This window comes from Serratia sp. CY32780, assembly GCF_052169135.1.
In the GTDB taxonomy this organism is placed as follows: Bacteria; Pseudomonadota; Gammaproteobacteria; order Enterobacterales; family Enterobacteriaceae; genus Serratia; species Serratia sarumanii.
Window position 1 is genome coordinate 227,148 of sequence record NZ_JBJNLI010000003.1, and the last position, 98,711, is coordinate 325,858.

A 98,711-nucleotide genomic window follows, 5' to 3' on the forward strand; every position below is an offset into this window, starting at 1 on the left:
AAATTGAAAAAGCTAATTGCCCTTATATTGGCTTTACCCATCTGTTTTTATAGCACAATGGTACAAGCAACATACGTAGAGGGATGGTTCTCCGATTGGCGCTGGCTTGATCCGCCTAGAAACAATCCTTATCCGAGGTTAGGTGAATTAGATTTTAATTTTACTACGGTTGTTTTTCAGGCTGGCGACAAGGCATTTGGTGATATTAATAAGGAAGGTAAGTTAGACTGTTTCGGTTTTTGTCGACTTCAGTTTCACACCTACAATGCATTTGGTAATCATGTACAGACTAAAGGTATTACCTTTGAATATGGACGAGGCATGTTTAGTGTTGACGAGGCAAATGCAGTGATGAGAAATATTTTGCCCTTAGCGGAAACAGTTCAATTTAGCCGCCGGGAGGAGCGTCATCCGTACTGTTTAGAATTACGACTAGTAACGGGGTGGACCTCTTACCTATTAGGTTCCGACTGCACTGGTTTATTGCCGCCTCTGCCGCCAATTACGCCGCGCCCACCGGAGCCGCTTTCTTGCGCGGTGACATGGCAAAGCAGCGGCGAGATTGATTTTGGCGTGATGACGCAGGGTGAAAACAAAGTGAAGGGCATTGCCGCCAAACTGGCCTGCCAGGGCGGGACTTCAGGAAAAGCCCGCCTCAGATTTACCGATGTCAATCAGGTGGGGGCAAATACGGTAACGCTGCGTAAGAGCGGCACGAGTGATCAAATAAAAGCGAAGCTGTCGATTGGCGATCCAAATTCGTCTAATGAGCAGGTGATTGACGTCTCGCCAGGTTTTAATGCGACCTATGCCTTTGTAGCCAAATTGGACGGCGCGCAGCTGAGCGGTATTGACGGCGGCACTTTTTCAGGCAATGCGCTGATTGTGTTTGAAGTCATTTAGCAGTTTTAAATTTTATGCCGTTATTTAATTCGGTGGCTGAGGTATTTATTGAGCTGCCGGGAGGAAGGTTATTTATGAATATATCTATGCAATATAATGTCGCGCGAGCCGTACCGGCAATAGCATTAATTGGCAGTGTCTTTTTGTCGATGTCGTCACAGGCGGCCATTGCCTTGGATCGCACCCGCGTTATTTTCGATGGCGGCCTGCAGTCGGTGAGCCTGAGCGTTAGCAACCAGAATAAGCAGCTGCCTTATTTAGCGCAGGGCTGGCTGGAAGACGAGCAGGGCAACAAGATTCAAAGCCCGTTGACGGTGCTGCCGCCGGTGCAGCGTATTGAGCCGGGTAAACCAAGCCAGGTGAAGATCCAGGCGTTGCCGGCGGCCAAACAGCTGCCGCAGGACAGGGAAACGCTGTACTACTTTAACCTGCGTGAGATCCCGCCGAAGAGCAACAAGCCGAACTCGCTGCAGATCGCGCTGCAGACGCGCATCAAGCTGTTTTATCGCCCGGCGGCGATAGCGCCGGAACGCAACGCTGCGCCGTGGCAGGAGCAATTAACGCTGACCAGGCAAGGCGATAAATACATAGTCAATAACCCGACGCCGTATTACGTCACCCTTATCGATGCGGCCAGCCGTAAAGGCGCTGCGGGCGCGCAAAACTTCGAACCGTTTATGGTGCCGCCGAAGGGCAGCGCGCCATTGTCGGTGAACGCCGCTACCCTGGGCGGTAATCCAGTGCTGACCTATATCAATGACTATGGCGGCCGGCCGCAGCTGGCGTTCAATTGTCAGGCGGACAAATGCAGCGTCGTACCGGAGAAGAAAAGCTCGTGAGATAACCGGCGGCCGCAGTTAAAGGAGAAAACGAATGGCACGTAGGCATGCAATACCGGAAATCTGGCGCTATGGGGTGAACGGATGGCGTTACGGATTGACGTTGGCGGGGCTGGCGCTGATGGCGCCGCTCAGCGTGGCGATGATGCTGTGGCTGCTGCCTGCAACACGGGCGGCGGATAACTGGCAGGTGGAGGGTTCCAATGGCGTGCTGCATATCAGGGGGGCGCTGGCCGAGAGTGCTTGCCGGTTGGAGATGGCTTCTGCTCGCCAGGATATATGGCTGGGAGAAATGGCGACCGGAAGGCTTGAACAGGTGGGGGCTCGTGGTACGCCGGTGGCGGTTGAGTTGCGCCTGCGCGATTGCTTGCGTATTCGGTCGGCCAGCCGGGATGAGCGTACGGGTGCTTTAAGCTGGGCACCGGATCAACCGGCGGTCAGAGTGAGCTTCAGCGCGCGGGCCGATCGGGATAACCCGCAGCTGATAAAAGCGCAGGGGGTGAGCGGCATGGGATTGCGAATGCTGGATGAGCACGGCCGCAACGTGCGCTTGGGCAGCCGAGGTGAGCCGCTGTGGCTGACGCCGGGGAGCAATGCGCTGGCTTACTGGATTATGGCTGAGCGTACCGCGCAGCCTCTGGTGGCGGGCAGCTATCGTGCCGTGGTGGATTTTCATCTGAGCTATGACTGAGGGGTAACGGGTGAAAATGGTAACCAGAGTACGACAAACCGCTGCGGCGTTGCTTCTGTGCGGCAGTAGCGTAATGGCCTCCGCACAGGCGGCGACAGTGAAAGTCAGTGTGACGGTGATGCAGCCTTTGCCCTGCACCATCAACGGCGGACGGCCGATTGAGGTGGATTTTGGCGATGAGGTGATGACAACACGCATTAACGGTAACTTTTACCGTATGCCGATAGATTTTTCGTTCACCTGTAATAATCCCTATAAAAACGCCATGCGGTTGCAGGTGCAGGGCGGCACCGCCAATTTCGGCCAGGGGCTGCTCGGCACCAGTCGGGATGGTTTGGCTATCCTCATCTTGCAAAGGCAAGGTGGGGATCAACTGCCGCTGAATTCCTGGCACAATTTTTCCTATCCCAATCCGGTTAAATTGGATGCCGTGCCGGTAAAGCGGAGCGGCGTCAATCTGGCGACGGGAGAATTCACCGCATCCGCAACGTTGCGAGTCGACTATCAATAACCCCTGGAGTGAATGTATGAAGCCGTGTTTTGTCTTTCCTGTAGTGTGTTTGGCTCTATGTTTCCAGGGGGCTGCGCTGGCTGCAGAGGAGGTTGCGATGCAATTTCGTGGCGGCTTGATTGCCCCGCCTCCTTGCACGATTAACGCCGGGGCGAAAATAGATGTCGATTTTGGCTCGCGCGTTGGGATCAAAAAAGTGGATGGCGTTAACTACCGCCAGGCGATCGATTACCACCTTGATTGTGAACCGGGGGCGCGCCCCTGGGAGCTAAGGTTAACCCTGAAGGGGAATGGCACCGCGTTTGATGGAGCCGCGCTACAGAGCAATAAAGCAGATCTGGGGATTCGCGTTTATCAAAATGATGAGCCTTTTGTGATTTACAGCTCCATTTCTATCGATCCCAGTAGCCCGCCGCGGCTGGAGGCGGTGCCGGTGAGCAGACCGGGGGCCACGTTGACGGAAGGCGCTTTTTTTGCGACCGCGACTTTGCTGGCTGAATTTTTCTAGGAGCTTGATATGAAAGTTTTTCCGTTTTTTTCTGCAGCAATGGCGTTATTGATTGTTTTCACTCCACACGCCCGGGCAGAGGATAACCTGTATTTTCATGGCGAGCTGGTGGCGGAACCCTGCGTGATCCCGCCTGGCAGTGAAATTGTCCCGCTCGATTTTGGCACCGTGATAGATAAATACCTTTATAGCTATCAACGTACGTTACCCATTCCATTGGCCATTCAGCTGGCGGAGTGCGATCTGAGTCTGGGGCAATCCCTGACGGTAACTTTTGTCGGTAGCGAAAACGGCAGCTTACCAGGCTATTTAGCGTTGGATACCGGCAGCCAGGCCAGAGGCGTTGCAATCGGCTTAGAGAGTATGGAAGGTAAATCGCTGCCGCTGAATAAACGGGGCGAAAAGATCTCACTGGTAAGCGGTAATAATCAGATCCGTCTTCAGGCCTATATTCGAGGTGAGCCGCTTGCTCTACAAAGCAGAACCATTGTTCGTGGGGATTTTAGTGCTGCTGTCACCTTTAACCTGGAATATGAATAGATAGGTATGGGAGGTTTGGTTAAGGAATTGCATTCTGCCATCGCGGTTATTTTACGGTGTAATCCATTTCTTATGCTTTTCCTCTGCCTGGGCCAATAAATTCGGTTGCCGCCAGTCTATCTGCATTGTTTAAGAGGTGAATAATGGAACGAATAAATATCGTTATTGATGATGACAATGCTTATTTCGTGGCGGGATTACGTTTCAGCATTACGGAATATGCGGAAAAAAATCATAAGACGGTAAGTTTTTTGTCGCCTGATGATGGCGTACAGGCTGATATGGTGATAGCAGCATCGATGTGGCGCGCACAACGATGGCGTAAAATGAATCCTTGCGAAGCTGTATCGGCTATCATGACCATTAAAGAAAAAAGAGTAGGGCGCGTTAATGAGAGTGAGAGTGTCCTTTATCGAACCGATAACCGGAGCAGACTATTTGAGTTGTTGGCGAAAAGCTTGGTTAAAAACTCTGCTGAAAAACAGCTTCTCGGTTATGTTCTGACGAGTAGGGAAAAACAGGTGATCGGTTTTCTAAAAAGAGGTTTTGATCAATCACAAACAGCCAAACTCCTAGGGATAAACGTAAAAACGGTACATAGCCATAAACGGTCGGTGATGAAAAAACTGATGCTGAATCGCCAACGAGAATTTATGTATTGGTTAATATCGCAAGATGACTAATCTTTTTTTGAAAATGATGGCTTACTATTTTATCAGTTTTAGAGCTTTCTTTTTCTAACAAAAGGAACTTAAGTGTTTTTTTTGCTTTCTGCAGCAATACTATTTTTATTTAGCCTGTTGTCTTTTTATATGCATATTAAATTAGTCAGGAAAAAACGGCTGATTATTAGCCGTCATAAAATTCCATGGTAGGAGACAACGCGTTAAATTTTAATAAACGGCGAAGCCGGCTTATTCATCTTGGGCACCGGTAAGAAGCGCCGGGGTATTGCTTATTCACACCTGGAAAGGCATTTCCTCGCCGGCGGCCACTTGCTGATTAACCAACAGAATAGGCTAACCAGAGTGTTTTCCGCCTCACAACAACCTTTCTGCCATTGATGATTGCCTGGCTGTAACCGACCCCGATCACTATCGCTTAACGCATGGCGTGCCTGACAAATAATCGAACGCAGTTCGATGGAGAGTCCGTACCCCAGAAAGCGAAAACCCGCCATAGGCGGGTTCTTCTGAATAGGGCGACCGGACTCGGACAACCGGCGCTGGCGCCGCGTTGAACAGCGCTTTAGCGCTGGCCCGCAGGGTGAGGCCTTTGGCCGAATAATCGAACGCAGTTCGATGGAGAGTCCGTACCCCAGAAAGCGAAGAACCCGCCATAGGCGGGTTCTTCTGAATAGGGCGACCGGACTCGGACAACCGGCGCTGGCGCCGCGTTGAACAGCGCTTTAGCGCTGGCCCGCAGGGTGAGGCCTTCAGGCCGAATAATCGAACGCAGTTCGATGGAGAGTCCGTACCCCAGAAAGCGAAAAACCCGCCATAGGCGGGTTCTTCTGAATATGGTGCCCGGACTCGGAATCGAACCAAGGACACGGGGATTTTCAATCCCCTGCTCTACCGACTGAGCTATCCGGGCAACGGGGCGCATTAAACCGTATTGGCCGGATGGCGTCAATCGCTTTCTGTCACAAAGCCGATCGGTTGCTCTATTTTCAGGCAGCGAACCCGGCGGGATGGGGGGCGGGGGGATATCGCCTTTCAATAAATATGCATATAAAACGTGTATTTATACCGATGACACGAGCGTGGGTTCTTATTTTTTAATTAAATAACAATGCATTATGATTTAATCAACGAGCGTTCAATCAAGGTGATTCTTGCTTGAACCCCGCAACGAATCATGCAATCATTGCGCAAATTTTAGCACTCTCCGTTCCCTGACGGTGTTCCCGCTTCTTATAAGCCAGAGGGTTATTGGCATGACTGGTTTTGTTGCTCAAGCGTTGCTGCGCACCAGACATCTGACGCCGCCACCGTTCCGCCGTTGTTTCCTTCGCACGTCATCCGCCCGAATACGCCTGCCGGCCATGCGGTAAAGCCGCCTGATGCTCGCTGTTAGGCATGCGTAAAGCCAGCGCTGCGGCCCTGATTTTACTGATGCCTGTCGGACGCTGCCAAGACCAGTTCCCCCGATAGCCGCCTGATGATCCCCGATCATGAGCCGGTCACGCACGCCGCTTATGCTGCCGTGCCCGGGTATCGCTTTACCGGGATAACCGCGTTATCTCATTACCGTGCCGGTGGCACACCCTCATCCTTCACCGTTTGAGAGTCAGCATGATGAAAGAATTGAAAATCGCGACCAGCGCCAGCCTGGTCGCCACCATTGAGACGCTGCGCCAAATCGTGCGCGTAGAGCAGACGGACTACACCGACGTGGCGGCGGTGGTGGTGTCGGTCGCCGACGTGAACGCCGGCATTCTGGCGCGCTTGCAGGCGACGGGGTTCAACATCCCGACCTTCGTGGCGGTGGAAGGGGACGAGCATCTCTCGCCGGACTATCTGCCGTTCGTCAGTGGGGTCTTCGCGCTGCTGGCCGGCGCCAGCAAGCCGTTCTACATGGCGCAGCTGGAGGCCGCCGCCGACGCCTACGAGCAGGCGCTGCTGCCGCCGTTCTTCAAAACGCTGAAGACCTACGTCGAGATGGAAAATTCGACCTTCGCCTGCCCGGGGCACCAGGGCGGCGAGTTCTTCCGCAAGCACCCGGCAGGCCGGCAGTTCTTCGATTTCTACGGTGAAACCCTGTTCCGTTCCGACATGTGCAACGCCGACGTCAAGCTGGGCGATCTGCTGATCCACGAAGGATCGGCCAAGGATGCGCAAAAGCACGCGGCGCGGGTGTTCAACGCCGATAAAACCTATTTCGTGCTCAACGGCACCTCGGCGGCCAACAAGGTGGTGACCAACGCGCTGCTAACCCGTGGCGATCTGGTGCTGTTCGATCGCAACAACCACAAATCCAACCACCACGGCGCGCTGATCCAGGCCGGCGCCACGCCGGTCTATCTGGAAACCGCCCGCAACCCGTTCGGCTTTATCGGCGGCATCGACGCGCACTGCTTCGACGAACGCTACCTGCGTGAGCAGATCCGCGAAGTGGCGCCGGAGAAGGCGGCGGCGGCGCGGCCGTTCCGGCTGGCGATCATTCAGCTCGGCACCTACGACGGCACGATTTACAACGCTCGCCAGGTGATCGACACCATCGGCCATCTGTGCGACTACATCCTGTTCGACTCCGCCTGGGTGGGTTACGAAGGCTTTATTCCGATGCTGAAAGAGTGCTCGCCGCTGCTGCTGGAGCTGGACGAACACGACCCGGGCATTTTCGTCACCCAGTCGGTGCATAAACAGCAGGCGGGGTTCTCGCAGACCTCGCAGATCCACAAGAAAGACGATCATATCAAAGGGCAAAAGCGCCACTGCAACCACAAGCACCTGAACAACGCGTTCATGCTGCATGCGTCGACCAGCCCGTTCTATCCGCTGTTCGCCGCGCTGGACGTCAACGCCAAGATGCACGCCGGCCCCGCCGGGCGCCGCATGTGGATGGACTGCGTCAAGCTGGGCATCGAGACGCGCAAACAGCTGCTCAAGCGCTGCTCGCAGCTGAAGCCGTTTATTCCGCTGCAGGTGGCGGGCAAAGACTGGCAGGATCACGATACTGACCTTATCGCCAACGACGCGCGCTTCTTCACCTTCGTGCCGGGGGAGACGTGGCACGGCTTCGAAGGCTATGCCCAGGATCAGTATTTGGTCGATCCGTGCAAGCTGCTGCTGACCACGCCAGGGATTGACGCCGCGACCGGCCAATACACCGAGTTCGGCGTGCCTGCCACCATTCTGGCCAACTTCCTGCGCGAGAACGGCATCGTGCCGGAGAAGTGCGATCTCAACTCGATCCTGTTCCTGCTGACCCCGGCGGAGAACCCGGCCAAGATGGAACAGCTGGTGGAGATGCTGGCGCAGTTCGAGCGCTATGTTGCAGAGGACGCGCCGCTGAGCGTGGTGCTGCCGACGGTGTACCGCAAGAACGAACAGCGCTACCGCGGTTACAGCATTCGCCGGCTGTGTCAGGAGATGCACGATCTGTACGTCAGCTTCGACGTCAAACAGCTGCAAAAGGAGATGTTCCGCCAGGATCATTTCCCGCCGGTGGTGATGAACCCGCAGGACGCCAACGTGGAGTTTATCCGCGATAACGTCGAGCTGGTGCCGATCGGCCAGGCGGAAGGGCGCATCGCGGCGGAAGGGGCCTTGCCGTACCCGCCGGGCGTGCTGTGCGTGGTGCCGGGCGAAGTGTGGGGCGGCGCGGTGCAGCGCTATTTCCTGGCGCTGGAAGAGGGCATCAACCGTCTGCCGGGCTTCTCGCCGGAGCTGCAGGGGGTCTACATCGAGAAAAAAGATCACGGCTGGAAGCGCATCTTCGGCTATATGATCAAGCCATAGAAAAAGGGCCGGTTCGCACCGGCCCTTCTCATTTATCCACGCGGTACGCGCTACTTCCTGCGGTAGCTCTTCTGCGCGGTATTCACTTTCACCAGATAGCGGCGCGACTCGGCGGCCGGGTGCTTGGTGGTCAGCGTCTGATACACGTCGCCCGGCTGCATGGCGTTGATGATGCCCACCGCGCGCGTTCTGTCGCTGGAGAACACCCGCAGCACGCTGCCGGCGCCGCCGTTGTAGGCGGTGATCACCGCATAGCGGCGCGAGGTCGGGTTCTGAATGCCGCCCAGGTAGTTGTTCTGCAGGATCGCCAGGTAGGCGGTGCCGGTGTCGATGTTGTTCTCCGGATCGAACAGGTAGCTGCGGCTCGGGGTGCCCCACTTGCCGCGCATCTGGAACACATCCTTGCCGGCGGTATGCTGCATCACCTGCATCAGGCCCAGCGCGTCCGAACCGCTCACCGCATACGGGTTGAAGCTCGATTCGGTCTGCATGATAGCCAGGATCAGCGACTCGTCCACGCCGTATTTTTCCGACGCCTTGCGCACCATCGGCAGGTATTTGTGCGCACGTTTGTCCAGGTGGTTCGGCACCAGCTGGATGGTGACCGAGTAGATCACGTGCAGGCCGGAGGTGCGTTTTTGCAGCTTGGTCTGCAGCAGGTAATCGGCGAAGTGCGCCGCGCGCCATTCCCAGCGGATCGGCGCGCCCTTGTTATCCAGCACCTGGCCGTACAGGAACGGTTCTTTGCTGATCTGGATATCGTTGGCGTCGGAATAGAGATCGATGGACCCCGGATCGTCACCCATCAGCAGCGTGCTGATTATCGCCTGGCGCAGGTGCGCGGCCGGATCGGTGGTGGCGATGGTCTCGATGGTAATGGCGCCGGTGTCGAAGTTGATGTGGCTGCGGGTTTGGTATTGGTCGGTATATTTGACGTAGTCTTTCGGCCCGGCGATCAGAACTTCGTTCAGACCCCAGATGTTCTCGATGTTGTGGGCGAATTGGCCCATCAGAATGTCGAAGCCGTTGGTATCTTTAATCCAGGCTTCGTTGATTTCTTCACTTTTTTTGCCGGAACAGGAGATCAGCAAAGGCGCTATTACGAGCAAAGCTAAAATTTTCTTCATCTTAAAGCCGTTTGGAAGAAGTATAAGAGGGTTGAAGCGGGCCAGCGCCTGGCCCCAACAGCGTTATTCGCTCGGCGGCGTATAGCCTTCGATGTGCACGTCGTGCCCTTCGAACAGGAACTTGATCATTTCCTCTTCCAGCAGCTTGCGGTCGTCCACGTTCATCATGTTCAGCTTCTTCTCGTTGATCAGCATGGTCTGCTTTTTCATCCACTCGCCCCAGGCTTCCTTGGAGATCTCGTTGTAGATGCGCTTGCCGACGTCGCCGGGATAAAGCTGGAAGTCCTGGCCTTCGGCGTCGCGCTGCAGGAAAGTACAAAAAATGGTGCGGCTCATGCTAATTCCTCATCGATGGCGCTATCGCCATATAAGTTTTGTTGGATCGGGGGCTGCTTCGCCAGCTGTTGCAACAAACGGTCTACCGGCGCCGCCAGCCCGACCGACGGCGGCTGCGCTAAGTTATACCAGAGACCCGCGCCCTCATCCATGCCGCTGCCCGCCGCGTCGAGCGACAGCCACATCGGCACGATATCGAGGTGGAAATGGCTGAACGTGTGGCGAAACGCGGTCAGCTGTTCCAGGCGCTTGCCTTTCAGACCGCGCTGCTGCAGCCAGAGTTCCAAATCAACGCGCGCGCTGAACTGCGGGAAGCAGAACAGGCCGCCCCACAGGCCTACCGCCGGGCGCTGTTCCAGCCACACCCGGTCGCCGTGCTGCAGCAATAAGAAGTAGGCGGTTTTTTCCGGCAGGGTCTGTTTGGGTTTCTTGCCGGGGTAGTTGGCCCAGCTGTGATTGGCGTAAGACAGGCAGCCGACGTTGAGCGGGCAGAGTTCACACTTGGGCTTGGAGCGGGTGCAGACCATGGCGCCCAGATCCATCATCGCCTGGTTGAACTGGCCGACGCCCTGCGCCGGGGTGACCTCTTCGCTGATTTTCCACAGCCGGTTTTCGACCTCTTTCTTGCCCGGCCAGCCCTCCACCGCGTAGCAGCGGGCCAGCACGCGCTTCACGTTGCCGTCGAGGATCGGATAGTGTTGGCCCAGCGCCAACGACAGCACCGCGCCGGCGGTAGAGCGGCCGACGCCCGGTAAATCGGCGATTTCTGCGAAGGTTGTCGGGAACTCGCCGCCGTGCTGTGCGACAATGGTCTGCGCCGCCTTGTGCAGGTTGCGGGCGCGGGCGTAATAGCCGAGGCCGGTCCACAGATGCAGCACTTCGTCCAGCGGGGCCTCCGCCAGCGCGCGCACGTTGGGAAAACGGGCCATAAAGCGCTGAAAATAAGGAATGACGGTGGCAACCTGGGTCTGTTGCAACATCACCTCGGAGAGCCATACTTGATAGGCGGTTTTCTCCAGCTGCCACGGCAGGGTCTTGCGGCCGTAGCGCTGATACCAGTCAAGCACCACCTGTGCGAATTGTTGTGCTTGCATCATGAGCAGCGTCGTTATCCGGCAGAAAATGAAGCGAGATTGCAGCATAGAGTCATGGTGCTGTAAACCGGAACTTTCCGACGCCGCACGGCGGGTACAGAAGATGAACACTTGCTAAACCAATGTATCTTTGCATAATGCGCGTTTCCCTAATTGGCAGCCAAACAGACAGAAAGCACTATGATTAATGACGTCATCTCCCCGGAATTTGATGAGAACGGCCGCGCGATGCGCCGTATCCGCAGTTTTGTCCGCCGCCAGGGGCGGCTGACCAAAGGCCAGCAGCACGCGCTGGAGAACTATTGGCCGGTGATGGGCGTGGAGTATCAGGCTGACGCTGTCGATCTCGCCGCGCTGTTCGGCCGCGAAGCGCCGACGGTGCTGGAGATCGGTTTTGGCATGGGCGCCTCGCTGGTGACCATGGCGGGCAACAACCCGCAGCAGAACTTTTTAGGGATTGAGGTGCACTCGCCGGGCGTGGGCGCCTGCCTGGCCGACGCCCACGAGGCGAAGCTGAGCAACCTGCGCGTGATGTGCCACGACGCGGTTGAGGTGCTGGAAAACATGATCCCGGACGGCTCGCTGGACATGGTGCAGCTGTTCTTCCCCGATCCGTGGCACAAGGCGCGCCACAACAAGCGCCGCATCGTGCAAACGCCGTTTGTCGAACTGGTGCTGCGCAAGCTGAAGACCGGCGGCGTCTTCCACATGGCCACCGATTGGCAACCTTATGCGGAACATATGTTAGAGGTTATGAACGGGGTCGCAGGCTACCGTAATCTTTCCAGCGATAATGATTACGTGCCGCGTCCGGATTCGCGCCCACTGACGAAATTTGAATTACGCGGCCAGCGCCTGGGACATGGCGTTTGGGACTTGATGTTTGAGAGGAAAGAATAATGGCTAAGAACCGCAGTCGTCGTTTACGTAAAAAGTTGCACATTGAAGAATTTCAGGAGTTGGGTTTTTCCGTAGCTTGGCGCTTCGCCGAAGGCACGTCGGTGGAAGACATCGACAGCACGCTGGATACCTTCATCGATGAAGTGATCGAGCCGAACGGCCTGGCGTTTGACGGCAGCGGCTACCTGCAGTGGGAAGGTCTGATCTGCCTGCAGAAGATCGGCCACTGCACCGACGAGCATCGCGAGCTGGTGAAAAACTGGCTGGAAGCGCGCAAACTGAGCGACGTTAAGGTCAGCGATCTGTTCGATATCTGGTGGGATTGATCGCGCTTGCCCGATGAGCGCGGCTTCGCGCCGCGCCGTTTTATTGATCTAAGGTGCCTTAACGGCGCCTTTGTTTTGCCCGGAGTGTGACCGAGGTGGTAACAACATTGGATAACGCGTTGCTGGAGGAGATCCTGCAACAGGTGCGCCCGCTGATTGGCCAGGGGAAAGTGGCCGACTACATCCCGGCGTTGGCGGAGGTGCCCGCCGATCGGCTGGCGATCGCCGTCTGCACGGTGGACGGCGAACTGTTCCAGGCCGGCGACGCCGCGGAGCGCTTCTCCATTCAGTCGATCTCCAAGGTGCTGAGCCTGACGCTGGCGTTGACGCGCTATCAGGAGCCTGAGATCTGGCGGCGCGTCGGCAAAGAGCCTTCCGGCCTGCCGTTCAATTCGCTGCTGCAGCTGGAGATGGAACAGGGCAAACCGCGCAATCCGTTTATCAACCCCGGCGCGCTGGTGGTGTGCGACATGCTGCAAACCCGGCTCAGCGCCCCCAAACAGCGGATGCTGGAGGTGGTGCGCCAGCTGGCCGGCGAAGACGACCTGGCCTATGACCTGCGGGTGGCGCGCTCCGAGTTCGAACACTCCGATCGCAATGCGGCCATCGCCTACCTGATGAAGTCGTTCGGCAACTTCGAGAACGACGTGATCACCGTCCTGCAAACCTATTTCCACTACTGCGCGCTGCGCATGAGCTGCGTGGAGCTGGCGCGCAGCTTCGTCTATCTGGCCAATCACGGCCGCGATCTCAACGGCGAGACGGTGATCAGCCCGCTGCAGGCCCGGCAGATCAATGCTCTGATGATGACCAGCGGGATGTACGACGGCGCCGGCGAATTCGCCTATCGGGTGGGGATGCCGGGCAAGTCCGGCGTGGGTGGCGGCATCGTGGCCATCGTACCGGATGAGTTGTCGATCGTCGTCTGGTCGCCGGAGCTGGATGCTTCCGGCAACTCGCTGGCGGGAACTGCGGCGCTGGAACTGTTGTCTCAACGTATCGGTCGTTCGATTTTTTAATCCCAATCTGGATGGGAGTCAGGAGAAGCTATGTTGAAGAAAACCGGGTTAGCCTTACTGCTGCTGGCGGCGACTGCCGCGCAGGCCCACGCCGAGTACCAATGCAGCGTTAAACCCCAGGATGATGTGATCATCAGCCCGCAGAGCGTGCAGGTGAAAGGCGCCAGCGGCGACCTGCAAATTTCGCCGGATGGCGACGTGATCCGCAACGGCCAGGCGCTGAGCCTGAACGACAGCCAGCGGCAGAAAGCCTTCAGCTACCAGAGCGCGCTGCGCAAGCAGCTGCCGTGGATCGACGACGGCGCGCAGCAGCACCTGGAGAAAGCCCGTTCGGCGCTGGATAAGGTGATCGTCAAAGAGCTGGGCAGCAACAGCAACGTGCGCAACCGGCTGACCACCCTGAACGGCCAGCTGAAACAGCAGATGAACCGCATCATTGAGCACCGCAGCGACGGCCTGACCTTCCACCACAAGGCGATTGACCAGGTGGAACAGGACGGCCGCAACATCGTGCAGCAAAGCATGGGCGGGGTGCTGCAGGACAGCCTGAACGAGATGGGCGTCAAACAGGCCGCCAACAGCGGCGGCAATCCGCTACAGGCGATCATGGGCAACCTGGGCGGCTTGCAGAAGGCGATCCAGAACGAATGGAACAACCAGGAGCAGGACTTCCAGAACTTCGGCCGCGACGTTTGCAACCGCGTCACCGCACTGGAAACCCAGCGCAAGGATCTGCTGAAGGCGTTGAAGTAAGTTAAGAATTTCCTCGGGAGAACGTTTTTTGACCTTCTGAAGCTTATCTGACAGGCTGGTCAAACTACGTACAGATTTAGGGATGTTTACGGAGGACGCTATGAGCCATACACGTTACGAAACCGATGTTGTCGCCTGGGCAAATGAACAGGCAGCTCTTTTGCGCTCCGGAAAATTGTCTGAGATCGATATTGAAAAGATCGCCGAGGAGATTGAGGACGTGGGGAAGAGCGAGCAAAGGGAAAGGGAACTTGCTAGCCGGATGACGGTGCTGATTGCACATTTGCTTAAATGGAAATATCAGCCGGCCAGGCGCGGAACCAGTTGGGAGAGAACGATTAAAGCGCAGCGCAAAGAGGTGCTTTACAGCTTGAAAGAGTCTCCCAGCCTAAAAGGCAAACTGGGCGATGCTGATTGGCTGGATGTCGTCTGGTCGAAGGCCGTTGCGCTCGCCACGGCCGAAATCGGGCTGGATGTGTATCCGGAAAACGGCATCTGGGAAACTCAGCAGATTCTGTCTCAGACGTTTTACCCGGATTAACGCCAATAAAAAAGCGCTGATTATTCAGCGCTTTTTTTTACTCGTCGTCCGCGAGAAACAGTTCCAGCAGCGAGTTGAGGAACAGTTTGCCCTTCTCGGTGATCTGCCAGTGCTCCGCGGTTTCTTCCAGATAGCCTTTGGCCAGCGCTTCGTCCAGCTGTGGGCGAATGACGCTTTCCGCCAGCCCGGTGTAGTTGACGAAGTCGGCGCGCGGCGCGGCTTCCAGCAGGCGGAAGCGGTTCATGAAGAATTCGAACGGCCGATCCGCCGCCGCCACCTCATGCTGCTTGTCCATGTAGTCGCCGCGCATAAAGCCGCGCGGGTGCTTGGTCTTGGCGGTGCGCAGGATGCGCCCGTCGCTGAAGGTCACCTTGCCGTGCGCGCCGCAGCCGATCCCCAGATAGTCGCCGAAGCGCCAGTAGTTGAGGTTGTGCTGGCATTGGTAGCCCGGTTTGGCGTAGGCCGAGGTTTCATACTGCTGATAGCCGGCGGCGCTCAGCAACTGGTGGCCGCGTTCGAAGATATCCCACAGCGCGTCGTCGTCCGGCAATACCGGCGGGCGCGAGCTGAACAGGGTGTTCGGCTCGATGGTCAGCTGATACCACGACAGGTGCGGCGGATTGAGGGCGATAGCCTGGCGCAGATCGTCCAGCGCCTCTTCCAGCGACTGATCCGGCAGGCCGTGCATCAGATCGAGGTTGAAGCTGCGCAGGCCGAGGCCGGTCGCCAGCGTCGCCGCGCGCTTGGCCTCTTCCGGGCCGTGGATGCGCCCCAGGCGGGTCAGCTTCTCGGCGCTGAAGCTTTGCACCCCGATGGAGATGCGGTTGACGCCGGCGCGCTGGTAGCCACTGAAGCGATCGGCCTCCACGGTGCCGGGGTTGGCCTCCATGGTGATTTCGGCGTCGTCGGCGACGCGTATGCGCGCCCGCACGCCGTCCAGCAAGGCTTGCATCGCCTCGGCGCTCAGCAGGCTGGGGGTGCCGCCGCCGATGAAGATGGTGCTTATCTCCCGGCCGCCGGCCAGCGGCAGGTCGGCATCCAGATCCGCCAACAGATGATCGACATACTCCTGATGCGGCACGTCACCCTTCAGCGCATGGGAGTTGAAGTCGCAGTACGGGCATTTCTGCACGCACCACGGGATGTGGATGTAGAGACTCAGCGGGGGCAGCTTAAGCATTGCGCATGGCTTCCAACATCAGCTTCAACGCCTTGCCGCGGTGCGAAATCGCCCGCTTCTCGTCGCGGCTCAGCTCGGCGGCGGTGCGGCCCAGCTCCGGCACATAGAAGACAGGATCGTAACCGAAACCGCCTTCGCCGGCGGCCTGCTCGGTGATTTCGCCGGCCCAGCTGCCGTGGAACACCAGCGGCGTCGGATCTTGCGCATGGCGCAGATAGACCAGCACGCAGTGGAATTGCGCGCCGCGCCGGCCTGGCGCCACGTCTTTCAGCGCCGCCAGCAGCTTGTCGAGGTTCTGCCGATCGTTGGCGTCTTCACCGGCGTAGCGCGCGGAGTAGATGCCCGGCGCGCCTCCCAGCGCGTCTACCGCCAGGCCGGAGTCGTCGGCGATCGCCGGCAGGCCGGTGACCTGTGCCGCATGGCGCGCTTTCAGGATGGCGTTTTCGATAAACGTCAGCCCGGTCTCTTCGGCGGATTCCACGCCCAGATCGGTTTGCGCGACCACGTCCAGGCCGAAATCGGCCAACAGGTCGGCGAGTTCGCGCACTTTGCCCGGGTTACCGGTGGCAAGAACGACTTTTTGCATAATGACTACCTTGAAAATTATTCGATGAGCGCCGCGACCACGGCGGGGATCTGTTGCGGATTCACGATGCGTAACTGTTTATGCCGCCCCAGTTCGCCTTTCTCGATGGTGACGCTGCTTTTCGCCACTTTGAACTGCTTGGCGATAAACTTGATCAGATGGGCGTTGGCTTGGCCGTCGACCGGCGGGGCGGTGATGGCGACTTTCAGTTCGTCGCCATGCAAGCCGATAATTTGGTCGCGGCTGGCTTTCGGCTGAATATATAGCCTGATCGCCAGCCCGTCCAGCACCGGAGTGACTGCACTCACAGCAGGAACCAGATCTCGCCGAACAGATCCATGCCCAGGTAGTTGATCAGATAGAGGATCAGGATCACCACCATGGCGGAAAAGTCGATGCCGCCCATCGCCGGGATGATGCGACGGATCGGCGCCATCAAGGGTTCGGTGAGCTGGTACATTACATAGTCGATGGGGCTGCGGCCCTGACTGATCCAGCTCATCAGCGCACGAATGATCATCACCCAGAAGATCAGGTAGCCGGCAGACTTCACCAGCGAGATCAGGCCGAACAGCAGGTTATAGGGGCTGAGCGACATCGCGCCGCCCTGGATCAGCAGCAGCAGCGGGTACTTGATGGTCATCAGCAGGAACGCCAGCAGCAGCGAAGCGCTGTCGATGGGCCCCAGCGACGGGATGATGCGGCGCAGCGGGCCGACCACCGGCTGGGTGATCTTCACCACAAACTGCGAGAACGGGTTGTAAAAATCGGTGCGTGTCCATTGCATCCAAATGCGCAGCAACAGCACCATCACGTACAGATCAATAACGGTCTTGACCAGGAAAGTCAGCGTTAGCATGAAGTGGTCCTTCTCCTTAACTCATGGTTATTTAAAATAATTTTTCCATCTCTTGCGCGCGGGAAACGGCGGCCTGCATCGCTTGCGCCACGGTTTCCGGCAGCTGGCGTTCATTGAACACTCGCAGCGCTTCGGCGGTGGTGCCGCCTTTGGAGGTCACCTGCTCGCGCAGCGTGCCCAGCGGCGTATCCGGGTTGGCTTCCACCAGCGCGGCGGCGCCGGAAGCGGCCTGCTGCACCAGATCGCGCGCGGTCTGGCTGTCGAAGCCCATACGTTCGGCCTCTTGTTGCATCGCCTCCATAAACAGGAAGAAATAGGCCGGGGCGCTGCCCGCGGCGGCGATCACGCCGTTGATGCCATTTTCGTCATCGACCCAGCAAACTTTACCGACCGACGCCATTAAATCGCCGGTGTAGTCGCGATCCTGCTGGCTGACCTGCGCCGGCGCGTACAACCCGCTCATGCCCTTGCCGACCAACGACGGGGTGTTGGGCATGATGCGCACGATGTCCAGCTTGTCGCCGAGCAGCTGATAGAAACGGTTGACCTGAATACCGGCGGCGATCGACAGCACCAGTTTGCCGCTGAAATCGACCTGCTCGCGCAGCGGTTGGCAAACGTCGGCCATCATCTGCGGTTTGACCGCCAGCACCACTACTTCGGCCGCGCGCGCGCAGGCGACGTTGTCGCCGCTGCTGACGATGCCATAGTCCGCCGCCAGCGCATCGCGGTTTTTCGCCGAAGGGGCGCAGACGCTGATGGATTTGGCCGGATAGCCGCCCGCCACCAGGCCGGCGATGATTGCACGCGCCATGTTGCCGGCGCCGATAAAGGTAATCTTGCGATGTTGCATCAAATCCCTCGTCTGTTTGTCAGGCCTGCGAGTAGTCGCGGGCGCCAAAAATTGCGGTGCCGATGCGCACCAGGGTGCTGCCTGCGGCAATCGCTGCCGCCATATCGTCCGTCATGCCCATAGATAGCGTATCGGCCTGCGGATAACGCTGACGCAGGGCGAGAAAGGCGTCGTTCATCTGGTTGAATACCGCCAGCTGCCGCTGATAATCCGCTTCTGGCGCCGGGATGGCCATCAGGCCGCGCAGCGTCAGGTTCGGCAGCGCGGCGATCGCTTCGGCCAGCGCTGGCAGTTCGCTTAACGCGATGCCGGATTTGCTTTGCTCGTCGCTGATGTTGATTTGAATCAGCACGTTGAGCGGCGGCATGCCGGCCGGGCGCTGATCGCTCAGGCGCTGGGCGATGCGCAGCCGATCTACGGTATGGCACCAGGCGAAGTGTTCCGCCACCAGCCGACTCTTATTGGATTGCAGCGGGCCGATAAAGTGCCACACCAGCTCGCCGCCCTGCGGCGACTCGGCGAAATGCCGGATCTTGTCTACCCCTTCCTGCACGTAGTTCTCGCCGAAGGCGCGCTGGCCGGCGGCGATGGCTTCTTCGATCGCCGCCACAGGTTTGGTTTTGCTGACTGCAAGCAGGGCAACTTCTTCTGGCGCCCGCGCGCAGTTTTGCGCGGCGGCCGCGATGCGGTTTCTGACATCCTGCAGGTTCTGTTGGATAGTGCTCATTATTGACCCGGGAGAGTGATATGGATATCGATGAATTCGTGGCCCTTAGTGTAAAGCATAATGCTTCCGATCTGCACCTTTGTGCCGGCCATCCGCCGATGTTGCGCATCGACGGTGAACTGCAGCCGCTGGCGGCGGCGCCAACGCTGACGGCGCAAGGCGTGCAGGCCCTCTGCGACGGATTGCTGAATGCGCAGCAGCGCGAGAGCCTGCGGCGGCTGGGGCAGGTCGATCTGGCGTTGCACCGGCCGGGCGGGGAACGGCTGCGGGCCAACGTTTTTCAGCAAAGCGCAGGGATGTCTCTCGCGTTGCGGCGCATCGCCGGGCAGGCGCCCTCGCTTGCCGAGCTGGCGGTGCCGGCCATCGTCCCGGCGCTGCTGCGGCGCGACGACGGGCTTCTCCTAGTCACCGGCGCCACCGGCAGCGGCAAGTCCACCACGCTGGCGGCGATGATCGACGAGATCAACCGGCACCAGCCGCGGCACATTTTGACGCTGGAGGATCCGATCGAATTCCTGCACCGCAGCCGGCGTTCGCTGATCCAGCAGCGGGAGATCGGCCGCGACAGTCAAAGCTTCGATGCGGCGTTGCGCGCCGCGCTGCGCGAAGATCCGGATGTGATCCTGCTGGGCGAACTGCGCGATATTGCCACCATTCGGCTGGCGCTCACCGCGGCGGAGACCGGGCATCTGGTGCTGGCGACGCTGCACACCCGCAGCGCGCCGCAGGCGGTGGAACGGCTGGTGGACGTGTTTCCGGCGGAAGAGAAACCCTATGTGCGCGCCCAGCTGGCTGGCAGCCTGCAAGCGGTGATCGCGCAAAAGCTGATGAGGCGGCTCGGCGGTGGGCGAGTGGCGATCTTTGAGGTGCTGACGGCGACGGCGGCGGTCAGCAACCTGATCCGCGAAGGGAAAACCCATCAGTTGGCGAGCGTGTTGCAAACCGGCGCGCAGTCCGGCATGCAAACCTTTGAGCAAGGTTTGCAGCAGCGGATCGACGCCGGCGTGTTGGGGGAGAGTGCGGGGGAGGGAACGGAGGGTTAACCCAGCTGCCGTTCGAACCAGCTTTCGAGGATCACCACCGCAGAGGCGGAATCCACGCTGCCTTTGTCGAGCGCGCGGAAGCCGCCGCGATCGAACAGGTTGGCGCGCGCTTCCACGGTGCTCAGGCGCTCGTCATGCAGATCGATTTGGATGCCGAAGCGGCCGTGCAGGCGGTTGGCGAACTTGCGCGCCTGGGCGGTCACGGGTTGTTCGGTGCCGTCCATGTTCAGCGGCAGGCCGACCACCACCAGATCCGGCTGCCACTCCTTCAGCAGCTTTTCGATTTTCAGCCAGTCCGGCGAGCCGTCCTGCGCTTTGAAGGCCGGCAGGGCGCGGGCGCTGCCGGTCAACTCCTGGCCGACGGCCGCGCCGATGCTTTTGGTGCCGAAGTCGAAGGCGATAATGGTGCGGTTGCTCATCAGGCGTGTCCTGCGTGGTTGGCGATGCTGCGAATGTCGATACCCAGAAGGTTCCCCGCTTCGCGCCAACGGCTGGCGATCGGCGTGCGGAACAGAATGTCGGTGTTGGCCTCGATGGTCAGCCAGGCGTTCTCCAACACCTCCTGCTCCAACTGGCCCTTTTCCCATCCGGCATAACCCAGCGCCACCAGCACGTCGTCCGGTTGTTCCGGGGTGCCGAGCGTTTCCAGCACGTCTTTCGAGGTGGTGATCATGGTGTTGGGGGAGATTTGAATGCTGGCGCCGAAGCCGTGGCGCGGCGTATGCAGGATAAACCCGCGATCGTCCGCCAGTGGGCCGCCGGCGAACACCGGCTTGTCCAGGCTGATGGCCGGATCGCGCGCAGGCGGCATGATCTTCAGCTTGCTCAATACCGTGGCTACCGTGAACTGCTCCACCGGTTTATTGATCACCAAACCCATGGCGCCTTCTTCGTTGTGCTCGCAGACGTAAATCACCGAGCGCTTGAAGCGAGGATCCTGCAGGGTGGGCATGGCGATCAGAAAATGGTGCTGTAAATTCATGGCGTTAGTATAAGGTAATCAATGGGTGAGAAAATAAACAGCCGCCAGTATGCGGCTATACCCGGCGCCTTTCAAGCCGCGAAAAGGCGGCTTTGGCGGGCGCGATGCAGGATAGCGGGCGGCAGGCCGCCCGCATGGCGCATTACTTCGCCGCCAGGCGCTTTTCAATCGCGTCCATCAGCATGCCGGTAATCGAGATCGGGAATGCCGCCTCAATTTCGCGCGCGCAGGTTGGGCTGGTCACGTTGATTTCGGTCAGGCGATCGCCGATCACGTCCAGGCCGACGAAGATCAGCCCTTTCTCTTTCAGCGTCGGGGCGACGGTGCGGGCGATTTTCCAGTCGCTCTCGCTCAGCGGGCGCGCTTCGCCACGGCCGCCGGCCGCCAGGTTGCCGCGGGTCTCACCCTGCGCCGGAATGCGCGCCAGGCAGTAAGGCACCGGCTCGCCGTCGACGACCAAGATGCGTTTGTCGCCGTCCTTGATCGCCGGCAGGAAGTTCTGCGCCATGCAGAAACGGCTGCCGTGTTCGGTCAGGGTTTCGATGATCACCGACAGGTTGGGATCGTCCTGCTTCACGCGGAAGATAGACGCGCCGCCCATGCCGTCCAGCGGCTTCAGGATGATGTCGCCGTGCTGCTGGTGGAATTTGCGGATGTGCGCGGCGCCACGGCTGACCAGCGTGTCCGGCGTCAGCTCAGGGAACCAGGCGGTGAACAGCTTCTCGTTGCAGTCGCGCAGGCTTTGCGGCTTGTTGACCACCAGCGTGCCTTTGACCTCGGCGCGCTCCAGAATGTAGGTCGCGTAGATGTATTCGGTATCGAACGGCGGATCCTTGCGCATCAGGATCACGTCCAGATCGTGCAGCGCCAGATCCTGCTCGCTGCCGAAGCTGAACCAGTTCTCCTTGTCTTCCTTCACGCTCAGCAGGCGAGTGCGGGCGCGCCCGTCACCGGCGTGCAGATAGAGATCGTTCATCTCCATGTAGTGCAATTCGTAACCGCGGCGCTGCGCTTCGAGCAGCATGGCGAAGCTGGTGTCTTTCTTGATGTTGATGGAATCGATAGGATCCATCACGATGCCGAGCTTAATCATCTTTTCTCCTTTAACCCAGGTCGCCGAAGCGGACCTGCAGAGCGGTAATGGCGGTGAGCGCTGTGGTTTCGGTACGCAGCACGCGTGGCCCCAACAGAATATCAGTAAATCCGTGGCCGGTGGTCATGGCGATTTCGTCGGCGGACAAACCGCCTTCCGGGCCGATCAGCAGGCGGACGCGGTCTACCGGCTGTGGCAGGGTGTTGATGCTGTGGCTGGCGCGCGGATGCAGGTTGAGCTTCAGGCTGCCGTCTTGTTCGGCGCACCAGGCTTCCAGCGACATCGCCTCGCGGATTTCGGGAATGCGGTTGCGGCCGCACTGTTCGCAGGCGGCGATGGCGATCTTTTGCCATTGCTGGATTTTCTTCGCCAGACGCTCGCCGTCCAGTTTGACGCCGCAGCGCTCGGAAAACAGTGGGGTAATGACGTTGACGCCCAGCTCGATGGATTTCTGGATGGTGAACTCCATCTTCTCGCCGCGCGAGATCACCTGGCCCAGATGCAGGTTGAGCGGCGATTCGATGTCGTCCACGCGGCCGTCGCTGAGGCGCACCAGCACGCTCTTTTTGTCCACCCGGACTATCTCGGCGTCGAACACCTGGTTGCTGCCGTCGAACAGCTGCAGCGCCTGGCCGGCGCTCATGCGCAGCACGCGGCCGACGTGGTTGGCGGCGTCCTCGCTGAGGGCGATCTCCGCCCGATCGGTCAACGGCTGCGGATGGTAAATGCGGGGTATGCGCATGGGTAGTCTGATCCTGACGAAACGGCGCCGTGGGTTGGCGGCGCCATGAAAGATAAAGGCTATAGTAGGTTAGCTTTTCCGCTGCTGACAAGCCTGTTGAATATAGGGGTTGTGGTTGCCCTGCACCTTGGCGATACGTGCTTCACGCTGACATTCCCATTGGCTCACCGGATATTGCCGGTTCCACACCTCGAACAGCTGGGTTTGCTGGCGTGACAGCCGCAGCTGGTAGCGATCGCGCATGTAGAAGTAGGTGCGGGCGATGGCGCCGCGGGCGCGGGCGGGCGGCTCCGCCTGTTTATTCTTGAAGTCCACCTTCATCGGGCATTGCCCGTACTGGCCGGCGCCGCCGTTCCATTGGCTGTACATGAAATTATTGCGGTCGCCGTTCACTTCGCCGATCGCCGGCTGCAGGTTGTGCAGATCGGTTTCTATCTGGCGATAGGTGGCGTCCTTGTTGCAGTTTTTGCGCCCGCCGTCCTGCCAGCACTGCAGCTGGTGGCCGAACTGCCAGGCCGGCACCACGTGTTCCCACTCGATGCGCTGCGCGCGCTGGGCGTTTTTACGCACCTGATAGCCGCAGCCGGCGAGATCCGGGATGCCCTTCTTGCCTTGCCAATCAATGCGGCAGCCGCAGTAAAAGCTGCCCGGCGCATCCTGGTTAATCTTGGCCGCCGCCGCCTTGGCCTGAGAAAAATTATTGATGCCGTGCGCCTGTACGGCGCCTGCGGCGAAAACCGCGATAAACAAAATTCTGCGAAGCATATTCCAAAACAGCTCAAAATTGGAAAAGCAGGCAGGGTAACGGAACTTGCCGGCAGTGGCAAATGGCGATATTTGCTTGTTTTAACGTATAAATCGTTTAACTAAAGGTTCTCGCTAGCGAGAAATTTCAGTTTTTCGCCGCACCGGCGGCAGCGGTATTCGCTTTCGCCGCGCAGCACGCGATTATGGCGGCGGATGGTGAGCTGGTGCTGCCCGCAGCCGCAGCGATAGGGGAAGGTTTTGCTTTGCACCGAGGCGGTTTCGAAGCGGTGGGTGCGGCTGGCGGGGGTCAGCAGCACGTTTTCCATCATCCAGCGCCATTCGCGGCCGTGCGGCGCCACCCGGCCGAATTGGCGAAACACCAGCAGGTGCGCCAACTCGTGCGGCACCACTTCATCGATAAACGGCTGTTGGTTTTCCAGCAGCAGCACCGGATTCAGGCGGATTTCCCAGCTTTGCAGCCAGGCGGTGCCCGCGCTGGTGCCGCGTTGCTGATAGACGATGCTGGGTTCGGGGAACTCGACGGCAAAATGCCGGCGGGCCAGCTGCAGCTTTTCTCGCAGGCATCGCATTACCGCTTGTTGCAGCGCGATGGGGATTCTCGGTTTGTTCATTGCGGCCTAGCTTAAGCAATGGCGCGGCGGCTGACAATACGCCCCGCGTAAATCGCATCCGGCGCTTTTTCGCCACATTGATAAGACGATCGCCAGCGATGGATTGTAATCAATGTGTTAACTGCGGGATAATAAAGCGTGCATGATGAGCCTGTACCCGCAGTTCTCACCGAGCAAGGTTGAAACGCCGCCTGTGGTAATCCCTTACGCAAAGAGCGGTTATTTTGCGATTTGGCGCAATAACTGACTGATTAAAAATACGTAAGGTGGAGGCAGTTTTTTGACAAGGCGCCGAGCCGTGCGCCGCAAGTGTGAATTTAACGCAGCTGATGTTGCAAGTGAGAGATCAATGTCGAATAAACCGTTCCACTATCAAGATCCGTTCCCGCTGAAGAAAGACGATACCGAATACTACCTGCTGAGCCGCGACCACGTTTCCGTGAGCGAATTTGAAGGCCAGGAAATTCTGAAAGTTGCCCCTGAAGCGTTAACCCTGCTTGCCCAGCATGCGTTCCACGACGCCTCGTTCATGCTGCGCCCGGCGCACCAGCAGCAGGTGGCCGATATCCTCAAAGATCCGGACGCCAGCGAAAACGACAAGTACGTTGCGCTGCAATTTCTGCGTAACTCAGAAATCGCCGCCAAGGGTATTTTACCGACCTGCCAGGACACCGGCACGGCGATCATCGTCGGCAAAAAGGGCCAGCGCGTCTGGACCGGCGGCGGCGATGAAGCCGCGCTGTCGCGCGGGGTGTACAACACCTACATCCAAGAGAATTTGCGCTATTCGCAGAACGCCGCGCTGGATATGTACAAAGAGGTCAACACCGGCAGCAACCTGCCGGCGCAGATCGATCTCTACAGCGTGGACGGTGAAGAGTATAAGTTCCTGTGCATCGCCAAGGGAGGCGGTTCCGCCAACAAAACCTATCTGTATCAGGAAACCAAGGCGCTGCTGTCGCCGGGCAAACTGAAAAATTACCTGGTCGACAAGATGCGCACGCTGGGCACCGCGGCTTGCCCGCCGTACCACGTGGCGTTCGTCATCGGCGGCACCTCGGCGGAAGCGACGCTGAAAACCGTCAAGCTGGCTTCGACCAAGTATTACGATGGTCTGCCGACCGAAGGCAACGAGCATGGCCAGGCGTTCCGCGATCTGGAACTTGAAGCGGAATTGCTGCAAGAAGCGCAGAACCTGGGTTTGGGCGCGCAGTTCGGCGGCAAATACTTCGCGCACGATATCCGAGTGGTGCGCCTGCCGCGCCACGGCGCGTCGTGCCCGGTCGGCATGGGCGTCTCCTGCTCGGCGGATCGCAACATCAAAGGCAAAATCAACCGCGACGGTATCTGGCTGGAAAAACTGGAGCACAATCCGGGGAAATTCATTCCTCAGGAGCTGCGCCAGGCCGGGGAGGGCGAGGCGATCAAGGTCGATCTCAACCGTCCGATGGCCGAGATCCTCAAACAGCTGTCGCAGTACCCGGTTTCCACCCGCCTGTCGCTGAGCGGCACCATCATCGTCGGCCGCGATATCGCGCACGCCAAGCTGAAAGAACGCCTGGATCGCGGTGAAGGCCTGCCGCAGTACGTCAAGGATCACCCGATCTACTACGCCGGCCCGGCCAAAACGCCGGAAGGCTACGCGTCCGGTTCGTTGGGGCCAACCACCGCCGGGCGTATGGACTCCTACGTCGATCTGCTGCAATCCCACGGCGGCAGCATGATCATGCTGGCGAAAGGCAACCGCAGCCAGCAGGTAACGGATGCCTGCCACAAGCACGGCGGTTTCTATCTCGGCAGCATCGGCGGCCCGGCGGCGGTGCTGGCGCAGCAGAGCATCAAGAGCCTGGAGTGCGTGGAGTACCCTGAGCTGGGCATGGAAGCGATCTGGAAAATCGAGGTGGAAGATTTCCCGGCGTTTATCCTGGTGGATGACAAAGGCAATGACTTCTTCCAGAAGATCCAGGCCGGTCAGTGCTCCAGCTGCCTGAAATAAGCGCGGCCCCCTTCGCCGCCTGCGGGCGGTGAAGGGGATTGTGTAAAGTCCTGTAGCCTGCTGGACGGCGAGTTTTAACCTGTATACCCTACGCGGACAGCACTAAAATTCGACTGATGGAATATCGGCAACAGAAGGCTCGGCAAGCACATGAGTACGCAGGAAAGTCATATCAAGGAATTGCTGGTCTGGATTGAGGATAATCTGACCAATCCGCTGTCGTTGGATATCGTTTCCGCCAAGTCAGGCTATACGAAATGGTATCTGCAGCGCATGTTCAAGAAGCAGACCGGATTATCGTTAGCTTCGTATATCCGCGCTCGCCGCCTCTATCTTGCCGCCTTCGCCTTGCGTTTCACGCAGAAGAGCATCCTCGATATCTCGGTCGAATACCAATTCGATAACCAGCAGACGTTCTCGCGCTGTTTCAAGAAACACTTCGCCGAATCGCCCAGCGTCTATCGCCATGCCCGCAAGCAGGACTTCAGCAATCTGGTGCGTTCGCTGGCGGCCAGCCAGCCGGGCGATATTCAGGTCGAACGCGTCAGCATCGCCAGCGGGCAATACGCCTTTCACGGCAAGCAGTACGCTTATCACCTGGATATCGAGAAGCTGGACAAGTCGCACCTGCCGCAGCGCAGCGCGCTGCGGGCGCAGTTCTATACCTTATTGGGCGAGCGCCCGACGCAAACCTATTCGTTTACCCAACTGGTGCCGGACGGCGAGCGGGTCAGGGTCGATTATACCCTGGGCGTGACGACGGAATACCCGCTGCGCGAAGGCGTGGTGCTGGAGCCGCTGCCGGAGATCTACGGCGAGTTTTGCCGTTTTCGCTATTCCGGCAAGCCGGTGGCGCTCAATGACCACATCATTCAAATCTACACGCAGGTGCTGCCCGAAATGGGGCTGGCCCGCGGTGACGGGCCGGACATTACGGTGTTCAGCTATTCGCTGAGCGGGAAAGAGGAGCTGCATCTGGAGCTGCAGCATCTGGTGCCGGTGGTGCCGCTGCATTGAGTCCGTCGGCGGCCGGCAGCCGGTTTTTTTGCTGCACGATCGCCGCCATCACCGCCAGGGCGATCTCCGCCGGGGTTTTGCTGCCCAGCGGCAGGCCGATCGGCGCATGGATGCGTTCCAGCTCCTGCGGGGTGAATTCGGCAATCTGCTGCAAACGCTGGCGCCGCCGCGCGCTGTTTCTGAGCGAGCCCATGGCGCCGATGTAAAACGCCGGGGTGTGGATCGCTTCCATCAGCGTCAGGTCGTCCATGCGCGGATCGTGGGTCAGCGCCACGACGGCGGTATTGGCGTGGCAACCCCCTTCCTCAATGAATTTGGCCGGAAACTGACGCAGCAACGTCACGCCCGGTTTCAGCTCGGCGGCAAAGTTATCCAGCGCCTCCGGGCGGTTCTCGCACACCAGCACCTCAAACCCCAGCGCCACGGCGAAATCGGCGCAGTACAGCGCCACGCTGGACAGCCCGGCGATCAGCAGGCGCGGCGCGGCCGCGATGTGCAGGGTGATCTGCTCAAGCCGGCGTTCGACCTGGGTGGCGCTGGTGAAGTGGCTCTGCTCGAGGCTGTGGCAGGCGTTGGGCAGCGTCAGGCGTTTGATCAACGCGTGATGCCCTTCCAGCGCGCCGGCGATGCGCCGCAGGTAAGCGATGCTGGCTTCACTCGCCGGCAGGTATTCGATCAGCACGTCCAGCACGCCGCCGCAGGGCAGCGCCACGTTGGGCGTCATGCCGCCTTCGCCGTAGCGAATCACCTGGCTGGCCGCCTGATACTCCCCGGCGGCCACGCGGCGCAAAAAATCCTCCTCCACGCAGCCGCCCGACAGCGAGCCGCTGTAGCGGCCATCGCGGGTCGCCGCCATCAGCGCGCCCGGCGAGCGCGGCGAAGAGCCGTAGGTGCTGAGCACGGTACATAACCAGACCGGCTGTTGCTGCAGCCAGCTTATCGCCTGGCTGACTACGGTGACGTCAAGATGTTGCATAGGTGAATTTACTCGCTGGCCGGGAGTTGCGATGGAAGATCAATATCCTGCACGACGCCGGGTTGCTCAAGCGGCAGCAGGTGCACTGCCGCGCCTTGCAGCAGTTCACGCGCGCCATTATCGCCGCGCAGTTGGCAAAGGGGTTTGCGCAATAGAGCGGAAAAGCCGACCGGATGACCGGGCTGTTGCGCATAGCAGGGGCGCACGATCGCGTGCTGCCGTAAGGCATCCGCCACCTGCCGGAAAACATCGGCGCCGACGAACGGCATATCGGCCAGGTGAATCAGCCAGCCCTGCCAGTGCGGCGTGGCCGCAACGCCCGCGGCGATCGAGTCGCCGAGGCTCGCGCTGGCGAGCAGGGTGACCGGCACCTGGTTGGCGGCGCAGGCGGCCAGCACCGGCAGATTATCCGGCCGGGTCACCACCTGTACCGGCAGGCCGGAGGCCAGCGCCTGGCGCAGGGTGTGTTCGAACAGCGATCGCCGCTCGCCCGCCGCATCGGCAAATCCGGCGTTCAGTTTGTTGCCCCGGCCGCCGGCCTGAATAAAGCGCTCCCCGCGTCCGGCGGCGGTAATGACAATGCCCGTGGTCATGGTTGAAGTCCGCGTTTGCGCAAATTATTTATTAGCCTACAAACTACCTGTGTTTTGTAAATGTTTTTTTGTTGAAAACAGCCTGTTAATCATCACATAATTTTAGTTATAAGCATATGCTTATGACGTCTACGGCAAGGTCGTCAGCGTTTGCGCAACAACACCGCGAACAAAAACCAATTACAAGAAAGACGTGAAGGACTTATTTATGAGCAATTTCAACCCGTCGCGGCGCCGCTTTATCAAAGGCGCCGTGATTGCGGGGGTGTCCGTGTACCTCGCGCCCCTGTACAGCCGCGCCTACGCCGCGCTGTTCGAGCAAAAAATCCTCCAGTCACCCAACTGGGATCCGCAGACCAAACGCGTCCGTTTCCGTATCGATGGCCGCGCCAAGGTCATGGGGCAGAAGCTGTTCGCGCGCGACATCCGCGCGGTGGACATGCCGCACTGGCCGCAGAAACAGGCGCACGCCTTCATTCTTCGCGTCACTAAAGCCGACCGGCTGTTCGAGGGCGTCGATCTGTCGCTGCTGGGGGACGACCTGCAGCCGGATCGCCTGGTGACGGCGGAAGATCTGGCGCGCGACGGCCTGGCCTTCCCGGCGTTCTACGGCGACGACATGCTGCTGCCGAGCGGCAAAACCCCGGCCTATCTCGGCCAGGCGGTGGCGATACTGATCTATCACGACTTCGCCCGTTTCCGCTTCGCCAAGGACAAGCTGAAATTCCGTGAGGAAACCATCAAATACGGCGCGGTCACCGGCCCGCTGGAGCGCGATCCCTGGGGCAGCTTCCGCTATGTGCGGGTGGGGGGCGATCAACCGTTCGACGACGATCGCTTCTCCAGCCTGAAGGACACGCCGATCTTCCCGGTGTCGATGAAAAAACACCTGCCGGTGTGGCCGGAAGGACGCGAGGGCGGCAAGCTGGATCAGGAAGGCATGCGCTATGCGGGCCTGATCGCCGACGAGATGGCCAATCCGCCGGCCGATTGGCTGGTGATGTCGCGCCGCTACACCACGCAGTCGATCGACACCTCGGCGCTGGAGCCGGACAACGCCAACGGCTGGTTCGACGCCGAGACGCAAACGCTGCATCTGGTGGTGCCGACCCAGTCGCCGCAGGAAGTGGCCGACGAGATGCCGCGCATGCTGGCCAAGCGCAACCCGCCGGTGAAACAGCTGATCCTGCACCCGTGCTACACCGTGGGCTACGGCTCGAAAGATCACTACAACTTCCCGTATTACGGCGCGGTGGCGGCGATGTACGGCGACGGCCACCCGGTGCGCCTGGCCAACGACCGCTTCGAGCAGTTCCAGACGGCGCTGAAGCGCCACGCGTTCGACATGAATTACCGCATCGCGGTGAATAAGCAGACCGGCGTCATGCAGTCGTTCCTCGGCGACATGACCGCGGACGGCGGCGGCCGCAGCAACTTTACCCCTTCGGTGGTGATGGTCGGCGCGACCGCCGCGCAGTCGATTTACTACTTCCCGAAAAGCGATCTGTCGTCGGTCGGGCTGGCCTCACGCGCCATCGACGCCGGCTCGGCGCGCGGTTACGGCACGCTGCAGAGCATGGCCGCCACCGAGATGATGGTGGATGAGCTGGCCGCCGAGCTGAAGATCGACCCGATCGAGTTCCGCCTGCGCAACGTGCTGAAATCCGGCATGAAAAACACCCAGGGGGCGATCCCGGCCGGTGCGATCCGCGCCGATGAAGTGCTGGAGAAGGCGGCGAAGCATGAGATGTGGCTCAAGCGCGCCGAACGCAAGGCCGAGTTTGAGAGCCGCCATCCCGGCAAGCGCTATGGCGTTGGCTTCGGCTGCGTGCAGAAAGACTTCGGCACCGGCGCGGAAACCTCGTTCGCCCGGGTGGAGCTGAGCGAAGACGGCCGCATCACGCTGCATCACAGCGGCGCGGAGATGGGCACCGGCATGTCGACCTCGCAGTCGGTGCTGTGCGCACAGTGGCTGGGCAAACCGGCCGATGAAGCGCATTTCTCGGTCACCGACTGGTCGGTGCTGCCGATGGTCACCAGCGGCGATCCCTACCTGATGTCGCAGGAGGAGCAGGACAAGCTGCAAACCAACCCTAACTGGACGCCGAGCTACTGTTCGCCGTCCAGCGCCAGCAACTCGGCCTATTACTTCTCGCACAGCACCCGCGAAGCGGCGCGCCTGATCTTCGATCACGGCATCTGGCCGGCGGCGATGGCGCTGTGGCAGGCCGGCATCGGCGGCGGCCAGGCGGCGCCGCTGGTAGTGCGGCGTGAAGATGCGCGTTGGGTCGAAGGCGGCCTGACGGCGGCGGGCATGTCGGTGCTGAGCCTCGAGCTGCTGGCCAAGACGGCTTATCAGATGGGCGGCGTCACCGGCGCGGCGGTGCACGTCTTCAACCGCTGGCAGTGGGCGGAGGCCGATTTCACGCTGAGCGGCAAAAGCGAACGCCTGCCGATCGATGGCATGGCGCTGCGCAACGCCGGCGGCGAATTCAAACCGCTGGCGCGTGGGCAGGTCTACTACCCGCCAACCCAGCGTAACAATGCGGCGGTGACCTACTACAGCGCCGTCGGCACGCTGGCGGAAGTGGCGGTGGATATCGCCACCGGCCAGGTGGAATTGCTGAATCACCATTCGATCATGGAGTGCGGCAACCTGATCGTGCCGGAACTGGTTTCCGGCCAGCTGCAGGGCGGGCTGGCGATGGGGATCGGCCATGCGCTGCACGAATATTTACCGCTGTACGAAGACGGGCCGGGCAACGGCACCTGGAACTTCAACCGTTACCACCTGCCGCGCGCCAGCGACGTGGCGGTGTGGAAGCAGAGTGGCGACATCCTGCCGGCGCTGTCGGAAACCGATCCGCCGAAAGGCATGGCGGAGGTGGTGATGATCCCGATTGTGGCCGCGCTGGTCAACGCCATCGCCGACGCCACCGGCCACCGTTTCCGTGATTTGCCCGTTCGTGCAGAAAATATTCGTGAGGTATTACAATGAGCATTAAAACCCAGCCGATCTCCCTGACCATCAACCAGAAGCAGTACGGCCCAATCGAGGTGCCGGAAGGCTTGATGATGATCGATTTCCTGCACGAATACCTTGACCTGACCGGCTCGCGCCTCGGCTGCGGGCAGGGCATTTGCCACGCCTGCGTGGCAATCGTCGATCACCCGAGCGGCACCAGTGAAGAGGTGCGCACCTGCATCACCGGCGCGCATTTCTTCAACGGCAAGAAAGTGCGTACCGTCGAAGGCCACGCCAGGGTGGACGAGCAGGGCGAGGTGGTTGAACTGTCGCCGATCCAGCAGGCGTTTCTGGAGCACTACAGCTTCCAGTGCGGCTATTGCACGCCGGGCTTCGTCAACGCCGCCACCATTTTCGTGGAAAAGCTCAAGCGTGAACCTATCGCTCGCGAGCAGCTGGAAAGCGCCATCGAGCAGGCGTTGGACAGCCACATCTGCCGCTGCACCGGCTACGTGCGTTACTACGAAGCGGTGCGCGACGTGGTGCTGAAAACGCCGGGCCTGCTGAAGGAGACGGCGCAATGAAAAAACGTCTCGCAGTATTGATTGTACTGGTGGCGATCGTGGTGATTGCGCTGCTGTGGTGGCGGGAAAACCGCCGTTACGACGGCCCGGTGCAGCAGGTGACCGCCGGCGCCGAACAGATCGCCCGTGGCCGCTATCTGGCGCAGGCCGCCGACTGTGCCGCCTGCCATACCGCCAGCGGCGGGGCGCCGTTGGCTGGCGGCTATCCGCTGGAAACGCCGTTCGGCACGATTTACGGCAGCAATCTGACGCCGTCGGCCGACCACGGCATCGGGCGCTGGACCAGGGACGACTTCTTCCTGGCGCTGACGCAGGGCGTGGCGCCGGGCGGGCGACACCTGTACCCGGCGATGCCTTACACCTCGTACAAGGGCATGTCGCGTCAGGACGCCGACGACATCTACGCTTACCTGATGACGCGCCCGGCGGTGGACGTGGCCATTCCGGCCAACGAGATGCCGTTCCCGTTCAACCAGCGCATGGCGCTGATCGGCTGGAACCTGCTGTTCCGCAGCCAGGATCCGCTGCCGGCCAGTTCGCAGGGCAGCTCGCCGCAATGGCAGCGCGGCCGCTATCTGGCCGACGTGCTGGGCCACTGTGGCGAATGCCACACGCCGCGCGGCGCGCTGGGGCAGATGGATCTCGCCAAGCCGATGCAGGGCGGCGATCTCGGCCGCTTCATGGCGCCGGACATTACGCCGCACGGCCTGGCGCAGCGCGGCTGGACGCCGCAGGACATCAGCCGCTTCCTCAGCACCGGCCTCGCGCCGCAGGGTTCCGCCTTCAGCGAGATGCACATGGTGGTTGATCTCAGCACCCGGCATTTAACGCCGGAAGACCATCAGGCGCTGGCGCTGTATCTGATGGGCGAGCAGCCGCCGGCGGCGGTGCCGGTGAAAATGGGCCAGGGCAGTGATGCCGGGCGCATGGCCTATCTGGATCAGTGCGCCGGCTGCCACGCCCGCGAAGGCGAGGGCAAACCGCACGTCGCACCGGCGATGCGCGATAACGCCACGCTGCGCCAGGTGGACGGCAAGAACCTGATCGTGTCGGTGCTGGACGGCCTGCCGGCTCAGCAGTTCCCGAACGGCGAAAGCATGCAGAGCATGCCGGGCTTCGGCGAACGGCTGAGCGATGCCGACGTGGCGGAGCTGGTGAATTATCTGCGCGTGACCTGGGGCGGCTTGCCGGCGGACATCACCGCCGAACAGGTGAAAGCGTTGCGCAAGTAAGCGGCGTTCAGGCGAAAAAAATGGCCCGCATCAGCGGGCCATTTTATTGCGCGGTCACGGGGTTCAACGGCTGGTGACGCCGTCGACGCGTTGGCTGCGCTGTTTGATGGCGTAACCGACGGCCAGGATCGCCACCCACACCGGGATCAGCAGCACCGAGATTTGAATGCCCGGCGTCAGGTACATGATCACCAGGATGCCGGCCATGAACAGCAGGCACAGGTAGTTGCTGAACGGGTACCAGAAGGCTTTGAACTTCGGCACCACGCCTTCGCGATTTTTAGCGGCGCGGAACTTCAGGTGCGCCAGACTGATCATCGCCCAGTTGATCACCAGCGCCGATACCACCAACGCCATCAACAGTTCGAAGGCGCGGCCCGGGATCAGGTAGTTAATCAGCACGCACAGCGCGGTGGCGAGGGCTGAAATGCCGATGGCCACCACCGGCACGCCGCGGCCGTCGACCTTCAACAGGCTTTTCGGGCCGTTGCCCTGCTGCGCCAGGCCGTACAGCATGCGGCTGTTGCAGTAGACGCAGCTGTTGTACACCGACAGCGCGGCGGTGAGCACCACGATGTTCAGCACGGTCGCCACCAGGTTGCTGTTCAGCGCGTGGAAGATCAGCACGAACGGGCTGCCGCCTTCAACCACTTTGCCCCAAGGGTACAGCGACAGCAGAATGGCCAGCGAACCGATATAGAAGATCAGGATGCGGTAGATCACCTGATTGGTGGCTTTCGGAATGCTCTTTTGCGGGTCGTCGGCTTCGGCGGCGGTGATGCCGACCAGCTCGAGGCCGCCGAAGGAGAACATGATCACCGCCATCGCCATCACCAGGCCCATGACGCCGTTCGGGAAGAACCCGCCCTGCGCCCACAGATTGGTGACGGTGGCCTCCGGGCCGCCCATGCCGCTGAACAGCAGGTAGGCGCCGAACACGATCATGCCGATAATCGCCACCACCTTGATGATGGCGAACCAGAACTCCATCTCGCCGTAAACTTTGACGTTGGCCAGGTTGATGGCGTTGATCGCCAGGAAGAATACCGCGGCGGAAACCCAGGTGGGGATCTCCGGCCACCAGTACTGCACGTAGATGCCGACCGCGGTCAGCTCCGCCATCGCCACCAGGACATACAGCACCCAGTAGTTCCAGCCGGAGGCGAAGCCGGCGAAGTTGCCCCAGTATTTGTAGGCGAAGTGGCTGAAGGAACCGGCAACCGGCTCTTCCACCACCATCTCCCCCAGCTGGCGCATGATCAGAAACGCGATGAAGCCGCCGATGGCGTAGCCGAGAAGCACTGACGGGCCGGCCATTTTTATTGTTTGAGCGATACCGAGAAATAACCCGGTGCCGATTGCGCCACCTAAGGCGATGAGCTGAATATGGCGGTTTTTCAGGCCGCGTTTCAGCTGGTCACCATGCTGTTGACCATCCATCAATCAAACCCTCTGTCGTTGTGAATGCCCACATGCCTGTAAAGCAGTGGTTACGATGTGTGTTTTGTTTTATTTACGGCGTTATAGCTATTAATTCCACGGCGCCGCTACCGTTTGGCAGAGAATAATGTTATGCGCGGCGGTTTGCACCTGCTTTGTCGTGTGAGTGATTAAGATTGCAGCAGTTTAGGAAACAAAATGCGGGTTGTGTGACGGCGGGAGGGATTCAGTGCATGAAATAAGCAACAAATCACATAATGCGCAAAAATAACGTAGATCCGAGCGGCGGCGCACGTTCAAATAATGAACGAACCCCCGTTGCGCTGCTCGCCAAATAGCCATTCATTAAAGCGTCATAACCATGCAATAAAACTTGGGCAAAAAGTTTGCACTCTTCCTTGCGTAAGGTTTGGTAAAAGTTAAATCCCCAACCCGGCGCGTAAATGGTAATACCATCACGGCGTTACCGGTTTGCAGCGGGGTTTTCAGCGGGGTGTTAAAATGTGCGGGTAACCTGATTTCGATCAAGGCCCGTATGGACAGGAGGTGAATACTTTGTTACTTTACCGTCACGTTTTTGAAATTGGTATTACCAATTGACTCCGCGCCATTCGCAGAGAAGAATTCACTCATGGCCTACAGCAAAATCCGCCAACCCAAGTTGTCAGATGTTATCGAGCAACAGCTCGAATATCTGATCCTCGAGGGGACACTGCGCCCAGGCGAAAAACTGCCTCCGGAGCGCGAGCTGGCGAAACAATTTGATGTCTCCCGTCCTTCTCTGAGAGAGGCCATTCAGCGCCTGGAAGCGAAAGGGCTGCTCCTGCGTCGTCAGGGCGGTGGCACCTTCGTGCAAACTAATCTGTGGCAGAGCTTCAGCGATCCGCTGGCCGAGCTGCTGGCCGACCATCCCGAATCACAGTTCGATCTGCTGGAAACCCGTCACGCGCTGGAAGGCATTGCCGCCTATTACGCGGCGCTGCGCGGCACCGATGAAGATCTGGCGCGCATTCGCGACTGCCACATCGTGATTCAACAGGCTCAAGACAGCGGCGATCTCGACGCCGAAGCCGATGCGGTCATGCAGTATCAAATCGCCGTGACCGAAGCTGCCCACAACGTTGTGTTACTTCACCTGCTACGCTGCATGGGGCCGATGCTGGAACAGAACGTGCGTCAGAACTTTGAATTGCTCTACTCGCGCCGTGAGATGTTGGCAAAAGTGAGCAGCCACCGCGCCGGAATTTTTGAGGCGATTGTGGCACGCGAGCCGGAAAAGGCCCGTGAAGCCTCGCATCGCCACTTGGCGTTTATCGAGGAAATCTTGCTGGATCTCAGCCGGGAGCATACTCGGCGCGAGAGATCGCTACGGCGTCTCCAGCAACGCAAGGATTAAGAGCTGTCCTCTTCAGGGTACACCAGCCTGCGGGGGTTAAGTTCGAGGTACTTAGTTAAGTACTTAAGCGGCAACTAAACTGATGGGCCTGTCTTCGTGTGTTTTTGCACAGAGCACAGGAAGACAGGCTCCAAACAAACCATTAGACAGATAAGGAATACCACCATGTCAGAACGTTTAAACAATGACGTGGATCCGATCGAAACCCGCGACTGGCTGCAGGCGATCGAATCGGTCATCCGTGAAGAGGGTGTTGAGCGAGCTCAGTTTCTGATTGATCAGGTATTGGGAGAAGCCCGCAAAGGCGGCGTTAACGTTGCGGCCGGTGCTGCAGCACACAACTACGTCAACACCATCGCGGTAGAAGACGAACCGGCCTACCCAGGCAACCTGGATCTGGAACGCCGCATTCGCTCAGCGATCCGTTGGAACGCGATCATGACCGTTCTTCGCGCATCCAAAAAAGACCTGGAGCTGGGCGGCCACATGGCTTCCTTCCAGTCTTCCGCGACCTTCTATGAAGTCTGCTTTAACCACTTCTTCCGCGCACGCAACGAGAAAGACGGCGGCGACCTGGTGTACTTCCAGGGCCACATCTCTCCGGGCGTTTACGCGCGTGCCTTCCTTGAAGGCCGCCTGACCGAAGAACAAATGAACAACTTCCGTCAGGAAGTGCACGGCAAAGGCCTGTCCTCTTACCCGCATCCTAAGCTGATGCCGGAATTCTGGCAGTTCCCGACCGTATCCATGGGCCTGGGCCCAATCAGCGCCATCTATCAGGCGAAGTTCCTGAAATACCTGGAACACCGCGGCCTGAAAGACACCTCTGAGCAGACCGTTTACGCCTTCCTGGGCGACGGCGAGATGGATGAGCCGGAATCCAAAGGCGCCATCACCATCGCGACCCGCGAGAAGCTGGACAACCTGGTGTTTGTCATCAACTGCAACCTGCAGCGCTTGGACGGCCCGGTCACCGGCAACGGCAAGATCATCAACGAACTGGAAGGCATCTTCTCCGGCGCAGGCTGGCAGGTGCTGAAAGTGATCTGGGGCGGCCGTTGGGACGAACTGCTGCGTAAAGACACCAGCGGTAAACTGGTTCAGCTGATGAACGAGACCCTGGACGGCGACTACCAGACCTTCAAATCCAAAGACGGCGCTTACGTGCGCGAGCACTTCTTCGGCCGTTACCCGGAAACTGCGGCGCTGGTCAAAGACATGACCGACGACGAAATCTGGGCGCTGAACCGTGGTGGTCACGATCCGAAGAAAATCTTCGCTGCACTGAAAAAAGCGCAGGACACCAAAGGCAAACCGACCGTTATCCTGGCCCACACCATCAAAGGTTACGGCATGGGTGAAACCGCGGAAGGTAAAAACATCGCTCACCAGGTGAAGAAAATGAACATGGAAGGGGTTCACCACTTCCGCGATCGTTTCAACGTGCCGGTTGCCGATGCTGACATCGAAAAACTGCCGTACATCACCTTCGAGAAAGATTCCGAAGAGTACAAATACCTGCACGAACGTCGCCAGGCGCTGAAAGGCTACGTGCCGACGCGTCTGCCGGAGTTCACCCAGAAGCTGGAAATGCCGGCGCTGGAAGATTTCAGCTCGCTGCTGGAAGAGCAGAACAAAGAGATCTCCACCACTATCGCCTTCGTGCGTGCCCTGAACGTGATGCTGAAGAACAAGTCGATCAAAGATCGCCTGGTGCCAATCATCGCCGACGAAGCGCGTACCTTCGGTATGGAAGGTCTGTTCCGTCAGATCGGTATCTACAGCCCGAACGGCCAGCAGTACACCCCGCAGGACCGTGAACAGGTTGCTTACTACAAAGAAGACGAGAAAGGCCAAATCCTGCAGGAAGGCATCAACGAACTGGGCGCAGCCTCTTCCTGGCTGGCCGCAGCGACTTCCTACAGCACCAACGATCTGCCGATGATTCCGTTCTACATCTACTACTCGATGTTCGGTTTCCAACGTATCGGCGACCTGTGCTGGGCAGCGGGCGACCAACAGGCGCGCGGCTTCCTGATCGGCGGGACCTCGGGCCGTACTACCCTGAACGGCGAAGGTCTGCAGCACGAAGATGGCCACAGCCACATTCAGTCTCTGACCATCCCTAACTGCATCTCTTACGATCCGGCTTACGCGTACGAAGTGGCGGTGATCATGCACGACGGTCTGGTGCGCATGTATGGCGACAACCCGGAAAACGTGTACTACTACCTGACCACGCTGAACGAAAACTACCACATGCCTGCGATGCCGCAGGGTGCGGAAGAAGGTATCCGCAAGGGTATCTACAAGCTGGAAACGCTGGAAGGCAGCAAAGGCAAGGTACAGCTGCTGGGCTCCGGCGCCATCCTGCGCCACGTGCGCGAAGCTGCGCAGATCCTGGCGAAGGACTACGGCGTGGGTTCCGACACCTACAGCGTGACCTCGTTCACCGAACTGGCGCGCGACGGCCAGGACTGCGAGCGCTGGAACATGCTGCACCCAACCGAAACGCCACGCGTGCCTTACATCGCTCAGGTGATGAGCGACGCGCCGGCGGTAGCTTCTACCGACTACATGAAACTGTTCGCCGAACAGGTTCGTACTTATGTGCCGGCCAGCGACTATCGCGTACTGGGCACCGACGGCTTCGGTCGTTCGGACAGCCGCGAAAACCTGCGTCACCACTTCGAAGTCGATGCATCCTACGTGGTGGTTGCTGCTCTGGGTGAACTGGCTAAACGCGGTGAGATCGAAGCTTCTGTGGTTGCCGATGCAATCAAGAAATTCGACATCAACCCGGAAAAAGTTAACCCGCGTCTGGCCTAAGAGGTACTGAATAATGTCTATCGAAATCAACGTACCGGACATCGGTGCAGATGAAGTCGAAATCACCGAGATTCTGGTGAAGGTCGGCGATAAAGTTGAAGCGGAACAATCGCTGATCACCGTGGAAGGCGACAAGGCTTCCATGGAAGTGCCATCCCCGCAGGCGGGCGTGGTGAAAGAGATCAAAGTGGCGGTCGGCGATAAAACCGAAACCGGCAAACTGATCATGATCTTCGAAGCGGCAGGCGCAGCGGAAGCTGCACCGGCGGCGAAAGCGGAAGAAAAACCGGCAGCAGCTGCAGCTGCCCCGGCCGCCGCTGCGGCCAAAGACGTTGCCGTGCCGGACATCGGCGCCGACGAAGTCGAAGTGACCGAGATCCTGGTGAAAGTGGGCGACAAGGTGGAAGCCGAGCAGTCCCTGATCACCGTGGAAGGCGACAAGGCTTCCATGGAAGTCCCTGCGCCGTTCGCGGGCACCGTGAAAGAGATCAAGATCGCGACCGGCGACAAAGTGAAAACCGGCTCCCTGATCATGGTGTTCGAAGTGGCCGGCGCCGCTTCCGCTGCGGCCCCGGCTGCGGTTGAAGCTCCTGCCGCCGCTGCAGCGCCTGCGGCCTCTGCGGCCAAAGACGTCGCCGTGCCGGATATCGGCGGCGACGAAGTCGAAGTGACCGAAGTGATGGTTAAGGTGGGCGACAAGGTTGCCGCCGAGCAGTCTCTGATTACCGTGGAAGGCGACAAGGCCTCCATGGAAGTGCCTGCACCGTTCGCGGGTACCGTGAAAGAGATCAAGATCGCGACCGGCGACAAAGTGAAAACCGGCTCCCTGATCATGGTGTTCGAAGTGGAAGGCGCTGCGCCTGCCACTGCCGCCGCGCCTGCCGCTAAAGCGGAAGCTGCGCCGGCGCCGGCCGCCGCGAAAACCGCCGCTCCGGCTGCGAAAGCTGACGACAAAGGCGAGTTCGCCGAGAACGCGGCATACGTGCACGCGACCCCGGTCATTCGTCGTCTGGCGCGTGAGTTCGGCGTTAACCTGGCGAAAGTGAAGGGCACCGGTCGTAAAGGCCGTATCCTGCGCGAAGACGTTCAGGCTTACGTGAAAGACGCGGTGAAACGCGCTGAAGCGGCCCCGGCCGCTGCCGGCGGCGGTCTGCCAGGCATGCTGCCATGGCCGAAAGTGGACTTCAGCAAGTTCGGCGAGATCGAAGAAGTCGAAATGGGCCGCATCCAGAAGATCTCTGGTGCGAACCTGAGCCGCAACTGGGTGATGATCCCGCACGTGACTCACTTCGACAAAACCGACATCACCGATCTGGAAGCGTTCCGCAAACAGCAGAACGAAGAAGCGGCCAAGCGCAAGCTGGACGTGAAGTTCACGCCTGTCGTGTTCATCATGAAAGCCGTTGCTGCCGCTCTGGAGCAGATGCCGCGCTTCAACAGCTCGCTGTCCGAAGACGGTCAGAAGCTGACGCTGAAGAAATACATCAACATCGGCGTGGCGGTAGATACCCCGAACGGCCTGGTGGTTCCGGTGTTCAAGGACGTGAACAAGAAGAGCATCACCGAGCTGTCCCGCGAACTGATGGCCATCTCCAAGAAAGCGCGCGACGGCAAGCTGACCGCGGGCGAGATGCAGGGCGGCTGCTTCACCATCTCCAGCCTGGGTGGCATCGGGACGACTCACTTCGCGCCGATCGTCAACGCGCCGGAAGTGGCTATCCTGGGCGTCTCCAAGTCTGCGATGGAGCCGGTCTGGAACGGTAAAGAGTTCATGCCGCGCCTGATGATGCCGATGTCGCTGTCCTTCGACCACCGCGTTATCGACGGTGCCGATGGTGCGCGCTTCATCACCATCATCAACAACATGTTGTCCGACATTCGCCGTCTGGTGATGTAATGCAAAAGGGGCGCAGCATGCTGCGCCCCTGACGATTCTGTAGCAGTTTTGTCGGATTTTGCATAACTCGACAAAATTGTTGAGACACGGGTCACTCGAACACGCTTTGCAGATTATTAACAATTCTGTAAACTGCTCGCGGTGTAAGCGTCCCGGTGGATGAAGGGCGTTATGAGATCGATTAGCAATAAAAATGACGTCTGACCCGCCGGACAATCAATTAAGAGGTCATGATGAGTACTGAAATTAAAACTCAGGTCGTGGTACTTGGGGCGGGCCCGGCAGGTTACTCTGCAGCCTTTCGTTGCGCTGACTTAGGTCTTGAAACCGTTCTGGTTGAACGTTATTCCACTCTGGGCGGGGTTTGCCTGAACGTGGGATGTATCCCTTCCAAAGCACTGCTGCACGTTGCCAAAGTGATCGAAGAAGCCAAAGCGCTGGCCGAACACGGCATCGTTTTCGGCGAGCCGAAAACCGACATCGACAAAGTGCGCGTCTGGAAAGAAAAAGTCATCACTCAGCTGACCGGCGGTCTGGCTGGCATGGCGAAAGGCCGTAAAGTGAAAGTGGTCAACGGCCTGGGCAAGTTCACCGGCGCTAACACCCTGGTTGTTGAAGGCGAAAACGGCCCAACCACCATCAACTTCGACAACGCCATCATCGCTGCAGGTTCTCGCCCGATCCAACTGCCATTCATTCCTCATGAAGATCCACGCGTGTGGGATTCCACCGATGCGCTGGAGCTGAAAACCGTCCCAGAGCGTCTGCTGGTTATGGGCGGCGGCATCATCGGCCTGGAAATGGGCACCGTATACCATGCGCTGGGTTCACAGATCGACGTCGTTGAGATGTTCGATCAGGTTATCCCGGCGGCAGATAAAGACGTGGTGAAAGTCTTCACCAAACGTATCAGCAAGCAGTTCAACCTGATGCTAGAAACCAAAGTGACCGCGGTAGAAGCCAAAGAAGACGGCATCTACGTCACGATGGAAGGTAAAAAAGCGCCGGCAGAACCACAGCGTTACGACGCGGTGCTGGTGGCGATCGGCCGCGTGCCGAACGGCAAACTGCTGGATGCCGGCAAAGCCGGTGTTGAAGTTGACGAGCGTGGCTTCATCAACGTCGACAAACAGCTGCGCACCAACGTGCCGCACATCTTCGCTATCGGCGACATCGTCGGTCAGCCGATGCTGGCGCACAAAGGCGTGCACGAAGGCCACGTTGCCGCAGAAGTTATCGCCGGCATGAAGCACTACTTCGATCCGAAAGTGATCCCATCCATCGCTTACACCGAGCCGGAAGTGGCATGGGTGGGTCTGACCGAGAAAGAAGCGAAAGAGAAAGGTATCAGCTACGAAACCTCCACCTTCCCGTGGGCGGCTTCCGGCCGTGCGATCGCTTCCGACTGTGCAGACGGCATGACCAAACTGATCTTCGACAAAGAAACTCACCGCATCATCGGTGGCGCGATTGTCGGCACCAACGGCGGCGAGCTGCTGGGTGAAATCGGTCTGGCTATCGAGATGGGCTGCGACGCGGAAGACATCGCGCTGACCATCCACGCTCACCCGACCCTGCACGAATCCGTGGGCCTGGCGGCGGAGATCTACGAAGGCAGCATCACCGACCTGCCTAACCCGAAAGCCAAGAAGAAGTAATTCTGCTGGTTTGACCGGTTAACAAGCGGCTCCTGACAAGGAGCCGTTTTTTTTTGCTCAAACTCAGAAAGCGGTTTTTTTGTGGCCGCTGCGCCAAATTCCGATCCCCCTGCTTATATCCATTCTAACTATATGGATATAATACCCTGCTAGTCCGGCAGCCGATTACGCTGCGCTCAACGATTCAGCAAAGATTTAATGTTGCTTTTATGTGAACGAATTAACAACCGTTTCAAATCCTGATATGCTGGCTGAGCGGAACCGGGCACTGTACCTTACAGTCCAGGACATCGACAGCAGTGCCCCGTCAGGATAGATGGCATCAATATCGCCGTGCGCTCTACCCATCAGTCTTTCATGCTGTAACGCTGTTTGACCGTGTCTGTTTGCCCCAATCACCGTTTCGGGGCCTTTACGGGCCGATCGCCTAGCCACAGAGTGAAATCCCAAGGGTATAAACCCGGTTTGCATATACGCCAGGCACAATAAATGACAATGAGAGCGAGGAGAACGTCGTGCTAGAAGAATACCGTAAGCACGTAGCCGAGCGTGCTGCTGAGGGCATCGCCCCTAAGCCGCTAGACGCCACCCAAATGGCCGCGCTGGTCGAACTACTGAAGAATCCGCCAAAAGGCGAAGAAGAATTCCTGTTAGACCTGCTGATTAACCGTGTTCCACCGGGCGTCGACGAAGCCGCCTACGTCAAAGCAGGTTTCCTGGCGGCCATCGCCAAAGGTGAAGCGACATCCCCCCTGGTTACCCCCGAGAAAGCCATTGAACTGTTAGGCACCATGCAGGGCGGCTATAACATTCACCCGCTGATCGAAGCGCTGGATAACGAAACGCTGGCGCCTATCGCCGCGAAAGCGCTGTCCCACACGCTGCTGATGTTCGACAACTTCTACGACGTGGAAGAGAAGGCCAAGGCCGGTAACCCGCACGCCAAGCAGATCATGCAGTCCTGGGCCGACGCCGAATGGTACCTGTCGCGCCCTGAGCTGGCGGAAAAGATCACCGTCACCGTGTTCAAAGTCACCGGCGAAACCAACACCGATGACCTTTCTCCGGCGCCGGACGCCTGGTCGCGCCCGGACATCCCGCTGCACGCGCTGGCGATGCTGAAAAACGAACGTGAAGGCATCGTGCCGGATCAGCCGGGCAGCGTCGGCCCGATCAAACAGATCGAACTGCTGAACAAAAAAGGCTTCCCGCTGGCTTACGTCGGCGACGTGGTCGGCACCGGTTCTTCCCGTAAATCCGCCACCAACTCCGTGCTGTGGTTTATGGGCGACGACATCCCGCACGTGCCGAACAAGCGCGGCGGCGGCGTGGTGCTGGGCGGCAAGATTGCGCCTATCTTCTTCAACACCATGGAAGATGCCGGCGCCTTGCCGATCGAAGTGGACGTGTCCGAGCTGAACATGGGCGACGTGATCGACGTTTACCCATACAAAGGTGAAGTGCGCAACCACGAAACCGGCGCGCTGATCGCCAACTTCGAACTGAAAACCGACGTGCTGCTGGATGAAGTGCGCGCCGGCGGCCGTATCCCGCTGATCATCGGCCGCGGCCTGACCACCAAGGCGCGCGAAGCGCTGGGTCTGCCGCACAGCGATGTGTTCCGTATCGCCAAACCGGTCGCCGCCAGCAGCAAAGGCTTCTCGCTGGCGCAGAAAATGGTCGGCCGCGCCTGCGGCGTCGCCGGCATTCGCCCTGGCGAATACTGCGAACCGAAGATGACCTCCGTCGGTTCTCAGGACACCACCGGCCCGATGACCCGCGATGAGCTGAAAGACCTGGCCTGCCTCGGCTTCTCCGCCGATCTGGTCATGCAGTCATTCTGCCACACCGCCGCGTACCCGAAACCGGTCGACGTGACCACGCACCACACGCTGCCTGACTTCATCATGAACCGCGGCGGCGTCTCGCTGCGTCCGGGCGACGGCGTGATCCACTCCTGGCTGAACCGCATGCTGCTGCCTGACACCGTCGGCACCGGCGGCGATTCCCACACCCGCTTCCCGATCGGCATCTCCTTCCCGGCCGGTTCCGGCCTGGTGGCGTTTGCCGCCGCGACCGGCGTAATGCCGCTGGATATGCCTGAGTCGGTGCTGGTGCGCTTCAAAGGCAAAATGCAGCCGGGCATCACCCTGCGCGATCTGGTGCACGCCATCCCTTACTACGCGATCCAGCAAGGCTTGTTGACCGTCGAGAAGAAGGGCAAGAAAAACATCTTCTCCGGCCGCATCCTGGAGATCGAAGGCCTGCCGGATCTGAAGGTCGAGCAGGCGTTTGAGCTGACCGATGCGTCCGCCGAACGTTCCGCCGCCGGTTGTACCATCAAGCTGGACAAGGCGCCGATCGAAGAGTACCTGAACTCCAACATCGTGCTGCTGAAGTGGATGATCTCCGAAGGCTACGGCGACCGCCGTACGCTGGAGCGCCGTATTCAGGGCATGGAAAAATGGCTGGCGGATCCGCAGCTGCTGGAAGGCGATGCGGATGCGGAATACGCGGCGGTGATCGACATCGATCTGAACGAGATCAAGGAGCCGATCCTGTGCGCGCCGAACGATCCTGACGATGCGCGCCTGCTGTCCGACGTGGCCAACAGCAAAATCGATGAAGTGTTCATCGGTTCTTGCATGACCAACATCGGCCACTTCCGCGCGGCCGGCAAGCTGCTGGATCAGCACAAGGGCCAGCTGCCAACCCGTCTGTGGGTGGCGCCGCCAACCAAGATGGACGCGGCTCAGCTGACCGAAGAAGGCTACTACAGCGTGTTCGGCAAGAGCGGCGCGCGTATCGAGATCCCGGGCTGCTCGCTGTGCATGGGCAACCAGGCGCGCGTGGCGGACGGTGCGACGGTGGTCTCCACCTCGACCCGTAACTTCCCGAACCGTCTGGGCACCGGCGCCAACGTCTATCTGGCGTCAGCCGAACTGGCTGCGGTTGCGTCCCTGCTGGGCCGCCTGCCGACGCCGGACGAGTACCAGACCTATATGGCGCAGGTCGATAAGACGGCGGCGGATACCTACCGCTACCTGAACTTTGACCAGCTGGGGCAGTACACCGAAAAAGCCGACGGCGTGATCTTCCAAACCGCCGTGTAAGCCGCTATATTGCGCAACTGTTTAACGGGAGGCCTTGGCCTCCCGTTTTATTTTGCTCAGTTGCCAACTTTGCGAGCGCTCACTGAGTTAGTCCGCCATTTATGTTTACACTAAGAAAAAGGGCTCAGGAGGGCATGCTATGGATTACGAATTTCTGCGTGACGTCACCGGTCAGGTGATCGTCAGATTTTCGATGGGGCATGAAGCGATTGGCCACTGGATCAACGAAGAAGTCAAAGGCGATTTCAACCTGCTGGACCGGATTGAAGCCGGTGCGGCCGAGGTCAAAGGCAGTGAACGTCAATGGCAGCTGGAAGGCCATGAATATACGCTGCTGATGGATGGTGAAGAAGTGATGATCCGCGCCAATCAGCTGGAGTTCGAGGGCGATGAAATGGAAGAGGGGATGAATTACTACGACGAAGAAAGCCTCTCATTCTGCGGCGTTGAGGACTTCCTGCTGGTGTTGAAGGCCTATCGTTCTTTCATGCTGAAATACTAAGCATCAGGGCGCGGCGTGCCGCGCCCTTTCCATCACAGATGCGGAATATTGCGGCCGTAATAGATTTCCTGCATCTCTTTCCATAACAGATCGGTGATCTGCTTGCGTTCGGCGGCGCTCAGCGCCTCTGGTTCCGCGTTGAACAGGTAGTGCTTCAGATCGAAATCTTTCAGCAACATCTTGGTATGGAAGATATTTTCCTGGTAAACGTTCACGTCCATCATGTGATACAGCGCCTTGATGTCTTCCGACATAAAGTTCTGGATCGAATTGATCTCATGATCGATGTAATGTTTCACGCCGTTCACGTCGCGGGTAAAACCGCGCACGCGATAGTCCATGGTGACGATGTCGGATTCCAGCTGGTGAATTAAGTAGTTCAGCGCCTTGAGGGGCGAAATGACGCCGCAGGTCGAAACCTCGATATCGGCGCGGAAGGTGCATAGCCCGCCTTCCGGATGGCTTTCCGGGTAGGTGTGTACGCAGATATGGCTCTTGTCCAGGTGCGCAACGACCGTGTTCGGCAGCGGGCCAGGATGCTCCGACGTATCGACGTCTTTCGGATCGATCGGCTCTTCGCTGACCAGGATGGTGACGCTGGCGCCCTGCGGCTCGTAGTCCTGACGCGCGATGTTCAGAATATTGGCGCCGATGATCGAGCAGGTTTCGCTCAGGATCTCGGTCAGCCGGTTGGCGTTATATTGTTCGTCAATGTAGGCGATATAGCCGTCGCGGTCGTCCGCGGTCTTGGCGTAACAAATATCGTAAATACAAAAACTCAGGCTCTTGGTCAGGTTGTTGAAGCCGTGCAGTTTTAGCTTATGCAATTTGGGCCACCTCCTTTATCTTCTCGCTTAACGTGTTACGTTCAGGGCATTGAGCAAATATTGCGGCAGGGCAAAACTGCCGACGTGAATTGCCGGGTTGTAATAACGACAGTGTAGGCCGCTTTGGTTAAAGCGCTGTTGCAGAGTAGGCAGATCGCGCTGGCGCAGCGCCGGGTTCTGGCTCGCCCAGGCAAAGGTCATGATGCCGCCGTAATAGGTCGGGATCGCCGCCTGATAGAAGCTGACGTCGGTAAAGTAGCGGCTCAGTTTGGCGTGGCTGTTGACCGCCTCGTCCTGTTGCAGGAAGCAGACGCCGTTCTGCGCGACGAAAATGCCGCCCTCATTCAGGCAGCGGGCGCAGCCTTCATAAAACGCCGAAGTGAACAGGCTTTCGCCGGGGCCGATCGGATCGGTGCAGTCGGAGATGATCACATCGAAGGTTTCGTCGGTTTGGTTCACGAAGTTGACGCCGTCGTCGATCACCAGCTTGAAGCGCGGATCGTCATAGGCGCCGGCGCTGTGGTTGGGCAGGTACTGGCGGCAGAACTCGACGACACCGGCGTCGATCTCGACCATGGTGATCTGCTCCACGCCAGGGTGCCGGCTGACTTCGCGCAGCATGCCGCCGTCGCCGCCGCCGATGATCAGCACTTTCTTCGCCGCGCCGTGCGCCAGCAGCGGCACGTGGGTCAGCATTTCGTGATAGATGAACTCGTCACGCTCGGTGGTTTGCACCACGCCGTCGAGCGCCATCACGCGCCCCAGCACCGGGTTCTCGAAGATCACCAGATCCTGGTGATCGGTCTTCTCGCGGTACAGCACCTTCTCTACCGAGAAATACTGGCCGAAGCCCGTATGCAGCGTTTCGTACCAAATTTCTTTCTGGGTCATGTGCGGGAAACTCCGTAATAACAGCCATGAAAAATCGGCGCAACATCATAGCTAACTCTGCCTGGCGATGCACGGTTGAATTTCAGACAGAGAGAGCGTTAGGCGGGCGGGAAAGGGGAAGGAATTAGTTGGCGTAGGCCAGCAGGCTCAAAGAGTCGCGCGCCAGCGATTTGCACTTCTTGGGCGTTGGAATGGCGATGCCGCTGAGATCGCGATAGCTGTCTTCGCCCAGCGCCTTCATATTGAAGCTGTTGTAGTTGCTCAAATCCCAGCGGTTTTGTTGCGCGAAATAGACGATGGCGCGTTTGATTTGCGCGTTTGGCAAATCGTTGTAGCCGCAATCATTTTTCAAATAAATAAATACCGCCGTCAGATCGGCCAGATCTTCCGCCTCGGATTCATTCAGCGCCAGACTGGCGTTGGAGAAGCCCAGCATCGCCAGCAACAGCATCGATAACGTTGTTTTTTTCATCATGAAATAGGCCTGTTTGTCGTTTGCTGACGTTACCACACTTGCCTGTAAAGGCACCAAATTTTATTGCTGCCGGGCCGGCGTTGCGTTTGCCAGCCATATTCTGTTGATTGTGAGGCATAGCTTAAAATACCGCCAGGAAAGGCTTGACCTTCCGCCAGGGGGAAGGTTTAGGCTGGCGGCATTGAGTTATGTCACTGAGAAAAGGGAGTCAGCGATGTTACGCCGTGATTTTATTAAATTAACCGCCGCACTGGGCGCTGCGAGCACATTGCCGTTATGGAGCCGGGCCGCCTGGGCGGCCGATCGGCCGGCCCTGCCGGTGCCGCCGTTGTTGACGCCGGACGCGCAGGGAAAAATTGCGCTGGCGCTGCAGGCGGGGGAAACCCGCTGGTTGCCCGGCGCCGCCACCAAAACCTGGGGATTCAACGGCGCGCTGCTCGGGCCGGCGGTGAAGCTGCAGCGTGGCCAGCCGGTGACGGTCGATATCAAAAACGGCCTGGCGGAGGCCAGCACCGTCCACTGGCACGGCCTGGAAATTCCCGGCGACGTCGATGGCGGCCCGCAGGCATTGATCCATCCCGGCGCGACGCGCACGGTGAATTTCACTGTCGCTCAACCGGCGGCCACCTGCTGGTTCCACCCGCATACCCACGGTAAAACCGGCAGCCAGGTGATGATGGGGCTGGCGGGGCTGGTGCTGCTGGAAGATGAGGAGAGCGCCAAACTGCCGCTGCCGAAAACCTGGGGGCAGGATGATATTCCGGTGATCCTGCAAGATAAGCGGTTGGGCAAAGACGCGCAAATCGAATACCGCCTGGACGTGATGAGCGCGGCGGTGGGCTGGTTTGGCGATCGCATGTTCACCAACGGCGCGCAGTATCCGCAACATTTGGCGCCGCGCGGCTGGCTGCGTCTGCGCTTCCTCAACGGCTGCAACGCCCGTTCGCTGAATCTGGCGGCCAGTGACAACCGTCCGCTGTATGTCATCGCCAGCGACGGCGGTTTCCTGGCGGAGCCGGTGAAACTGACCGAGCTGCCGATGCTGATGGGCGAACGTTTTGAAGTGCTGGTGGATGCCTCCGACGGGAAAGCGTTCGACATCGTGACGCTGCCGGTGAAGCAGATGGGTATGACGCTGGCGCCGTTCGATCAACCGCTGCCGGTGTTGCGCATTCAGCCGTCGCTGGCGCAGGGCATCAAAACCATGCCGGACAGCCTGGTGAAGCTGCCGACATTACCCGCTGCCACTGGTATCCAGGAGCGTTGGCTGCAGCTGATGATGGATCCGCAGCTGGATATGCTCGGCATGCAGGCGCTGATGGATCGTTATGGTCACCAGGCGATGGCCGGCATGAGCATGAATCATGGCGCGATGGGCGGTGGAGACATGAAAGGCATGGACCACGGCAACATGAAAGGCATGGAAAAGGGCGGCATGCAGGGCATGGATCATGGCAACATGAAGGGCATGGATCATGGCAAGATGGCCGGGATGGATCACGGTGGCGCGCAGGGTAAAGCCAAACCGTTCGATTTCAGCCACGGCAACATGATCAACGGCAAGGCCTTCGACATGACCAAGCCGATGTTCGCCGCCAAACGGGGCCAGTATGAGAAGTGGACCATTTCCGGCGAGGGCGACATGATGTTGCACCCGTTCCATATTCACGGTACCCAGTTCCGTATCCTGTCGGAAAATGGCAAACCGCCGGCGGCGCATCGCAGCGGCTGGAAGGACACGGTGCGCGTCGAAGGGTGGCGCAGCGAAGTGCTGGTGCGCTTCGACCATCCGGCCAGCAGCGAACATGCGTACATGGCCCACTGCCACCTGCTGGAGCACGAAGATACCGGCATGATGATGGGCTTCACCGTCGGCGAATGATCGCGGCCCGTCGCTCAGGTGGCGGCGCGCTCGCGTCGCCACCGGCGAAAGGCTATGCTAAACTCTGCGCCTTTCTTCCGGCAACTGACCTGAATACTATGAAACACACTGTAGACGTAATGATTTCCGAGCAGGAAGTTAAGACCCGTATCGCCGAACTTGGCCGCCAGATCACCGAACATTACCGCGACAGCGGCAGCGACATGGTGCTGGTCGGGCTGCTGCGCGGCTCCTTCATGTTCATGGCCGATCTCTGCCGCGCCATCGACGTGCCGCACGAAGTCGACTTTATGACCGCCTCCAGCTACGGCAGCGGCATGTCCACTACTCGCGACGTGAAGATCCTCAAGGATCTGGACGAAGACATTCGCGGCAAAGACGTGCTGATCGTGGAAGACATCATCGATTCCGGCAACACGCTGAACAAAGTGCGCGAGATTTTGGCGCTGCGCGGGCCGAAATCGCTGGCGATTTGCACCTTGCTGGACAAGCCTGAGCGCCGTGAAGTGCAGGTGCCGGTCGAATATGTCGGCTTCTCGATCCCGGATGAGTTCGTGGTGGGGTATGGCATCGACTACGCTCAGCGCTACCGTCACCTGCCGTACGTCGGCAAAGTGGTGCTGCTGGACGAGTAATTAATGTGGGGCGCGGCCAGCCGCGCCCGCGGCGGGGTTATATGCCTTTATCCTGCTTCAGTTTGGCTATCGCTTTGCGGTAGCCCATCTCCAGGCTCTCGCGGCTGGTCGCCAGCACTTCCATATCGCGTAGGCGGCCGTCCTGAATGCCGTACACCCAACCGTGGATCATCACCTTCTGGCCGCGCTTCCACGCGGACTGCATGATGGTGGAGTGGCCCAGGTTGTATACCTGCTCAATGACGTTGATCTCGCACAGCATGTCGAAACGCTGCTCCGGCGGCAGCTCGCCCAGCAGCGAGCTGTGCTTGTACCACAGATCGCGAATGTGCAGCAGCCAGTTGTCGATCAACCCCAGCTCCGGGTTTTCCACCGCCGCCTGCACGCCGCCGCAGCCCAGGTGGCCGCAAATGATGATGTGTTCGACTTCCAGCACATCTACCGCATACTGCACCACCGACAGGCAGTTAAGATCGGTGTGGATAACGAGGTTCGCCACGTTGCGATGGACGAACAGTTCACCCGGCTCGAGGCCGGTCAGGCGTTCTGCGGGAACGCGGCTGTCAGAGCAACCAATCCATAAGAAGCGGGGCTTTTGCGCCTGGGCTAAACGTTCAAAAAATTCCGGGTCTTCCTGGCTGATGTTGGCCGACCAGGCCTGGTTGTTGGCGATAAGCTCTTCGATTTCTTTCATGGAGGTGATTGACCCGTAACGGACAGATTGCGTTGGGGTAATATAGGGTAAGCGTCACACTTTGGAAATCGGAACAGTGGTGCAGCCTCATTTTCCGCACGGATTCGACTCAGTGAAAACGTCGCCGATGCTAGGATTATCGTTAGTGTTTCAAGCCTCGCAAACAGGGGCGCGGCGGCATACTCATCGTCATAAGGTACTATTTTACATATGAATTATGCACTGGAATTAGCGCAGCTGACCAAGACTTACGCCGGTGGCGTCAAGGCGCTGCGCGGAATCGACCTGAGCGTCGAAGCGGGGGATTTTTATGCCCTGCTGGGGCCAAACGGCGCCGGAAAATCCACCACCATCGGCATCATCAGCTCGCTGGTGAACAAAACGGCCGGCAGCGTGCGGGTGTTCGGTTACGACATCGATAAAGACATCGTCAACGCCAAGCGCCAGCTCGGCCTGGTGCCGCAGGAGTTCAACTTCAACCCGTTCGAGACCGTGTTGCAGATCGTGGTGAACCAGGCGGGTTACTACGGCGTCACGCGGCGTGAAGCGATGGCGCGCGCCGAAAAATACCTCAATCAGCTGGATCTGTGGGGCAAGCGCAACGAGCGCGCCCGCATGCTGTCCGGCGGCATGAAGCGCCGCCTGATGATCGCCCGCGCGTTGATGCATCAGCCGAAGCTGCTGATCCTCGATGAGCCGACCGCCGGGGTGGATATCGAGCTGCGTCGCTCGATGTGGGGCTTCCTGAAAGAGCTGAACGCCCAGGGCACTACCATTATCCTCACCACCCACTATCTGGAAGAGGCGGAGATGCTGTGCCGCAATATCGGCATCATCCAGAACGGGGAGCTGGTGGAAAACACCTCGATGAAGGGGCTGCTGGCCAAGCTGAAGTCGGAAACCTTCATCCTCGATTTGGCGGCGAAGAGCCCGTTGCCGAAGCTGGACGGTTACCACAGCCGCCTGACGGATACCTCGACGCTGGAAGTGGAAGTGATGCGCGAGCAGGGGCTGAACGGCCTGTTCACCCAACTGAGCGCGCAGGGCGTGCAGGTGCTGAGCATGCGCAACAAGGCGAACCGCCTGGAAGAGCTGTTTGTCACCCTGGTTAACGGCAATGGAGAAAAAGCATGACGCGTTTGTATTGGGTGGCCTTGCAGAGCATCTGGGCCAAAGAGGTGAACCGGTTCGCGCGCATCTGGATCCAGACCCTGGTGCCGCCGGTGATCACCATGACGCTGTACTTCATCATCTTCGGCAATCTGATCGGCTCGCGCATCGGCGATATGCACGGCTTCAGCTACATGCAGTTCATCGTGCCTGGCCTTATCATGATGGCGGTGATCACCAACTCCTATGCCAACGTCGCCTCGTCGTTCTTCAGCGCCAAATTCCAGCGCAACATTGAGGAACTGCTGGTGGCGCCGGTGCCGACCCACGTGGTGATCGCCGGCTATGTCGGCGGCGGCGTGGCGCGCGGCATCTGCGTCGGCGTGCTGGTGACCATCATCTCGCTGTTCTTTGTGCCGCTGCAGGTGCACGCCTGGTGGGTGATTGCGCTGACGCTGCTGCTGACGGCGATCCTGTTCTCGCTGGCGGGGCTGATCAATGCGGTGTTCGCCACCACCTTCGACGATATCAGCCTGATCCCGACCTTCGTGCTGACGCCGCTGACCTACCTGGGCGGGGTGTTCTACTCGCTGTCGCTGCTGCCGCCATTCTGGCAGGCGGTGTCCAAGCTGAACCCCATCGTCTATATGATCAGCGGTTTCCGCTACGGTTTCCTCGGCATCAACGACGTGCCGCTGGCGTTCACCATGGCGGTGCTGCTGGCGTTTATCGCGGTGTTTTACCTGCTTTCCTGGTACCTGATCGAGCGCGGCCGCGGCCTGCGCAGCTGATGGTATCGCGCCCCCGCTTTTCCGGCGGGGGCGCTTTTCTTGATTTGGCGCAGGCGGCGCGTAAATCAATAGAATTGCTCAAATAACCGCTAGTTCCCCGTTGTTCAAATCGTGCTATGCTGGCGCTCCACATTTCCTTCACTTTAGTCATTACGCACTCGTAAGTAGAACATCATCATGCGGCCTCAATACACGTTAGCGGCTGGTTTCCTCGGCATTCTGATGTCGTTGGTTTCCCCTGTGAGCCTGGCGAATCTGCTGTCGGAAGACGGCGCGGTTAAATCTGAATACATGGAAGCGCAGCGCGATAGCGAAGTCTATGCGTTGGTGGGCGAGCATGTGATCCCGGTAGGAGAAGTGAAGCGCGGGCAGCTGATCCAGGTGTTCCCGGCGGATGCGGAATACTACGAATTCAAATTCGGGCACGGCACCGGCTTTATCGATAAAGATGACGTGCGCGAACTGAAGAAGTCGCGCAAGGTACAAGACGATCTGGGCGAGCTGAACAAACCGCTGACCAACCAGAATCTGATCACCCAAAAAACGATCGACGTTTATACCGCGGCGGACAAGGACAGCGAGGTCTTGGGCACGCTGGAAGGCAACCTGCGCTATCCGATCATCGGCAAGCTGAAGGATCGCCTGAACAACACCTGGTACGAGGTCAACATCGGCGAGCGGCTGGGGTTTGTCAATGAGCTGGACTGCGAGATAGATAGCGGCATACCGGTGCTGACCTATCATCACCTGCTAAAAAACGAAGAGAACAAGCGCTTCCGCCACACCTCGACCACCACCTCAGACGTGGCGTTCAGCAACCAGATGACCTACCTGAAGCAGGCGGGCTACGACACCATTTCGCTGTATCAGCTGGAAGCCTACCTGAAGAACCAGATCAACCTGCCGGGCAAGGCGATCGTGCTGACCTTCGACGACGGGCTGAAATCGGTTTATCGCTACGCTTACCCGGTGCTGAAGGATTACGGTTTCCGCGCCACGGCGTTCATCATCTCTTCGCGCATCAAACGCCACCCGCAGAAATGGAACCCGGATTCGCTGCAGTTTATGAGCGTCTCGGAGCTGAAGCAGATTCAGGACGTGTTCGACGTGCAGTCGCACACTCACTTCCTGCACCGCACCGACGGCAATCGCCAGCCGATTTTGCTGAGCCGTTCGCTGCACAATATCGAGTTCGATTTTGAGCGCTCGCGCCGCGCGCTGTCGCAGTTCAACCCGCACGTGCTGTATCTGTCCTACCCGTTCGGCGGCTATAACCAGCGGGCGATCCAGGCGGCGCAGGACGCCGGTTTCCATCTGGCGGTGACCACGGTGCAGGGCAAGGTGAAGCCGGGGGATAACCCCTATACGCTGAAGCGGCTGTATATTCTGCGCACCGACTCGATCCAGACCATGGCGGATCGGATAGCCAACAAGCCGGGCACGGTGGTGGTGCAGTAAGGAAGAACGGGCGCGCAAGGCGCCCGTTTTAGTGTCAGGCGACCTGAACCGGCACGGCTTTCGCCTTGCGCTGCAGGTTGTTGTCACCTTCGAAATAGGCGACTTTCGGGTGGTGTTGGCGGGCGTCGGCGTCGGTCATTTGCACATAGGAGCAGATGATCAGTTTGTCGCCCACGCAGGCGCAGCGCGCGGCGGCGCCGTTAACCGAAATGATGCGCGAACCGCGCTCGGCGGCGATGGCGTAGGTGGAGAAGCGCTGGCCGTTATCCACGTTGTAAATATCGATCGCTTCATATTCCAGAATGCCGGCGGCCTCCAGGAAATCCTGGTCGATGGCGCAGGACCCTTCATAGTGCAAGTCAGCCTGAGTGACTTTGACGCGATGCAGCTTGCCTTGCAGCATAGTACGTATCATAGCTTTACCTAACTGAATATCGGCCTTCACAGGCGCTGGGGTTGAACATCTCTCCTGCATCCCTGCAATCTCTATCGTCACCGATTGCTCCGCCATTGTCTACCAATGGTCAGCGGCCAAGGGTGACGACAGTATAAAAAATGGCTTACAGCGTCAGGTCGACCTGCTGGTTGTCGATAAGACGCGCCTTGCCCAGCCAGGCGGCCATCAGCACCACCGCCCGCTGGCTGTCCACCGTCAGCGGCTGCAGGCTGTCGGCGTCGCGAATAAACAGTTCATCCGGCGTAAAGCCGGCGGCGCGCAGCTGCTCGGCGGTCTGTTCCAGCAGCGTTTCGATATGGCGCTCGCCATTGGCCAACTGCTGCGCCAGCCCATTCATGATTTTGCTCAGCTGCGGCGCGACCTTGCGCTCTTCGGCGGTCAGGTAGCCGTTGCGCGAGCTGAGGGCCAGGCCGTCTTTGGCGCGCACGGTCGGCACACCGACGATGTCGATGTCGTAACCCATGTCCGCCACCATTTTGCGGATCAGCGCCAGCTGTTGGTAATCCTTCTCGCCGAAGCAGGCTAAATCAGGTTGCACCAGGTTAAACAGCTTGCTGACGATGGTGGAAACGCCGCGGAAGTGGCCCGGCCGGCTTGCGCCTTCCAGGATGCTGGAGATGCCCGGCACGTCGACGTAGGTCTGCTGCTCCAGCCCCTGCGGATAGACCGCGGCCGGGGCTGGCGCGAACACCAGATCGACGCCGCGGCGGGTCAGCTTCTCGCTGTCTTCCTGCAGCGTGCGCGGGTAGCGCGCCAGATCGTCCGGCCGATCGAACTGCATCGGGTTGACGAAGATGCTCACCACCACCACGTCGGCGCGGGCGCGCGCTTCATCGACCAGCGTCATATGGCCGTCGTGCAGGTTGCCCATGGTCGGCACCAGCGCGATGCGTTTGCCTTCCTGGCGCCAGCGGCGGATCTGCTGACGCAGCATCGGCAGGGTTTCGATAATAATCATTGGGTGACTCCTGGAACCATCGCTTAGTTAAAAGAGTGTTCAGCCGCCGGGTAGAGGCCTTGTTCCACTTCCTGAATGTAGTGCTGCACCGCCGTGCGGATATCGCCGCTCTGCGCCAGGAAGTTCTTGGCGAACTTCGGCGTGTGGCCGCCGGTGATGCCGAAGGCGTCGTGCATCACCAGGATCTGGCCGTCGGTGCCGTTGCCGGCGCCGATGCCGATGACCGGAATGGACAGCGCTTCGGTGATCTGGCGCGCCAGCTCGGTCGGCACACATTCCAGCACCAGCAGCTGAATGCCGGCCAGCTCCAGGTTCTGCGCGTCCTGCAGCAGCTGTTTGGCGGCCAGTTCGTCGCGCCCTTGCACCTTATAGCCGCCGAACACGTTGACCGACTGCGGCGTCAGGCCCAGATGGCCGCACACCGGCACCGCGCGCTCGGCAAGCATTTTCACCGTGTCGCACAGCCAGCTGCCGCCTTCCAGTTTCACCATGTTGGCGCCGGCGCGCATCAGCTCGGCGGCGTTGGCGAAGGTCTGTTCCGGGGTGGCGTAACTCATGAACGGCAGATCGGCCAGCAGCAGGCAGGCCGGCGCGCCGCGGCGCACGGCGCGCGTGTGGTAGGCTATGTCGGCGACGGTGACCGGCAGCGTGGAGTCGTGGCCCTGCAGCGTCATGCCCAGCGAATCGCCCACCAACAGGACTTTGATGCCTTGCTCTTCAAACAGTTTGGCAAAGCTGGCATCGTAGGCGGTAAGGGTAGCAAACTTGCGTTGCTCCTGTTTCCACTGGCGCAAGTGGGTCACGGTGGTGGGTTTCATCACAACGTCTCCTGAAACGGGCCGTGCGGCTTGCGCAGGCCCAGGCTGCAAAAAAGTGCAGCCATTCTACTGTAACCCGATCGGGGTGGGTAGCGCGGATCGCCATGCTTAAGCGGTTCTTAAGAACCTTGTGGTGCAATGGCGCAATGACTGAAAAGGGATACTCATGCGAATTCTGCTGATCGAAGATGACAAACTGATCGGGGACGGCATCAAGGCCGGGCTGACCAAACTCGGCTTCAATCTGGACTGGTTCACCGACGGCGCCGTTGGCAAAAATGCGCTGGACAGCGCGCCGTACGACGCGGTGATCCTCGATCTCAGCCTGCCGGGCCTCGATGGCCTGGAGCTGCTGCGCCAGTGGCGCCAGGCCGGGCAGGACGTGCCGGTGCTGATCCTCACCGCCCGCGATGCGTTGGAGCAGCGGGTCAGCGGGCTGCAAAGCGGCGCCGACGATTATCTGTGCAAGCCGTTCGCGCTGGCCGAAGTGGCGGCGCGTCTGCAGGCGCTGATCCGCCGTCGCCACGGCCAACTGATGCCGCAGCTGACGCACGGCAATGTGGTGTTTGACAGCGCCACCCGCAGCGTGAGCTGCAACGGCGAGCCGGTGACGCTGACGCCGCGCGAGTTGGCGGTGCTGGAGCTGTTTCTGCACAACAAGGGGCGGGTGCTGGCGCGGCCGTTGATTCAGGAGAAGCTGTACAACTGGGACGACGAGGTGAGCAGCAATGCGGTGGAGGTGCATATTCACCACCTGCGGCGCAAGCTGGGCAACGGCTTCATCCGCACCATTCACGGCGTGGGTTACACGCTGGGGGATGCGCCGTGAAGCGTCTCAGCCTGCGGCTGCGTCTGATCCTGATCTTCAGCCTGTTGGCGCTGATGACCTGGTGCACCGCCAGCGTGGTGGCCTGGGTGATGTCGCGCAACACCATCAATGAAGTGTTCGACACCCAGCAGATGCTGTTTGCCAAACGGCTGGCGACCGCCAACCTCGGCGATCTGCTGGCCGATGAAAGCGCGCGCAGCCTGCCGAAAACCAAGAAGCTGGTGCATCACGGCAAGCGAGGCGATCAGGACGACGACGCGCTGGCGTTCGCCATCTTCGATCGCCAAGGCAAGATGCTGCTCAACGACGGCGAGAACGGCGCCGATTTCCTGTTTGACGGGGAGCGTGAAGGTTTTACCGACGGCGAGCGCAAAGGTGATGACGACAGCTGGCGCCTGCTGTGGCTGACCAGCCCAGATGGGCGCTATCGCATCGTGGTCGGCCAGGAGTGGGATTACCGGCGCGATATGGCGCTGGGCATGGTGACCGGCCAGCTGGTGCCCTGGCTGGCGACGCTGCCGGTGCTGATGCTGCTGATCGCGCTGATGGTCGGGCGCGAGCTGCGGCCGCTGCGCGCGGTGGCGGCCGGTTTGCGCCGGCGCGCGCCCGATGACGCGACGCCGTTGGACGCGCGCCAGGTGCCGACCGAGGTGCGTCCGCTGGTGGATGCGCTCAATGCGCTGTTCGCTCGCATCAACGCGTTGCTGGTGCGGGAGCGGCGTTTCACCTCCGATGCCGCGCACGAGTTGCGCAGCCCGCTGGCGGCGCTGCGGGTGCAGACCGAAGTGGTTCAACTGGCGGGGGACGATGCGCCGATGCGCGAGCACGCGCTGGACAATCTTACGGTCGGCATCGATCGCGCCACCCGGCTGGTGGATCAGCTGCTGACGCTGTCGCGGCTGGATTCGCTGTCGGATCTGGCCGAACTGGCGCCGATCGACTGGAACGAACTGGTGACGATGACCCTGGCGGAGCAGGATCGGCAGGCCCATGCGGCGGGCGTGACGCTGCGCTATGAACATCAGGGAACGCCGCCGCCGCGTCAGGGGGAAACCTTGCTGCTGTCGCTGCTATTGCGCAACTTGCTGGATAACGCGGTGCGCTATACCCCGCAGGGCGGCGTCGTCACCGTGACGCTGAGCGAACGCTCGCTGACGGTGGAGGACGACGGTCCGGGGGTCACCACGGAGCATCTGGCGCGGCTGGGAGAACGTTTCTATCGCCCGCCGGGGCAGGAGCAAACCGGCAGCGGGCTGGGCCTCTCGATCGTGCAGCGTATCGCCGGATTGCATGGTTTACAGATCGGCTTTGCCAATCGCCCGCCGGGCGGGTTCGTTGCGCGGCTGACGCTGTAAGACGGACTCCACAGAACCCGTATCGTGAATGGCAAACGGTGGTTGAATTGTTTATTGTGCGAGGGTTCTGTTTCAGAAAGGTTTTACATGTTCAAGGGAAATCATGAACCAGCCATCGCCAAATCGCCCGTTAAAATGGTGGGCCAAGGGTAAAACGCCCGACTACCGCTTTTCTTTAGCCAATGAGCGCACTTTTCTGGCTTGGATCCGCACTGCATTGGCGTTTATGGCGGGAGCGGTCGGCATCAATCAGTTTGCCTCCGAATTTGGCACGGCTGCCATCCGTCAGGGGCTGTCGGTGGCTTTGACGCTGGGGGCTGTAGTGCTGGGGCTGATGGCCTATCGTCGCTGGAAGGCCAATGAGAAAGCCATGCGGCATGACGGCGATATGCCTTATACCCGCCTGCTGTGGCTATTGACCCTGTTCGTGGTCGTCATCGCTCTGGCGCTGGTGGCGGTCATTCTGAGTTTTGGCGTGTGATGCACCCAACGGTGGAAGCGCCGCCGCGCGATCCTGGTTTGCAACCTGAACGTACTCGTCTGGCCTGGGGGCGTACCGCGTTGACGATGGCGGTGGTCGGGCTGCTGTCGCTGCGTGCCGGCATGGTGTCGGGCAGTTTGCTGTTGGCAGCGAGCAGCTTTTTGATGCTGGCGTTTGCGTTGGTGATGTTTGTCTGGTCACGCGGGAGGGAGGCTACGGGGCCGGAAGCGCAGGAACGAAGGCTGCAGTGGGTGAGGCGGATATTCGGCTGTATGATGGTGGTGATGCTGCTGGCCGCCGTGGCGCAACTCAAGCTTTATCTGCTCTAGACCCCGCGATCACTTTTTACTTTGATGCCACAGCGCCATGCCGTTTTCCGGCACGCGCTTGAGGCAGCTGGCGAGCGGCTCGCCATCGGGGAAAATCAGATCGGGAGCGATTTCCGCCAGCGGGTAGAGCATGAATTCGCGCTCTTTCAGGCCGTAATGCGGCACAGTCAGGCGCTCGGTATGGATCACCTTGTCGCCGTACAGCATGATGTCCAGATCGAGCGTGCGCGGCCCCCAGCGTTCATCCTTGCGCACCCGCCCCTGATTGCGTTCTATCGCCTGGGTATGGTCGAGCAGCTGTTCGGGCGGCAACAGTGTATCCAGCGCCACCACCGCGTTGAGAAAGTCCGGCTGGTTTTGCGGCCCCAGCGGCTTGGTGCGGTAAAACGAAGAACAGGTGACCAGCCGGGTGCGCGGGAGATGCTCCAGCGCCTCCAGTGCGGCTTTAACCTGTTGCAGCGGCTGCGCCAGGTTGCTGCCCAGCGCGATATAAACGCGGATCATTATGCCCCTTCTTTACGCGGTGCCCGGCGGCGAGGGCGGCGTTGACGCGCGCGGCGCGGCGCCGGATCGTCCCCCAGGGTGCTCAGCATGGCTTTCTGCCGCGCCGGCGTGGCGTCCTGGAACTCGCCCCACCACTCGGCCAGACGCAGCATCTCCTGATTGTCTTCCACTTCCGCACGCAGCGCCAGCAGATCATAGGCGGCGCGGAATTTCGGGTGTTCCATCAGCTTGTGCGCGCGTTTGCCCTGGCGGCGGGACAGGCGCAGCTGCAGTTGCCAGATATCGCGTACCAGCGTGGTAATGCGTTTCGGGATGGCCAGCGAGCGGCACTGCTCGTCGAGTACGTCGTTCATCGCCAGCGCGAAGGCGTCGTAGTAGGCCAGGCCGCTTTCCTGCGCCAGCTTCTGCGCGTGCTCCAGCAGCGGGTACCACAGCATGGCGGCAAACAGGAACGCCGGGTTGACGCGCATGTCGTTCTGCAGGCGGTGATCGGTGTTCTTCAACACCTGCACCAGAATGCGCTCCATCGGCGTATCGTGGTTCGGCGTGAAGTTGCGGGCGATCAGCGGGAACAGTGGTTGGAACAGCTGGTATTCGCACAGCTTCAGGTAGGTCTGGAAACCGTAACCGGCCTGCAGCAGCTTGAGGGATTCTTCGAACAGGCGCGCCGGCGGTATCTCATGCAGCAGCGAGGCCAGGCGCGGGATCGGCTCGGCGGTCTCTTCGCTGATGCGCATATCCAGCTTGGCGGCGAAGCGCACCGCGCGCAGCATGCGCACCGGATCTTCGCGGTAGCGGGTTTCCGGATCGCCGATCAGGCGAATCACGCCCTGTTTCAGATCGTTCAGGCCGCCGACGTAATCGCGCAGGGTGAAATCCGCCACGCCGTAGTACAGGCTGTTGATGGTGAAGTCACGGCGCTGGGCGTCTTCCTCGATCGAACCGAAGATGTTGTCGCGCAGCAGCATGCCGTTTTGCGCCTGCTGAGACGAGTTCTTGTCGGATTCCGGGTTCTGTTCGTGGTGGCCGCGGAAAGTGGCCACTTCGATGATTTCCGGCCCGAACATCACGTGCGCCAGGCGGAAGCGCCGGCCGACCAGGCGGCAGTTGCGGAACAGCTTGCGCACTTGCTCCGGCGTGGCGTTGGTGGTGATGTCAAAGTCTTTCGGCTTTTTGCCGAGCAACAGATCGCGCACGCCGCCGCCGACCAGATAGGCTTCGTAGCCGGACTTGTTCAGGCGGTAAAGCACTTTCAGCGCATTTTCGCTAATGTCTTTGCGGGAAATCGAGTGCTGTTCGCGCGGGATCACGGTCATCGAGTCGTTGCTCTCGGCGAGGGGGAAAGGCGGACGCTTGCGCGGCGTTGAGCGGCGGGCAGGGGCGTTGTTGCCGTTGTCGGCGGCGCGCGGCTGCGGCGCAGGGCGGCTTGGCGCCGCGGCACGCTCTTCGCGGACTACGTTTTTATCGCCGGCCGCCGCGTCGTCGCGGGGCAGCTTGTCATCGCGGGTCAGTACCTTACGACAGAAGTTGGCTACTCGGGTAAAAATGGTACACCTCGATAGTGACTGATAAAAATGGAGCTAACAAAAAATAGCGGCTAATCATAGCTCACCATGGCTCCTTTGAGAATGCCGGCGTGTTTTCATCCAGAGGGATAGCCTCCTGACGCGGCACGTTTTCCAACCGCCAATGTGCGACCGCCCAGCTCAATAATAATGGCAGGTCAAGATCTTGCCAGCTTTCCGGCAGCGGTTGGCGCAGAAATTTCAGCACGGCGATCAGCACCGGGCGCGGATCGCCGGCGGGCAACGCCGGCGCATGGTTTTGCTTCGACAGCTTGATGCCGTTGGCGCCCAGCGCCAGCGGCAGATGCACATAGGCGGGCACCGGCGCCTGCAGCTGGCGGTAGAGGGCAATTTGACGCACCGTCGGTTCGATCAGGTCGGCGCCGCGCACAATCTCGGTCACGCCCTGAAAATGGTCGTCGATCACCACCGCCAGGTTGTAGGCGAACAGCCCGTCGCGGCGGCGAATGATAAAGTCTTCCCCCGCCAGCGCCGGATCGGCGTGCAACTCTCCCTGCAGGCGATCGTGGAACCCGTAAACGGGCGCGGTCTGGCGCAAGCGGATGGCGGCGCCCTGCGGGCCGAGCTGCAAGTCGCGGCAGTGGCCGTCGTACAATCCGCCGATCTGCTGGATGCGGCTGCGGGTGCAGGTGCAGTAATAGCTGAGCCCCTGACGCTGCAACAGATCCAGCGCGGCGCGATAGGCGTCGTGACGTTGGGATTGATAGATGACCTGGCCGTCCCAGTGGAGACCATAATGTTCCAGCGCGGACAGGATGCGAGCGGCGGCGCCGGGGACTTCGCGCGGCGGGTCGATATCTTCGATGCGAACCAGCCACTGCCCGCGTTGGGCGCGAGCCTGAAGGTAGCTTCCCAGAGCGGCAATCAGCGAACCGAAATGCAGATCCCCGGAAGGCGATGGGGCAAAGCGCCCCACATAATGACTTTCTTGCATATCAGAGGGGAGTGGTTCCCTTTTCTCTGTGCGGCGCACGCGCACGCGGGTGCGCACGCCGCAGCGGTAACAACGGTATTAGCCGGCCATCTGCTTTTCGCGGATCTCAGCCAGCGTCTTGCAGTCGATGCACAGATCGGCGGTCGGACGCGCTTCGAGGCGACGAATGCCGATCTCCACGCCGCAAGATTCGCAGTAGCCGAAATCATCGTCTTCCACTTTCTTCAGCGTTTTCTCGATCTTTTTGATCAGTTTGCGTTCACGGTCACGGTTACGCAGTTCAAGGCTGAACTCTTCTTCCTGAGTAGCACGGTCGGCCGGATCAGGGAAGTTGGCTGCCTCTTCTTGCATATGCGATACAGTACGGTCCACTTCGTCCCTGAGCTGGTTGCGCCACGCTTCAAGAATGCGCTTGAAATGCGACAACTGGGCGTCGTTCATGTACTCTTCGCCCGGCTTCTCTTGGTACGGCTCCACCCCAGCGATGGCGAGAATGCTCAAGGACGAGGTTTTACGGTTTTGCCCTTCTTGCATGTTGCTTCTCCTACATACACACGCACTATCGAATCCCCAATGCGGGGGAAAAACAGGCCGCTATAAATAACAGAAGGAAGGTAGGTTGGCAATTATTCCTGTCGCCCGCTTGACAATCGTGTGAAGGAGGGCGTATTTGGCGATCGTGCTGGCCGGTTGTCTATTTATAGGGACCCGACCGCGCTAATCGATAAAAAACGGCAGCTTATCGCAGAGATAAATACCGTCAGGTGATAACTTTGCCCCGTAGCAAACCACTTCCACTCCCAACTGCCGGACCTGTGCCAACAGCGCCGCATAGCGCTCATCTATATGATGTGCCGGTGCGACCTGCTCAATACCGCTGTGTAACACGGCAAAGAACAACACCGCCCGTTGCCCGCTTTCAACCACGCTGAGCAACTCACGCAGGTGCTTTTGCCCTCTGAGCGTTACCGCATCAGGAAAGTAACCACGTTGTTGTTGCAGTAATGTGACTGACTTAACTTCAATATAGCAGTTAACCCGATTTTCTGCCTGTAATAACAAATCGATACGGCTGTTTTCACCGCCGTATTTCACTTCGCCGCTGATTTTACTGTAACCGGATAATTCATTGATTAAATTGTGTTCGATCGCCTCGCGCACCAGCGCGTTGGCGCGCAGGGTATTGACGCAGATCCAGTGCCCCTGTTGGGTATGGGTCAGTTCCCAGCTGTGGGCGTATTTGCGCTTGGGGTTGTCCGACGTGGAGTACCAAACGGTGTCGCCGGGCGTGGCGCAGCCGGTCATGGCGCCGGTATTGGCGCAGTGCAGCGTAAAGGTTTCCCCTTCCGGGGTAATCACGTCCGCCAGAAAGCGTTTGTAACGTTTTATCAGCGTGGCGGAACGCAGCGGTGGAGAGAAAATCATGCGGATGCCTGCGTGGCCAGCGGCCACTGTTCGAGGTGTTGGTAACGGGTGCGCCCGTTTTCGAACACCGACTCATACAAGGAAAAGGCGTCGGCGCTGAACGCCCAGCCCGGCGTCGCCGGCGGGATCGCCACCGGCTGGGTGGCGGCGCGCAGCAGCGTGATGTGCGGATGGAACGGCAACGCGCTTTGATGGCAGCCGCTGCGGGCGGCCTGCGAACGCAGCAGTTCGGCCAGCTGCAATAGCCCGCGCGGCGCGCGGCGGGTGCCGAGCCAGACCACGCCGGGGCGCGGCCAATGGCCGAGATCGTCGAGCCGCATGCTGAAGCCGGGTTGCACGATGCGGCCGGCCAGTTTGCGCAGCGCCAGCTCTTTCTGCGCGGTGACTTCGCCGAGAAACGCCAGCGTCAGGTGCAAATTAGCCGCCGCCACCGGCCGGCCGGCCTCCGGCGCAAACGCCTCGGCGCGCCAGCGGATCACCTGCTGTTGCAGGGCATCAGGCAAGGACAGGGCGAAAAACAGGCGGCGCGAATTGGACATGGGGGCTCGGTAAATAATGACAAATCCGTCAGGAACAGATTTGAATGCGGCTTGCAGCGGCCTCGCGCGAAGCGGGACGCCTGGACGAGCTCCGTACTATAGCTAACGACGCCGCAGTTTGAAAGGCTACGGGGGCAAAGCTAATGCTACACTGTACGCCGTTTAACGTTAACCACCACGGAGAGTTCAGTGTCTTCATTGCCCGTCAGCGCGGTGCTTGATGAGTTGCTGGCTGCGTTGCAGTCCGCTCCTCAGGTACTGTTGCACGCCCCGACCGGCGCCGGTAAATCCACCTGGTTGCCGCTGCAGATCCTGGCTAAGGCCGGGTTGTCGGGGCGCATTATCATGCTGGAGCCGCGGCGGCTGGCGGCGAAAAACGTCGCTTATCGCCTGGCGCAGCAACTGGGGGAGGAGCCCGGCCAGACCGTGGGCTACCGCATGCGCGCCGAGAGTAAAAGCGGGCCGCAGACCCGGCTGGAAGTGGTGACGGAAGGCATTCTCACCCGCATGCTGCAGCAGGACGCCGAACTGCAGGGCGTGTCGCTGGTGATCCTCGATGAGTTCCACGAACGCAGCCTGCAGGCCGATTTGGCGCTGGCGCTGCTGCTCGACGTGCAGCAAGGGCTGCGCGACGATCTGAAACTGCTGATCATGTCGGCCACCCTGGACAACGCGCGCCTGTCGCAGCTGCTGCCGGCAGCGCCGGTGGTGGTGTCCGAGGGGCGCAGCTTCCCGGTTGAACGTTTATATCAGCCGTTGGCCAGCCATCAGCGGCTGGAAGATGGCGTAGCGGCGGCGGTGAAGCGGTTGCTGGCCGAACAGCCGGGGTCTTTGCTGCTGTTCCTGCCGGGCGTGGCGGAGATCAATCGGGTGCTGGAGCGATTGACCGGCGAGGTGGCGAGCGATACCGATCTTTGCCCGCTGTATGGCGCGCTGCCTCTGGCGCAGCAGCAAAAAGCGATTCAGCCGGCGGCGGTTGGCCGCCGCAAGGTGGTGCTGGCGACCAACATCGCTGAAACCAGCCTGACGATCGAGGGCATTCGGCTGGTGGTGGACAGCGGCCTGGAACGCGTGGCGCGTTACGACGTACGCAACGGTTTGACGCGGCTGGCGACGCAGCGCATCAGTCAGGCCTCGATGGTGCAGCGCGCCGGGCGCGCCGGGCGTCTTGAGCCGGGCATTTGCTGGCATCTGTTCGCCAAAGAACAGGCGGAGCGCGCGGCGGAACACGCCGAACCGGACATTTTACAGAGCGATCTCACCGGCTTTTGGCTCGAGTTGCTGCAGTGGGGTTGCCACGACCCGGCGCAGCTGACCTGGCTGGATGCGCCTCCTGCCGCCGCATTGGCGGCGGCCAGGGCGCTGTTGCACCGGCTGGGGGCCACGGATGACGGTGGCAAACTTACCGCACCGGGGCGCCAGATGGCCGCGCTGGGATGCGAGCCGCGGCTGGCGACGATGCTGACCGCCGGCGCGGCGCTGAGTGCCGACGGCCTGGCGACGGCGGCGTTGCTGGCGGCATTGCTGGAAGAACCGCCGCGCGGCGGGCAGATGGATATCGGCTACTGGCTGAGCCGCCCGCAACCGAACTGGCGGCAGCGTGCCGCGCAGTTGGCCAAACGCCTGCCGCAACGTGCAGGGCAAGTCGACGTCGATCTGGCGCCGCGCCTGTTGGCGCCGGCGTTTACCGATCGCATCGCCCAGCGGCGAGGCCAGGACGGCCGCTACCTGCTGGCCAACGGCATGGGGGCGGCGATGAATCAGGATGAGGCGCTGTCGCGCGCGCCCTGGCTCATCGTCCCCAGCCTGTTGCAGGGCCACAACAGCCCCGATGCGCGCATCCTGTTGGCGCTGCCGGTGGACATCGACGCGCTGGCGGCGCAGCTGCCGGCGATCGTCACGCAGCGCACGGCGGTGGAGTGGGATGACGAGAAGGGCACGCTGCGCGCCTGGAAGCGCCAGCAGATCGGCCGTTTGACGCTGCGCGCCCAGCCGCTGGCCAAACCGGCGGACGAAGAGCTGCAGCAGGCGCTGCTCGATTGGGTGCGTGCGCAGGGGCTGGCGGTGCTCAACTGGGAGGGCGCCGCCGAACAATTGCGGGTGCGCCTGCAGTGCGCGCAAGCCTGGTTGCCGGAGGCGGAATGGCCGGCGATGGATGAAGAGCCGCTGCTGGCGGCGCTGGAGCAGTGGCTGTTGCCGTCGCTGAACGGCGTGCGCGATCTGCGCGGCTTGAAGCAGGTCAACATCGCCGAGGCGCTGTCCCGCCTGCTGGACTGGCAGCAAAAGCAGCGGCTGGATAATGCGCTACCCACTCATTACACTGTGCCGACCGGCAGCCGCCTGCCGATCCGTTATGAGGCCGGCAAACCGCCGGCGCTGGCGGTGCGTTTGCAGGAGGTGTTCGGCGAGCAGCGCAGCCCGATGTTGGCGGAGGGTCGCATCCCGGTGGTGCTTGAGTTACTCTCACCGGCGCACCGGCCGTTGCAAATCACCGGCGATCTGGCGGCCTTCTGGCAAGGCGCCTACCGCGAGGTGCAAAAAGAGATGAAGGGCCGCTACCCGAAACACGTTTGGCCGGACGATCCGGCCACGGCGGTACCGACGCGCCGAACGAAGAAATATCAGTAGGCCGCGATCATTCAAGGTTTGGAATTCAGATGTTTCTTCTGGTCAGCGCTGCGGCGTAGGCACAGATTAAGCGACTAATCATGGCCGGCAGTGTCGGCAAGCTCGGAGAACAACAGCCATGGCTGGGGATGACCGCGAGCCCATCGGGCGCAAAGGAAAACAACCAAAAAATGCCGCGTCGCGCAAGCCGCCGCGCCGTCGCCGAGACGACGATTATGACGATTACGAAGAAGACGAGTATGACGATGATGAGTATGAAGAGGAGGAGGAACGCATGCCGCGTAAGGTAAAAGCGACTCCGCCGCGTAAAAAACGCCGCTGGCTCGGCCTGATTATCAAACTGATCCTGGTGATCGCCGTCCTGTTGGCGATCTACGGCGTCTATCTGGATTCCCAGATCCGCAGCCGCATCGACGGCAAAGTCTGGCAGCTGCCGGCGGCAGTGTACGGCCGCATGGTCAACCTGGAACCGGGCATGCCGTACAGCAAGAAGGAAATGGTCAACCTGCTGGAAGGCATGCAGTATCGCCAGGTCAGCCGCATGACGCGTCCGGGCGAGTTTACCGTGCAGGCCAACAGCATCGAGATGCTGCGCCGCCCGTTCGATTTCCCGGATGGTAAAGAAGGGCAGATCCGCGCCCGTCTCGATTTCCAGAACAACCGTCTGGCTAAGATCGAAAACCTGGACAGCGGCCGCAGCTTCGGCTTCTTCCGCCTCGATCCGCGCCTGATCACCATGCTGCAGTCGCCAAACGGTGAACAGCGTCTGTTCGTGCCGCGCGCCGGTTTCCCGGATCTGTTGGTGGATACGCTGATCGCCACGGAAGACCGCCACTTCTATGAGCATGACGGCATCAGCCCGTATTCCATCGGCCGTGCGGTGCTGGCCAACCTGACCGCCGGCCGTGCGGTGCAGGGTGGCAGTACCCTGACGCAGCAGCTGGTGAAGAACCTGTTCCTGACCAACGAACGCTCGCTGTGGCGTAAGGCCAACGAAGCCTATATGGCGCTGCTGGTCGATTACCGTTACAGCAAGGACCGCATTTTGGAGCTGTATCTGAACGAGGTGTACCTCGGCCAGAGCGGCAGCGACCAGATCCGCGGTTTCCCGTTGGCCAGCCTGTACTACTTCGGCCGGCCGGTGGACGAGCTGAGCCTCGATCAGCAGGCGCTGCTGGTCGGCATGGTCAAGGGCGCGTCGCTGTATAACCCGTGGCGTAACCCGAAACTGGCGCTGGAGCGCCGCAATCTGGTGCTCAAGCTGCTGCAAAACCAGGGCGTAATCGACGGCGAGCTGTACGACATGCTGAGCGCGCGTCCGCTGGGCGTGCAGCCGAAAGGCGGCGTCATTACGCCACAGCCGGCCTTTATGCAGATGGTGCGTCAGGAGCTGCAGACCAGGCTGGGCGATAAGGTGAATGATCTGTCCGGCGTGAAGATTTTCACCACGCTGGATCCGGTGTCGCAAGACGCGGCGGAAAAAGCGGTCGAAGACGGCATCCCGGCGCTGCGCGCTGCGCGTCACGTGCAGGATCTGGAAGCGGCGATGGTGATCGTCGATCGCTTCAGCGGTGAAGTGCGCGCCATGGTCGGCGGCGCCAATCCGCAGTTCGCCGGTTTCAACCGCGCCATGCAGGCGCGCCGCCTGGTCGGCTCGCTGGCCAAGCCGCCGACGTACCTGACCGCGCTGTCCGAACCGGATAAATACCGCCTCAACACCTGGCTGGCGGATGCGCCGCTGTCGCTGAAACAGCCGAACGGCGCCGTCTGGCAGCCGAACAACTATGATCGCAAATTCCGCGGTCAGGTGATGCTGGTGGATGCGTTGGCCAACTCGCTGAACGTGCCGACGGTGAACCTTGGCCTGTCGGTGGGGCTGGATCAGATCAGCGCCACGCTGCAACGTCTGGGCATCCCGAAAGCGGAGATCAACCCGGTGCCTTCGATGCTGCTGGGCGCGATCGGCCTGACGCCGATGGAAGTCGCGCAGGAGTACCAGACCATCGCCAGCGGCGGTAACCGTGCGCCGCTGTCGGCGGTGCGTTCGGTGATCGCCGAAGACGGCACGGTGCTGTACCAGAGCTTCCCGCAGGCCGAACGCATGGTGCCGGCGCAGGCCGCTTACCTGACGCTGTACGCGATGCAGCAAGGCGTGGCGCGCGGGACTTCTCGCTCGCTGTCGGTGAAGTTCCCGAACTACAACCTGGCGGCGAAAACCGGTACCACCAACGATCTGCGCGACAGCTGGTTCGCCGGCATCGACGGCAAGGAAGTGGCGATCGCCTGGGTGGGGCGCGACAACAACGGCCCGGCCAAGCTGACCGGCGCCAACGGCGCGTTGACCCTGTATCGTCGTTATCTGGAAAACCAGACGCCGCTGCCGCTGATGCTGCAGCCGCCGGAAGGCATTAACCAGATGAGCATCGACTCTGCCGGCAACTTTATCTGCGGCGGCGGCAGCTGGCGCACCATCCCGGTCTGGACTGACAATCCGCAGGGATTGTGCCAGGCCAGCCAGACGGCGGAGCAGCAACAGCAGCAACCGGCGGCGGGTGAGCAAAAAGATGGCGATGGCGTCGCCGGCTGGATCAAGGATATGTTCGGCCAGTAATCGCTACCGGGGCGTCGGCCCCGGTGAAAATTTTTTCTTTGTTATTAAGCCCGTAACCTTGGTTGCGGGTTTTTTTATTTTTTCGCTCGTTTTATTTCCCTGCTAACCGCATGGCTAAGCGCCTAATCCTTAACCTATTTGCCCCATGAATTCGGCTTGCAGTTTAATTTGGCTTCTGCATAAAATGCGACGCTTATAATAATTATTATCGTTTACATTCTTCATTTAATAATTCATCAGAGAAATCAACTATGTCGACCAAGCGTCTTTCGTCATCCGCGGCCAAGCAGGGCCGTACCCCCGTCAGCGCGTTAGCGATCACCGTCGCTGCGGCGTTGGGCACGCTGGCGATGCCGGCTTTTTCCGCCGACGCCAAGCCGGCCACCAAGGAAGACACGATTACCGTTGTGGGCGGCAGCAATACCGCCCAGCAGGAAAGCGCCTGGGGGCCGGTCGGCACCTATGTCGCCAAACGCAGCGCCACCGGCACCAAAACCGATACGCCAATCGAGAAGAACCCGCAGTCCGTTTCCGTAGTGACGCGTGAAGAGATGGACATGCGCCAGCCGGATACGGTGAAGGGCGCACTGGCCTATACGCCAGGTGTGATGATTGGAAATCGCGGTGCCTCCACCGCCTATGATGCAGTGAACATCCGTGGTTTCAGCTCGGTAGGTACCAATATGTATCTGGATGGCCTGAAACTGCAGGACGATAACTATTCGATTTATCAGATAGACCCTTACTTCCTTGAGCGAGCGGAAGTACTGCGCGGACCGTCTTCGGTATTGTACGGCAAAAGCAACCCTGGTGGGGTGGTCGCGCTGGTCAGTAAGCGGCCGACAACAGAGACGCTGCGCGAAGTTCAATTCAAAATGGGGACAGATAATCTGTTCCAGACCGGTTTTGACTTCAGTGACGCTTTGGATGATGCGGGGGTTTACTCATATCGTCTGACGGGGGTTGCGCGCGATGAAGATCAGCAGCAGGTTGGCGAGAAAAGTAAACGTTATGCTATTGCTCCTTCCTTCAGTTGGCGACCTGATGATCGCACTTCTTTGACTTTCCTCAGCAGCTTCCAGGATGATCCTAGCGTTGGCTTCTATGGCTGGTTGCCGAAAGAAGGTACGGTGCAAAATGGTATCAACGGTAAGTTACCGACCAGTTTCAACGATGGTGAGCCTGGCTATAACAACATTTCCCGCAAGCAGCAAATGGTCGGATATGCCTTTGAGCATAGTTTTGATGATGTTTGGACCGTGCGCCAAAACCTGCGTTATTCGAAAATGGATGTGGACTACCGTTCTATTTACGGCCTAGGCATTGATCCAGATAATTCAGCTGAGCTGAAGCGTGGCGTGATGAATTCCAAAGAGCATATGTCCAGCTTTGCGGTCGACACACAGGCACAGGCTAAATTTGCGACCGGGCAAGTTGACCATATCTTGTTGATGGGTGTGGATTATATGCGTATGCGCAATGATGTTGTGTATCAATATGGCAGTGCATCCAATCTGAATGTCATCGCTCCACAGTACGGCAATCGGAGCTATACCATTACCGGTGGTGCCAGTCAGGTTAACCGTCAGGAGCAGACCGGCCTGTATGTGCAAGATCAGGCTGAATGGAACAACTGGGTTCTGACGATGGGGGGGCGCTATGATTGGAGCGATACCAATAGCACCAATCGCCTGAACCAGAATTCCGTATCTAAGCAGCAGGATAACCAGTTTACCGGCCGTGCTGGCTTGAACTATGTTTTCGAAAACGGCATCGCGCCTTATGTCAGCTACAGCGAATCGTTTGAGCCAACCTCAGGCACTGATTTCTCAGGCAATACATTTGCTGCCTCTAAAGGCAAGCAGTATGAGGCTGGGGTTAAATACGCACCTAAGGATCGTCCGATCACCGCCAGTGTGGCGTTTTACCAGTTGACTAAAACCAACAATAAAGTGGCTGACTTAGAACATCCGTTCTTTAGCGTCCAGGGTGGGGAGGTCCGTTCTCGTGGGATTGAGTTGGAGGCGAAAGCGGCCTTGTCGGCTAACCTCAATCTGTTGGGCTCTTACACCTACACGGATGCTGAATATACTAAAGATACTTCGCTACAGGGGAATACACCTTCCGCTATCCCTAAACACATGGCTTCTCTGTGGGCGGATTACACCTTCCATGAAACTGCGATTAGCGGTTTGACCTTGGGTTCAGGCGTTCGCTATGTTGGCTCCAGCTATGGTGACGAGGCCAATACGTTTAAAGTGAAGGATTACACGGTGTTTGATGCCGCGATAAAATATGATCTGGCGCGTTTCAATTTGCCGGGTTCTTCGATTGGCATCAATGTGAACAACCTGTTTGATAAGGAATATGTCTCCAGCTGCTTTGCTACTTATGGCTGCTACTGGGGCGCAGAACGCCAGGTGGTCGCCACCGCAACCTTCCGTTTCTAACCGGATAGCCGGGGCGGCGCCGCGTCGCCCCGGACAAAGCAGGATCTATGCAGGACAAACTTCTTAATCCCGGCGCGACCTTCGCGCTGGATAACGCCAGCTTCGCCGTCCCCGGCCGGGTGCTGTTGCAACCGCTGTCGCTCAGTTTTCCCCAGGGCAAAGTCTGCGGCCTGATCGGCCATAACGGTTCCGGTAAATCCACCCTGTTGAAATTGCTCGGGCGGCATCATGCGCCCAGCGGCGGTCAGGTTTTGCTCAATCGGCAGCCGTTGGCGCAGTGGGACAGCAAATCCTTCGCCCGCCAGGTGGCCTACCTGCCGCAGCAGTTGCCGGCGGCGGAAGGCATGACGGTGCGCGAGCTGGTGGCCGTCGGCCGCTATCCGTGGCACGGCGCGCTGGGGCGTTTTGGCGCCAACGATCGCCAATTGGTGGAAGAGGCCATCGCGCTGGTGGGGCTGAAGCCGTTCGCCAGCCGCCTGGTGGACAGCCTCTCCGGCGGCGAGCGCCAACGCGCCTGGCTGGCGATGATGGTGGCGCAGGACAGCCGCTGCCTGCTGCTTGACGAACCGACCTCGGCGCTGGACATTGCGCACCAGGTCGAGGTGCTGGCGCTGATCCAGCGCCTGAGCCGCGAACGCGATCTCACGGTGATCGCCGTGCTGCACGACATCAACATGGCGGCACGCTACTGCGACCATCTGGTGGCGCTGCGCGGCGGTGAAATGATCGCCCAGGGCGGCCCGCTGGAACTGATGCAGGGGCCGGTGCTGGAACAAATTTACGGTATTCCTATGGGCACGTTGCCGCACCCGAGCGGCGGCGCGCCGGTGAGTTTTGTCTACTGATGTCCTCTGCATTCACTTCTTCTCACGATCCGCTGCGCCGCCGTTTGTTGATGGCGCTGGCGCTGTCGCCGCTGTTGGGCTCGTTGCCCGGCCGAGCGGCGGATGCGCCGCCGGATATCGCCCGCGTTGCGGCGCTGGAATGGCTGCCGATCGAACTGCTGTTGGCATTGGGCGTGACGCCGCTGGCGGTGGCCGATGTGCATAACTACAACCTGTGGGTGGCGGAGCCGAAGCTGCCGGCGACGGTGGTCGACGTCGGCCAGCGCACCGAACCTAACCTCGAACTGCTGCAGCAGCTTCAGCCTTCGCTGGTGTTACTGTCGCAAGGCTATGGCCCAACGCCGCAAAAAATCCAACCCATCGCGCCAACCATGAGCTTTGGCTTCAACGACGGCAGCGGCAAACCGCTGACCGTCGCCCGCCAGTCGCTGCTGGCGCTGGGGCAACGATTGGGCATAGAAAGCCGCGCGGTACAGCACCTGGCGCAGTTTGACCGCTTTATGCAGGACGCGCGTCAGCGCCTGCAAAGCTACACCCGGCAACCGCTGCTGCTGTTTTCGCTGATCGACACGCGCCATGCGTTGATCATCGGCCAGAAAAGCCTGTTCCAGGAGGCGATGGATCAACTGGGCATCCGCAACGCCTGGCAGGAAGAAACCAATTTCTGGGGCACGGCGGTGGTGGGCATTGAACGGTTGGCCACGGTGCGTAATGCCCGGGTCATCTATCTCGATCACGGTAATCAGGCGATGATGGACAAGGTCAGCGCGACGCCGCTGTGGCAGTCGTTGCCCTTCGTGCGGCAAAACCAGCTGCGGCAGGTGTCGGCGGTGTGGTTCTATGGCGCTACGCTGTCGACGATGCGGTTTTGCCGCCTGCTGGCGCAGGCTCAGGAGAGTGCGTCATGAGTTCGGGCATCCGGAAATTGCCGCTGACGCTGATCCTGCTGTTGCTGGCGGCGGCAGGTGGCCTGACGATATACAACCTGGCGCAGCAGCTGCCGCCGGCGCAATGGGCGCGGGCGCTCAGCGCGCCGGACATCGACGACGTGCGGCAAATGCTGTTCCATTACAGCCTGTTGCCGCGGTTGACGGTGTCGCTGTTGGCCGGCGCCGGTCTGGGGTTGGTCGGCGTGCTGTTCCAGCAGGTGTTGCGCAATCCGTTGGCGGAGCCGTCGACGCTCGGCGTCGCCGCCGGCGCGCAGCTTGGCCTGACCATCGCCACGCTGTGGGTGCTGCCGGGAGGTGAGTTTACCCGCCAGCTGGCCGCTATGGCGGGCGCGATTGTGGTGGGCGGGCTGGTGTTCGGCGTCGCCTGGGGCAAGCGGATGTCGCCGGTCACGCTGATTCTGGCCGGGCTGGTGCTGGGGCTGTACTGCGGCGCGGTCAACAGCCTGTTGGCGCTGTTTAATTACGATCAGCTGCAGGGCATGTTCCTGTGGGGCACCGGCGCGTTGAACCAACAGGACTGGAGCGCCGTGCAGTTCCTCCTGCCGCGTTTGCTGGTGGCTGGCCTGTTAGCGGCGCTGTTGCTGCGCCCGCTGACGCTGCTGGGGCTGGACGACGGTGTGGCGCGCAACCTGGGGTTAGGGCTGTCGATGGCGCGCTTCTGTGCTTTGGGGGTGGCCATCATCTTCAGCGCCATGTTGGTGAGTGCGGTGGGCGTTATCGGCTTTATCGGCCTGTTTGCACCGCTAATGGCGAAGATGTTGGGGGCTCGCCGCCTGGCGCACCGCATGATGCTGGCGCCGCTGCTGGGGGCGCTGTTGCTGTGGCTGACCGATCAGGTGATGCTCGGGGTAACGCAGGTGTGGCACGAGATCCCGACCGGCGCGGCCACCGCGCTGTTCGGCGCGCCGCTGCTGCTGTGGCTGCTGCCGCGTTTGCGCAGCGCCGCCACGCCGCCGCCGATGAACCTCGGCGACAAGGTGCCTGCCGAACGCGGGAATCTGCCCGGCTGGATCCTGGTGGGCGGCCTCGTGCTGCTGATCGGCCTGGCGCTGGCGCTGATGCTGGGCAAAAATGCCGGCGGCTGGCACTGGAGCCTGGGCGCGGAACTGGACGCTCTGCTGCCGTGGCGCTGGCCGCGGGTGTTGTCGGCGCTGGCGGCGGGCATGATGCTGGCGGTCGCCGGCACGCTGATCCAGAAGTTGACCGGCAATCCGATGGCCAGCCCGGAAGTGTTGGGCATCAGCTCCGGCGCCGCTTTTGGCGTCGTGATGATGCTGTTTATGGTGCCGGGCGACGCCTTCGTGTGGCTGCTGCCCGCCGGCAGTCTGGGAGCGGCCGCCACGTTGCTGATCATCATGATCGCCGCAGGCCGCGGCGGTTTCTCGACCGAACGCATGCTGCTGGCCGGTATCGCGCTCAGCACCGCCTTTACCACCGTCATCTTCCTGCTGTTGGCCAGCGGCGATCCGCGTATGGGGGGCTTGCTGACCTGGCTCTCCGGTTCGACCTATTCGGTGGAGCCGGCGCAGGCGCTGCGCACCGCGCTGATCGCCGCCGGATTGCTGGTATTGGCGCCGCTGTGCCGCCGCTGGCTGACCATCCTGCCGCTCGGCGGCGCCACCGCCCGTTCTGTGGGCATTGCGCTGACGCCGGCGCGGTTGAGCATTCTGTTGCTGGCTGCCACCCTGACCGCGATGGCGACCCTGACCGTAGGGCCGCTGAGCTTTGTCGGGCTGATGGCGCCGCATATGGCGCGCATGCTGGGCTTCCGCCGCGCGCTGCCGCAAATGGTGATCGCCGCGCTGCTGGGCGGCTTGCTGATGGTGTTTGCCGACTGGTGCGGACGGATGCTGCTGTTCCCGTATCAGATCCCCGCCGGGTTATTGGCGACCTTTATCGGTGCACCGTACTTCGTGTATCTGTTGCGTAAGCAGACCTCGTAAGCGGCGTCTCGGCTGCGTTTTCTCTGTCATCAAAGGCTCCGCGTTGCTGGGCCTTTTTTATTTTTCATGATGTTGCAAGGCGCTGCGAACGGATGCGCAAAAACGATATTGCGTGCGAAAAGGAACGCGAGGCGTGGCGGTGAGATGAATATACTGCGGGCGGGTGCTCTGGATCTTTGTCTCTGGAGCTTCTGCGAAAGATACAAAGAGAAAAGCCCCGAGTCGATATTCATCAACCCGAGGCCTACTCTAACGCGTGACAACGTTAAGTTAGCCTCTTACCCGCCGCGAGGCAAGGAGAAGAAGGCATGATGCCGAACAAACGCAGCCCGTTAAAACTGGTGATTATTTGTGCCACGGTAATATCACTGGCATGGATAACCCGCAGCACGCTGTGTGAGCTGCGGATCCGAGCGGGCACTACGGAGGTTGCGGCCATTTTGGCTTACGAATCCGAACGGTAAGGCAACCCGGCGGCGGGGGCTTTGCCTCCGCTTGCCGGCAGTCGATGCGTTGATCCAAGAGCACCCATCCGCTCAAAAAAAAACGGCGAGCCAGGGCTCGCCGTTTTCATGTTGATGTCGGGGCTTATTTCAGGCCGGCGGCATCGCGCAGCAGCGCGGCTTTGTCGGTCGCTTCCCACGGGAAGTGCTCGCGGCCGAAGTGGCCGTAGGCAGCGGTTTCGCGGTAGATCGGCTGCAGCAGATCCATCATCTGGATCAGGCCATATGGGCGCAGATCGAAGAATTCGCGCACCAGCAGCGTCAGCTGTTCGGTTGGCACTTTCTCGGTACCGAAGGTTTCCACCATGATGGAGGTCGGTTCCGCTACGCCGATAGCGTAAGACACCTGGATTTCGCAACGATCGGCCAGGCCGGCGGCAACGATGTTTTTCGCCACGTAGCGTGCCGCGTAGGCCGCGGAACGGTCAACCTTGGACGGATCCTTACCGGAGAAGGCGCCGCCGCCGTGGCGCGCCATGCCGCCGTAGGTGTCGACGATGATCTTACGGCCGGTCAGGCCGCAGTCGCCCATCGGGCCGCCGATAACGAAACGGCCGGTCGGGTTGATGTGGTATTTGGTGCCCGCCGTCAGCCATTCCGCCGGCAGGACCGGTTTGATGATCTCTTCCATCACCGCTTCTTGCAGATCTTTCAGCGCGATGTCTTCGGAATGCTGGGTGGACAGCACCACGGCGTCGATGCCGACGATTTTGCCGTCGTCGTACTGGAAGGTCACCTGGCTCTTCGCGTCCGGACGCAGCCACGGCAGGGTGCCGTTTTTACGCACTTCGGACTGGCGCTGCACCAGACGGTGCGCGTAGGTCACCGGGGCCGGCATCAGCACGTCGGTTTCGTTGGTGGCGTAGCCAAACATCAAGCCCTGATCGCCGGCGCCCTGCTCGAGAGGATCGGTACGGTCAACGCCCTGATTGATATCCGGAGATTGTTTGCCGATGGCGCTCAATACTGCGCAGGAGTTGGCGTCAAAGCCCATGTCCGAATGAACGTAGCCGATCTCGCGCACGGTCTTGCGGGTGATCTCTTCGATATCGACCCAGGCGCTGGTGGTGATTTCACCGCCGACCAGCACCATGCCGGTTTTCACGTAGGTTTCGCAGGCGACGCGCGCCTTCGGATCTTGTTCCAGGATGGCGTCGAGGACGGCATCGGAGATCTGATCGGCGATTTTATCGGGATGTCCTTCGGAGACGGATTCGGACGTGAAGAGGTGTTTAGCCATTGTGTTCTTTACCTTGCATAAGACGGGTTAGAAATTACTGCACAGCGCTGGAGATCCGGCATCAAAGCGAAGGGTCTTCCGCTGATGGCGCGAGATGCATCCTGCAACGCCCCTCAGGCAAAGCCGTTAAGCAGTTTATCAGTTAACCAGTATAGATGGATTAACATCTGGACGTCTATTTTAGGTCAGGGTTTAGCCAGATTGCCAGTAATTTTTTGCGCTTTCGCTCTTTTGCGCAAACGGGTTGGCGCCATTTTCATCGCTTGAAACAGTTTTCGGCGAATTTTCATTTTGCTTTTTCACCTGCTTACCGGTATAAACTGCGCGCGCGGTTCATTTGCTGCACAGTACGGCGGTCTTGAGTGGGGGAAGGCGCGATAAACTTCCGCTTTGCATTCGCCGCCGTTGCGCTATTATCCGTCGCAGGCGTTCGCCGTGAGCGCCGCCGCTTCATCGAACGGTCACGTTCTTACACTATTTTAGAGGCTTGGTCGTTCACTCCGAACGGCGCGCGTGGAGGTGGTTGGATTAATGATCCGTTGTCTACCGGTTGTTGGTTCCCAACAGCAGTGCCGTTCTGGCGCACATTCTTCTGCTATTTCCCGTCTTGTCTCTTTGTCACTTACCAGGTGCGATAAACACTTGGCCGCTACTCAGGATTCTCGGGCCGGCTAACGGTCGTCTGAAGAACTGAACAAGGGTAGCCTGCAGCCTTCCTGTGGGATGTTTCTTGGCCCGATTCACGAGGTTTGAACAGGGTGTCTTACAATTATATGAGTGATAAACCGATCGCTGACCGCGAACGGCGGTTCTCTTCGCTGCCGCCAGCGCGGCTTGTTGGGTTGTTCTCGCGGGTGGTAGCTGCGATAGTGGCTGACGGTTTCGTCAGTGCGGAATGTGAGGCGAACCATGTCTGATGATCTGTTGATTCACCGCCCGCCGGTTGCGGGCGAGTCTTTATCTTTGCGCTCCATGCAGGAGGTTGCCATGAATGATCGTAATGCCAGCAAGATGCTGCGTACTTATAACGTCGCCTACTGGGGCAACAATTACTATGACGTCAACGAGCTGGGCCATATCAGCGTGTGCCCGGACCCGGATGTCCCGCAGGCGCGCGTCGATCTGGCAGAACTGGTGAAAACGCGCCAGCAAGACGGCCAACGTTTGCCTGCGCTGTTCTGCTTCCCGCAGATCCTTCAGCATCGCCTGCGTTCGATCAACGCCGCGTTCAAACGCGCGCGTGAGTCTTTCGGTTACCAGGGCGGCTATTTCCTGGTGTATCCGATCAAGGTGAACCAACATCGCCGCGTGATTGAGTCGCTGGTGAACTCCGGCGAACCGCTGGGGCTGGAAGCCGGCTCCAAGGCCGAGCTGATGGCGGTGCTGGCGCATGCCGGCATGACCCGCTCGGTGATCGTCTGTAACGGCTATAAAGATCGTGAATATATTCGCCTGGCGCTGATCGGCGAAAAACTGGGGCACAAGGTGTACCTGGTGATCGAGAAGATGTCCGAGATCAACCTGGTGCTGGAAGAGGCTGAGCGGCTGAACGTGGTGCCGCGCCTGGGCGTGCGTGCGCGCCTGGCGTCGCAGGGCTCCGGCAAATGGCAGTCGAGCGGCGGCGAAAAATCCAAGTTCGGTCTGGCGGCGGTGCAGGTGCTGAAGCTGGTGGAGACCCTGCGCGAAGCGGGCCGTCTCGACAGCCTGCAACTGCTGCATTTCCACTTGGGCTCGCAGCTGGCCAACATTCGCGATATCGCCACCGGCGTGCGCGAATCGGCGCGCTTTTACGTTGAACTGCACAAGCTGGGCGTCAACATTCAGTGCTTCGACGTGGGCGGCGGCTTGGGCGTCGACTACGAAGGCACCCGCTCGCAGTCCGACTGCTCGGTGAACTACGGCCTGAACGAATACGCCAACAACGTGATTTGGGGTATCGGCGATGCCTGTAACGAACACGGCCTGCCGCACCCGACGGTGATCACCGAGTCCGGCCGCGCCGTGACCGCGCACCATACGGTGCTGGTTTCCAACGTGATCGGCGTCGAGCGCAACGAATTCAGCGAACCGTTGCCGCCGGAAGCCGACGCGCCGCGCGCGCTGGAAAGCATGTGGGAAACCTGGCTGGAAATGAACGAGCCGGAGAACCGCCGCTCGCTGCGCGAATGGCTGCACGACAGCCAGATGGATCTGCACGACGTGCATACCCAATACGCGCACGGCATGCTGGATCTGACCAAGCGCGCCTGGGCCGAGCAGCTGTATCTGAACATCTGCAACAAGATCCAGCAGCAGCTCGATCCGAGCAATCGCGCGCACCGTCCAATCATCGACGAGCTGCAAGAGCGCATGGCGGACAAGTTCTACGTCAATTTCTCGCTGTTCCAGTCGATGCCGGATGCCTGGGGTATCGATCAGCTGTTCCCGGTGCTGCCGCTGGAAGGGCTGGATAAGCCGCCGGAAGGCCGTGCGGTGCTGCTCGACATCACCTGCGATTCCGACGGCACTATCGACCATTACGTCGACGGCGACGGCGTGGCGACCACCATGCCGATGCCGCCGTACGATCCGGAGAACCCGCCGGCGCTGGGCTTCTTCATGGTCGGCGCGTACCAGGAGATCCTCGGCAACATGCACAACCTGTTCGGCGACACCGCCTCGGTTGACGTGTACGTGTTCCCGGACGGCAGCGTCGAGACCGAGTTGTCCGACGAGGGCGACACCGTGGCGGACATGCTGGAGTACGTGCAGCTCGATCCGGGTGCGCTGCTGGCCAAGTTCCGCGATCAGGTCAAAGAAACCGATCTGGACAGCGAGCTGCAGGCGCAATTCCTGGAAGAGTTTGAAGCCGGCCTGTACGGCTACACGTATCTGGAAGACGAGTAACTGCCCTCTTCAGGGGGGCGATATCGGCCCCCTTGAAGCATGGATAAAATGCGGCCATAATCAGCCGTATCGGTAGCACCGAAACAAACATCGAACAAATCCCTTTCTCGTCGGGCTAACGACGCGGGAGGGATTTTTTTTTGTAACGGCCCGGCCTCTGCGCCCGGCAACTTGTTGAACTACGAGGGTTTACTATGAGCACCTTAGGCCATCAGTCCGATAATTCATTAGTGTCCAACGCCTTTGGTTTCCTGCGCTTTCCGCTGAACTTCATGCCTTACGACAGCGATGCAGAGTGGGTCATCACCGGCATTCCGTTTGACATGGCGACCTCCGGTCGCGCCGGCGGCCGTCACGGCCCGGCGGCCATCCGTCAGGTGTCCACCAACCTGGCCTGGGAAGGCAACCGCTGGCCGTGGAGCTTCGATCTGCGCGATCGGCTGAACGTAGTTGACTGCGGCGATATCGTGTTCAACTTCGGCGACGCGCAAGACATGAGCGACAAGCTGCAGGCGCACGCGGAGAAACTGCTGAAGGCCGGTAAGCGCATGCTCTCGTTCGGCGGCGACCACTTCGTGACCCTGCCGCTGCTGCGCGCGCACGCCAAGCATTTCGGCAAGCTGGCGCTGGTGCACTTCGACGCCCACACCGATACCTACGCCAACGGCAGCAAGTTCGACCACGGCACCATGTTCTACCATGCCCCGAACGAAGGCTTGATCGATCCGCACCACTCGGTGCAGATCGGCATTCGTACCGAGTTCGATCATGACAACGGTTTTACCGTGCTGGACGCCGCGCAGGTGAACGATCGCAGCGTGGACGACCTGCTGACCCAGATCAAGGGCATCGTCGGCGATATGCCGGTGTATCTGACCTTCGACATCGACTGCCTGGATCCTGCGTTCGCACCGGGCACCGGCACGCCGGTGATCGGCGGCCTGACCTCCGATCGCGCGCTGAAGCTGGTGCGCGGCATGCAGTCGCTGAACATCGTCGGCATGGACGTGGTGGAAGTGGCGCCGGCTTATGACCAGTCCGAGATCACCGCGCTGGCCGCGGCGACCCTGGGCCTGGAGATGCTGTACCTGCAGGCGGCCAAGAAACACGCCTGACGCCAGGCCACTCCTCGCTGAAAAAGCGGCCTCCATTGTATGGGGGCCGCTTTTTTATTGCATTTGTCGCCATCCGCGCTGCCTTCTCAGTCCGTTGCAACGCCTTTGCGCAATCCTGCGCAGAAATGAAACTGAGTCAGTAAAAAGGAATCGGGAGAGTGGAGAGGATGAATATACTGCGCGCGGGTGCTCTGGATCTTTGTATCTGGAGCCTGCGTGAAAGGTACAAAGAGAAAAGCCCCGAGTCGATATCCATCAACCCGAGGCCAACTCTAACGCCAGACAACGTTAAGTTAGCCTCTTACCCGCCGCGAGGCAAGGAGAAGAAGGCATGATGCCGAACAAACGGAGCCTGTTAAAATTGGTGGTTATTTGTGCCACGGTAATATCACTGGCATGGATAACTCGCAGCACGCTGTGTGAGCTGCGGATCCGATCGGGCAATACGGAGGTTGCGGCCATTTTGGCTTACGAATCCGAACGGTAAGGCAACCCGGCGGCGGGGGATGTTCCCCGTCTGCTGGCTGTTGGCGTCCAGATCTACGAGCACCCTCTCAACGCTTTCGGTTTTCCGCCGCACAGGGCAGAGAAACGGGTTTATGCCCGCTTCATCTGCTGTGCCAGCAACATGCGGCCAAACAGCGCGCCGCCCGCCAGCAGCGTCAGCAGCTGCGAGGCGATCAGCACCGCAAAGCCTGAAGACACCTTGCCCTGGCTGGTCATCACCATGCCCATCGCCATCGGCACAAACGCCGAGAACAGATTGCCGATGCCGTTGATCAGCCCATAGGCGCTGCCGACCGCCTCCGGCCGCGCATAATGTTGCAGCAGCGTGGGTATCGCCGCGCCCTGCGCCCCCCAACAGGCGTTGGCCGCCAGCAGGAAGAAGGCGATCCAGCCAAGCTGATGGCTGTGCATCACGCCATAAATGCACAGCGCGGTCGCTGCGCCGCCGCAGACGAAGATCAGCGGCGCCTGATAAGGGCGGATACGATCGAGCAACACGCCACCGAGGTATTTGGAGGCGATGCTGACGATGAAAGGCAGCGCGGCCATCCAGCCCATCTGCTTGATGGAAAACCCCTTTTCATCGGTCAGATACGCCGGCAGCCAGGCGCTGGAGCCCCACAGGTAGCTGAGCGTGGCGATCTCGATCAGCAGGATCCAGCCGAGCATCGGCGTGCGCCAGGCCAGTGCAAAGGTGCGCCAGACGCGGTTCAGCACCGGTTGCGGATCGGCTGGGCGTGAAGATGAGGATAAGGGGAGCGGGTGAACGAACAGCCGCACCAGCGCCAGCCCCAGCAGCAGGTTGAGCAGCGCCAGCAGGTGAAACGACATCGCCCAACCGAAGTGCGCCATCAGAAAACTCACCAGCGGAAAGCCGAGCACCAGCCCCAATGAAACGCCCAATGCGCTGACCGCGTTGGGCTTGCCGCGCTCGTCGGCGGCGAAATGCTCGCCGATGTACATGGTCTTCAGCGAGAACAGCGGCCCTTCGCTGACGCCAAGCAGCGCGCGCACCACGCACAGCAGCATCAGCGATCCCGCCAGCGGCGAGGCGGCGGTGAGCAGCGCCCACAGCACCACGCTCAGCGTCAGCGCGCGGCGGTAGCCCATCAGCGTTTCCAGAAACGGCGTCAGCAACATGGCGGACAGCCCGTAGCCGAGCAAAAACACCGTCATCAGCGTGCCCTGGTGAGCGCGGTCGCCGCCGAGTTGGAAGTGTTGCAGGAAGTCGGGATTGACCAACATCACGGCGATATTGACCCGATCCGCATAGGCGATAACGATCAGAAACAGCAGGGCGATCACTCCAAACCAGCGTTGACGTTGTTGCACGGCGCGTTCCTCAGTGCGAGCGGTTGACGAATTCAGGCAGCAGCAAACTCACCCGAGGATGCCAGTTAGCGCAAACGCGGGAGGATGAGGCTGATTGATGTAAAATTATTGTTATCAAATAGGGTGTGAAAGACAGAGAGAAAACACTTTTACGCGCAATGCGTCGCCGGAATCAACGCGTTTTTTGCCATAAATTAGCAGGGGAGCGCACAACTGACATAGGTTTTTCATATCGGTGCATTATTTCGTGATCCTTCCCGCATTTGTCATTTTTAAACAACCTTTCATTAACATTTGCCGTTCCGCTCGCTTGACGAAAGTTTCGCCACACTTATAGTGACTGTATTAAATAAGAAACTGAGTTTCATATATGAAACAATCAGATAGAGGATAAAAGCAATGAGCTGGAAGAATGTGTGCGAAGTGTCTCAGGTGAAAGAAGATTTTCCTTTTTCCGGCAACGTGGAAGGAAAAGAGATCGGGGTATACCTGCTCGACGGTAACTACTACGCGCTGGAAGACGTCTGCCCGCATGCCTATGCCTTGCTCAGCCAGGGGTTTGTAGACGACGGTAAGGTTGAGTGCCCGCTGCACGAAGCGCTGTTTGACGTGCGCACCGGCCAGTGCCTGCGCGAGCCGGGCGGCCGCGATCTGCAAACCTATCCCACCCGGGTGGTCGACAACCAAATCCAGATCACCTTTATCGCGGAGGAGTAATCATGCAGCACATCACCGATTTCAATCCCTGGCTGCCGGACACCCAACAGGTGACGCCGGCCCGCGAAGGCGGCAACGGTCAAATCCATCAGCCGGGCCAGTTCCGCAATGTCATCTGGCAAAACCGCGCCCGGGTGCCGGACGGTTTCGAAACCGCCCTGGTGGCGGCGCTGGAAACGATCTTCGATCAGGGCGCGGATGAGCTGGAGCAGATCGTCAGCGCGTTGAATCAGCGCCGCCTGTTCGATCGCAGCGGCCAACCGTGGAATGAGGCGACGTTCCGCGAATTCCTTCACGTTAACGGTTTCTGAGCCACATCCGGGAGAAGACAATGACAGCAAATACAACATCCTCCGAACAGAGCTTGCAGGACTATCTTGACCAGGGGCTGCGCGGCATGTGGTATCCGGTGCTGGCCAGCTGGGAAGTGGGCAACAATCCGGTCGGCATCACCCGTCTGGAGCAGCAAATCGTGGTGTGGCGCGACGGTGAAGGCCAGATCCACGCGCTGGAAGACCGCTGCCCGCACCGCGGCGCGCGGCTTTCCATGGGATGGAACCTCGGCGATCGCATCGCCTGCTGGTATCACGGGGTGGAGGTCGGCGGCGACGGCACGGTGAAAGACGTGCCGGCGGTGGATCGTTGCCCGCTGGTGGGGCAAAAATGCCTGCGGTCTTACCCGGCCAAAGAAGCCTACGGCGCGGTGTTCCTTTATTTCGGCGTGACGGCGGATGAAGCGCCGGCGGAGCTGACTTTCCCGCAAGAGCTGGCGGACGAAGCGTCGTACAGCAATTTCCTGTGCACCGCCAGCTGGAACTGCAACTACCAATACGCCCTGGAAAACGTGATGGATCCGATGCACGGCACCTACCTGCACTCCTCCTCGCACTCGATGGCGGAAGGGGACCGCAAGGCGGATATGGGGCTGGAGCCGACCGACAGCGGGTTTATCTTCAAGAAAAACGGCCAGATTGGCGTCAACTTCGACTGGGTGGAGTTCGGCAACAGCGGCGCGTATTGGATGCGCCTGTCGATCCCGTACAAAAAGCGCTTCGGGCCGGGCGGTCACTTCTGGATCATCGGCATGGTGGTGCCGGAAGACAAGGATCACTGCCGGGTGTTCTTCTGGCGCATCCGTAAGGTCAAAGACTGGCAGCGCGACATGTGGCGCTTCATGTACCGCAACCGCCTGGAATCGTTGCATTGGGATGTGCTCGAGCAGGATCGCATCGTGCTTGAAAATATGGCGCCTAACGCCCGCGGCCGCGAATACCTGTACCAGCACGACGTCGGCCTTTCGCGCCTGCGCCGCCTGATGCAAAAAGAGGCCCAGAAACAGCTGGCGACGCTGCGCGAGCGGGAGGCGGCGCAGTGAACGGCCTGTTGAACGGCAAACGCATCGTGGTCACCGGGGCGGCGCGCGGCCTGGGTTACAGCTTCGCTGCCGCCATCGCCGCCGCCGGCGCGCAGGTGGTGATGTGCGACATTCTGGCGGATGAGCTGGCGGCGAGCGGCGCCGCGCTGCGTGAGCAGGGCGCTCAGGTGGAAACGCAGACCATCGATCTGGCGTCACCGGATTCGATCCGTTCGGCGTTCGAGAAGATCGCCGCAGGCGGCGGGATCGACGGTCTGGTGAACAACGCGGCGTTGGCGACCGGCGTCGGCGGCAAAACCATGATGGAATACGATATCGATCTGTGGGATCGGGTGATGCAGGTCAACGTGCGCGGCACCTGGTTGGTGAGCCAGGCGGCGGTGCCGCTGCTGGCGCGCAGCCCGCACGCCAAGATCGTCAACGTGGCGTCGGACACTGCGCTGTGGGGCGCTCCGCGCCTGATGGCCTATGTCGCCAGTAAAGGCGCGCTGATCGCGATGACCCGATCGATGGCGCGCGAGCTGGGCCCGCAGGGGATCTGCGTCAACGCCATCGCGCCGGGCCTGACGCGGGTGGAAGCCACCGAGTATGTGCCCGCCGAGCGTCATCAGCTGTACGAGCAGGGGCGCGCGCTGGCCGGGGCGCAGCACCCGGACGATGTGAACGGTACGGTGCTTTATCTGCTGTCGCCGCTGGCGGATTTCGTCACCGGCCAACTGCTGCCGGTCAACGGCGGCTTTGTATTCAACTGACGGCCCGCAGGGCCGGCGCACAGCGCAGGAGCGAGAGATGGCGGACGAGCAAGCATGTAAGTATCTGATCCCGGGGCTGGATCGCGGGTTGCAGCTGCTGCTGGCGTTTGGCGAGCAGCATAAGGAAATGACTTTCGCCGAGTTGCATCGCCTGGTCGATATGCCGAAGGCCACCGCTTACCGCGTGGTGCAGACGCTCGAGCACCTGGGCTTTCTGGAGCGCAATCCGCGCACCAACACCTTTGCGCTCGGCATCAAGGTGCTGCGCCTCGGCTTTGAATACATCGCGTCGCTGGACGTGGCGCAGGCCGGCCAGCCGGTGATTGAGCAGCTGCGCGATCGCAGCCAGTGCAGCAGCCATCTGGCGATCCGCGACGGGCGCGACGTGATCTACATCGCCCGCGTCAGCGCCGCCGGTTCGCAGATCAATCAGGTCAGCGTCGGCACCCGCTTGCCGGTGCACCAAACCTCGCTCGGCCGCATGCTGTTGACCAGCGTCACCCGCAGCGAGTTCGAACAACTTTATCCGGACGCGCAGCTGCCGGGCAATGCGCCGGGCACCCCGGCGGATCGCGAAACGCTGTGGCAGATGGTGCAGCAAGACAAAGCGCGCGGCTATGTGATCGGCGAATCGTTCTTCCGCCACGGCATCTCCTCGATCGTCTACCCGATCTTCAACCGCGAGCAGCGGGTCGAGGCGGTGGTCAGCATCATGGTGCCGTCCGATGAGATCCCGAAAGCGGATCGCGAGCGGCTGCGCATGGAAGTACGCGACGCGGCGGAGAAAATTTCCGGCTTCCTCGGCGCGCCGCCGCAGGCCAACGTCGGCTAACTGACAGGACCGACTCTTTTACTCAGGCAGGGATAAGGCCCGTAGCAAACAGGGGGCGGGGTTGACTCATGCCTGAAAACCGTATGCAGCGAGAACGTGAGGCTGAACAATGAGCGTAATCGGAATCGAAAAACTGGAATTTGGCGTCGAAGATCTGCCAACCTGCGAAAAATTCATGCAAGACTTCGGCCTGCAGCCCGCCACGCAACATTGGGGCGAACCGCAGCGCGAATTCACCACCCTGAGCGGGGCGCGGGTTGTCCTGCATCCGTTGCAAAGCGCGGCGCTGCCTGCGGCGTTTGAAGGCGGTTCTACCCTGCGCCGCATGACCTGGGGCGTGGCCTCGCCCGCCGAGCTGGCGCGCCTGCAGCCGCGTTTGGCGTTGATGCCCGGCTTCCGGCAGGTGGGAGAAGAGCTGGAATGCCTCGATCCCAACGGCATGACGCTGCGCTTCGTCGTCAGCCGCCAGCAGGCGGTCGAGGTGCCGGTCACGCCGATCAACCAATGGGGCGACGTGCGCCGCATCGATCAGCCCAGTCCGGTCTATGCGCAGGCGCAGCCGATCAACATTGGCCACGTGGTGTTCTTCGTTGAGGATCTGGCGGCGACCGAGCGTTTCTATCGCGAGCTGTTGGATTTCCAGGTTTCCGATCGCTATATCGATCGCGCCGTCTTCCTGCGTACCCAGGCGCGCGGCGGCCACCATAACCTGTTCCTGCTGAAACTGCCGAACCGTCCACGCGGCCTGAACCACGTGGCGTTCACCGTGCGCGATATCCACGAAGTGATCGGCGGCGGCATCGCCATGAACAAGGAGAAGTGGAGCACCTTTATCGGCCCCGGCCGCCATCCGATCTCCTCGGCTTATTTCTGGTACGTCAACAGCCCGACCGGCGGGGCGTTCGAGTACTACACCAACGACGATTATCTGACGGAAAACTGGCAGCCGCGCGAGCTGGAGCATTCGTTGGTCTCCTTCACCGAATGGGCGGTAGAGGGCGGCATCGATCACGACACGCGCCGCCAGCATAAAAAGGCGGAGGCGTTATGAACCGGCCGGAACACGCGGGCATCGTCATCGTCGGCGGCGGCCAGGCCGGCGGCTGGGCGGCCAAGACGCTGCGCGATCGCGGTTACAGCGGCCGGCTGACGGTTGTCAGCGACGAACCCTACGATTTTTACGAGCGGCCGCCGCTGTCGAAAGCGGCGCTGCTGGATGCCGCGGCTCCCCTCAGCCGGCTGTTCAGCGAACAGACGGTGGCGGAGCTGAATATCGACTGGCGTCGCCCGCTGCGCGCCGAGTCCATCGATGCAGAACAGCAAATCGTCACGCTCAGCGACGGGCAAAGGCTGCAGTTCGAGCAGTTGCTGATCGCCACCGGCGGTCGGCCGCGTTTGCCGGGCGCCGCCTGGGCGCAGCACCCGCGCGTGATGACGCTGCGTTCCTGGGACGATGCGGCTCGGTTGCGGCAGGGCCTGCAGGGTTGCCGCCGCCTGGCGATCGTCGGCGGCGGTTGGATCGGGCTGGAGATCGCCGCTTCCGCGCGCCGTCTCGGCGCCGAGGTGACGGTGTTTGAACGCCAGCCCGCGCTGTGCATGCGCAGCGTCGGCGCCGACGTTTCACAGGCGTTGCTCGAACTGCATCGTCAGCAGGGCGTCACGGTGCTGTGCGGCTGCGGCGAGATCTCGTTGGAAGATCGCGATGGCGCCGCCTGGATCGGCAGCGAAGTCAGCGATCCGCAGGCCTTCGATCTGGTGGTGGTGGGGATCGGCGTCGAGCTGAATCTCGAACTGGCGCGCAGCGCCGGGTTGGCGATCGAGTCCGGCATCGTGGTCGACGGCCAGGGGCGCACCAGCCATCCGGCGATCTTCGCCGCCGGTGACGTGGCGCGCCACCCGACGCTCGGCCTGTGCCTGCAGTCCTGGGCCTACGCGCAAAATCAGGCCATCAGCACCGCCTGCGCGATGCTCGACGCCTTCGCCGCACCGTATGACGACGTGGCCTGGCTTTGGTCGGATCAATACGACGCCAATATCCAGATCCTCGGCGTGCCGAGCGGCGGCGTGCACCATGTGGTGCGCCGCACGCCGCAGTCGCAGGTGTTCTTCACGCTGAACGCCGATCGGCAGCTGGTGCAGATGGTGGCGTTCAACGATGCGCGCACCATCAAGCTCGGCAAGCGTTGGCTGGCGAGCGGCCGGGTGCTGGATCCGCAGCAGCTGGCGGATGCGGAGTTTTCTTTGATGGCGTTGAAATAACGCCCGAACCTCGGGAGCGTTTTATGACTACGCAAGACATTGACGCCCGCGCTGGACGGGCGGGGGAAGCCGTTGCCGAAAATCCGCAGCAGCGGGTGCGCTGGTCGGTGCCGATCGCGCTGTTCGCCTGCGTGCTGCTGGCGTTTTTCGACAAGATCAGCATCGCGGCGCTGTTTTCCGATAGCGAGTTCCAGCAGGCGTTAGGGATCGGGTTTGACCCGGCGCGGCTGGGTTTGCTGATGAGCGCGTTTCTGTTCTCCTACGGCATTTCCTCGATGCTGCTCAGCGGCATCGGCGATCGGCTTAATCCGGTCAAGGTATTGATTGGCATGATGGTGGTGTGGGGCGTGCTGATGGTGTTGATGGGGATGACGCGTTCCTATCACGCCATGATGACGCTGCGCATTCTGCTCGGCATCGCCGAAGGGCCGCTGCTGCCGATGGCCTACGCCATTATTCGTCAGGCCTTCCCGCCGCAGCTGCAGGCGCGCGCCACCATGCTGTGGCTGCTCGGCACGCCGCTGGGCGCCGCGCTTGGCTTCCCGGTCACCCTGTACATCCTCAATACCTTCGACTGGCAGGCCACCTTCTTCTTTATGGCGTTTCTGACGCTGCCGGTGATGTTGCTGGTGCTGTTCGGCATGCGCCACCTGAACGTCGCGCGCCCGGCGGCGGCGACCAAGCCGGCGGTGTCCGAACGTAAACAGCATCGCCGCGAGCTGCTGCGCAGCCCGCACTTTTGGATGATCTGCCTGTTCAACATCGCCTTCCTGACCTACCTGTGGGGCATGAACGGCTGGTTGCCGAGCTACCTGATCAAGGGGAAAGGCATTCATCTGGAGCATGCCGGTTACCTCTCTTCGCTGCCGTTCATCGCCATGCTGCTTGGCGAAGTGCTGGGCGCCTGGCTGTCGGACAAGCTGGATCGGCGCGCGCTGGCCTGTTTCCTGTCGCTGTGCGGCGCCGGCCTCGGTCTGGCGGTGGTGCTGCACCTGCAGGGCACCTACAGCGTAATCGCCGCCATGGCCTTCAGCACCTTTATGTGGGGCGCCGGCGCGCCGAATATTTTCGCGCTGTTGGCGAAGGCGACCAGCAGCAAGGTCAGCGCCACCGCCGGCGGCATCTTCAACGGGTTGGGCAATTTTGCCGGCGCGCTGGCACCGGTGCTGATGGGGGCGTTGATCGCCGCCACCGGCAATATGGATAACGGCCTGCTGTTCCTGGTGGTGATGGCTTTCGTCGGCTGCCTCATTCTGCTGCCGTTACTGAGAAAGTACTGATTAATCAATCGATTCAACAGAGGAGTGACAACATGTCTCAGGTTGAGAACAAAGCCGGCGTCAAGCCGCAGGATCTGTCGATGGAAAATTGGGTGGAGTCGCGCATCGCCCGTTTCGAAGGCCGTAAATACGACTGGAACGCGCTGAAATTCCAGGCCGACTTTGACCCGAAATACCGCCGCGCGCAGATGCGCTACATCGGCACCGGCGCCACCGGCGTGGCCAGCGACGCCAACACCATTCCGGCGGGCAATTTCACCTTCTCCACCATGGTGCTGCCGTCGAAGTGCGAGGGCCCGCTGCACCTGCACGACGACGTGGAGGAAGTGTTCTTCATGCTGAAGGGCAGCATCACGCTGATGATTCAGGACGGCGAAGAGTATTACGAGACCAGGCTGAAAGAGCGCGATCTGATCTCGGTGCCGGCGGGGGTGTATCGCGGCCTGTTCAACCACGGTGAGGAAGAGGCGCTGATGTGCGTGATGCTCGGCACCGCCAAGCCGGAGATCCCGACCTATCCGGCGGATCATCCGCTATACAAAGTGAAGCGCAACTGATGAACGGCCTGGCGCAACGCCAACGGGCGCGCTGCGGGGCGTATACCCTGAGCTGGCGCGAGGCCGGGCAGGGGCGGCCGGTGGTGTTGCTGCACGGCATCAGCTCCGGATCGGCCTCGTGGATCAAGCAGCTCAACGATAGCGGCCTGACGGATGGCCACCGTCTGTTGGCGTGGGACGCGCCGGGCTACGGCGGCAGCCTGCCGTTGGCGGATCCGCAGGCCGATGCCGCCGGTTATGCGGCGGCGTTGGCGGCGCTGATAGATGAGCTGCAACTGGCGCAGCCGCTGATCGTCGGCCATTCGCTGGGGGCGCTGATCGGCAGCGCCTATGCCGCCGGCTATCCGGACGGGTTATGCGGATTGGCGTTGGCGGATCCGGCGCAGGGCTATGCCACGGCGCCGGAGGAAAAACGCCGGCAGGTGTACGGCCAGCGCCAACAGATGATAGAGACGCTGGGGCCGGTGGGCTACGGCGAGCAGCGGGCGGCGGCCTTGCTGCGTGAAGGGGCGGATCCGCAGGACATCGCCTGGGTGCGCAACGGCATGCAGCAGCTCGATCCCGACGGCTTTCTGAGAGCCGCCTGGATGCTGGCCAACGACGATATCGACCGCTATCTGGCGCGCTATCGCGGCCCGCTGGAAGTCTGGTGCGGTGAGCAGGATCGCATTACGCCGCCGGAGAAGGCGGCCGAGCTGGCGCGTGAGCAGGACGCGACGCTGCGTTTGATCGCCGCCGCCGGCCATGCCAGCTACCTCGACGCGCCGGCGTGTTTCAACCGCTATCTGCGGGACTTTACGGGAGCAATCCAACGATGAATTTTCAGCTTGAGAATCGGGTGGCGGTGGTGACCGGCGGCTCGTCGGGCATCGGTTTCGAAACCCTGAAGCTGCTGCTGGCCGAAGGGGCTAAGGTGGCGTTCTGCGGCCGCGATCCGGACAAACTGGCCGGCGCGGAGGCCAGCCTGCGTGCGGAGTTTCCGCAGGCGGAGATCCTGGCGCTGCGCTGCGACGTGCTGGACGCGCAGCAGGTGGCGCAGTTCGCCGCTCAGGTGACGGCGCATTTCGGCGGCGTGGATCTGCTGATCAACAATGCCGGTCAGGGCTTCGTCGCCCATTTTGACCAGACGCCGCGCGAAGCCTGGCTGCATGAGGCCGAGCTGAAGCTGTTCGGCGTGATCAACCCGGTGCAGGCGTTCTTACCGGCGCTGGAACGGTCGGCGATCGCGTCTATCACCTGCGTGAACTCGCTGCTGGCGCTGCAGCCGGAAGAACACATGATCGCCACCTCGGCGGCGCGCGCCGCGCTGCTCAACATGACGCTGACGCTGTCGAAAGAGCTGGTGGGCAAAGGCATTCGCGTTAACTCGATCTTGCTGGGGATGGTGGAGTCAGGCCAGTGGCGCCGCCGTTTCGACGAGCGCAGCGATAAAGATCAAAGCTGGGAACAGTGGACGGCGGCGATCGCCGAACGGCGCGGCATCCCGATGAAGCGCCTGGGCAAGCCGCAGGAGCCGGCGCAGGCGCTGCTGTTCCTCGCTTCGCCGCTGGCTTCCTTTACCACCGGCGCGGCGCTGGACGTATCCGGCGGCTTTAACCGCCATGTGTAGCAGGGGCCGATAAAGATGAAGAAGATCATGATGATTGGCTACGGCGCGATGGCGAAGGAAGTGATCGCCCGTTTGCCGGAAGGCGTGGAGGTTGGCTGGATCCTGGCGCGCGCGGCTCATCATGCGGCGATCGCCGCGGCCTTTGGCGGGCGGGTGCAGGCGCTGACCCATCCCGAGCAGTGTTTGCAGCGGCCGGATCTGGTGCTGGAGTGCGCCAGCCAGCAGGCGGTGGCGGAGTTCGGCGAAGCGGTGCTGCAGCGCGGTTGGCCGCTGGCGCTGATCTCGACCGGCGCGCTGGCGGACGCCGCATTGCAACAGCGGCTGCAGCAGGTTTGCCGCCGCCATCACGGGCAGCTGATCGTGCTGTCCGGTGCGGTGGCGGGGATGGATGGGCTGGCGTCGGCGCGCGAAGGCGGGCTGGAGAGCGTGACTTATCAGGCCAGCAAAAGCCCGGCCAGCTGGCGAGGCAGCCCGGCGGAGCAACTGATCGACCTCGATGTGGTGAGCGAAGCGCAGGTATTTTTTGAAGGCTCGGCGCGCGAAGCGGCGCGTTTGTTCCCGGCCAATGCCAACGTGGCGGCCACCATTGCGCTCAACGGCCTAGGGATGGACGCCACCCGGGTGCGCCTGCAGGTCGATCCCGCCACCCGGCGCAATACCCATCGTCTGCAGGTATGCGGCGACTTTGGCGAATTTCACATCGAGCTGAGCGGCACCCCGCTGGCGAGCAATCCCAAAACATCAACCCTGGCGGCGCTGAGCGCGGTACAAGCCTGCCGCCGTCTGGTGGACGGCGGTTTTATTGCCTGAACGGCAGGAGCGGAGCATGGAACGATTGAATATTTTTGTCGCCGGGCGCTGGCGTGAAGGGCGTGGCGAAGAGATGGCTTCGGTATTCCCGGCCGACGGCAGCGTCAACGCGCGGCTGCGCGCCGCCAACGTCGAGGACGTGAACGAGGCGGTGGAAGCGGCGGAGCGCGCCTGGCGCGCGCCGGAATGGCGCGGGCTGGTGCCGCATCAACGCGCCTCGATCCTCTACCGCGTCAGCAACCTGATCCTGGCGCAGCAGGAGCAGTTGGCCGAGCTGCAAACCCGCGACAACGGCAAGCCGCTGGCCGAGACCCGCGGGCTGGTGGCCAGCGCGGCGGCGACCGCGCGCTACTTTGCCGCCGCCTGCGAGGTGTTGGAAGGCGAGTTGCCGACCCCGCGCAGCGCCGAGGTGATGACGCTCAGCCAGTACCAACCGATGGGGGTGATCGCCGCCATTACGCCGTGGAACTCGCCGATCGCCAGCGAAATGCAGAAGGTGGCGCCGGCGCTGGCGGCGGGCAACGCGGTGGTGCTTAAACCGGCCGAAGCCACGCCGCTGATGGCGCTGAAGCTGGCCGAGCTGTTCGAACAGGCGGGCCTGCCGGCCGGGCTGCTCAGCGTGTTGCCGGGCAAAGGTTCGGTGATCGGCGAGGCGTTGGCGCGCCATCCGCTGGTGAAAAAGATCGCCTTTACCGGCGGGACCAGTACCGGGCGCCATTTGGCGCACATCGCCGCCGACAAGCTGATCCCCACCTCGCTGGAGCTGGGGGGCAAATCGCCGACCATCGTGCTGGAGGACGCCGATCTGGAACAGGCGGCGCGCGGCATCTGCTACGGCATCTTCAGCTCCGCCGGCCAGGCGTGCATCGCCGGTTCGCGGCTGTTCGTGCATCGTTCGCTGTATCAGCCGCTGCTGGCGCGCTTGACCGAACTGACGGCGGGGCTGCGCATCGGCAACCCGCTGGTGCCGGGCGTGCACCTCGGCCCGCTGATCAGCGCCAAACATCGGCAAAGCGTGGCGGACTACGTGGCGCTGGCGCGGCAGGAGGGCGGTCGGGTGATCATCGGCGGTGAAGCGCCGGCCGATCCGCAGCTGGCGAGCGGTAGCTATTACCTGCCGACCATTATTGAAGGCTTGAACAACGACGCCCGCGTTTGCCAGGAAGAGATCTTCGGCCCGGTGCTGGTGGCGCTGCCGTTTGACGATGAGCAACAGCTGATCGAACAGGCAAATGACTCGGTGTACGGCCTGGCGGCCGGCATCTGGAGCCGCGACTTCCCTCGCGCGATGGCGCTGGCGGAGCGGCTGGAAACCGGCACCGTCTGGGTCAATACCTACAAAACGTTCTCGATTTCCACGCCGTTCGGCGGTTTCAAGGAAAGCGGGCTGGGCCGCGAAAAAGGCCTGAACGGCATCAAGGCCTACATGCAGCAGAAAAGCGTGTATCTGGCGCTGAGCCATCAGGTGAACCGCTGGAGCGACTAGGCCGACACCTCTACGCATAACCCTAATAACGACTACCCTAAGAAGGCAGATGATGAGCGATAAAATCACGGTTGGCGAGGCGATAGCCCGGACTCTGGAACAGTACGCGGTGTCGGCGATGTACGGCATCATTTCGATTCATAATCTGCCGATCGCCGATGCGGTGGGGCAGCGCGATAAACTTCGCTTCGTGCCGGCGCGCGGCGAAGCGGGGGCGGTCACCATGGCCGACGCGCACGGGCGCTTCTCCGGCCTGGGCGTGGCGTTGACCAGCACCGGCGCCGGCGCCGGCAACGCGGTGGGGGCGATGATTGAGGCGCTCAACGCCAACACGCCGCTGCTGCATATCACCGGCCAGGTGGAAAAAGCCTATCTGGACGCCGACGCCGGTTTTATTCATGAAACCCGCGATCAGCTCGGCTTCCTGCGCGCCTGCTCCAAACGCGCTTACCGGGTCAATTCGCCGGAGCAGGCGGTGGCGGTGATCCAGCGGGCGATCCTGGATGCGCAAACCGTGCCCTGCGGCCCGGTGGCGGTCGAGATCCCGATCGATATTCAAAGCAGCCTGGTTTCCCGTTCGGTGCTGACCGAGCCGTTGGCGCCGGCGCCGCTGCCGAAGGCGGACGATGCGGCGGTGGAACGGCTGCATCAGCGGCTGAAACAGGCCAAGCGTCCGCTGCTGTGGTTGGGGGGCGGCGCCTTGGCCTGCGGCGACGCGGTGCGCAAGCTGGCGGACGCTGGCGTAGCGGTGATCTCCAGCACCCACGGGCGCGGCATTCTGCCGGACAGCCATCCGCGCAGCCTGCGGGCGTTCCATAACTCACCGAGCATCGAAGCGATCCTGACGCAGTGCGATCTGACGCTGGTGGCCGGTTCGCGCCTGCGCAGCAATGAAACCCGTACCTGGACGCTGCCGCTGCCGCGCCCGCTGGTACAGATTGACATCGATCCGGCGGCGGCCAACCGCAACTATCTGGCCGATGAGCAGATCAACGGCGACTGTGCGGCGCTGCTGGCGGCGCTGGCGGCGCGGCTGGCCCCCGGCGAGAAGGTCAACGCCGAGTGGGATGCCGAGATTGCGGGGGCGGTGCAGCAGGCGGAGCGCGCGCTGCGCCAGCAGTCCGGCGAATACGCCAAACTCAACGACGCCATCGACGCCGCGCTGCCGCAGGACGGGTTGCTGGTACGCGATATCACCGTTTCCGGCAGCGTCTGGGGCAGCCGGCTGTTCCGGGCGATCTCGCCGCTGTGCAACATTCACTCGCTGGCCGGCGCCATCGGTATGGGGCTGCCGATGGCTATCGGCACCGCGATCGCCAACCCGCAGCGCAAGGTGGTGGGGCTGGTGGGCGACGGTGGTCTGGCGCTGGGCCTGGGCGAGCTGGCGACCATGGCGCAGGAACAGGTGAACATCACCCTGATTATCATGAACGACGGCGGTTATGGCGTGATGCGCGGTATTCAGGACAAGTACTTCGCCGGGCGTCAGTATTACAACGAGCTGCATACGCCGGCCTTTACCCAGATCGCCGAAGCGATGGGGTTGAAAGCCTGGAAGGTGGACGCGGCGTCGCAGTTCAACGGCGTGCTGGCCGAGGCGATCAACTACCCGGGGCCGTCGGTGGTCGAGGTGGACATGAAGCAGGTCGGGCCGCTGACCTTCGCCGGGCCGCCGCAGAAGACGCTGTATTGAGACGATAAAAAACGCCCGGCGATTGCCGGGCGTTCTCGTGGTTATTTCTCTGCCGCGATGCGATCGCGAATGTGCTGAGCGCGCGCTTGGGAAGACGGGTGATCGTCGAACATGCTGCTCTGACGGCCGGCTTCCATCTGGGCCAGTTTTTCGAAGCTGGTGGCCAGGCCATTCGGATCGATGCCGCGCTTTTTCAGCAGATCGAACGAGTAATCATCCGCTTCGCTTTCCTGCTTCTGCGAGAACTGGGCGCTGACCAGCTTCTCGCCGATGTCCGCCAGCTGCGACTGCGACAGCGAGCCGATGACGCCCCCGGCGGAGGACGCCGCGGTGCGCAGCGCCACGGTGCCGTAAGCCACCTGCATCGCCTTGCGGGTGTGGCCCAGCGCCACGTGGCCCATTTCATGGCCCAGCACGCCTTCGACTTCGTTGTCGTTCATCATGTCCATCAGGCCGCTGTAGACGCGGATGCAGCCGTTGGCCATCGCCCAGGCGTTGACGTCTTTGGTCACGTAGACCTTGTAGTTGGCCGGGGTGCCGTTGATGTTGTCGCCCAGCGCCGCGGCGATTTTGTTGAGACGCTTGGCGTAGGTGCTGTCGGCCGGCGCGATTTGTGCCTTGCTGTCCATCTCGGCGCAGGATTTATCACTCAGGGCCTTAACGTCGTTGTTGCTCAGGGTCGCCGCCTGGAATGCCTGCGCGCCGGACTGCATCAAGGTTTCGGTATTCAGGTTTTGACAGCCGGTTGCCAGGGTGGCAATGCCCAACGCAATCAAAGAGGTACGGATCTTCATAACGCCATCTTCCTGTGAAGGTAACAAGGTAAAAGAGTCATTTTGCTTGGAGGAAATCTTGTTGCAAGAGCCTAGTGTACGCCAGCCGGGGCGAGAATAGTGTTATTCCGAAAAAGCGTCCAATCGTGCTAATAAGTGGTGAACTCGCTCTCATTTGGCATTAGGGATTGCCGTTGTGATGTGGAGTCTGAGAAAATAGGGAACTTGACTGCTTTTTTTATCCGACCTGGAGTAAAACATGTCCTCTCGTAAAGAGCTTGCCAACGCCATCCGCGCACTCAGCATGGACGCCGTACAAAAAGCCAATTCCGGCCACCCGGGTGCCCCTATGGGCATGGCGGACATCGCCGAAGTCCTGTGGCG

The 98,711-nt window shown here is 60.5% G+C and carries 94 protein-coding genes and 1 tRNA gene (2 of these 95 cut by a window edge); 60 read left to right on the top strand and 35 right to left on the bottom strand.

Annotation, left to right across the window (positions count from 1 at the left end):
- On the top strand, nucleotides 1-2 hold a 2-nt sliver of the coding sequence (locus ACJ8HH_RS17315; protein WP_060426733.1) for an outer membrane usher protein. The gene continues 2,542 nt to the left of window position 1, outside the view; only 2 of the gene's 2,544 nt are visible here; the start codon falls outside the window, past its left edge; the stop codon is cut by the window's left edge — 2 of its three bases fall inside, at nucleotides 1-2.
- On the top strand, nucleotides 1-903 hold the 3' portion of the coding sequence (locus ACJ8HH_RS17320) for a hypothetical protein (RefSeq protein ID WP_154641088.1). It extends 9 nt beyond the left edge of the window; only the last 903 of its 912 coding nucleotides appear in the window; its start codon lies off the left edge, out of view; its stop codon occupies nucleotides 901-903. Before ACJ8HH_RS17315 ends, ACJ8HH_RS17320 begins: the two co-directional genes overlap by 11 nt.
- 86 nt (nucleotides 904-989) lie before the next feature.
- Complete coding sequence (locus ACJ8HH_RS17325) at nucleotides 990-1,742, top strand: fimbria/pilus periplasmic chaperone (protein ID WP_060419744.1); 753 nt, start codon at nucleotides 990-992, stop codon at nucleotides 1,740-1,742.
- 34 nt (nucleotides 1,743-1,776) lie between these two features.
- Nucleotides 1,777-2,433 (top strand): fimbrial protein, encoded by a 657-nt coding sequence (locus ACJ8HH_RS17330; protein WP_060419739.1) that lies wholly within the window; start codon nucleotides 1,777-1,779, stop codon nucleotides 2,431-2,433.
- A gap of 16 nt (nucleotides 2,434-2,449) precedes the next feature.
- Nucleotides 2,450-2,944, top strand: a complete 495-nt coding sequence (locus tag ACJ8HH_RS17335) for a fimbrial protein (RefSeq protein ID WP_072268998.1) — start codon at nucleotides 2,450-2,452, stop codon at nucleotides 2,942-2,944.
- 97 nt (nucleotides 2,945-3,041) lie between these two features.
- Nucleotides 3,042-3,452 carry a fimbrial protein gene (locus ACJ8HH_RS17340; protein ID WP_223182023.1) on the top strand — a complete coding sequence of 137 codons (411 nt, stop codon included), beginning with the start codon at nucleotides 3,042-3,044 and terminating at the stop codon, nucleotides 3,450-3,452.
- Between the two features lie 9 nt (nucleotides 3,453-3,461).
- Nucleotides 3,462-3,992 (top strand): fimbrial protein, encoded by a 531-nt coding sequence (locus ACJ8HH_RS17345; protein ID WP_060419733.1) that lies wholly within the window; start codon nucleotides 3,462-3,464, stop codon nucleotides 3,990-3,992.
- A gap of 143 nt (nucleotides 3,993-4,135) precedes the next feature.
- Complete coding sequence (locus tag ACJ8HH_RS17350; protein ID WP_060419728.1) at nucleotides 4,136-4,675, top strand: LuxR C-terminal-related transcriptional regulator; 540 nt, start codon at nucleotides 4,136-4,138, stop codon at nucleotides 4,673-4,675.
- An 837-nt stretch (nucleotides 4,676-5,512) separates the two neighbouring features.
- Here ACJ8HH_RS17350 and ACJ8HH_RS17355 read toward each other — a convergent pair.
- Nucleotides 5,513-5,588: transfer RNA gene (locus ACJ8HH_RS17355), tRNA-Phe, on the bottom strand.
- Nucleotides 5,589-6,292: 704 nt separating this feature from the next.
- Here ACJ8HH_RS17355 and speF point away from each other — a divergent pair.
- Nucleotides 6,293-8,458, top strand: a complete 2,166-nt coding sequence (speF, locus tag ACJ8HH_RS17360) for an ornithine decarboxylase SpeF (RefSeq protein WP_060419830.1) — start codon at nucleotides 6,293-6,295, stop codon at nucleotides 8,456-8,458.
- Between the two features lie 50 nt (nucleotides 8,459-8,508).
- Here speF and mltC read toward each other — a convergent pair whose 3' ends face one another.
- The 3 genes from mltC to mutY all read right to left on the bottom strand — a co-directional run bounded on the left by mltC (nucleotide 8,509) and on the right by mutY (nucleotide 11,018).
- Entirely contained in the window at nucleotides 8,509-9,585 is a 1,077-nt protein-coding gene (gene mltC / locus ACJ8HH_RS17365) for a membrane-bound lytic murein transglycosylase MltC (protein ID WP_033649581.1), read from the bottom strand.
- A 63-nt stretch (nucleotides 9,586-9,648) separates the two neighbouring features.
- A complete protein-coding gene (locus tag ACJ8HH_RS17370; protein WP_004937404.1) occupies nucleotides 9,649-9,921 on the bottom strand; it encodes an oxidative damage protection protein in 273 nt (90 codons plus the stop codon).
- On the bottom strand, nucleotides 9,918-11,018 hold the full coding sequence (mutY, locus tag ACJ8HH_RS17375; protein WP_004937408.1) for an A/G-specific adenine glycosylase: 1,101 nt from the start codon (nucleotides 11,016-11,018) through the stop codon (nucleotides 9,918-9,920). The genes ACJ8HH_RS17370 and mutY overlap by 4 nt, the downstream gene beginning before the upstream one ends.
- Before the next feature lie 177 nt (nucleotides 11,019-11,195).
- On the opposite strand from mutY, the gene trmB reads away from it, so the two are divergent.
- The 5 genes from trmB (at nucleotide 11,196) to ACJ8HH_RS17400 (ending at nucleotide 14,554) form a co-directional block, all read left to right on the top strand.
- Entirely contained in the window at nucleotides 11,196-11,915 is a 720-nt protein-coding gene (trmB, locus tag ACJ8HH_RS17380) for a tRNA (guanosine(46)-N7)-methyltransferase TrmB (RefSeq protein WP_004937410.1), read from the top strand.
- Nucleotides 11,915-12,241 (top strand): YggL family protein, encoded by a 327-nt coding sequence (locus ACJ8HH_RS17385; RefSeq protein ID WP_025304256.1) that lies wholly within the window; start codon nucleotides 11,915-11,917, stop codon nucleotides 12,239-12,241. The genes trmB and ACJ8HH_RS17385 overlap by 1 nt, the downstream gene beginning before the upstream one ends.
- 95 nt (nucleotides 12,242-12,336) lie before the next feature.
- Nucleotides 12,337-13,260 (top strand): glutaminase B, encoded by a 924-nt coding sequence (gene glsB, locus ACJ8HH_RS17390; RefSeq protein WP_060423083.1) that lies wholly within the window; start codon nucleotides 12,337-12,339, stop codon nucleotides 13,258-13,260.
- 30 nt (nucleotides 13,261-13,290) lie between these two features.
- On the top strand, nucleotides 13,291-14,013 hold the full coding sequence (locus ACJ8HH_RS17395; RefSeq protein WP_033635949.1) for a DUF2884 domain-containing protein: 723 nt from the start codon (nucleotides 13,291-13,293) through the stop codon (nucleotides 14,011-14,013).
- 100 nt (nucleotides 14,014-14,113) lie between these two features.
- Entirely contained in the window at nucleotides 14,114-14,554 is a 441-nt protein-coding gene (locus ACJ8HH_RS17400) for a DUF29 domain-containing protein (protein ID WP_033649583.1), read from the top strand.
- A gap of 37 nt (nucleotides 14,555-14,591) precedes the next feature.
- Here ACJ8HH_RS17400 and hemW read toward each other — a convergent pair whose 3' ends face one another.
- The 6 genes from hemW to ACJ8HH_RS17430 are packed head-to-tail and all read right to left on the bottom strand — an operon-like array spanning nucleotide 14,592 to nucleotide 18,759.
- Complete coding sequence (gene hemW / locus ACJ8HH_RS17405) at nucleotides 14,592-15,734, bottom strand: radical SAM family heme chaperone HemW (protein WP_033635947.1); 1,143 nt, start codon at nucleotides 15,732-15,734, stop codon at nucleotides 14,592-14,594.
- Nucleotides 15,727-16,320, bottom strand: a complete 594-nt coding sequence (locus ACJ8HH_RS17410) for an XTP/dITP diphosphatase (RefSeq protein ID WP_033649584.1) — start codon at nucleotides 16,318-16,320, stop codon at nucleotides 15,727-15,729. Before ACJ8HH_RS17410 ends, hemW begins: the two co-directional genes overlap by 8 nt.
- 17 nt (nucleotides 16,321-16,337) lie before the next feature.
- Nucleotides 16,338-16,628, bottom strand: a complete 291-nt coding sequence (yggU, locus tag ACJ8HH_RS17415) for a DUF167 family protein YggU (RefSeq protein WP_033649585.1) — start codon at nucleotides 16,626-16,628, stop codon at nucleotides 16,338-16,340.
- Nucleotides 16,625-17,179: a YggT family protein gene (locus ACJ8HH_RS17420; RefSeq protein WP_033635944.1), complete on the bottom strand. Its 555-nt coding sequence runs from the start codon at nucleotides 17,177-17,179 to the stop codon at nucleotides 16,625-16,627. Before ACJ8HH_RS17420 ends, yggU begins: the two co-directional genes overlap by 4 nt.
- A gap of 31 nt (nucleotides 17,180-17,210) precedes the next feature.
- Nucleotides 17,211-18,032: a pyrroline-5-carboxylate reductase gene (gene proC, locus ACJ8HH_RS17425; protein WP_033649586.1), complete on the bottom strand. Its 822-nt coding sequence runs from the start codon at nucleotides 18,030-18,032 to the stop codon at nucleotides 17,211-17,213.
- 19 nt (nucleotides 18,033-18,051) lie between these two features.
- A complete protein-coding gene (locus ACJ8HH_RS17430; protein ID WP_033649587.1) occupies nucleotides 18,052-18,759 on the bottom strand; it encodes a YggS family pyridoxal phosphate-dependent enzyme in 708 nt (235 codons plus the stop codon).
- A 20-nt stretch (nucleotides 18,760-18,779) separates the two neighbouring features.
- On the opposite strand from ACJ8HH_RS17430, the gene ACJ8HH_RS17435 reads away from it, so the two are divergent.
- A complete protein-coding gene (locus tag ACJ8HH_RS17435) occupies nucleotides 18,780-19,802 on the top strand; it encodes a type IV pilus twitching motility protein PilT (protein WP_033649588.1) in 1,023 nt (340 codons plus the stop codon).
- Here ACJ8HH_RS17435 and ruvX read toward each other — a convergent pair.
- From ruvX to ACJ8HH_RS17465, 6 genes are all read right to left on the bottom strand, one after another.
- The gene (gene ruvX, locus ACJ8HH_RS17440; RefSeq protein WP_015379046.1) at nucleotides 19,799-20,221 is read right to left on the bottom strand and encodes a Holliday junction resolvase RuvX; all 423 of its coding nucleotides are present in this window, start codon (nucleotides 20,219-20,221) and stop codon (nucleotides 19,799-19,801) included. The two genes, ACJ8HH_RS17435 and ruvX, sit on opposite strands and share 4 nt — an antisense overlap.
- The gene (locus ACJ8HH_RS17445) at nucleotides 20,221-20,784 is read right to left on the bottom strand and encodes a YqgE/AlgH family protein (RefSeq protein ID WP_033635940.1); all 564 of its coding nucleotides are present in this window, start codon (nucleotides 20,782-20,784) and stop codon (nucleotides 20,221-20,223) included. The genes ruvX and ACJ8HH_RS17445 overlap by 1 nt, the downstream gene beginning before the upstream one ends.
- Before the next feature lie 142 nt (nucleotides 20,785-20,926).
- Nucleotides 20,927-21,877 carry a glutathione synthase gene (gene gshB / locus ACJ8HH_RS17450; protein ID WP_033649589.1) on the bottom strand — a complete coding sequence of 317 codons (951 nt, stop codon included), beginning with the start codon at nucleotides 21,875-21,877 and terminating at the stop codon, nucleotides 20,927-20,929.
- 10 nt (nucleotides 21,878-21,887) lie between these two features.
- Entirely contained in the window at nucleotides 21,888-22,619 is a 732-nt protein-coding gene (gene rsmE / locus ACJ8HH_RS17455; protein WP_033649590.1) for a 16S rRNA (uracil(1498)-N(3))-methyltransferase, read from the bottom strand.
- A 69-nt stretch (nucleotides 22,620-22,688) separates the two neighbouring features.
- Nucleotides 22,689-23,384, bottom strand: coding sequence for a deoxyribonuclease I (gene endA, locus ACJ8HH_RS17460; protein WP_033649591.1), 696 nt, complete (start codon nucleotides 23,382-23,384; stop codon nucleotides 22,689-22,691).
- 101 nt (nucleotides 23,385-23,485) lie between these two features.
- Entirely contained in the window at nucleotides 23,486-23,998 is a 513-nt protein-coding gene (locus ACJ8HH_RS17465) for a SprT family zinc-dependent metalloprotease (protein WP_060451967.1), read from the bottom strand.
- 349 nt (nucleotides 23,999-24,347) lie between these two features.
- On the opposite strand from ACJ8HH_RS17465, the gene fumA reads away from it, so the two are divergent.
- Nucleotides 24,348-25,994: a class I fumarate hydratase FumA gene (gene fumA / locus ACJ8HH_RS17470; protein ID WP_033649593.1), complete on the top strand. Its 1,647-nt coding sequence runs from the start codon at nucleotides 24,348-24,350 to the stop codon at nucleotides 25,992-25,994.
- 150 nt (nucleotides 25,995-26,144) lie between these two features.
- Nucleotides 26,145-27,011, top strand: a complete 867-nt coding sequence (locus tag ACJ8HH_RS17475) for a helix-turn-helix domain-containing protein (RefSeq protein WP_060451968.1) — start codon at nucleotides 26,145-26,147, stop codon at nucleotides 27,009-27,011.
- Here the strand turns inward: ACJ8HH_RS17475 and ACJ8HH_RS17480 are convergent.
- Both ACJ8HH_RS17480 and ACJ8HH_RS17485 read right to left on the bottom strand, forming a co-directional pair.
- Nucleotides 26,935-27,987 (bottom strand): XdhC family protein, encoded by a 1,053-nt coding sequence (locus tag ACJ8HH_RS17480; RefSeq protein WP_033649595.1) that lies wholly within the window; start codon nucleotides 27,985-27,987, stop codon nucleotides 26,935-26,937. The genes ACJ8HH_RS17475 and ACJ8HH_RS17480 overlap by 77 nt on opposite strands.
- A gap of 8 nt (nucleotides 27,988-27,995) precedes the next feature.
- Nucleotides 27,996-28,580, bottom strand: coding sequence for a nucleotidyltransferase family protein (locus tag ACJ8HH_RS17485; RefSeq protein ID WP_060451969.1), 585 nt, complete (start codon nucleotides 28,578-28,580; stop codon nucleotides 27,996-27,998).
- A 208-nt stretch (nucleotides 28,581-28,788) separates the two neighbouring features.
- Here ACJ8HH_RS17485 and ACJ8HH_RS17490 point away from each other — a divergent pair, with 208 nt between their 5' ends.
- Genes ACJ8HH_RS17490 through ACJ8HH_RS17500 form a run of 3 tightly spaced genes read left to right on the top strand, consistent with a single transcriptional unit; the run spans nucleotide 28,789 to nucleotide 33,361 of the window.
- Nucleotides 28,789-31,578, top strand: coding sequence for a xanthine dehydrogenase family protein molybdopterin-binding subunit (locus tag ACJ8HH_RS17490; protein WP_060451970.1), 2,790 nt, complete (start codon nucleotides 28,789-28,791; stop codon nucleotides 31,576-31,578).
- A complete protein-coding gene (locus ACJ8HH_RS17495) occupies nucleotides 31,575-32,129 on the top strand; it encodes a (2Fe-2S)-binding protein (RefSeq protein WP_033635931.1) in 555 nt (184 codons plus the stop codon). Before ACJ8HH_RS17490 ends, ACJ8HH_RS17495 begins: the two co-directional genes overlap by 4 nt.
- The gene (locus ACJ8HH_RS17500; RefSeq protein WP_197766273.1) at nucleotides 32,126-33,361 is read left to right on the top strand and encodes a c-type cytochrome; all 1,236 of its coding nucleotides are present in this window, start codon (nucleotides 32,126-32,128) and stop codon (nucleotides 33,359-33,361) included. Before ACJ8HH_RS17495 ends, ACJ8HH_RS17500 begins: the two co-directional genes overlap by 4 nt.
- A gap of 63 nt (nucleotides 33,362-33,424) precedes the next feature.
- Here the strand turns inward: ACJ8HH_RS17500 and ACJ8HH_RS17505 are convergent, their stop codons facing one another.
- Nucleotides 33,425-34,801 carry an amino acid permease gene (locus ACJ8HH_RS17505; protein WP_033635929.1) on the bottom strand — a complete coding sequence of 459 codons (1,377 nt, stop codon included), beginning with the start codon at nucleotides 34,799-34,801 and terminating at the stop codon, nucleotides 33,425-33,427.
- 631 nt (nucleotides 34,802-35,432) lie between these two features.
- Here ACJ8HH_RS17505 and pdhR point away from each other — a divergent pair.
- From pdhR to yacL, 6 genes are all read left to right on the top strand, one after another.
- Nucleotides 35,433-36,197: a pyruvate dehydrogenase complex transcriptional repressor PdhR gene (pdhR, locus tag ACJ8HH_RS17510; RefSeq protein ID WP_004937490.1), complete on the top strand. Its 765-nt coding sequence runs from the start codon at nucleotides 35,433-35,435 to the stop codon at nucleotides 36,195-36,197.
- Nucleotides 36,198-36,362: 165 nt separating this feature from the next.
- Nucleotides 36,363-39,026 carry a pyruvate dehydrogenase (acetyl-transferring), homodimeric type gene (gene aceE, locus ACJ8HH_RS17515; RefSeq protein WP_039567225.1) on the top strand — a complete coding sequence of 888 codons (2,664 nt, stop codon included), beginning with the start codon at nucleotides 36,363-36,365 and terminating at the stop codon, nucleotides 39,024-39,026.
- Between the two features lie 13 nt (nucleotides 39,027-39,039).
- Nucleotides 39,040-40,923 carry a pyruvate dehydrogenase complex dihydrolipoyllysine-residue acetyltransferase gene (gene aceF, locus ACJ8HH_RS17520; protein ID WP_060451972.1) on the top strand — a complete coding sequence of 628 codons (1,884 nt, stop codon included), beginning with the start codon at nucleotides 39,040-39,042 and terminating at the stop codon, nucleotides 40,921-40,923.
- A gap of 233 nt (nucleotides 40,924-41,156) precedes the next feature.
- Nucleotides 41,157-42,581 carry a dihydrolipoyl dehydrogenase gene (gene lpdA, locus ACJ8HH_RS17525; RefSeq protein ID WP_004937500.1) on the top strand — a complete coding sequence of 475 codons (1,425 nt, stop codon included), beginning with the start codon at nucleotides 41,157-41,159 and terminating at the stop codon, nucleotides 42,579-42,581.
- Between the two features lie 515 nt (nucleotides 42,582-43,096).
- Nucleotides 43,097-45,694, top strand: a complete 2,598-nt coding sequence (acnB, locus tag ACJ8HH_RS17530) for a bifunctional aconitate hydratase 2/2-methylisocitrate dehydratase (RefSeq protein ID WP_033635927.1) — start codon at nucleotides 43,097-43,099, stop codon at nucleotides 45,692-45,694.
- 139 nt (nucleotides 45,695-45,833) lie between these two features.
- On the top strand, nucleotides 45,834-46,196 hold the full coding sequence (gene yacL / locus ACJ8HH_RS17535; RefSeq protein ID WP_004937507.1) for a protein YacL: 363 nt from the start codon (nucleotides 45,834-45,836) through the stop codon (nucleotides 46,194-46,196).
- A gap of 32 nt (nucleotides 46,197-46,228) precedes the next feature.
- Here yacL and speD read toward each other — a convergent pair whose 3' ends face one another.
- The 3 genes from speD to ACJ8HH_RS17550 form a co-directional block, all read right to left on the bottom strand.
- Nucleotides 46,229-47,023, bottom strand: a complete 795-nt coding sequence (gene speD / locus ACJ8HH_RS17540) for an adenosylmethionine decarboxylase (RefSeq protein ID WP_004937510.1) — start codon at nucleotides 47,021-47,023, stop codon at nucleotides 46,229-46,231.
- 27 nt (nucleotides 47,024-47,050) lie between these two features.
- A complete protein-coding gene (gene speE, locus ACJ8HH_RS17545; RefSeq protein WP_041036651.1) occupies nucleotides 47,051-47,914 on the bottom strand; it encodes a polyamine aminopropyltransferase in 864 nt (287 codons plus the stop codon).
- Nucleotides 47,915-48,038: 124 nt separating this feature from the next.
- Nucleotides 48,039-48,386, bottom strand: a complete 348-nt coding sequence (locus tag ACJ8HH_RS17550) for a YacC family pilotin-like protein (protein WP_004937515.1) — start codon at nucleotides 48,384-48,386, stop codon at nucleotides 48,039-48,041.
- Nucleotides 48,387-48,603: 217 nt separating this feature from the next.
- Here ACJ8HH_RS17550 and cueO point away from each other — a divergent pair, with 217 nt between their 5' ends.
- On the top strand, nucleotides 48,604-50,271 hold the full coding sequence (cueO, locus tag ACJ8HH_RS17555) for a multicopper oxidase CueO (protein WP_197766274.1): 1,668 nt from the start codon (nucleotides 48,604-48,606) through the stop codon (nucleotides 50,269-50,271).
- 98 nt (nucleotides 50,272-50,369) lie between these two features.
- Complete coding sequence (gene hpt, locus ACJ8HH_RS17560) at nucleotides 50,370-50,906, top strand: hypoxanthine phosphoribosyltransferase (protein WP_048234659.1); 537 nt, start codon at nucleotides 50,370-50,372, stop codon at nucleotides 50,904-50,906.
- 37 nt (nucleotides 50,907-50,943) lie between these two features.
- Here the strand turns inward: hpt and can are convergent, their stop codons facing one another.
- Nucleotides 50,944-51,600: a carbonate dehydratase gene (gene can, locus ACJ8HH_RS17565; protein ID WP_033635923.1), complete on the bottom strand. Its 657-nt coding sequence runs from the start codon at nucleotides 51,598-51,600 to the stop codon at nucleotides 50,944-50,946.
- 210 nt (nucleotides 51,601-51,810) lie between these two features.
- On the opposite strand from can, the gene ACJ8HH_RS17570 reads away from it, so the two are divergent.
- The 3 genes from ACJ8HH_RS17570 to ACJ8HH_RS17580 all read left to right on the top strand — a co-directional run bounded on the left by ACJ8HH_RS17570 (nucleotide 51,811) and on the right by ACJ8HH_RS17580 (nucleotide 54,959).
- Nucleotides 51,811-52,734, top strand: a complete 924-nt coding sequence (locus tag ACJ8HH_RS17570) for an ABC transporter ATP-binding protein (protein WP_033635922.1) — start codon at nucleotides 51,811-51,813, stop codon at nucleotides 52,732-52,734.
- Nucleotides 52,731-53,501 (top strand): ABC transporter permease, encoded by a 771-nt coding sequence (locus tag ACJ8HH_RS17575; protein WP_033635921.1) that lies wholly within the window; start codon nucleotides 52,731-52,733, stop codon nucleotides 53,499-53,501. Before ACJ8HH_RS17570 ends, ACJ8HH_RS17575 begins: the two co-directional genes overlap by 4 nt.
- A 177-nt stretch (nucleotides 53,502-53,678) precedes the next feature.
- Entirely contained in the window at nucleotides 53,679-54,959 is a 1,281-nt protein-coding gene (locus ACJ8HH_RS17580) for a polysaccharide deacetylase family protein (RefSeq protein WP_033635920.1), read from the top strand.
- Nucleotides 54,960-54,993: 34 nt separating this feature from the next.
- Here ACJ8HH_RS17580 and panD read toward each other — a convergent pair whose 3' ends face one another.
- The 3 genes from panD to panB form a co-directional block, all read right to left on the bottom strand.
- Complete coding sequence (panD, locus tag ACJ8HH_RS17585; RefSeq protein ID WP_004937544.1) at nucleotides 54,994-55,374, bottom strand: aspartate 1-decarboxylase; 381 nt, start codon at nucleotides 55,372-55,374, stop codon at nucleotides 54,994-54,996.
- Between the two features lie 145 nt (nucleotides 55,375-55,519).
- Nucleotides 55,520-56,374: a pantoate--beta-alanine ligase gene (panC, locus tag ACJ8HH_RS17590; RefSeq protein WP_033649603.1), complete on the bottom strand. Its 855-nt coding sequence runs from the start codon at nucleotides 56,372-56,374 to the stop codon at nucleotides 55,520-55,522.
- Between the two features lie 23 nt (nucleotides 56,375-56,397).
- On the bottom strand, nucleotides 56,398-57,192 hold the full coding sequence (gene panB, locus ACJ8HH_RS17595; RefSeq protein WP_033649604.1) for a 3-methyl-2-oxobutanoate hydroxymethyltransferase: 795 nt from the start codon (nucleotides 57,190-57,192) through the stop codon (nucleotides 56,398-56,400).
- A gap of 166 nt (nucleotides 57,193-57,358) precedes the next feature.
- On the opposite strand from panB, the gene qseB reads away from it, so the two are divergent.
- The 4 genes from qseB (at nucleotide 57,359) to ACJ8HH_RS17615 (ending at nucleotide 60,186) form a co-directional block, all read left to right on the top strand.
- Nucleotides 57,359-58,021, top strand: a complete 663-nt coding sequence (qseB, locus tag ACJ8HH_RS17600) for a quorum sensing response regulator transcription factor QseB (RefSeq protein WP_060451974.1) — start codon at nucleotides 57,359-57,361, stop codon at nucleotides 58,019-58,021.
- Nucleotides 58,018-59,376 carry a quorum sensing histidine kinase QseC gene (gene qseC, locus ACJ8HH_RS17605; RefSeq protein ID WP_033649605.1) on the top strand — a complete coding sequence of 453 codons (1,359 nt, stop codon included), beginning with the start codon at nucleotides 58,018-58,020 and terminating at the stop codon, nucleotides 59,374-59,376. Before qseB ends, qseC begins: the two co-directional genes overlap by 4 nt.
- Before the next feature lie 103 nt (nucleotides 59,377-59,479).
- Nucleotides 59,480-59,857 carry a YidH family protein gene (locus ACJ8HH_RS17610; protein ID WP_039567233.1) on the top strand — a complete coding sequence of 126 codons (378 nt, stop codon included), beginning with the start codon at nucleotides 59,480-59,482 and terminating at the stop codon, nucleotides 59,855-59,857.
- A complete protein-coding gene (locus ACJ8HH_RS17615; protein ID WP_052210573.1) occupies nucleotides 59,857-60,186 on the top strand; it encodes a DUF202 domain-containing protein in 330 nt (109 codons plus the stop codon). The genes ACJ8HH_RS17610 and ACJ8HH_RS17615 overlap by 1 nt, the downstream gene beginning before the upstream one ends.
- A 9-nt stretch (nucleotides 60,187-60,195) precedes the next feature.
- Here the strand turns inward: ACJ8HH_RS17615 and folK are convergent, their stop codons facing one another.
- From folK to thpR, 6 genes are all read right to left on the bottom strand, one after another.
- Nucleotides 60,196-60,690, bottom strand: a complete 495-nt coding sequence (gene folK, locus ACJ8HH_RS17620) for a 2-amino-4-hydroxy-6-hydroxymethyldihydropteridine diphosphokinase (protein WP_033649607.1) — start codon at nucleotides 60,688-60,690, stop codon at nucleotides 60,196-60,198.
- Nucleotides 60,690-62,237, bottom strand: a complete 1,548-nt coding sequence (gene pcnB / locus ACJ8HH_RS17625; protein WP_071883846.1) for a polynucleotide adenylyltransferase PcnB — start codon at nucleotides 62,235-62,237, stop codon at nucleotides 60,690-60,692. The genes folK and pcnB overlap by 1 nt, the downstream gene beginning before the upstream one ends.
- 61 nt (nucleotides 62,238-62,298) lie before the next feature.
- Nucleotides 62,299-63,210 (bottom strand): tRNA glutamyl-Q(34) synthetase GluQRS, encoded by a 912-nt coding sequence (gene gluQRS / locus ACJ8HH_RS17630; protein WP_039567236.1) that lies wholly within the window; start codon nucleotides 63,208-63,210, stop codon nucleotides 62,299-62,301.
- 78 nt (nucleotides 63,211-63,288) lie between these two features.
- Nucleotides 63,289-63,744: an RNA polymerase-binding protein DksA gene (gene dksA, locus ACJ8HH_RS17635; protein WP_004937569.1), complete on the bottom strand. Its 456-nt coding sequence runs from the start codon at nucleotides 63,742-63,744 to the stop codon at nucleotides 63,289-63,291.
- A gap of 183 nt (nucleotides 63,745-63,927) precedes the next feature.
- Nucleotides 63,928-64,635: a DNA/RNA nuclease SfsA gene (sfsA, locus tag ACJ8HH_RS17640; protein WP_004937572.1), complete on the bottom strand. Its 708-nt coding sequence runs from the start codon at nucleotides 64,633-64,635 to the stop codon at nucleotides 63,928-63,930.
- Nucleotides 64,632-65,174 (bottom strand): RNA 2',3'-cyclic phosphodiesterase, encoded by a 543-nt coding sequence (gene thpR, locus ACJ8HH_RS17645; RefSeq protein ID WP_033649609.1) that lies wholly within the window; start codon nucleotides 65,172-65,174, stop codon nucleotides 64,632-64,634. The genes sfsA and thpR overlap by 4 nt, the downstream gene beginning before the upstream one ends.
- 189 nt (nucleotides 65,175-65,363) lie before the next feature.
- Between thpR and hrpB the strand changes: the two genes are divergently transcribed.
- The 7 genes from hrpB (at nucleotide 65,364) to ACJ8HH_RS17680 (ending at nucleotide 77,065) form a co-directional block, all read left to right on the top strand.
- The gene (gene hrpB, locus ACJ8HH_RS17650; protein WP_183091770.1) at nucleotides 65,364-67,802 is read left to right on the top strand and encodes an ATP-dependent helicase HrpB; all 2,439 of its coding nucleotides are present in this window, start codon (nucleotides 65,364-65,366) and stop codon (nucleotides 67,800-67,802) included.
- A 118-nt stretch (nucleotides 67,803-67,920) separates the two neighbouring features.
- Nucleotides 67,921-70,413 carry a bifunctional glycosyl transferase/transpeptidase gene (gene mrcB / locus ACJ8HH_RS17655; RefSeq protein WP_197766275.1) on the top strand — a complete coding sequence of 831 codons (2,493 nt, stop codon included), beginning with the start codon at nucleotides 67,921-67,923 and terminating at the stop codon, nucleotides 70,411-70,413.
- A 251-nt stretch (nucleotides 70,414-70,664) separates the two neighbouring features.
- Entirely contained in the window at nucleotides 70,665-72,863 is a 2,199-nt protein-coding gene (gene fhuA / locus ACJ8HH_RS17660; protein WP_033649612.1) for a ferrichrome porin FhuA, read from the top strand.
- 47 nt (nucleotides 72,864-72,910) lie between these two features.
- On the top strand, nucleotides 72,911-73,708 hold the full coding sequence (fhuC, locus tag ACJ8HH_RS17665) for a Fe3+-hydroxamate ABC transporter ATP-binding protein FhuC (RefSeq protein WP_033649613.1): 798 nt from the start codon (nucleotides 72,911-72,913) through the stop codon (nucleotides 73,706-73,708).
- Nucleotides 73,708-74,616 (top strand): Fe(3+)-hydroxamate ABC transporter substrate-binding protein FhuD, encoded by a 909-nt coding sequence (gene fhuD, locus ACJ8HH_RS17670; protein ID WP_060451975.1) that lies wholly within the window; start codon nucleotides 73,708-73,710, stop codon nucleotides 74,614-74,616. Before fhuC ends, fhuD begins: the two co-directional genes overlap by 1 nt.
- On the top strand, nucleotides 74,613-76,601 hold the full coding sequence (gene fhuB / locus ACJ8HH_RS17675) for a Fe(3+)-hydroxamate ABC transporter permease FhuB (protein ID WP_060451976.1): 1,989 nt from the start codon (nucleotides 74,613-74,615) through the stop codon (nucleotides 76,599-76,601). The genes fhuD and fhuB overlap by 4 nt, the downstream gene beginning before the upstream one ends.
- A gap of 311 nt (nucleotides 76,602-76,912) precedes the next feature.
- Complete coding sequence (locus ACJ8HH_RS17680; RefSeq protein ID WP_033649633.1) at nucleotides 76,913-77,065, top strand: Hok/Gef family protein; 153 nt, start codon at nucleotides 76,913-76,915, stop codon at nucleotides 77,063-77,065.
- Between the two features lie 124 nt (nucleotides 77,066-77,189).
- On the opposite strand, the gene metK is transcribed toward ACJ8HH_RS17680, so the two are convergent.
- On the bottom strand, nucleotides 77,190-78,344 hold the full coding sequence (gene metK, locus ACJ8HH_RS17685) for a methionine adenosyltransferase (protein ID WP_033654692.1): 1,155 nt from the start codon (nucleotides 78,342-78,344) through the stop codon (nucleotides 77,190-77,192).
- A gap of 909 nt (nucleotides 78,345-79,253) precedes the next feature.
- On the opposite strand from metK, the gene speA reads away from it, so the two are divergent.
- From speA to ACJ8HH_RS17700, 3 genes are all read left to right on the top strand, one after another.
- The gene (speA, locus tag ACJ8HH_RS17690; protein ID WP_033649617.1) at nucleotides 79,254-81,230 is read left to right on the top strand and encodes a biosynthetic arginine decarboxylase; all 1,977 of its coding nucleotides are present in this window, start codon (nucleotides 79,254-79,256) and stop codon (nucleotides 81,228-81,230) included.
- Nucleotides 81,231-81,424: 194 nt separating this feature from the next.
- Nucleotides 81,425-82,345 (top strand): agmatinase, encoded by a 921-nt coding sequence (speB, locus tag ACJ8HH_RS17695; protein WP_004937606.1) that lies wholly within the window; start codon nucleotides 81,425-81,427, stop codon nucleotides 82,343-82,345.
- 334 nt (nucleotides 82,346-82,679) lie between these two features.
- A complete protein-coding gene (locus ACJ8HH_RS17700; protein WP_033638576.1) occupies nucleotides 82,680-82,832 on the top strand; it encodes a Hok/Gef family protein in 153 nt (50 codons plus the stop codon).
- 110 nt (nucleotides 82,833-82,942) lie between these two features.
- Here ACJ8HH_RS17700 and ACJ8HH_RS17705 read toward each other — a convergent pair whose 3' ends face one another.
- Nucleotides 82,943-84,184, bottom strand: coding sequence for an MFS transporter (locus ACJ8HH_RS17705; protein ID WP_033649618.1), 1,242 nt, complete (start codon nucleotides 84,182-84,184; stop codon nucleotides 82,943-82,945).
- Between the two features lie 399 nt (nucleotides 84,185-84,583).
- On the opposite strand from ACJ8HH_RS17705, the gene ACJ8HH_RS17710 reads away from it, so the two are divergent.
- The 14 genes from ACJ8HH_RS17710 (at nucleotide 84,584) to ACJ8HH_RS17775 (ending at nucleotide 97,554) form a co-directional block, all read left to right on the top strand.
- Complete coding sequence (locus ACJ8HH_RS17710; protein WP_033632120.1) at nucleotides 84,584-84,901, top strand: non-heme iron oxygenase ferredoxin subunit; 318 nt, start codon at nucleotides 84,584-84,586, stop codon at nucleotides 84,899-84,901.
- A 2-nt stretch (nucleotides 84,902-84,903) separates the two neighbouring features.
- Complete coding sequence (locus tag ACJ8HH_RS17715) at nucleotides 84,904-85,212, top strand: recombinase-like helix-turn-helix domain-containing protein (protein ID WP_033649619.1); 309 nt, start codon at nucleotides 84,904-84,906, stop codon at nucleotides 85,210-85,212.
- Between the two features lie 20 nt (nucleotides 85,213-85,232).
- Nucleotides 85,233-86,276 (top strand): aromatic ring-hydroxylating oxygenase subunit alpha, encoded by a 1,044-nt coding sequence (locus ACJ8HH_RS17720; RefSeq protein ID WP_033649620.1) that lies wholly within the window; start codon nucleotides 85,233-85,235, stop codon nucleotides 86,274-86,276.
- Nucleotides 86,273-87,028 (top strand): SDR family oxidoreductase, encoded by a 756-nt coding sequence (locus ACJ8HH_RS17725; RefSeq protein WP_033635901.1) that lies wholly within the window; start codon nucleotides 86,273-86,275, stop codon nucleotides 87,026-87,028. The genes ACJ8HH_RS17720 and ACJ8HH_RS17725 overlap by 4 nt, the downstream gene beginning before the upstream one ends.
- Nucleotides 87,029-87,065: 37 nt before the next feature.
- On the top strand, nucleotides 87,066-87,860 hold the full coding sequence (locus tag ACJ8HH_RS17730; RefSeq protein ID WP_442520241.1) for an IclR family transcriptional regulator: 795 nt from the start codon (nucleotides 87,066-87,068) through the stop codon (nucleotides 87,858-87,860).
- Between the two features lie 109 nt (nucleotides 87,861-87,969).
- A complete protein-coding gene (locus ACJ8HH_RS17735; RefSeq protein ID WP_039567239.1) occupies nucleotides 87,970-88,911 on the top strand; it encodes a VOC family protein in 942 nt (313 codons plus the stop codon).
- Nucleotides 88,908-90,119, top strand: coding sequence for an NAD(P)/FAD-dependent oxidoreductase (locus tag ACJ8HH_RS17740; RefSeq protein ID WP_033654697.1), 1,212 nt, complete (start codon nucleotides 88,908-88,910; stop codon nucleotides 90,117-90,119). Before ACJ8HH_RS17735 ends, ACJ8HH_RS17740 begins: the two co-directional genes overlap by 4 nt.
- A 23-nt stretch (nucleotides 90,120-90,142) precedes the next feature.
- On the top strand, nucleotides 90,143-91,399 hold the full coding sequence (locus ACJ8HH_RS17745; protein WP_033635897.1) for an MFS transporter: 1,257 nt from the start codon (nucleotides 90,143-90,145) through the stop codon (nucleotides 91,397-91,399).
- Between the two features lie 32 nt (nucleotides 91,400-91,431).
- Nucleotides 91,432-91,956 carry a cupin domain-containing protein gene (locus ACJ8HH_RS17750; RefSeq protein ID WP_060451978.1) on the top strand — a complete coding sequence of 175 codons (525 nt, stop codon included), beginning with the start codon at nucleotides 91,432-91,434 and terminating at the stop codon, nucleotides 91,954-91,956.
- The gene (locus ACJ8HH_RS17755) at nucleotides 91,956-92,774 is read left to right on the top strand and encodes an alpha/beta fold hydrolase (RefSeq protein WP_043147999.1); all 819 of its coding nucleotides are present in this window, start codon (nucleotides 91,956-91,958) and stop codon (nucleotides 92,772-92,774) included. The genes ACJ8HH_RS17750 and ACJ8HH_RS17755 overlap by 1 nt, the downstream gene beginning before the upstream one ends.
- Entirely contained in the window at nucleotides 92,771-93,565 is a 795-nt protein-coding gene (locus ACJ8HH_RS17760; protein WP_041036613.1) for an SDR family oxidoreductase, read from the top strand. The genes ACJ8HH_RS17755 and ACJ8HH_RS17760 overlap by 4 nt, the downstream gene beginning before the upstream one ends.
- Before the next feature lie 15 nt (nucleotides 93,566-93,580).
- A complete protein-coding gene (locus ACJ8HH_RS17765) occupies nucleotides 93,581-94,375 on the top strand; it encodes an aspartate dehydrogenase (RefSeq protein ID WP_043147995.1) in 795 nt (264 codons plus the stop codon).
- Nucleotides 94,376-94,391: 16 nt separating this feature from the next.
- Complete coding sequence (locus tag ACJ8HH_RS17770) at nucleotides 94,392-95,861, top strand: aldehyde dehydrogenase (RefSeq protein ID WP_033649626.1); 1,470 nt, start codon at nucleotides 94,392-94,394, stop codon at nucleotides 95,859-95,861.
- Between the two features lie 52 nt (nucleotides 95,862-95,913).
- Entirely contained in the window at nucleotides 95,914-97,554 is a 1,641-nt protein-coding gene (locus ACJ8HH_RS17775; RefSeq protein ID WP_197766276.1) for a thiamine pyrophosphate-binding protein, read from the top strand.
- 41 nt (nucleotides 97,555-97,595) lie between these two features.
- On the opposite strand, the gene ACJ8HH_RS17780 is transcribed toward ACJ8HH_RS17775, so the two are convergent.
- Nucleotides 97,596-98,348: a M48 family metallopeptidase gene (locus ACJ8HH_RS17780; protein ID WP_033654702.1), complete on the bottom strand. Its 753-nt coding sequence runs from the start codon at nucleotides 98,346-98,348 to the stop codon at nucleotides 97,596-97,598.
- A gap of 238 nt (nucleotides 98,349-98,586) precedes the next feature.
- Here ACJ8HH_RS17780 and ACJ8HH_RS17785 point away from each other — a divergent pair.
- Nucleotides 98,587-98,711, top strand: a 125-nt coding sequence (locus ACJ8HH_RS17785) for a hypothetical protein (protein ID WP_144334738.1), incomplete at its 3' end; no start/stop codon positions are given.

Coding starts and splice junctions, on each gene's coding strand:
- ACJ8HH_RS17385 (WP_025304256.1), top strand. CDS start 11,915: ATGGCTAAGAACCGCAGTCGTCGTTTACGTAAAAAGTTGCACATTGAA.
- speB (WP_004937606.1), top strand. CDS start 81,425: ATGAGCACCTTAGGCCATCAGTCCGATAATTCATTAGTGTCCAACGCC.
- aceF (WP_060451972.1), top strand. CDS start 39,040: ATGTCTATCGAAATCAACGTACCGGACATCGGTGCAGATGAAGTCGAA.
- hemW (WP_033635947.1), bottom strand. CDS start 15,734: ATGCTTAAGCTGCCCCCGCTGAGTCTCTACATCCACATCCCGTGGTGC.
- aceE (WP_039567225.1), top strand. CDS start 36,363: ATGTCAGAACGTTTAAACAATGACGTGGATCCGATCGAAACCCGCGAC.
- speF (WP_060419830.1), top strand. CDS start 6,293: ATGAAAGAATTGAAAATCGCGACCAGCGCCAGCCTGGTCGCCACCATT.
- ACJ8HH_RS17430 (WP_033649587.1), bottom strand. CDS start 18,759: ATGAGCACTATCCAACAGAACCTGCAGGATGTCAGAAACCGCATCGCG.
- panB (WP_033649604.1), bottom strand. CDS start 57,192: ATGAAACCCACCACCGTGACCCACTTGCGCCAGTGGAAACAGGAGCAA.
- ACJ8HH_RS17740 (WP_033654697.1), top strand. CDS start 88,908: ATGAACCGGCCGGAACACGCGGGCATCGTCATCGTCGGCGGCGGCCAG.
- ACJ8HH_RS17610 (WP_039567233.1), top strand. CDS start 59,480: ATGAACCAGCCATCGCCAAATCGCCCGTTAAAATGGTGGGCCAAGGGT.
- qseB (WP_060451974.1), top strand. CDS start 57,359: ATGCGAATTCTGCTGATCGAAGATGACAAACTGATCGGGGACGGCATC.
- ACJ8HH_RS17340 (WP_223182023.1), top strand. CDS start 3,042: ATGCAATTTCGTGGCGGCTTGATTGCCCCGCCTCCTTGCACGATTAAC.
- lpdA (WP_004937500.1), top strand. CDS start 41,157: ATGAGTACTGAAATTAAAACTCAGGTCGTGGTACTTGGGGCGGGCCCG.
- hpt (WP_048234659.1), top strand. CDS start 50,370: ATGAAACACACTGTAGACGTAATGATTTCCGAGCAGGAAGTTAAGACC.
- ACJ8HH_RS17580 (WP_033635920.1), top strand. CDS start 53,679: ATGCGGCCTCAATACACGTTAGCGGCTGGTTTCCTCGGCATTCTGATG.
- ACJ8HH_RS17770 (WP_033649626.1), top strand. CDS start 94,392: ATGGAACGATTGAATATTTTTGTCGCCGGGCGCTGGCGTGAAGGGCGT.
- ACJ8HH_RS17400 (WP_033649583.1), top strand. CDS start 14,114: ATGAGCCATACACGTTACGAAACCGATGTTGTCGCCTGGGCAAATGAA.
- ACJ8HH_RS17480 (WP_033649595.1), bottom strand. CDS start 27,987: ATGCAACATCTTGACGTCACCGTAGTCAGCCAGGCGATAAGCTGGCTG.
- ruvX (WP_015379046.1), bottom strand. CDS start 20,221: ATGAGCAACCGCACCATTATCGCCTTCGACTTCGGCACCAAAAGCATC.
- ACJ8HH_RS17490 (WP_060451970.1), top strand. CDS start 28,789: ATGAGCAATTTCAACCCGTCGCGGCGCCGCTTTATCAAAGGCGCCGTG.
- yacL (WP_004937507.1), top strand. CDS start 45,834: ATGGATTACGAATTTCTGCGTGACGTCACCGGTCAGGTGATCGTCAGA.
- trmB (WP_004937410.1), top strand. CDS start 11,196: ATGATTAATGACGTCATCTCCCCGGAATTTGATGAGAACGGCCGCGCG.
- panD (WP_004937544.1), bottom strand. CDS start 55,374: ATGATACGTACTATGCTGCAAGGCAAGCTGCATCGCGTCAAAGTCACT.
- panC (WP_033649603.1), bottom strand. CDS start 56,374: ATGATTATTATCGAAACCCTGCCGATGCTGCGTCAGCAGATCCGCCGC.
- speA (WP_033649617.1), top strand. CDS start 79,254: ATGTCTGATGATCTGTTGATTCACCGCCCGCCGGTTGCGGGCGAGTCT.
- fumA (WP_033649593.1), top strand. CDS start 24,348: ATGTCGAATAAACCGTTCCACTATCAAGATCCGTTCCCGCTGAAGAAA.
- fhuA (WP_033649612.1), top strand. CDS start 70,665: ATGTCGACCAAGCGTCTTTCGTCATCCGCGGCCAAGCAGGGCCGTACC.
- ACJ8HH_RS17575 (WP_033635921.1), top strand. CDS start 52,731: ATGACGCGTTTGTATTGGGTGGCCTTGCAGAGCATCTGGGCCAAAGAG.
- ACJ8HH_RS17410 (WP_033649584.1), bottom strand. CDS start 16,320: ATGCAAAAAGTCGTTCTTGCCACCGGTAACCCGGGCAAAGTGCGCGAA.
- ACJ8HH_RS17505 (WP_033635929.1), bottom strand. CDS start 34,801: ATGGATGGTCAACAGCATGGTGACCAGCTGAAACGCGGCCTGAAAAAC.
- ACJ8HH_RS17495 (WP_033635931.1), top strand. CDS start 31,575: ATGAGCATTAAAACCCAGCCGATCTCCCTGACCATCAACCAGAAGCAG.
- thpR (WP_033649609.1), bottom strand. CDS start 65,174: ATGTCCAATTCGCGCCGCCTGTTTTTCGCCCTGTCCTTGCCTGATGCC.
- ACJ8HH_RS17765 (WP_043147995.1), top strand. CDS start 93,581: ATGAAGAAGATCATGATGATTGGCTACGGCGCGATGGCGAAGGAAGTG.
- mltC (WP_033649581.1), bottom strand. CDS start 9,585: ATGAAGAAAATTTTAGCTTTGCTCGTAATAGCGCCTTTGCTGATCTCC.
- ACJ8HH_RS17745 (WP_033635897.1), top strand. CDS start 90,143: ATGACTACGCAAGACATTGACGCCCGCGCTGGACGGGCGGGGGAAGCC.
- gluQRS (WP_039567236.1), bottom strand. CDS start 63,210: ATGCAAGAAAGTCATTATGTGGGGCGCTTTGCCCCATCGCCTTCCGGG.
- mutY (WP_004937408.1), bottom strand. CDS start 11,018: ATGATGCAAGCACAACAATTCGCACAGGTGGTGCTTGACTGGTATCAG.
- proC (WP_033649586.1), bottom strand. CDS start 18,032: ATGCAACATCGCAAGATTACCTTTATCGGCGCCGGCAACATGGCGCGT.
- ACJ8HH_RS17500 (WP_197766273.1), top strand. CDS start 32,126: ATGAAAAAACGTCTCGCAGTATTGATTGTACTGGTGGCGATCGTGGTG.
- can (WP_033635923.1), bottom strand. CDS start 51,600: ATGAAAGAAATCGAAGAGCTTATCGCCAACAACCAGGCCTGGTCGGCC.
- ACJ8HH_RS17775 (WP_197766276.1), top strand. CDS start 95,914: ATGAGCGATAAAATCACGGTTGGCGAGGCGATAGCCCGGACTCTGGAA.
- ACJ8HH_RS17330 (WP_060419739.1), top strand. CDS start 1,777: ATGGCACGTAGGCATGCAATACCGGAAATCTGGCGCTATGGGGTGAAC.
- ACJ8HH_RS17435 (WP_033649588.1), top strand. CDS start 18,780: ATGGATATCGATGAATTCGTGGCCCTTAGTGTAAAGCATAATGCTTCC.
- metK (WP_033654692.1), bottom strand. CDS start 78,344: ATGGCTAAACACCTCTTCACGTCCGAATCCGTCTCCGAAGGACATCCC.
- speE (WP_041036651.1), bottom strand. CDS start 47,914: ATGACCCAGAAAGAAATTTGGTACGAAACGCTGCATACGGGCTTCGGC.
- ACJ8HH_RS17750 (WP_060451978.1), top strand. CDS start 91,432: ATGTCTCAGGTTGAGAACAAAGCCGGCGTCAAGCCGCAGGATCTGTCG.
- mrcB (WP_197766275.1), top strand. CDS start 67,921: ATGGCTGGGGATGACCGCGAGCCCATCGGGCGCAAAGGAAAACAACCA.
- ACJ8HH_RS17735 (WP_039567239.1), top strand. CDS start 87,970: ATGAGCGTAATCGGAATCGAAAAACTGGAATTTGGCGTCGAAGATCTG.
- ACJ8HH_RS17760 (WP_041036613.1), top strand. CDS start 92,771: ATGAATTTTCAGCTTGAGAATCGGGTGGCGGTGGTGACCGGCGGCTCG.
- pdhR (WP_004937490.1), top strand. CDS start 35,433: ATGGCCTACAGCAAAATCCGCCAACCCAAGTTGTCAGATGTTATCGAG.
- ACJ8HH_RS17680 (WP_033649633.1), top strand. CDS start 76,913: ATGCCGAACAAACGCAGCCCGTTAAAACTGGTGATTATTTGTGCCACG.
- fhuD (WP_060451975.1), top strand. CDS start 73,708: ATGTCCTCTGCATTCACTTCTTCTCACGATCCGCTGCGCCGCCGTTTG.
- ACJ8HH_RS17325 (WP_060419744.1), top strand. CDS start 990: ATGCAATATAATGTCGCGCGAGCCGTACCGGCAATAGCATTAATTGGC.
- ACJ8HH_RS17720 (WP_033649620.1), top strand. CDS start 85,233: ATGACAGCAAATACAACATCCTCCGAACAGAGCTTGCAGGACTATCTT.
- ACJ8HH_RS17710 (WP_033632120.1), top strand. CDS start 84,584: ATGAGCTGGAAGAATGTGTGCGAAGTGTCTCAGGTGAAAGAAGATTTT.
- ACJ8HH_RS17550 (WP_004937515.1), bottom strand. CDS start 48,386: ATGAAAAAAACAACGTTATCGATGCTGTTGCTGGCGATGCTGGGCTTC.
- ACJ8HH_RS17370 (WP_004937404.1), bottom strand. CDS start 9,921: ATGAGCCGCACCATTTTTTGTACTTTCCTGCAGCGCGACGCCGAAGGC.
- cueO (WP_197766274.1), top strand. CDS start 48,604: ATGTTACGCCGTGATTTTATTAAATTAACCGCCGCACTGGGCGCTGCG.
- dksA (WP_004937569.1), bottom strand. CDS start 63,744: ATGCAAGAAGGGCAAAACCGTAAAACCTCGTCCTTGAGCATTCTCGCC.
- ACJ8HH_RS17485 (WP_060451969.1), bottom strand. CDS start 28,580: ATGACCACGGGCATTGTCATTACCGCCGCCGGACGCGGGGAGCGCTTT.
- ACJ8HH_RS17780 (WP_033654702.1), bottom strand. CDS start 98,348: ATGAAGATCCGTACCTCTTTGATTGCGTTGGGCATTGCCACCCTGGCA.
- ACJ8HH_RS17420 (WP_033635944.1), bottom strand. CDS start 17,179: ATGCTAACGCTGACTTTCCTGGTCAAGACCGTTATTGATCTGTACGTG.
- ACJ8HH_RS17395 (WP_033635949.1), top strand. CDS start 13,291: ATGTTGAAGAAAACCGGGTTAGCCTTACTGCTGCTGGCGGCGACTGCC.
- endA (WP_033649591.1), bottom strand. CDS start 23,384: ATGCTTCGCAGAATTTTGTTTATCGCGGTTTTCGCCGCAGGCGCCGTA.
- sfsA (WP_004937572.1), bottom strand. CDS start 64,635: ATGATTTTCTCTCCACCGCTGCGTTCCGCCACGCTGATAAAACGTTAC.
- fhuC (WP_033649613.1), top strand. CDS start 72,911: ATGCAGGACAAACTTCTTAATCCCGGCGCGACCTTCGCGCTGGATAAC.
- ACJ8HH_RS17445 (WP_033635940.1), bottom strand. CDS start 20,784: ATGAATTTACAGCACCATTTTCTGATCGCCATGCCCACCCTGCAGGAT.
- rsmE (WP_033649590.1), bottom strand. CDS start 22,619: ATGCGCATACCCCGCATTTACCATCCGCAGCCGTTGACCGATCGGGCG.
- ACJ8HH_RS17350 (WP_060419728.1), top strand. CDS start 4,136: ATGGAACGAATAAATATCGTTATTGATGATGACAATGCTTATTTCGTG.
- gshB (WP_033649589.1), bottom strand. CDS start 21,877: ATGATTAAGCTCGGCATCGTGATGGATCCTATCGATTCCATCAACATC.
- ACJ8HH_RS17335 (WP_072268998.1), top strand. CDS start 2,450: ATGGTAACCAGAGTACGACAAACCGCTGCGGCGTTGCTTCTGTGCGGC.
- fhuB (WP_060451976.1), top strand. CDS start 74,613: ATGAGTTCGGGCATCCGGAAATTGCCGCTGACGCTGATCCTGCTGTTG.
- ACJ8HH_RS17570 (WP_033635922.1), top strand. CDS start 51,811: ATGAATTATGCACTGGAATTAGCGCAGCTGACCAAGACTTACGCCGGT.
- ACJ8HH_RS17700 (WP_033638576.1), top strand. CDS start 82,680: ATGCCGAACAAACGGAGCCTGTTAAAATTGGTGGTTATTTGTGCCACG.
- ACJ8HH_RS17615 (WP_052210573.1), top strand. CDS start 59,857: ATGCACCCAACGGTGGAAGCGCCGCCGCGCGATCCTGGTTTGCAACCT.
- ACJ8HH_RS17345 (WP_060419733.1), top strand. CDS start 3,462: ATGAAAGTTTTTCCGTTTTTTTCTGCAGCAATGGCGTTATTGATTGTT.
- folK (WP_033649607.1), bottom strand. CDS start 60,690: ATGATCCGCGTTTATATCGCGCTGGGCAGCAACCTGGCGCAGCCGCTG.
- ACJ8HH_RS17730 (WP_442520241.1), top strand. CDS start 87,066: ATGGCGGACGAGCAAGCATGTAAGTATCTGATCCCGGGGCTGGATCGC.
- ACJ8HH_RS17465 (WP_060451967.1), bottom strand. CDS start 23,998: ATGAACAAACCGAGAATCCCCATCGCGCTGCAACAAGCGGTAATGCGA.
- ACJ8HH_RS17715 (WP_033649619.1), top strand. CDS start 84,904: ATGCAGCACATCACCGATTTCAATCCCTGGCTGCCGGACACCCAACAG.
- ACJ8HH_RS17475 (WP_060451968.1), top strand. CDS start 26,145: ATGAGTACGCAGGAAAGTCATATCAAGGAATTGCTGGTCTGGATTGAG.
- ACJ8HH_RS17755 (WP_043147999.1), top strand. CDS start 91,956: ATGAACGGCCTGGCGCAACGCCAACGGGCGCGCTGCGGGGCGTATACC.